General features: G+C 39.0%; 126 protein-coding genes, 1 tRNA gene, 1 riboswitch and 1 other annotated feature (2 of these 129 cut by a window edge). Of the genes, 80 read left to right on the top strand and 47 right to left on the bottom strand.

From position 1 onward, the window contains the following. The 3 genes from AB986_RS06720 to AB986_RS06710 all read left to right on the top strand — a co-directional run. A protein-coding gene (locus tag AB986_RS06720) for a carbohydrate ABC transporter permease (RefSeq protein WP_048310111.1) crosses the window boundary here: on the top strand, positions 1-1,133 show its 3' portion. 151 nt of this gene lie to the left of the window's left edge; the window shows 1,133 of its 1,284 coding nt (coding positions 152-1,284); its start codon lies off the left edge, out of view; its stop codon occupies positions 1,131-1,133. A 1-nt stretch (position 1,134) separates the two neighbouring features. After that, complete coding sequence (locus AB986_RS06715) at positions 1,135-1,977, top strand: sugar ABC transporter permease (protein ID WP_048310110.1); 843 nt, start codon at positions 1,135-1,137, stop codon at positions 1,975-1,977. A gap of 552 nt (positions 1,978-2,529) precedes the next feature. After that, positions 2,530-3,576, top strand: coding sequence for a LacI family DNA-binding transcriptional regulator (locus AB986_RS06710; RefSeq protein ID WP_048310109.1), 1,047 nt, complete (start codon positions 2,530-2,532; stop codon positions 3,574-3,576). Positions 3,577-3,599: 23 nt separating this feature from the next. On the opposite strand, the gene ligD (AB986_RS21095) is transcribed toward AB986_RS06710, so the two are convergent. From ligD (AB986_RS21095) to AB986_RS06695, 4 genes are all read right to left on the bottom strand, one after another. Then, the gene (ligD, locus tag AB986_RS21095) at positions 3,600-4,493 is read right to left on the bottom strand and encodes a non-homologous end-joining DNA ligase (protein WP_053216058.1); all 894 of its coding nucleotides are present in this window, start codon (positions 4,491-4,493) and stop codon (positions 3,600-3,602) included. Beyond that, on the bottom strand, positions 4,460-5,362 hold the full coding sequence (ligD, locus tag AB986_RS21090) for a non-homologous end-joining DNA ligase (protein WP_053216057.1): 903 nt from the start codon (positions 5,360-5,362) through the stop codon (positions 4,460-4,462). Before ligD (AB986_RS21090) ends, ligD (AB986_RS21095) begins: the two co-directional genes overlap by 34 nt. Next, positions 5,359-6,186 carry a non-homologous end joining protein Ku gene (gene ku, locus AB986_RS06700; protein ID WP_048310108.1) on the bottom strand — a complete coding sequence of 276 codons (828 nt, stop codon included), beginning with the start codon at positions 6,184-6,186 and terminating at the stop codon, positions 5,359-5,361. The genes ligD (AB986_RS21090) and ku overlap by 4 nt, the downstream gene beginning before the upstream one ends. Positions 6,187-6,412: 226 nt before the next feature. Next, on the bottom strand, positions 6,413-7,282 hold the full coding sequence (locus AB986_RS06695) for an SDR family oxidoreductase (protein WP_048310107.1): 870 nt from the start codon (positions 7,280-7,282) through the stop codon (positions 6,413-6,415). Positions 7,283-7,427: 145 nt separating this feature from the next. Here AB986_RS06695 and AB986_RS06690 point away from each other — a divergent pair, with 145 nt between their 5' ends. From AB986_RS06690 to AB986_RS06665, 5 genes are all read left to right on the top strand, one after another. Further along, positions 7,428-8,591 (top strand): histidine kinase N-terminal domain-containing protein, encoded by a 1,164-nt coding sequence (locus AB986_RS06690; RefSeq protein WP_048310106.1) that lies wholly within the window; start codon positions 7,428-7,430, stop codon positions 8,589-8,591. A gap of 38 nt (positions 8,592-8,629) precedes the next feature. Continuing rightward, positions 8,630-8,732, top strand: a riboswitch (TPP riboswitch). Between the two features lie 158 nt (positions 8,733-8,890). Continuing rightward, entirely contained in the window at positions 8,891-9,583 is a 693-nt protein-coding gene (gene tenA, locus AB986_RS06680; RefSeq protein ID WP_048310104.1) for a thiaminase II, read from the top strand. Continuing rightward, the gene (locus tag AB986_RS06675; RefSeq protein ID WP_048310103.1) at positions 9,580-10,155 is read left to right on the top strand and encodes an ECF transporter S component; all 576 of its coding nucleotides are present in this window, start codon (positions 9,580-9,582) and stop codon (positions 10,153-10,155) included. Before tenA ends, AB986_RS06675 begins: the two co-directional genes overlap by 4 nt. Positions 10,156-10,166: 11 nt before the next feature. Further along, positions 10,167-11,612, top strand: coding sequence for an ABC transporter ATP-binding protein (locus tag AB986_RS06670; RefSeq protein WP_048310101.1), 1,446 nt, complete (start codon positions 10,167-10,169; stop codon positions 11,610-11,612). After that, positions 11,596-12,393, top strand: a complete 798-nt coding sequence (locus tag AB986_RS06665; protein ID WP_048310100.1) for an energy-coupling factor transporter transmembrane component T family protein — start codon at positions 11,596-11,598, stop codon at positions 12,391-12,393. Before AB986_RS06670 ends, AB986_RS06665 begins: the two co-directional genes overlap by 17 nt. 41 nt (positions 12,394-12,434) lie before the next feature. Here AB986_RS06665 and AB986_RS21505 read toward each other — a convergent pair whose 3' ends face one another. Further along, positions 12,435-12,566 carry a DUF3941 domain-containing protein gene (locus AB986_RS21505; RefSeq protein WP_084006424.1) on the bottom strand — a complete coding sequence of 44 codons (132 nt, stop codon included), beginning with the start codon at positions 12,564-12,566 and terminating at the stop codon, positions 12,435-12,437. A 75-nt stretch (positions 12,567-12,641) separates the two neighbouring features. Continuing rightward, positions 12,642-13,496 (bottom strand): DegV family protein, encoded by an 855-nt coding sequence (locus tag AB986_RS06660; RefSeq protein ID WP_048310098.1) that lies wholly within the window; start codon positions 13,494-13,496, stop codon positions 12,642-12,644. Positions 13,497-13,773: 277 nt separating this feature from the next. Between AB986_RS06660 and AB986_RS06655 the strand changes: the two genes are divergently transcribed. After that, on the top strand, positions 13,774-14,610 hold the full coding sequence (locus tag AB986_RS06655) for a YitT family protein (protein WP_369810540.1): 837 nt from the start codon (positions 13,774-13,776) through the stop codon (positions 14,608-14,610). Between the two features lie 75 nt (positions 14,611-14,685). Here the strand turns inward: AB986_RS06655 and AB986_RS06650 are convergent, their stop codons facing one another. Both AB986_RS06650 and AB986_RS06645 read right to left on the bottom strand, forming a co-directional pair. After that, complete coding sequence (locus tag AB986_RS06650) at positions 14,686-14,952, bottom strand: NifU N-terminal domain-containing protein (RefSeq protein WP_048310096.1); 267 nt, start codon at positions 14,950-14,952, stop codon at positions 14,686-14,688. A 65-nt stretch (positions 14,953-15,017) separates the two neighbouring features. Beyond that, complete coding sequence (locus AB986_RS06645) at positions 15,018-15,476, bottom strand: GNAT family N-acetyltransferase (protein WP_048310094.1); 459 nt, start codon at positions 15,474-15,476, stop codon at positions 15,018-15,020. 147 nt (positions 15,477-15,623) lie between these two features. On the opposite strand from AB986_RS06645, the gene AB986_RS06640 reads away from it, so the two are divergent. Both AB986_RS06640 and AB986_RS06635 read left to right on the top strand, forming a co-directional pair. Then, positions 15,624-16,277, top strand: a complete 654-nt coding sequence (locus AB986_RS06640) for a Dph6-related ATP pyrophosphatase (protein WP_048310092.1) — start codon at positions 15,624-15,626, stop codon at positions 16,275-16,277. A 42-nt stretch (positions 16,278-16,319) separates the two neighbouring features. Then, positions 16,320-16,901, top strand: a complete 582-nt coding sequence (locus AB986_RS06635) for an SGNH/GDSL hydrolase family protein (RefSeq protein WP_048310091.1) — start codon at positions 16,320-16,322, stop codon at positions 16,899-16,901. A gap of 42 nt (positions 16,902-16,943) precedes the next feature. Here AB986_RS06635 and AB986_RS06630 read toward each other — a convergent pair whose 3' ends face one another. The 3 genes from AB986_RS06630 to AB986_RS06625 all read right to left on the bottom strand — a co-directional run bounded on the left by AB986_RS06630 (position 16,944) and on the right by AB986_RS06625 (position 18,244). Further along, the gene (locus tag AB986_RS06630; protein WP_048310090.1) at positions 16,944-17,162 is read right to left on the bottom strand and encodes a DUF3813 domain-containing protein; all 219 of its coding nucleotides are present in this window, start codon (positions 17,160-17,162) and stop codon (positions 16,944-16,946) included. 2 nt (positions 17,163-17,164) lie between these two features. Next, positions 17,165-17,308 carry a hypothetical protein gene (locus tag AB986_RS22290; protein WP_161797343.1) on the bottom strand — a complete coding sequence of 48 codons (144 nt, stop codon included), beginning with the start codon at positions 17,306-17,308 and terminating at the stop codon, positions 17,165-17,167. Positions 17,309-17,404: 96 nt separating this feature from the next. Further along, positions 17,405-18,244 (bottom strand): Cof-type HAD-IIB family hydrolase, encoded by an 840-nt coding sequence (locus AB986_RS06625; protein WP_048310089.1) that lies wholly within the window; start codon positions 18,242-18,244, stop codon positions 17,405-17,407. 194 nt (positions 18,245-18,438) lie between these two features. On the opposite strand from AB986_RS06625, the gene AB986_RS06620 reads away from it, so the two are divergent. The 3 genes from AB986_RS06620 to AB986_RS06610 all read left to right on the top strand — a co-directional run bounded on the left by AB986_RS06620 (position 18,439) and on the right by AB986_RS06610 (position 20,181). Continuing rightward, entirely contained in the window at positions 18,439-18,759 is a 321-nt protein-coding gene (locus AB986_RS06620; RefSeq protein WP_048310087.1) for a hypothetical protein, read from the top strand. A 251-nt stretch (positions 18,760-19,010) separates the two neighbouring features. Continuing rightward, on the top strand, positions 19,011-19,778 hold the full coding sequence (locus AB986_RS06615) for a prolyl oligopeptidase family serine peptidase (RefSeq protein ID WP_048310085.1): 768 nt from the start codon (positions 19,011-19,013) through the stop codon (positions 19,776-19,778). Positions 19,779-19,860: 82 nt separating this feature from the next. After that, positions 19,861-20,181, top strand: coding sequence for a metal-sulfur cluster assembly factor (locus AB986_RS06610; protein WP_048310083.1), 321 nt, complete (start codon positions 19,861-19,863; stop codon positions 20,179-20,181). Positions 20,182-20,322: 141 nt separating this feature from the next. On the opposite strand, the gene AB986_RS06605 is transcribed toward AB986_RS06610, so the two are convergent. Further along, entirely contained in the window at positions 20,323-21,996 is a 1,674-nt protein-coding gene (locus AB986_RS06605) for a LysM peptidoglycan-binding domain-containing protein (protein ID WP_084006423.1), read from the bottom strand. 132 nt (positions 21,997-22,128) lie between these two features. Here AB986_RS06605 and AB986_RS06600 point away from each other — a divergent pair, with 132 nt between their 5' ends. The 4 genes from AB986_RS06600 to AB986_RS06585 are packed head-to-tail and all read left to right on the top strand — an operon-like array spanning position 22,129 to position 24,578. Then, positions 22,129-23,388: a molybdopterin molybdotransferase MoeA gene (locus tag AB986_RS06600; RefSeq protein ID WP_048310082.1), complete on the top strand. Its 1,260-nt coding sequence runs from the start codon at positions 22,129-22,131 to the stop codon at positions 23,386-23,388. Then, positions 23,385-23,885, top strand: a complete 501-nt coding sequence (mobB, locus tag AB986_RS06595; RefSeq protein WP_048310080.1) for a molybdopterin-guanine dinucleotide biosynthesis protein B — start codon at positions 23,385-23,387, stop codon at positions 23,883-23,885. The genes AB986_RS06600 and mobB overlap by 4 nt, the downstream gene beginning before the upstream one ends. Position 23,886: 1 nt before the next feature. Beyond that, positions 23,887-24,348, top strand: a complete 462-nt coding sequence (locus AB986_RS06590) for a molybdenum cofactor biosynthesis protein MoaE (protein ID WP_048310078.1) — start codon at positions 23,887-23,889, stop codon at positions 24,346-24,348. After that, positions 24,345-24,578, top strand: coding sequence for a MoaD/ThiS family protein (locus AB986_RS06585; protein WP_048310076.1), 234 nt, complete (start codon positions 24,345-24,347; stop codon positions 24,576-24,578). Before AB986_RS06590 ends, AB986_RS06585 begins: the two co-directional genes overlap by 4 nt. 44 nt (positions 24,579-24,622) lie before the next feature. Here the strand turns inward: AB986_RS06585 and AB986_RS06580 are convergent, their stop codons facing one another. Next, positions 24,623-25,417: an undecaprenyl-diphosphate phosphatase gene (locus tag AB986_RS06580; protein WP_048310075.1), complete on the bottom strand. Its 795-nt coding sequence runs from the start codon at positions 25,415-25,417 to the stop codon at positions 24,623-24,625. Between the two features lie 171 nt (positions 25,418-25,588). On the opposite strand from AB986_RS06580, the gene AB986_RS06575 reads away from it, so the two are divergent. Then, positions 25,589-25,777 (top strand): YjzC family protein, encoded by a 189-nt coding sequence (locus AB986_RS06575; protein WP_048310073.1) that lies wholly within the window; start codon positions 25,589-25,591, stop codon positions 25,775-25,777. Between the two features lie 34 nt (positions 25,778-25,811). Here the strand turns inward: AB986_RS06575 and AB986_RS06570 are convergent, their stop codons facing one another. Beyond that, positions 25,812-25,991, bottom strand: coding sequence for a YjzD family protein (locus AB986_RS06570; protein ID WP_048310072.1), 180 nt, complete (start codon positions 25,989-25,991; stop codon positions 25,812-25,814). Between the two features lie 297 nt (positions 25,992-26,288). Here AB986_RS06570 and AB986_RS06565 point away from each other — a divergent pair, with 297 nt between their 5' ends. Next, a complete protein-coding gene (locus AB986_RS06565) occupies positions 26,289-27,014 on the top strand; it encodes a hypothetical protein (RefSeq protein ID WP_048310071.1) in 726 nt (241 codons plus the stop codon). Position 27,015: 1 nt separating this feature from the next. On the opposite strand, the gene AB986_RS06560 is transcribed toward AB986_RS06565, so the two are convergent. Then, positions 27,016-28,203 carry an NAD(P)/FAD-dependent oxidoreductase gene (locus AB986_RS06560; RefSeq protein WP_048310069.1) on the bottom strand — a complete coding sequence of 396 codons (1,188 nt, stop codon included), beginning with the start codon at positions 28,201-28,203 and terminating at the stop codon, positions 27,016-27,018. 80 nt (positions 28,204-28,283) lie between these two features. Here AB986_RS06560 and AB986_RS06555 point away from each other — a divergent pair, with 80 nt between their 5' ends. From AB986_RS06555 to AB986_RS22285, 4 genes are read left to right on the top strand one after another with little or no spacing between them, the layout of a single operon-like run. Then, positions 28,284-29,195, top strand: a complete 912-nt coding sequence (locus AB986_RS06555) for an NAD-dependent epimerase/dehydratase family protein (RefSeq protein WP_048310067.1) — start codon at positions 28,284-28,286, stop codon at positions 29,193-29,195. A gap of 20 nt (positions 29,196-29,215) precedes the next feature. Further along, positions 29,216-29,770, top strand: coding sequence for a DinB family protein (locus AB986_RS06550; RefSeq protein ID WP_161797342.1), 555 nt, complete (start codon positions 29,216-29,218; stop codon positions 29,768-29,770). 44 nt (positions 29,771-29,814) lie between these two features. After that, entirely contained in the window at positions 29,815-29,991 is a 177-nt protein-coding gene (locus AB986_RS06545; RefSeq protein WP_048310065.1) for a ComZ family protein, read from the top strand. A gap of 12 nt (positions 29,992-30,003) precedes the next feature. Next, positions 30,004-30,162, top strand: a complete 159-nt coding sequence (locus tag AB986_RS22285; RefSeq protein ID WP_161797341.1) for a hypothetical protein — start codon at positions 30,004-30,006, stop codon at positions 30,160-30,162. A gap of 16 nt (positions 30,163-30,178) precedes the next feature. On the opposite strand, the gene AB986_RS21500 is transcribed toward AB986_RS22285, so the two are convergent. Next, positions 30,179-30,565 carry a YppG family protein gene (locus AB986_RS21500; RefSeq protein WP_084006422.1) on the bottom strand — a complete coding sequence of 129 codons (387 nt, stop codon included), beginning with the start codon at positions 30,563-30,565 and terminating at the stop codon, positions 30,179-30,181. 179 nt (positions 30,566-30,744) lie between these two features. Here AB986_RS21500 and AB986_RS06535 point away from each other — a divergent pair, with 179 nt between their 5' ends. The 3 genes from AB986_RS06535 (at position 30,745) to AB986_RS06520 (ending at position 34,533) form a co-directional block, all read left to right on the top strand. Continuing rightward, complete coding sequence (locus AB986_RS06535; RefSeq protein WP_048310064.1) at positions 30,745-31,683, top strand: beta-ketoacyl-ACP synthase III; 939 nt, start codon at positions 30,745-30,747, stop codon at positions 31,681-31,683. Between the two features lie 38 nt (positions 31,684-31,721). Further along, positions 31,722-32,960, top strand: a complete 1,239-nt coding sequence (fabF, locus tag AB986_RS06530) for a beta-ketoacyl-ACP synthase II (RefSeq protein ID WP_048310061.1) — start codon at positions 31,722-31,724, stop codon at positions 32,958-32,960. A gap of 826 nt (positions 32,961-33,786) precedes the next feature. Then, on the top strand, positions 33,787-34,533 hold the full coding sequence (locus AB986_RS06520; protein ID WP_048310059.1) for a YjbA family protein: 747 nt from the start codon (positions 33,787-33,789) through the stop codon (positions 34,531-34,533). Positions 34,534-34,572: 39 nt separating this feature from the next. Here AB986_RS06520 and trpS read toward each other — a convergent pair whose 3' ends face one another. Further along, positions 34,573-35,562: a tryptophan--tRNA ligase gene (trpS, locus tag AB986_RS06515; protein ID WP_048310058.1), complete on the bottom strand. Its 990-nt coding sequence runs from the start codon at positions 35,560-35,562 to the stop codon at positions 34,573-34,575. A 62-nt stretch (positions 35,563-35,624) separates the two neighbouring features. After that, positions 35,625-35,854: a binding site (T-box leader), on the bottom strand. 53 nt (positions 35,855-35,907) lie between these two features. Continuing rightward, positions 35,908-36,279, bottom strand: coding sequence for a DUF3899 domain-containing protein (locus tag AB986_RS21080; protein WP_053216055.1), 372 nt, complete (start codon positions 36,277-36,279; stop codon positions 35,908-35,910). A 450-nt stretch (positions 36,280-36,729) separates the two neighbouring features. On the opposite strand from AB986_RS21080, the gene AB986_RS06505 reads away from it, so the two are divergent. The 5 genes from AB986_RS06505 (at position 36,730) to AB986_RS06485 (ending at position 42,563) form a co-directional block, all read left to right on the top strand. Continuing rightward, positions 36,730-38,424: a peptide ABC transporter substrate-binding protein gene (locus AB986_RS06505; protein WP_048310057.1), complete on the top strand. Its 1,695-nt coding sequence runs from the start codon at positions 36,730-36,732 to the stop codon at positions 38,422-38,424. 176 nt (positions 38,425-38,600) lie between these two features. Beyond that, positions 38,601-39,530 carry an oligopeptide ABC transporter permease gene (gene opp3b / locus AB986_RS06500; RefSeq protein ID WP_048310056.1) on the top strand — a complete coding sequence of 310 codons (930 nt, stop codon included), beginning with the start codon at positions 38,601-38,603 and terminating at the stop codon, positions 39,528-39,530. A 5-nt stretch (positions 39,531-39,535) separates the two neighbouring features. After that, positions 39,536-40,555 carry an oligopeptide ABC transporter permease gene (gene opp3C / locus AB986_RS06495; protein ID WP_048310943.1) on the top strand — a complete coding sequence of 340 codons (1,020 nt, stop codon included), beginning with the start codon at positions 39,536-39,538 and terminating at the stop codon, positions 40,553-40,555. Positions 40,556-40,567: 12 nt separating this feature from the next. Further along, positions 40,568-41,638, top strand: coding sequence for an ABC transporter ATP-binding protein (locus AB986_RS06490; RefSeq protein WP_048310055.1), 1,071 nt, complete (start codon positions 40,568-40,570; stop codon positions 41,636-41,638). Then, the gene (locus AB986_RS06485) at positions 41,631-42,563 is read left to right on the top strand and encodes an ABC transporter ATP-binding protein (protein WP_048310053.1); all 933 of its coding nucleotides are present in this window, start codon (positions 41,631-41,633) and stop codon (positions 42,561-42,563) included. Before AB986_RS06490 ends, AB986_RS06485 begins: the two co-directional genes overlap by 8 nt. A gap of 243 nt (positions 42,564-42,806) precedes the next feature. Here AB986_RS06485 and AB986_RS22280 read toward each other — a convergent pair whose 3' ends face one another. Beyond that, positions 42,807-42,983: a hypothetical protein gene (locus AB986_RS22280; protein ID WP_161797340.1), complete on the bottom strand. Its 177-nt coding sequence runs from the start codon at positions 42,981-42,983 to the stop codon at positions 42,807-42,809. 36 nt (positions 42,984-43,019) lie between these two features. Between AB986_RS22280 and AB986_RS06480 the strand changes: the two genes are divergently transcribed. Next, entirely contained in the window at positions 43,020-43,400 is a 381-nt protein-coding gene (locus tag AB986_RS06480; RefSeq protein ID WP_048310051.1) for a hypothetical protein, read from the top strand. A gap of 11 nt (positions 43,401-43,411) precedes the next feature. Here the strand turns inward: AB986_RS06480 and AB986_RS06475 are convergent, their stop codons facing one another. Further along, positions 43,412-43,948: an HD domain-containing protein gene (locus AB986_RS06475; protein WP_048310050.1), complete on the bottom strand. Its 537-nt coding sequence runs from the start codon at positions 43,946-43,948 to the stop codon at positions 43,412-43,414. 183 nt (positions 43,949-44,131) lie between these two features. On the opposite strand from AB986_RS06475, the gene AB986_RS06470 reads away from it, so the two are divergent. The 3 genes from AB986_RS06470 to AB986_RS22835 all read left to right on the top strand — a co-directional run bounded on the left by AB986_RS06470 (position 44,132) and on the right by AB986_RS22835 (position 46,274). Further along, positions 44,132-45,337 (top strand): putative glycoside hydrolase, encoded by a 1,206-nt coding sequence (locus AB986_RS06470; protein WP_048310942.1) that lies wholly within the window; start codon positions 44,132-44,134, stop codon positions 45,335-45,337. 211 nt (positions 45,338-45,548) lie between these two features. Next, a complete protein-coding gene (locus tag AB986_RS06465; RefSeq protein WP_048310049.1) occupies positions 45,549-46,112 on the top strand; it encodes a GNAT family N-acetyltransferase in 564 nt (187 codons plus the stop codon). Positions 46,113-46,145: 33 nt separating this feature from the next. Then, positions 46,146-46,274 (top strand): hypothetical protein, encoded by a 129-nt coding sequence (locus AB986_RS22835; RefSeq protein WP_269082690.1) that lies wholly within the window; start codon positions 46,146-46,148, stop codon positions 46,272-46,274. A 29-nt stretch (positions 46,275-46,303) separates the two neighbouring features. Here AB986_RS22835 and AB986_RS06460 read toward each other — a convergent pair whose 3' ends face one another. Together AB986_RS06460 and AB986_RS06455 are read right to left on the bottom strand one after the other, a co-directional pair. Further along, positions 46,304-49,369: an efflux RND transporter permease subunit gene (locus tag AB986_RS06460; protein WP_048310048.1), complete on the bottom strand. Its 3,066-nt coding sequence runs from the start codon at positions 49,367-49,369 to the stop codon at positions 46,304-46,306. A 10-nt stretch (positions 49,370-49,379) separates the two neighbouring features. Continuing rightward, complete coding sequence (locus AB986_RS06455) at positions 49,380-50,582, bottom strand: efflux RND transporter periplasmic adaptor subunit (protein ID WP_048310047.1); 1,203 nt, start codon at positions 50,580-50,582, stop codon at positions 49,380-49,382. Positions 50,583-50,870: 288 nt separating this feature from the next. Here AB986_RS06455 and spxA point away from each other — a divergent pair, with 288 nt between their 5' ends. Continuing rightward, a complete protein-coding gene (gene spxA / locus AB986_RS06450; RefSeq protein WP_048310046.1) occupies positions 50,871-51,266 on the top strand; it encodes a transcriptional regulator SpxA in 396 nt (131 codons plus the stop codon). 50 nt (positions 51,267-51,316) lie between these two features. Here spxA and AB986_RS06445 read toward each other — a convergent pair whose 3' ends face one another. Continuing rightward, a complete protein-coding gene (locus tag AB986_RS06445; protein ID WP_048310045.1) occupies positions 51,317-51,994 on the bottom strand; it encodes a TerC family protein in 678 nt (225 codons plus the stop codon). Between the two features lie 267 nt (positions 51,995-52,261). On the opposite strand from AB986_RS06445, the gene mecA reads away from it, so the two are divergent. From mecA to pepF, 3 genes are all read left to right on the top strand, one after another. Then, entirely contained in the window at positions 52,262-52,945 is a 684-nt protein-coding gene (mecA, locus tag AB986_RS06440) for an adaptor protein MecA (protein ID WP_048310044.1), read from the top strand. Between the two features lie 240 nt (positions 52,946-53,185). Continuing rightward, positions 53,186-54,364, top strand: coding sequence for a competence protein CoiA (locus tag AB986_RS06435; RefSeq protein ID WP_048310043.1), 1,179 nt, complete (start codon positions 53,186-53,188; stop codon positions 54,362-54,364). Between the two features lie 95 nt (positions 54,365-54,459). Further along, positions 54,460-56,274 carry an oligoendopeptidase F gene (gene pepF / locus AB986_RS06430; protein WP_048310042.1) on the top strand — a complete coding sequence of 605 codons (1,815 nt, stop codon included), beginning with the start codon at positions 54,460-54,462 and terminating at the stop codon, positions 56,272-56,274. A gap of 154 nt (positions 56,275-56,428) precedes the next feature. On the opposite strand, the gene AB986_RS06425 is transcribed toward pepF, so the two are convergent. The 4 genes from AB986_RS06425 to AB986_RS06410 form a co-directional block, all read right to left on the bottom strand. Further along, the gene (locus AB986_RS06425) at positions 56,429-56,608 is read right to left on the bottom strand and encodes a hypothetical protein (protein ID WP_048310041.1); all 180 of its coding nucleotides are present in this window, start codon (positions 56,606-56,608) and stop codon (positions 56,429-56,431) included. A 130-nt stretch (positions 56,609-56,738) separates the two neighbouring features. After that, positions 56,739-57,563 (bottom strand): ClpXP adapter SpxH family protein, encoded by an 825-nt coding sequence (locus tag AB986_RS06420; RefSeq protein ID WP_048310940.1) that lies wholly within the window; start codon positions 57,561-57,563, stop codon positions 56,739-56,741. A 92-nt stretch (positions 57,564-57,655) separates the two neighbouring features. Further along, positions 57,656-58,051, bottom strand: a complete 396-nt coding sequence (locus AB986_RS06415; RefSeq protein WP_048310040.1) for a globin domain-containing protein — start codon at positions 58,049-58,051, stop codon at positions 57,656-57,658. Positions 58,052-58,167: 116 nt separating this feature from the next. Next, positions 58,168-58,746 (bottom strand): CYTH domain-containing protein, encoded by a 579-nt coding sequence (locus AB986_RS06410; RefSeq protein WP_048310038.1) that lies wholly within the window; start codon positions 58,744-58,746, stop codon positions 58,168-58,170. A gap of 141 nt (positions 58,747-58,887) precedes the next feature. Between AB986_RS06410 and AB986_RS06405 the strand changes: the two genes are divergently transcribed. From AB986_RS06405 to AB986_RS06390, 4 genes are all read left to right on the top strand, one after another. Next, the gene (locus tag AB986_RS06405; protein ID WP_048310036.1) at positions 58,888-59,268 is read left to right on the top strand and encodes a UPF0738 family protein; all 381 of its coding nucleotides are present in this window, start codon (positions 58,888-58,890) and stop codon (positions 59,266-59,268) included. Positions 59,269-59,291: 23 nt separating this feature from the next. Further along, positions 59,292-59,936, top strand: a complete 645-nt coding sequence (gene yjbM / locus AB986_RS06400) for a GTP diphosphokinase (protein ID WP_048310034.1) — start codon at positions 59,292-59,294, stop codon at positions 59,934-59,936. A 19-nt stretch (positions 59,937-59,955) separates the two neighbouring features. Next, positions 59,956-60,756 (top strand): NAD kinase, encoded by an 801-nt coding sequence (locus AB986_RS06395; RefSeq protein WP_236690311.1) that lies wholly within the window; start codon positions 59,956-59,958, stop codon positions 60,754-60,756. Between the two features lie 76 nt (positions 60,757-60,832). Beyond that, positions 60,833-61,723: an RluA family pseudouridine synthase gene (locus tag AB986_RS06390; RefSeq protein WP_048310032.1), complete on the top strand. Its 891-nt coding sequence runs from the start codon at positions 60,833-60,835 to the stop codon at positions 61,721-61,723. Here the strand turns inward: AB986_RS06390 and prpE are convergent. Continuing rightward, positions 61,707-62,441 (bottom strand): bis(5'-nucleosyl)-tetraphosphatase PrpE, encoded by a 735-nt coding sequence (gene prpE, locus AB986_RS06385; protein WP_048310030.1) that lies wholly within the window; start codon positions 62,439-62,441, stop codon positions 61,707-61,709. The two genes, AB986_RS06390 and prpE, sit on opposite strands and share 17 nt — an antisense overlap. Positions 62,442-62,558: 117 nt before the next feature. Beyond that, the gene (locus AB986_RS06380) at positions 62,559-63,743 is read right to left on the bottom strand and encodes an FtsW/RodA/SpoVE family cell cycle protein (protein WP_048310028.1); all 1,185 of its coding nucleotides are present in this window, start codon (positions 63,741-63,743) and stop codon (positions 62,559-62,561) included. 529 nt (positions 63,744-64,272) lie between these two features. Here AB986_RS06380 and mgtE point away from each other — a divergent pair. From mgtE to fabI, 3 genes are all read left to right on the top strand, one after another. Continuing rightward, a complete protein-coding gene (gene mgtE / locus AB986_RS06375; RefSeq protein ID WP_236690360.1) occupies positions 64,273-65,604 on the top strand; it encodes a magnesium transporter in 1,332 nt (443 codons plus the stop codon). A 30-nt stretch (positions 65,605-65,634) separates the two neighbouring features. Continuing rightward, entirely contained in the window at positions 65,635-67,482 is a 1,848-nt protein-coding gene (locus AB986_RS06370; protein ID WP_048310025.1) for a monovalent cation:proton antiporter family protein, read from the top strand. Positions 67,483-67,830: 348 nt separating this feature from the next. Then, the gene (gene fabI, locus AB986_RS06365; RefSeq protein WP_048310023.1) at positions 67,831-68,607 is read left to right on the top strand and encodes an enoyl-ACP reductase FabI; all 777 of its coding nucleotides are present in this window, start codon (positions 67,831-67,833) and stop codon (positions 68,605-68,607) included. A gap of 185 nt (positions 68,608-68,792) precedes the next feature. Here fabI and cotI read toward each other — a convergent pair whose 3' ends face one another. Further along, positions 68,793-69,791, bottom strand: a complete 999-nt coding sequence (gene cotI, locus AB986_RS06360; protein WP_048310938.1) for a spore coat kinase CotI — start codon at positions 69,789-69,791, stop codon at positions 68,793-68,795. 482 nt (positions 69,792-70,273) lie between these two features. Between cotI and AB986_RS06355 the strand changes: the two genes are divergently transcribed. The 3 genes from AB986_RS06355 to AB986_RS06345 are packed head-to-tail and all read left to right on the top strand — an operon-like array spanning position 70,274 to position 73,293. Continuing rightward, the gene (locus tag AB986_RS06355; RefSeq protein WP_048310022.1) at positions 70,274-71,413 is read left to right on the top strand and encodes a glycosyltransferase family 4 protein; all 1,140 of its coding nucleotides are present in this window, start codon (positions 70,274-70,276) and stop codon (positions 71,411-71,413) included. Between the two features lie 20 nt (positions 71,414-71,433). Then, on the top strand, positions 71,434-72,540 hold the full coding sequence (locus AB986_RS06350; protein WP_394172694.1) for a CotS family spore coat protein: 1,107 nt from the start codon (positions 71,434-71,436) through the stop codon (positions 72,538-72,540). Positions 72,541-72,543: 3 nt separating this feature from the next. After that, the gene (locus AB986_RS06345) at positions 72,544-73,293 is read left to right on the top strand and encodes a hypothetical protein (RefSeq protein ID WP_048310020.1); all 750 of its coding nucleotides are present in this window, start codon (positions 72,544-72,546) and stop codon (positions 73,291-73,293) included. A gap of 307 nt (positions 73,294-73,600) precedes the next feature. Here the strand turns inward: AB986_RS06345 and AB986_RS06340 are convergent, their stop codons facing one another. From AB986_RS06340 to AB986_RS06330, 3 genes are read right to left on the bottom strand one after another with little or no spacing between them, the layout of a single operon-like run. Next, positions 73,601-74,926, bottom strand: coding sequence for a glycosyltransferase family 4 protein (locus AB986_RS06340; protein WP_084006418.1), 1,326 nt, complete (start codon positions 74,924-74,926; stop codon positions 73,601-73,603). Next, complete coding sequence (locus tag AB986_RS06335; RefSeq protein WP_048310019.1) at positions 74,923-75,879, bottom strand: NAD-dependent epimerase/dehydratase family protein; 957 nt, start codon at positions 75,877-75,879, stop codon at positions 74,923-74,925. Before AB986_RS06335 ends, AB986_RS06340 begins: the two co-directional genes overlap by 4 nt. Further along, positions 75,876-77,156: a UDP-glucose dehydrogenase family protein gene (locus tag AB986_RS06330; protein ID WP_048310018.1), complete on the bottom strand. Its 1,281-nt coding sequence runs from the start codon at positions 77,154-77,156 to the stop codon at positions 75,876-75,878. The genes AB986_RS06335 and AB986_RS06330 overlap by 4 nt, the downstream gene beginning before the upstream one ends. Positions 77,157-77,373: 217 nt before the next feature. Here AB986_RS06330 and AB986_RS06325 point away from each other — a divergent pair, with 217 nt between their 5' ends. From AB986_RS06325 to AB986_RS06270, 11 genes are all read left to right on the top strand, one after another. Further along, entirely contained in the window at positions 77,374-78,177 is an 804-nt protein-coding gene (locus AB986_RS06325) for a UTP--glucose-1-phosphate uridylyltransferase (RefSeq protein ID WP_048310016.1), read from the top strand. Between the two features lie 658 nt (positions 78,178-78,835). Next, positions 78,836-79,060 (top strand): hypothetical protein, encoded by a 225-nt coding sequence (locus AB986_RS06315; RefSeq protein ID WP_048310014.1) that lies wholly within the window; start codon positions 78,836-78,838, stop codon positions 79,058-79,060. Positions 79,061-79,135: 75 nt separating this feature from the next. Further along, positions 79,136-80,068 (top strand): glycosyltransferase, encoded by a 933-nt coding sequence (locus AB986_RS06310; protein WP_048310934.1) that lies wholly within the window; start codon positions 79,136-79,138, stop codon positions 80,066-80,068. A 413-nt stretch (positions 80,069-80,481) separates the two neighbouring features. Next, entirely contained in the window at positions 80,482-81,573 is a 1,092-nt protein-coding gene (gene wecB / locus AB986_RS06305; RefSeq protein ID WP_048310013.1) for a non-hydrolyzing UDP-N-acetylglucosamine 2-epimerase, read from the top strand. Continuing rightward, on the top strand, positions 81,563-82,549 hold the full coding sequence (locus AB986_RS06300; RefSeq protein WP_048310012.1) for a polysaccharide biosynthesis protein: 987 nt from the start codon (positions 81,563-81,565) through the stop codon (positions 82,547-82,549). The genes wecB and AB986_RS06300 overlap by 11 nt, the downstream gene beginning before the upstream one ends. Beyond that, positions 82,549-83,376: a dTDP-4-dehydrorhamnose reductase family protein gene (locus AB986_RS06295; RefSeq protein ID WP_048310011.1), complete on the top strand. Its 828-nt coding sequence runs from the start codon at positions 82,549-82,551 to the stop codon at positions 83,374-83,376. Before AB986_RS06300 ends, AB986_RS06295 begins: the two co-directional genes overlap by 1 nt. Next, positions 83,373-84,275, top strand: a complete 903-nt coding sequence (locus tag AB986_RS06290; protein ID WP_048310010.1) for an NAD-dependent epimerase/dehydratase family protein — start codon at positions 83,373-83,375, stop codon at positions 84,273-84,275. The genes AB986_RS06295 and AB986_RS06290 overlap by 4 nt, the downstream gene beginning before the upstream one ends. 149 nt (positions 84,276-84,424) lie before the next feature. Continuing rightward, positions 84,425-85,204 carry a sulfotransferase domain-containing protein gene (locus AB986_RS06285; RefSeq protein ID WP_048310009.1) on the top strand — a complete coding sequence of 260 codons (780 nt, stop codon included), beginning with the start codon at positions 84,425-84,427 and terminating at the stop codon, positions 85,202-85,204. Between the two features lie 169 nt (positions 85,205-85,373). Further along, a complete protein-coding gene (locus tag AB986_RS06280) occupies positions 85,374-86,108 on the top strand; it encodes a glycosyltransferase family 2 protein (RefSeq protein ID WP_048310008.1) in 735 nt (244 codons plus the stop codon). Between the two features lie 41 nt (positions 86,109-86,149). After that, positions 86,150-87,364 carry a glycosyltransferase family 2 protein gene (locus tag AB986_RS06275; protein WP_048310007.1) on the top strand — a complete coding sequence of 405 codons (1,215 nt, stop codon included), beginning with the start codon at positions 86,150-86,152 and terminating at the stop codon, positions 87,362-87,364. An 87-nt stretch (positions 87,365-87,451) separates the two neighbouring features. Further along, positions 87,452-88,435, top strand: a complete 984-nt coding sequence (locus tag AB986_RS06270; protein WP_053216053.1) for a glycosyltransferase — start codon at positions 87,452-87,454, stop codon at positions 88,433-88,435. Between the two features lie 64 nt (positions 88,436-88,499). Here the strand turns inward: AB986_RS06270 and AB986_RS21075 are convergent, their stop codons facing one another. Then, a complete protein-coding gene (locus AB986_RS21075; RefSeq protein WP_053216052.1) occupies positions 88,500-89,255 on the bottom strand; it encodes a sulfotransferase domain-containing protein in 756 nt (251 codons plus the stop codon). A 159-nt stretch (positions 89,256-89,414) separates the two neighbouring features. Here AB986_RS21075 and AB986_RS06260 point away from each other — a divergent pair, with 159 nt between their 5' ends. Then, the gene (locus AB986_RS06260) at positions 89,415-90,137 is read left to right on the top strand and encodes a glycosyltransferase (protein WP_048310006.1); all 723 of its coding nucleotides are present in this window, start codon (positions 89,415-89,417) and stop codon (positions 90,135-90,137) included. Between the two features lie 271 nt (positions 90,138-90,408). Here the strand turns inward: AB986_RS06260 and AB986_RS22275 are convergent, their stop codons facing one another. Then, positions 90,409-90,555, bottom strand: coding sequence for a hypothetical protein (locus AB986_RS22275; protein WP_161797339.1), 147 nt, complete (start codon positions 90,553-90,555; stop codon positions 90,409-90,411). Between the two features lie 73 nt (positions 90,556-90,628). Next, positions 90,629-91,429: a hypothetical protein gene (locus tag AB986_RS06255; protein ID WP_048310005.1), complete on the bottom strand. Its 801-nt coding sequence runs from the start codon at positions 91,427-91,429 to the stop codon at positions 90,629-90,631. A 157-nt stretch (positions 91,430-91,586) separates the two neighbouring features. Between AB986_RS06255 and AB986_RS21070 the strand changes: the two genes are divergently transcribed. The 3 genes from AB986_RS21070 (at position 91,587) to AB986_RS06240 (ending at position 94,117) form a co-directional block, all read left to right on the top strand. Continuing rightward, positions 91,587-92,768, top strand: a complete 1,182-nt coding sequence (locus tag AB986_RS21070; RefSeq protein ID WP_053216051.1) for a BMQ_0737 family morphogenetic spore coat protein — start codon at positions 91,587-91,589, stop codon at positions 92,766-92,768. Between the two features lie 95 nt (positions 92,769-92,863). After that, positions 92,864-93,775, top strand: coding sequence for a hypothetical protein (locus tag AB986_RS06245; RefSeq protein ID WP_048310004.1), 912 nt, complete (start codon positions 92,864-92,866; stop codon positions 93,773-93,775). 78 nt (positions 93,776-93,853) lie between these two features. After that, entirely contained in the window at positions 93,854-94,117 is a 264-nt protein-coding gene (locus AB986_RS06240; protein WP_048310003.1) for a hypothetical protein, read from the top strand. A gap of 28 nt (positions 94,118-94,145) precedes the next feature. Here AB986_RS06240 and AB986_RS06235 read toward each other — a convergent pair whose 3' ends face one another. The 4 genes from AB986_RS06235 to AB986_RS06220 all read right to left on the bottom strand — a co-directional run bounded on the left by AB986_RS06235 (position 94,146) and on the right by AB986_RS06220 (position 96,783). Beyond that, the gene (locus AB986_RS06235) at positions 94,146-94,823 is read right to left on the bottom strand and encodes a DUF421 domain-containing protein (RefSeq protein ID WP_048310002.1); all 678 of its coding nucleotides are present in this window, start codon (positions 94,821-94,823) and stop codon (positions 94,146-94,148) included. A gap of 190 nt (positions 94,824-95,013) precedes the next feature. Further along, positions 95,014-95,436, bottom strand: coding sequence for a GNAT family N-acetyltransferase (locus tag AB986_RS06230; RefSeq protein WP_048310001.1), 423 nt, complete (start codon positions 95,434-95,436; stop codon positions 95,014-95,016). Next, positions 95,436-95,951 carry a YjcG family protein gene (locus tag AB986_RS06225; RefSeq protein ID WP_048310000.1) on the bottom strand — a complete coding sequence of 172 codons (516 nt, stop codon included), beginning with the start codon at positions 95,949-95,951 and terminating at the stop codon, positions 95,436-95,438. Before AB986_RS06225 ends, AB986_RS06230 begins: the two co-directional genes overlap by 1 nt. A 109-nt stretch (positions 95,952-96,060) precedes the next feature. Beyond that, positions 96,061-96,783 carry an alpha/beta hydrolase gene (locus AB986_RS06220; RefSeq protein WP_048309999.1) on the bottom strand — a complete coding sequence of 241 codons (723 nt, stop codon included), beginning with the start codon at positions 96,781-96,783 and terminating at the stop codon, positions 96,061-96,063. Positions 96,784-96,966: 183 nt separating this feature from the next. Here AB986_RS06220 and AB986_RS06215 point away from each other — a divergent pair, with 183 nt between their 5' ends. Both AB986_RS06215 and AB986_RS06210 read left to right on the top strand, forming a co-directional pair. After that, complete coding sequence (locus tag AB986_RS06215) at positions 96,967-97,521, top strand: phosphatidylglycerophosphatase A family protein (protein ID WP_048309998.1); 555 nt, start codon at positions 96,967-96,969, stop codon at positions 97,519-97,521. Positions 97,522-97,621: 100 nt separating this feature from the next. Then, positions 97,622-97,697 (top strand) — tRNA-Val (locus AB986_RS06210). 255 nt (positions 97,698-97,952) lie between these two features. Here the strand turns inward: AB986_RS06210 and AB986_RS06205 are convergent. Both AB986_RS06205 and AB986_RS06200 read right to left on the bottom strand, forming a co-directional pair. Continuing rightward, the gene (locus AB986_RS06205) at positions 97,953-98,249 is read right to left on the bottom strand and encodes a DUF3892 domain-containing protein (protein ID WP_048309997.1); all 297 of its coding nucleotides are present in this window, start codon (positions 98,247-98,249) and stop codon (positions 97,953-97,955) included. Between the two features lie 13 nt (positions 98,250-98,262). Next, positions 98,263-99,093, bottom strand: a complete 831-nt coding sequence (locus AB986_RS06200) for a hypothetical protein (protein WP_048309996.1) — start codon at positions 99,091-99,093, stop codon at positions 98,263-98,265. A 183-nt stretch (positions 99,094-99,276) separates the two neighbouring features. Between AB986_RS06200 and AB986_RS06195 the strand changes: the two genes are divergently transcribed. Beyond that, positions 99,277-101,145: a PAS domain-containing protein gene (locus tag AB986_RS06195; RefSeq protein ID WP_048309995.1), complete on the top strand. Its 1,869-nt coding sequence runs from the start codon at positions 99,277-99,279 to the stop codon at positions 101,143-101,145. Continuing rightward, the gene (locus AB986_RS06190; protein WP_048309994.1) at positions 101,132-101,512 is read left to right on the top strand and encodes a VOC family protein; all 381 of its coding nucleotides are present in this window, start codon (positions 101,132-101,134) and stop codon (positions 101,510-101,512) included. Before AB986_RS06195 ends, AB986_RS06190 begins: the two co-directional genes overlap by 14 nt. A gap of 352 nt (positions 101,513-101,864) precedes the next feature. Here the strand turns inward: AB986_RS06190 and AB986_RS22270 are convergent, their stop codons facing one another. Beyond that, positions 101,865-102,011 carry a hypothetical protein gene (locus AB986_RS22270; RefSeq protein ID WP_161797338.1) on the bottom strand — a complete coding sequence of 49 codons (147 nt, stop codon included), beginning with the start codon at positions 102,009-102,011 and terminating at the stop codon, positions 101,865-101,867. A gap of 143 nt (positions 102,012-102,154) precedes the next feature. Here AB986_RS22270 and AB986_RS22265 point away from each other — a divergent pair, with 143 nt between their 5' ends. The 5 genes from AB986_RS22265 to AB986_RS06170 all read left to right on the top strand — a co-directional run bounded on the left by AB986_RS22265 (position 102,155) and on the right by AB986_RS06170 (position 106,526). Further along, positions 102,155-102,313 carry a hypothetical protein gene (locus AB986_RS22265; RefSeq protein WP_161797337.1) on the top strand — a complete coding sequence of 53 codons (159 nt, stop codon included), beginning with the start codon at positions 102,155-102,157 and terminating at the stop codon, positions 102,311-102,313. Between the two features lie 257 nt (positions 102,314-102,570). Continuing rightward, positions 102,571-103,644 carry a magnesium/cobalt transporter CorA gene (gene corA, locus AB986_RS06185; RefSeq protein WP_048309993.1) on the top strand — a complete coding sequence of 358 codons (1,074 nt, stop codon included), beginning with the start codon at positions 102,571-102,573 and terminating at the stop codon, positions 103,642-103,644. Between the two features lie 12 nt (positions 103,645-103,656). After that, positions 103,657-104,388 carry an SDR family NAD(P)-dependent oxidoreductase gene (locus AB986_RS06180; protein ID WP_048309992.1) on the top strand — a complete coding sequence of 244 codons (732 nt, stop codon included), beginning with the start codon at positions 103,657-103,659 and terminating at the stop codon, positions 104,386-104,388. 102 nt (positions 104,389-104,490) lie between these two features. Next, complete coding sequence (cbpB, locus tag AB986_RS06175) at positions 104,491-104,940, top strand: cyclic-di-AMP-binding protein CbpB (RefSeq protein ID WP_048309991.1); 450 nt, start codon at positions 104,491-104,493, stop codon at positions 104,938-104,940. 59 nt (positions 104,941-104,999) lie between these two features. Next, positions 105,000-106,526 carry an MDR family MFS transporter gene (locus AB986_RS06170; RefSeq protein WP_048309990.1) on the top strand — a complete coding sequence of 509 codons (1,527 nt, stop codon included), beginning with the start codon at positions 105,000-105,002 and terminating at the stop codon, positions 106,524-106,526. Between the two features lie 7 nt (positions 106,527-106,533). Here the strand turns inward: AB986_RS06170 and AB986_RS06165 are convergent, their stop codons facing one another. Both AB986_RS06165 and AB986_RS06160 read right to left on the bottom strand, forming a co-directional pair. Further along, the gene (locus AB986_RS06165; protein WP_048309989.1) at positions 106,534-106,902 is read right to left on the bottom strand and encodes a VOC family protein; all 369 of its coding nucleotides are present in this window, start codon (positions 106,900-106,902) and stop codon (positions 106,534-106,536) included. 11 nt (positions 106,903-106,913) lie between these two features. Beyond that, positions 106,914-107,654: a sulfite exporter TauE/SafE family protein gene (locus tag AB986_RS06160; RefSeq protein ID WP_048309988.1), complete on the bottom strand. Its 741-nt coding sequence runs from the start codon at positions 107,652-107,654 to the stop codon at positions 106,914-106,916. 135 nt (positions 107,655-107,789) lie between these two features. On the opposite strand from AB986_RS06160, the gene ccpC reads away from it, so the two are divergent. From ccpC to AB986_RS06140, 4 genes are all read left to right on the top strand, one after another. Then, on the top strand, positions 107,790-108,647 hold the full coding sequence (gene ccpC, locus AB986_RS06155) for a transcriptional regulator CcpC (RefSeq protein WP_048309987.1): 858 nt from the start codon (positions 107,790-107,792) through the stop codon (positions 108,645-108,647). A 100-nt stretch (positions 108,648-108,747) separates the two neighbouring features. Then, on the top strand, positions 108,748-109,467 hold the full coding sequence (gene dapD, locus AB986_RS06150; protein WP_048309986.1) for a 2,3,4,5-tetrahydropyridine-2,6-dicarboxylate N-acetyltransferase: 720 nt from the start codon (positions 108,748-108,750) through the stop codon (positions 109,465-109,467). Positions 109,468-109,472: 5 nt separating this feature from the next. Continuing rightward, the gene (locus tag AB986_RS06145; protein ID WP_048309985.1) at positions 109,473-110,588 is read left to right on the top strand and encodes an N-acetyldiaminopimelate deacetylase; all 1,116 of its coding nucleotides are present in this window, start codon (positions 109,473-109,475) and stop codon (positions 110,586-110,588) included. 370 nt (positions 110,589-110,958) lie between these two features. Further along, the gene (locus AB986_RS06140; RefSeq protein ID WP_048309984.1) at positions 110,959-111,204 is read left to right on the top strand and encodes a YkuS family protein; all 246 of its coding nucleotides are present in this window, start codon (positions 110,959-110,961) and stop codon (positions 111,202-111,204) included. 35 nt (positions 111,205-111,239) lie between these two features. Here the strand turns inward: AB986_RS06140 and AB986_RS06135 are convergent, their stop codons facing one another. Then, on the bottom strand, positions 111,240-111,443 hold the full coding sequence (locus AB986_RS06135; RefSeq protein WP_048309983.1) for a ChaB family protein: 204 nt from the start codon (positions 111,441-111,443) through the stop codon (positions 111,240-111,242). 63 nt (positions 111,444-111,506) lie between these two features. Then, entirely contained in the window at positions 111,507-112,343 is an 837-nt protein-coding gene (locus AB986_RS06130) for a mechanosensitive ion channel family protein (RefSeq protein ID WP_048309982.1), read from the bottom strand. 291 nt (positions 112,344-112,634) lie between these two features. On the opposite strand from AB986_RS06130, the gene AB986_RS06125 reads away from it, so the two are divergent. Together AB986_RS06125 and AB986_RS06120 are read left to right on the top strand one after the other, a co-directional pair. Next, on the top strand, positions 112,635-113,180 hold the full coding sequence (locus AB986_RS06125; protein ID WP_048309981.1) for a peroxiredoxin: 546 nt from the start codon (positions 112,635-112,637) through the stop codon (positions 113,178-113,180). 401 nt (positions 113,181-113,581) lie between these two features. Continuing rightward, positions 113,582-115,002: the 5' portion of an ABC transporter ATP-binding protein gene (locus tag AB986_RS06120; RefSeq protein ID WP_048309980.1), read on the top strand. The gene runs 334 nt beyond the window's last position; the window shows 1,421 of its 1,755 coding nt (coding positions 1-1,421); the start codon lies at positions 113,582-113,584; its stop codon lies off the right edge, out of view.

The following is a 115,002-nucleotide window of genomic DNA, read 5'->3' as shown; positions in this document are numbered from 1 at the left end:
TAATCAATATCGGATTATGGGGCATCGTAACGCTGGGAGAAGAACTTCCGCGCGATCATTCTATCTTCCTATTAACACAGGGGATTATCGCAGTCCTAGTAATCTTGATTGGCCTTGTGATTTATTTCTTAAATCTTAGGGATGCGTATTTGAACGGAAGAAATCGTGATTTTGGCATTCCTCTTAATTCTGTTAGAGAGCAATACCGTAATGTATCAGAACAAGGTTTCCCTTACTTAATGTTAACGCCAGGATTTTTCTTATTAATCTTTGTTGTTATCTTTCCAATTTTGTTTGTAATCTTACTATCATTTACGAACTATGATCTGTATCATTCTCCTCCAGCAAACTTAGTTGACTGGATTGGCATTCAAAACTATATCGATATATTCAAACTTGATATTTGGCGTAATACATTTATCGATGTATTCTCATGGACGATCGTATGGACATTTGTAGCAACCACTGGCCAAATTGCCATCGGTATTTTCCTAGCTGTCTTAATGAACCAAAAAGACCTTAAATTCAAAGGACTTTTTAGAACAATCTTTATTCTGCCTTGGGCGGTACCAGCATTCGTTTCAATTCTAGTATTCGCTGGAATGTTTAATGAAACGTTTGGTGCGATTAATAATGACATCTTAGCTGCTTTCGGTATTGACGCCATTCCTTGGCTTACTGAGCCATTTTGGACGAAAGTTGCTTTAATACTCATACAGTTCTGGCTTGGTTTCCCGTTCATTTTTGCAATGGTAACGGGTGTACTTCAATCCATTCCAGAAGAGCTTTACGAAGCTGCAACAGTTGATGGTGCAAATATTTGGCAGAAGTTCAGAGGCATTACGCTTCCAATGGTTCTTTTTGCGATTGCGCCAATCTTGATTACACAGTATACGTTTAACTTTAATAACTTTAACGTGATTTACTTATTCAATGGAGGAGGACCTGCTGTATCAGGTCAAACTGCAGGATCTACCGATATTTTGATTTCGTGGATATATAAACTTACCTTTACATCCGCACAATATGGTAAAGCGGCTGCCATTACAATGATTCTATCAGCTATCGTAATCGGAGTTGCTTTATGGCAGTTTAGAAGAACGAAATCATTCCAAGAAGAGGATATGATGTAATATGAGTCCAAAAATGCAGAACACAGTCCGTTTAACCCTGTCCTATGTCGCTATTGCAATCGCATGTGTGATCATCTTATATCCTGTCTTATGGATTATCGGCTCATCATTTAATCCGGGAGATAGCTTATCGGGTTCATCGATTATTCCAAAGGATGCAACACTTGAGCACTATAAGTCGTTATTTAATACGGCGGAAAGTGATTACCTTCTTTGGTATTGGAACACACTTAAGATTTGTATCATTACAATGGTACTTGCTGTAGCCATGATCTCTTGTATGGCTTATGCATTCTCTCGCTATCGTTTCGTAGGTCGTAAGAATGGTTTAATGACGTTCCTAATCCTGCAAATGATTCCTAACTTCGCAGCACTAATTGCTATTTATGTGCTTGCTTATGTTACTGGATTATTGGATACACACTTTGCTTTAATTCTTGTGTATGCAGGCGGCTTACTGCCGATGAATACATGGCTTGCAAAAGGGTACTTTGATACAATTCCGAAAGAGCTTGATGAATCAGCTCGAATTGATGGTGCGGGTCACTTCCGTATCTTCTGGCAGATCATCTTACCACTTGCAAAACCTATTCTTGCAGTAGTAGCGCTATTTAGCTTTATTACACCTTTTACAGACTTTATCCTTGCACAGGTTATTTTAAGAAGTGAAGATAAATTCACTCTTGCTGTAGGTTTGTATAAAATGATTTCCGATCAGTTCGGTAATGAATTCACAACGTTTGCTGCCGGATCTGTTCTTATCGCGATTCCAATTTCTATTCTTTTCTTATCGCTACAGCGCTTCTTTATTTCTGGCTTAACTGCTGGAGGAACGAAGGGATAAAATTTTGATGAATGGAGAAAGAAGATAAAGAGGGAAGCGACTCTTGTTACTTCTTTCTCCTTTTTATATGTTGGGTATGTTAATGAACAGTGTTGATTTTTGGCACATTTACGCCCTGTGGAATGAGCCAAAAATCGAGAAATCACCAATATGAGCTAACATAGCCTATATGTTATATCATTCTGAAATGAGATCGTTTACAATTAAACATTGTGGTTCATTATAGGGAAAGAGGCGCTCAGAGTTGTGTTAGAAAGGCTCTTTTCTAAAAGATTGTTGCTTTTGAAGATTTTTGTTATAGAAAACCACACTTAGTGATTGGAGCGGAAGGATGTTCGACTCCTGCGGGACTAGCGGGACAGGTGAGACCCCACAGGAGCGTAAGCGACGAGGAGGCTCAAGTGTCCCGCCCCGCGGAAAGCGAGCATCCTGGAGCGGAAATTAACCACTTATCTAAGTGTAACAATGCCTACGAAAAAAGACTTTAGAAACTATGACTTAAGACTGTTAATATGTTAGAGCATTAGAAAGTGTAAGATAGGAGGGGTCCAAATGGCGGTAACGATCAAAGACGTGGCAAAACTCGCAAATGTTGCACCCTCAACAGTATCTCGTGTTATTGCGAACAACCCACGTATTAGTGAACAAACAAAAAGACGTGTTAGAGAAGCGATGGAGTACCTTGGTTATCATCCGAACTATAATGCACGTAGTTTAGCGAATAAAAGCACACAAACAATAGGACTTGTTATGCCAAGTTCAGCTGATAAAGTTTTTCAAAACCCATTCTTTCCAGAAGTGCTTCGAGGCATTAGTACGAAAGCGCATGAGAAGGAATATACACTCTATATGTCAACAGGCTCAAAGGAGGAGGACATATTAGAAGGTGTCATGGGGATGGTGCATGGAAGACGAGTTGATGGAATTGTCATGCTTTACTCTCGAATCGACGATAAAATTATGACGTTTCTACAAGAACAAAATTTCCCTTTCACGGTGATTGGAAAGCCATTCGCTCTTCCAGATACCATCACACATGTAGATAACGATAATTACAGAGCTGCAAAAGATGTAACAGAGCATTTTATCGAGAAAGGACACGAGTGTATTGCATTCGTTGGAGGTAATTTAGATCTTGTTGTTACCGTTGACCGTTTAAGTGGGTATGAGAAAGCCCTTCGTGAAGCGGGGATTCCACATAATGATGATTATGTTGTGCATGTGGAGTTTCTTAAAGAAGGTGGACAAGAAGCTGTTATGGAATTGTTCTCACTGCCAAAACCACCCACTGCTCTTGTTGTTGTAGATGATTTAATGGCGCTTGGCATTATGAGTAAGCTTGATGAGATAGGGCTTTCGGTACCTGAAGATGTTTCGATCATTAGCTTTAACAATGTCATGTTAGCAGAATACGCAAGTCCTCCTCTCACATCTGTAGACATTAACATCTTTGAACTTGGGTATGAAGCAGTCAATTGTTTACTTGAGAAAATTGCAGATCCTGATGCAGAAAATAAACGGGTTTGTATTCCACACAAAGTAGTTGAACGATGGACAGTTAGAACGCAGACTGAAAATGGAATTGAGAACGTCAAATAGCCATCCTTAAGGTGGCTATTTGCTTATTCTGTTTTATTCTTACTTAGCCAATCAAGAATCGGTTTAAAAGGTTGTTCGTTACGTACTTCATTAATAGTTGAAAAAGGATCATCCTTACGATTCCTTATATCCTTCATCGTATAATCTCTAGGAGTTAGAGTAGAAGTGAGTTCTTGCCATTTGATTGGCGCTGCTATAAGACCTTCTTTGTTACCACGTGCTGAATATGGTGCGATAATTGTTTTTCCTGCTGCATGCTGCACATAGTCAATATAAAGTCGACCATTCCGTTTTTCTTTTAGTCGCTCAGTTGTAAAAGAGTCTGGATCTTTTTCTGTTAAATAGTTTGCAATGAAACGAGTGAATTTCTTTGTTTGATTATAGGTAAAGGTTTTGTGTGGAAGTGGTATGTGAATTTGGATGCCTTTATTTCCCGAAAGCTTAATAAACCCTATTATATGAAGTTGATCCAGAATGGTTTTTATTCGCTGAGCGGCTTTAATGGCTAAATGAAAGGCCTCTTTTGAAGGTGGATCGAGGTCGAAAACAATTTCCGACGGCTTATTAGTATCGTATGGTGAGAACGGAACATGAAACTCAATGGCAGCCTGGTTGCCAAGCCATAATAGCGTTTGAAGATCAGAACAAATGATTTGGTTATGGTCGTCATATTGAACAGTAGATATATATTCAGGCGCGTACTCAGGGCAATTTCGCTGGTAGAAAGCTTCTCCATCTATGCCGTCAGGAAAACGAATAACAGTTAACGGTTTATTGTGCAAGCAAGGAAGCATGAATGGCGCAATGTTGGATAGATAAGTAAGATACTCGGCTTTTGTAATAGATGGCCAGAGCAATTTATCTGGATTCGTTATTCCTACTTCTATGTCATTAACGATGATTGAATGGTGTCCCACGTACATACCTCCAAGGAAGTTTGGAAACAGAATTGCTTGAAACGAGGTTGTCTTAATTTCTCGTTATAGAGATCCAAAAAGACAAGCTCCAACACTATAGCAGGTTGAACATAAATAAAGCCATTTGCTTCTTTTATTTTATTGCGTTTGATTACCTGAAGTAACGCTTCTCTTTCTTCTGAAGAAAGACCGTGTGAGAAATGACCAACTTCATAAATTTCCCCTTCACGGTTAACGCCCGTATAGAAGTAACCATTTGTTTTTTCGTAGGCGTAAAGAAAGACATAGGCGCTTTTCCAGTTCTTTACCTTAAGCCAGTTGCTAGTTCTTTTTCCTTCTCTATATACGCTATGTACCTTTTTACAAACCACACCTTCACCATTGTGGTTTTTGACTAATTCAAAAAGGTCTTGGGCAGAAGGAGAAAAAGAAATCTCAATTAGAATGTCTTGATTAGGGATGTTTTTGAAAAGGCGACGCAGTTCATCCTTCCTAGTTACTAAAGGAGAGGCTGTTAGTGACACTTCGTCTTTCTTTAGCATATCAAAGCAAATGAATGAGAGGTTTTTTTCCTTGCGTTTATGCAGTGATTCGAAATCAGCTCTGTAGGTGTTACTTAGCATACAGATTTCCCCGTCTAAGATGCATGGATCGACTTTATGATTTAGGAGGAGAAGCGCTAACTTGTCATGTAATGGAGCGAAACGACTATTTAAATCATGGCCGTTCCGACTCGTTAGTGATAGAGTCTTTCCATCCCAAGCTAGGATCGAACGATAGCCATCGTATTTCACTTCATATATCCAATCATCATTAGTTGGAAATGAGTGAGAAAGCTTAGGGATCATAGGAAGCAAAGGCTTACTCATTTTGCGACTTTCTTCTTTTTAGGTGCTGCCTTTTTCTTTTTCTTCGGAGAAGCTTTCGGTGGAGAGGAATCGAGACTTGCTTGAAGCGCATCCATTAAATCAGCAACATTTTTCTTCGGTATTTCTTCAACGACTTTAATTTCATCTCCTGATATTTTACTTTCAATTAATGCAAGCATGGCTTCTCGTCGTTCATCTTTGTAGTTGGAAGGTTCAAATTCCGTCGTTAGCTGTTCAATTAACTGCCTTGCTAATTTCTTCTCTTTCTCGTTTACTTCAAGTTCCTCTGGGAGATCGGGAACATTGTCAATTGTTCTTACCTCATCTGGAAAATACATGGTTTCTAACATGAGACCTTTTTCATAGACCCGAACAGCGGCTAAGTGTTGTTTAGAACGAATCGTAATTTTGGCAATGCCAATCCTACCTGACTCTTCCATTGCTTGCTTAAGCAGCATATAAGGTTTACTTCCGTTATCGTTCGGACCAATAAAATAAGACTTATTAAAGTAAACTGGATCTACATCAGCTAGTTCAATAAAATCAACAATTTCAACAGACTTGCTTTTTTCATGAGCAAGAGCTTCTATTTCATCTTTTTCCATAATGACATATTTACCTTCTTCATATTCGTATCCACGTACAATTTCCTCAGATTCAATTTCACGATCACAATTAGGACACTGTTTCTCATACTTAATCGGAGTATGACAGTCTTGATGAAGATAACGCATTTTAATATCTTTATCTTCAGTAGCTGCATAAAGCTTAACCGGAATATTAACAAGCCCAAAACTAATCGCCCCTTTCCACATTGTATGCATTGATATCATCCTTTCTTTTTGGCTAAGTTAATGAACAGTGTTGATTTTTGGCTCATTCGAGTGAAACTGAGGTTTCACTCGAATGAGCCAAAAATCGAGAAGTCAACAATATGAGCTAACATAGCCTTCTTTTTAAGTTAGTTTCTCACTAGATCTGAATTCAATAACTGTCAGTCTCTTCCTGAGAATGGGTAATAACATAGAAAAAACCTCCTAGATAGGAGGTTTAGGTTGATAAAAACTGTCCGCCATTAATATGAATTGTCTGGCCTGTCATGTAAGAAGAATCATCAGATCCAAGCAGGACGTAGGCGGGTGCTAGTTCTTCAGGTTGTCCAGGTCGACCCATAGGCGTATTCGTTCCGAAATTCTTTACTTTATCGGCAGAGAACGTCGACGGAATAAGCGGAGTCCAAATTGGTCCTGGTGCAACGCTATTCACTCGGATACCTTTGCCAACAAGAGATTTCGCAAGACTTCTAGTAAATGCAGTAATGGCTCCTTTTGTGCTCGAATAATCGATTAACTGCTCATTTCCTTCATAACCTGTGACGGATGACGTGTTAATAATCGCACTTCCTTTTTTAAGATGTGGAAGGGCTGCTTTCGTTAAGTGGAACATCGAAAATACATTTGTGCGGAAGGTTTTTTCTAACTGTTCGGCGGTAATGTCCTCAATACCCTGCTGTGGATGTTGTTCGGCAGCGTTGTTAATAAGGATATCAAGCTGTCCGTAATGTTCCATGACCTGGTTAATCACGCTAGCACAAAATGCTTCGTCACCAATATCTCCTGATAAGAGAAGACATTCGCTTCCTTCAGATTCAATTTGATTCTTTGTATTTGTGGCATCATCATGCTCATCAAGATAAACGATTGCTAACTTCGCACCTTCTTTGGCATAAGCAATTGCTGCTGCTTCACCAATACCACTGTCACCTCCAGTGATGAGAGCTACTTTGTTCGTTAATTTGCCTGATCCTTTATAATCGTTGTTCTCTGTAATTGGATGAGGCGTCATTTCTTGTTCAGAACCAGGTTGATGGTTTTGGTGTTGTGCTGGTTGACCATCGGTTTGTCTATAATCTGGGCGCATTTAACTTGCTCCTTTCAAAATGGTATATATGAAAGGATTTACCAATTGGCCCTTGTTTCAAACATTATTTTTGTTAAGTTAATGATGACAGTTATGTTACATGATAAAATAAAGCCAAACCAATGTAGTTTGTGAGGCGGATGTCATGAGTAGTGATCGAGTTGATAATCAATTTAAAGAACACCTTGCAGTGTTTCTTGAATCAAGTCAGCCTATTATCTTGAATAAATGGTTAGCGATTGTAAGGCTTTCTCCGGACGATCCTTATTATAAGGAAGTAATAAAAAACGGGAAGAGAACGGTAGAACTTATTTCACGTTACATTCGCAATCCTGACGAGAACTGGATCCAGAAATTGACAAAGAAAATTGCGAAAGAACGTATTAATGCAAATGTTAATATTGGTGAATTTGTTGCAAATATTAACTCAGGTCGATCGGTAGTCATTTCTGTTCTAAAAGAATCTTCGTTTGATCGGAAAGAACTTTCAACGGCGCTTGAAATCATTAATAATTATTTTAATGCGTATTTATATCATTCGGTTACGGAGTACACCAAATTAAAAGATAGTATTATTCAAGATAAGAATAAATTTATCCAAGAAATGCACAGTGATCGTCTGACTATTCTTGGGCAGTTAGGCGCAAGTTTTGCCCATGAATTCAGAAATCCACTAACCTCTATCAAAGGATTTCTTAAACTTCTTGAAGACGATTATGAAGAGAGCAATAAAGTGCGAAAGCATTATTTTGAAATTCTTAATGGGGAAATGAAAAACCTGGAAGAAAAAGTTAGTCAATTCCTTTTTCTTTCGAAAATGCGAGCGATTGATGATAAGCCATTATCAATAAATTTAAGTGGACTCTTACGGTACACTATTGAGATTGTATACCCACGCCTCCTTGAATCTAAAATTGAAGTGGAAACTTCTATTGAGCCAGACATTCCTTTATTTGGAGTCGAGGAACAAATCAAGCAAGTTATTCTCAACATTATGATTAACTCGATTGAAGAATTGAGTGATAGTAGGCCGAAGAACAGAAAAATTATAATGAAAGCGAAAGAAAATCTCGGGAGAATTATAATTGAAATAACGAACAATGGACGACAAATTCCTTCTCATATTGTTGAAAGTATTTTCGAGCCGTTTATTAGTACAAAGAAGCTAGGAACGGGACTTGGTCTATCTGTTTGTAAACAAATTATTGAAAAGCACGAAGGCGTGATTTCAGTTCGGACGAATAGGAAAGAGACAACCTTTGTGATTGAACTTCCAATAATGGTTGACAAAGGTGTAAAAGAAGCGTAGCTTATTATGTATAATTAAGAATTTTAAAAATGCTTTTATATATCCACTAGGGGAGTCATATACGTGACTGAGACAGGAGTGCCTGGACCCTTTGAACCTGATCTGGTTAGCGCCAGCGGAGGAAAGTGGAGACGGGTGCACTTGTAGCCGCTCCATTTTTGGAGCGGCTTTTAATATGTTTATAACGTATGAAAAGCAGAGATGTTTAACCCATCTTACGTCTTCAGAAATGGTAGACATACAGCATCTTGGCTCCTTTCCTCTTCATCAGGCGGATGAAAAGCGGAGAGGAGTTTTTTATGTTATTTACTGAAAAATTACGTGAGGAAGCAGCACCCATTTTCGAGGCTATTTATGATCATCCATTTGTGAGAGGTCTTGCGAATGGGAAGTTGGAGAAGGAACAGCTTGTGCATTATGTGAAGCAGGATTTTGAGTATTTAAATACCTTTGTAAGAATTTATGGAGTTGCAATCTCAAAGTGTGAAACAAGAGAGGAAATGGCGTTATTTAATGAGCAAATTTCATTCGTGCTACACAGTGAGATTCATCCTCACAATAATTTATGTCGAGCAGCGGGAGTTTCATATGACGAGCTACAAGGTTATCCACTTGCACCTACAGCGCATCACTATACAAGACATATGTTGGATGCAGCTCATACGGGTACTCTTGGAGAGATCATTGCAGCACTGTTACCGTGCCCATGGACGTATCTAGAAATAGGTCAGCGATTAATGCATGAAGTTAATCCTAGTGAAGACCACCCTTTCTATGATTGGATTACTTTCTATGGACAGGAGTCGATGGAACCTGTAACAAATCAACTTCGCAGTATTCTTGACGAGTGGGCCAAAACGGCACCTGAGAAGGAACTGAAGCGAATAAGAGATTATTTTATTCTAAGCTGTCAATTGGAATACGGCTTCTGGGACATGGGATACAACGTTGAAGAATGGCCTGTTGCACTGCAGAAAGAGAAAAGAATATGAAGTTAAAACTCTCTGATATTTTAATTACGATCGTTATTGCCCTTGTATTTGGGATTATTTATAAGCTGTGGGGACCGGTATATAGTCTGTTTAAGCCATTTGGACTTCACATAGGAGATGTTATATACGGAATGTGGTTTATCGCTGGGACTGTAGCTATGCTCCTTCTCCGTAAACCGGGAGTTGCTTTATTAGCTGAAACCGCTGCAGCTTCTGGAGAATTTCTTGTAGGATCAGAATATGGGCTGTCTGTTTTGTTATATGGCATTATTCAAGGGCTAGGTACTGAATTGATGTTTGCGTTATTTGGCTATAAACGGTATACCGCATTTGTTGCGGCATTAGGTGGTATTGCTGCAGCAGTAGGGTCGCTTATCATGGATGCTGCTTACGGATATGTAATGGATCTTGCTTTATGGAATTTATTGCTCTTAATAGGTGCTCGGTTGATTGGTGGCTTTCTTATAGCGGGTCTTCTAGCTTACTTCCTTGTTGAAGCACTTGAAAAAACAGGTGTGACAAGTCTTATTAGACCAGCAAGTGATGAAGACTACAAAGCATTGGATCGATGAGGGGGAATGATATGAAGGTAGGAGTATCAAATCTTAGGTTGAAATTTGCGGGTGCCCCTTCATTGCAATTTGAGGATCTTTCTCTTCATGTAAAAGAAAGTGAGAAAATACTATTTCTAGGCCCTAGTGGTTGTGGGAAATCGACGTTATTACAAGTGTTGGCTGGATTAATTCCTAACGCAGTTCCTGTTCCGATGAAGGCAGATGATATGGTGATTTGTGAATCGACTGGTGTTGTATTTCAGGATCCCGATGCACAGTTTTGTATGCCGTATGTGGATGAGGAAATAGCGTTCGTGTTAGAAAACAGGGCCGTTCCGCAGCACGAAATGAATGACCTAATCCAGTATTATTTAGATAAAGTTGGTCTGTCTTTTCAAGATCCACACGTGGAAATTAGTACACTTTCACAAGGGATGAAACAGAGACTAGCGATTTCTTCTATGATTGCACTTGAACCAGAAGTGATTTTCTTAGACGAACCAACAGCTCTGTTAGATCCTGAAGGTACATCTGAAATTTGGTCTACAATTAAACAAATTGAAGCAAAGCAAACGATGATTATTGTTGAGCATAAAATTGATGAAGTAGTCGACTTTGTTGACCGCATCGTTTTATTTAATTCTGAAGGAAAGATTATTGCAGATTCCGATCCCAATACGGTGTTTTCGTTTTATAAACACAAAATCAGAGAGTTTGGTATTTGGTATCCTGAAGTGTGGGATGAGCATATAAAGGAAACTGATTTGCCAAAGGATATTGTGCGGGGGAAAGAGGTTCTGTCAGTCACTAATTTAAAAGGGTATAGGGGGAAGCATCCTAAGATTCAAGCACCAGAAATATCCGTTTGTGAAGGTGAATGGGTAGCCATTACTGGAAAAAATGGTGCAGGAAAAAGCTCTCTTCTATTAAGCTTGATGAATGTAATGAAAACGTCAGGCGAAATAAAGGTTTCAAACCAATTAATAAAAACGGTGCATGATGCACGAAGTCAACTGGCTTTTGTTTTTCAGAACCCTGAGTTTCAATTCATAACACATTCTGTTTACAAAGAGTTAGCTTATTCGTTAGAAATGATCAATGATCCAAACGTAGATGAAAAGGTGAACGGTTGGCTAACGTCTTATCAACTTGAGCATGTTAAATTGCTTCATCCTTATCAACTTTCAACTGGTCAAAAGCGACGATTAAGCGTAGGGACTGCTTTATTTGGTAGTCAGCCAGTATTACTTCTAGATGAACCAACATTTGGTCAGGATGCTCAAAATACGTTTAAATTACTTCAACTATTTGAGGAATTAAGGGCAAAAGGATTGATCATTATTATGGTGACGCATGATGAGAAGATTGTGAACAACTATGCAACGAGGCAATGGATTATTGAAAAAGGATTGCTCGTTGCTGATCGGAACTTGGAGCGAGTTGGAGAGGGAAAAGCGTATGCAATGGACTCTTAACTATGAAGAAACATGGGTTCATCGCTTAAATCCCGCGTTCAAGTTGGTTTTCTTTCTTTTGTTGTTTCTTTTGCTTCTCTTTATTCATAATCCAAATATAATTACAAATATAACGGTTGTGCCGCTCTTGCTTCTACTGTTCTCAACAGGACATCAAAAGAAGGTACTTCTGATTTTAATGCTGCCGTTTCTTCTCTTGTTCTTCTCCAGCGCTTCTAGCATGATGTTCTTTGGCCAGGGATCAACGACCTGGTGGAAGTGGGGACTGATTCATATAACGGAAGAAAGTTTTTATAGGGGCTTGCATATTGGTTTTCGTGCGTTAAATTTTGCTTTACTTGGGTTGCTGTTTGCTCTTACAACAAGACCTGTTTATCTTTTTTATTCTCTTATCCAGCAGCTTAAGGTACCTCCTCGTTTTGCATATAGTTTCATGGCTGCCGTTCGAATTCTTCCAGTTATGTTAGAAGAATTTCAGCAGCTAAGAGCTGCGCTACTTATAAGAGGAGTAAAGAAGAAGAAGGGCTATCGCCGCATCACACAGACGATTACGTTGTATGCTGTACCGCTTTTATCGCAAAGTATTAGAAGAGCGCACCGCATTGCCGTTGCTATGGAAGCGAAGCGGTTTAATAACAATAAGCGTACCTATTACTACAAGCCAACATTCTCGAAATTCGACTTGCTTTTCCTGCTTTACACAACAATTGGCTTTGGAGTTGCTTTTTGGGTGGGGGATACCTTTCCTTATTTTGATAGTACAGATGTAAGACAGAAATAAACCGGCTCACTATGAGCCGGTTTATTTCTTGGATAAGGAGTCTATAGATGATCTGTGTCTTTTGAATATTGGTGCTTGCCGCCTTCACGATTCTCTTCTTTCAACCTGTTTTTCAACATTCGTTTTGCATTCGCATCAACAGGCTTCTTGTTGTTATCTTTCGTTGTTGACATCGATAGGCCTCCCTTTTAGGAAATAATCGTAACGCACACTTAGGTTTTACGATTATGTGAGATCCTATGTAGAGGCTATTTATTTAGAAAGAATAAGGCAAGAGTGCCAGGTCCTGAATGAGAACCGATCGTTGCCCCAACTTCATGGATGACAAAGCGTTCACTTCCAAATGCTTCTTGGATTGCGCTCTTAAGCTTTTCAGCGCTTTCAAGGTCGTCTCCATGAGTAATGCCAATAAGCTGAGACTGTAGGTTAACACCACGTTCTTTCATAATATCGACCATTCGTTTCACCACTTTGTTTTTACCACGAATTTTTTCTATTGGCACAAGTTTCCCGTCTTCAACATGAAGAACTGGTTTGATTTTAAGCATTCCGCCAACGAAAGCAGAGGCTCTGCTAACCCTTCCGCCTCGTTGAAGAAATTCTAGGTCATCAACAGTGAAAATATGTTCCATGTGCGTGAGGTAAGTGGTAGATAAGTGCTGTTTGATTTCGTCAGCTGTTTTACCATTGGAAGCAAGCTCAGCTGCAGAAATAGCCATGAGACCATAGCCAAGTGAAGCCGCTTTTGAGTCTATGACTTCCATTTGTACGTTAGGGAATTCTTCCTGCACTTCATTTTTAATAATAGAGGCTGACTGATAAGTGCCTGATATCCCCGAGGATAGGGCAATATAAATAAAAGGTTGTCCTTGCTCAGCATATTTAACAAAAGTTTCTTTCATCCTTGCTGGAGGAATTTGCGATGTTTTTGCCATTTCCCCTTCTCTAAGAGCTTTATATAATTCTTTGGCATGAATGTCTTCGCGGTCATAAAACTCGTCATTTCCCATAATCACCACGAGGGGCATGATATCAATATCGTACTTTGTAATTAGCTCATCGGGAAGATCTGACGCGCTATCGGTAATTATTTTCACATTCACGGACAATCGTCCTTTCATTATGGATTATGTACTTATGTAGAAGGCTTATGTTACTTTAAAGTTTATCCCGTACCTGTCGTAAAATCAATGCTATTGGTTGGTTTAAATAGAAAACAGTTGACGTAGAAGATTTAGTTTGTTTAGATAAACATGGTTTAGTAGAGAGTTTCTGTTCGACCAACATCGTATGAATCAACTTTTGATACATATGAATCGTATTTGAACTTATATTTAGTAAACGAGTTAAAGCTCCGTTTCGTAAAAGAGGGTGTTACTATTGGAAGAAGTGAAAAAAATTATTGTTATTCTCTTAGGTGCAATACTTGGAGCTGTTTCTCTAAATTTATTCTTAATCCCTGCAAATGTATATGCTAGTGGATTTACCGGAATTGCACAGCTTCTATCGAGCGTATTAGGAGATTACACGCCAATCAATATTTCAACGGGTATCTTACTATTTCTACTCAATATCCCAGTTGCCGTACTTGGTTGGAAAAAGGTAGGGAAAGGGTTCACGTTATATAGTGTCATCAGTGTTGCTGCGACAACGTTCTTTCTTGAAGTTATTCCCGTTCAAGCATTATCAGAAGACATTCTCCTTAATGCTGTATTCGGTGGTGTTATTGCAGCAATTGGAATTGGATTCACCTTAAAATGGGGTGCTTCTACTGGAGGAATGGACATCGTCGCAATGATTCTCTCAAGAATGAAAGACCGTCCGATTGGTACTTATTTCTTTAGTTTAAATGCGTTAATTATCTTAACCGCTGGAATGCTTTACGGTTGGGAAAAAGCGCTATATACCCTCGTGACGCTATACGTTTCATCACGAGTCATTGACGTCATTCACACTCGACACGAAAAACTTACAGCAATGATTGTTACGGCTAAAGGGGACGAGCTGCAAAAAGCCATTCACGATCGTCTAGTCCGAGGTATCACCAAGCTACCAGCTAAAGGAGCTTATAGAGGTGAAGACAAAGAAATGCTCATGATCGTCGTCACTCGCTATGAACTATACGACTTAGAACATATCATTCAAGACATCGACCCAACAGCCTTCACAAACATTGTAAACACAACAGGAATCTTCGGCTTCTTCAGAACGGAATAGGTCAAGATACTTAAATCAACCTCATCACTACATAAAAAAAGTTCCCAACTGGGAACTTTTTTTATGTGTTTACCTTTATGCGTTATTTGAGATTGTTTCTTTCACTTCTGGAAGCAAGCTATCCCAATCTGCCTCAGGCATTTTGTTAATTGTAATAAAGTCCTGATAACCAAATACGTTATCAACTCCATCTAATTTTAGAAGAGCTGCTGCCATTGGGTGCTCAGGGTTATCATTCTTTTTGAAAGAATGACTAGAAGTACCTTCAAATAATTGCTGATCAGCAGTTATTTTGATTGCGTTAGGGTTCGGTGTACGATCTACGCGTAATTCAATTGCCATGTCTTGAACGCCTCCTTTCTCTACCTTACTTAGTGTATCAGAAACATCTTAATCAGAAAACGATCTTAAGAAGAGAAGGTGAAACCGTATCGCTTTGAGACGATGTCATGAAAGCCTAGTGAATTATATAGATGCTTAGTTACAGCGTTATTAATTCCAGTCTCGAGTTCAATTCCTTTAATACCTTCATTTTCAGCCCAATAAATGACGTGAAGTAAAAGCTTTCGGCCGATCCCTCTGTTTCGTGTATCAGGATCAACATACAATTCATTTAGCCATAAGTATGGTCCGCCGCTTGTAAGACTAACACCTATGTTGAAGAATGCCACTCCAAATACTTCATCATCAGTTTCTGCAACAACAATGCGAGAAGCTGATTGTTCATCAAGAGCAAGTTTAATGCCTTTGACAAGTTTGTCGTAGCTACCATCGTGTTCTGAACGTGTAATCTGCTTCATTAATAACTTCGATACGTTCGCAATCATTTCTTCGCTTGTTTGGCTTGATAGCTGGTAAACATTCATTACCGTTCCACCTCCGTCATACTGTTTCGACTTTATCGATCATAATCCCTGTTAGTAAGTCTTGAATAATAAATTTAAATAATTTCTAGAAATTTGAAACATTCAGCTATTTCCAATCGTCTATAAGAGTAGGAAGGAGCTGATCAAGTGAATCTTCTCTTTTCATGGAGTTCAGGGAAAGATAGTGCACTTGCCTTGTACGATTGTATTCAGAATTCAGATGTTCAGGTGAAAGGACTGTGGACAACGTTTAATGAAGAGCGTGAGTACATTTCCTATCACGGTGTAAGTAAAGGGTTACTTAACAAACAGGCAGCTTCACTAGGACTGCCAATTTCGATTACAAATTTACCAGATAACTGTTCGAATAAGCAATACGAAGCACTCATTAACGATCAATATGACTATTTTCTCCAAAAAAATGTAGATGCGATTGGTTTTGCTGACTTGTACTTAGAAGATATTCGTCAATATAGAGAAGAACAGCTTAATCTTAAAGGGCTAGAGGGTGTATTCCCTTTATGGAGAAAGTCAACCTTACATACAGCAAAGCGATTTATCTCCAAAGGCTTTAAAGCCGTTATCACAACTGTAGATCAAACTAAAATTGATGATAAATGGATTGGGAAAGAATTCAACAAGGAGTTTCTTGCGAATCTTTCGCAAAATGTTGATCCTTGCGGTGAGAACGGAGAATTTCATACATTCGTTTTTGATGGCCCGATCTTTCAGCGAGAAGTGGATTATACAGTAACGGATAAGGTTATAGAGGGACAATACATAACGGCATTACTAACATGAAATAACTGTTAGCAGAAACGGAATAAAGGGGGAGGGCAATGAATGCCAGTTTTAGTTTGTTTTGGGGATTGTTTAACTGCAAGAGAAGTAGACGACAAAGGTAACGAGCGATTAACATCTCGGATTCGTGGTGCGCTTGATGAGTGGATTGTCATTAACGCTGGGTCATCACCTACTTCTAGAGACGGGGTTTCGAGGTTTCAATCTGATGTTCTTAGCTACCAACCTGATTATGTAACGATCTTCTTTGGAACACAGGAAGCGTGCCTAGATTATAGTTCTGATCTTAGTGAATTTGAGAGAAATATTGGTTATATGGTGAACAATCTTCCTCCAGAACGAGTCATTCTTATTTCTCCTTCACCCGTAATGAATGAAGAGAATACGAATGTAACCAATCGTAAAATAGAGGGCTATGCTGAACGAATCAAGCAGCTCGCTGAGAGGTTTGGAACCCGTCATATTGATTTATGGCAGCTCGTTCATGAACATAGAAGAAATAGTTCGCTTTATGAGAAGGATGGAGTCCAACTAAGTGGGAAAGGGTATAAGCTCATAACGAAAGAAGTTCTCCAATCCCTTGGACGAAGAAGAAAATTTAAACCAAGTATTAAGTTGTTCTAATAAAGGAACCTGGACGGTGTCCAGGTTCCTTTATGATGAAAATTAAAAGGGTTTGTTTGACGATTCATGGCTTAATTCTTGAATGGTTTGTTGATAAGAAGTGAGTTGTTCTTTTTCAGCACTCGTCGATTGATGGAATGCTGCAGAGAGATTATTCGTAGCAATTTCAATTTGATTCTGTAAATCTGTTTGTCCACTAGCAGCCATTTGCTGTGCTTTTTCCACAGCTTCTCGAGCAAGTTGAAAATGACGGTTGGCCATTTTTATTCACCACCAGACAAATTTTCTTGTTGTTGTTGCTTGCGCTGCTGATTGCTTAGGCTTGTAAGATCATGCTGGTCCATGTTTCGAACAGCTCGATCAGCACCTTCTTTAACCATACGCTTTGTTTTACTATTCTTAGCCATGATCATTCCCTCCCTTTAAGATTAGGATGAGTTCATGGTACGTATATTATGCGAGTAGGATATGTTTCATTAAAAAGAAGGCTGAAAAAAGACGGCTTATGAGAGCCGTCTTTCATCCGATATGGCAAGGTTAAGCCTGTTCTCAAGGAACGTGGCTACCCCATCTTCTTCATTTGTGATTGTTGTTTCATTGGCGATATTCTTTAATTGATCAATCGCATTCCCCATAGCAACTCCAGTACCAGCGTACTCAATCATTTCTAAGTCATTATCTTCATCACCGAATGCAATGATCCGCTCTTGAGGCACGTTGAAATGCTCAGCTAATCGTTTTAAACCAACTGCTTTGTTTAATCCAGCCCTAACAATCTCAATAATGTTTAAAGGTGCCGCCCAAACGCGATGCTCAATCATTTCTGCGTGCTGCTCTTTTAACATGGCTCGAAGAGTAGCCAATTGTTCTTCGTGAGGATGAATTAAAAGTGAGGTTGGATGATCTTTTAAATTCGTGTGAATTCCCCCCGTATAAATAGAAGAATTCCCCATAATCATATTCTGCATTATGAGCTCGTCATGTTGATGTAAGTATACATCGTCTATTACTTCAGCTATCATATTCTTTACACTAATTTCATGACACGAAGCAACGATTGTTTTTGCTGTTTCTAACTCCATTGGAGAGTGATACGTACCAAAGGATTGGTCAAGAGGATGATGCACGAATGCACCATTGAAGTTAACAATTGGTGTATCAAGAGCTAGTTCACGATAATAGCGAACGCTTGCGCGATAAGGACGGCCCGTTGCAATTGCAACATGGTGACCCTGTTTTTTTGCTTCATATATTACAGCTTTTGTTCGCTCTGTAATATTCTTTTCACCGTTTAACAACGTTCCATCAAGATCAATTGCGATTAGATGCGGTTTAGTTGTCATAGAAGCTCCTTTGAAAAGTGTCATTTTAGAAGGCTTTAAAGCCTCTATCATTATTGTACATGTCATAGGAAAATGTGTCTATTTTGTATCTATTAAGAAAATGACAAGAATGTTAAAAGGATACAATAGTCGTTTGAGGAATTAATAACTAGGGTACATTTAAATTATCATTCCAATGGAGGTGGCAGTCGATTATGACGAAAAAACAAACATTGCTTTTATCGAGTATTGCAGCTGCTGGTACAATCGGCATTTCATCCTACTTGCTTAAAGATGAGCAAAAGAGAGACAAGGTTAAAACAAAAGCAAATGATTTTCGAAAGCAAGTAACGAGAAAGTTCAGCGAAGGATTACCAATCCAGAAAGCTGGAAACCCTACAACACCAGATCAATCTGAAGATAGCGGCGATAGCAAGATGGTTTATGAAGGCTCGCAATTTCCAACGCAATATTACAATAAGCTAGAGAATATGAAGTCAGTTGAGAAAAGTCACGAAGAGCAACTAAAGAATTAACCTAGTTAACATGCAAGCAATGCTTGCATGTTTTTTATTGGCTCTTACTCTAAAAGATTGTTGCTAATGAAACAATCATTGAATAAAACACCACACTTCGCTAATTGGAGCGTAAGTGACGAGGAGGCTCACCGCCCGCCCCGCGGAAAGCGGGTAGGAGCGGAAATTAACTCTCCATAGTAACAATGTTTTCCAAAGTTTAACTACAATGGTAGTATTAATTGGGTACACTCAGTGAAAGGAGCTTATAAATGATTACAATTGAGAATCAAACAATCCAACATATACCTGTTCTGCATGTTGTTGAGGCGGATCTCGCAAATCAGAAACTTCCTCTTGTCATGTTTCAGCATGGCTTTACAAGTGCTAAAGAGCATAATCTACATATCGCCTATCTTCTTGCTGAGGAAGGTTACCGTGTATTACTACCGGATGCCGTTCATCATGGTGAAAGAGAGAAGGATCTCTCTGGCCAAAAACGTCAGCATGTGTTCTGGGAAATCGTAATCCAAAGCTTAACGGAGCTCGATCAACTAAGACAGCATTTCGTTGATAAACAGTTAGTCCAGGAAGATCGAATCGGTATGTCAGGCACTTCAATGGGTGGCATTCTAACGTTTGGAGCACTAACGCAATATCCTTGGATCAAAACGGCGGTTTCATTAATGGGCTCACCATCTTACTTCAAACTTGCAAATGCCCAAATTCGCTACTTAAAAGAAGAAGGATTTAGTCTTCCGATTTCAGAAGAAGAAATGAAACAGCAAATTGAAGGATTACAATCTTATGATTTATCACTTCAAGAAGACAAACTCGACGGACGACCGCTCATGATGTGGCATAGCACAGTTGATAAAGTTGTTCCATATACCCTTACATATGACTTCTATAATCAAATCAAACCTTCTTATGAGGGGCGAGAACAAAACCTTAAATTCATGAAAGATGAGACTTCTGGTCATAAAGTTTCAAGAGAAGCTGTCCTTGCTCTTGTCGAGTGGTTCAAAACTCATTTATAAAAATCAAGGCTTTTCGGTTTAAGTTAAAACTCAGTTTGTTATAATGATAGATGGATGTACATGTAAGAAAGGAGAGAATGAAATGTCAGATCAAACAGATCAAGAAATGAGAGATAAATTGTTCGAAGCACTTGAGAATGTCATCGACCCTGAACTTGGAATTGACATTGTTAATCTTGGACTAGTATACGAAGCAGACCTCAATGATGAAGGTGTTGCTCAAGTTGTTATGACATTAACCGCTATGGGTTGTCCTCTTGCAGGCACAATTGTGAATGACGTGAAACGTTGTCTGTCAGACGTAGAAGAAGTTAAAGACGCTGATGTTAACATCGTATGGAACCCACCATGGTCAAAAGATAACATGTCACGTTATGCAAAGATTGCTCTTGGCATAACGTGATGCAAATAGAGAAAGGAAGAGGGGGAACCTCTTCCTTTTTTTATTGGCTATATGAAATCGAGAAATCAACAATATGAACTAATATAGCCTTTTTATTAAGATGGAGTCTATAGTAGGTGGTATATAAGAGCAAAACGAAATCTATTGCGTTCGATCAATAACGATATTCTCTTTAAACATGCTCCAAATCGCAGGATCTTCCATGCCAAGTCGCCACAACGCTACCCCTTGCACGCCGAGTTCATCTGCTAAACGGGTTTTGGCTTCAATACTCTGTTCATTTTCGAACCATACTTCGTGTTTATTGCCTTCTTCATCTTCATACGTGAAGAAAGGCGTTTTCCTCTCCTCGTTAAATTGAACTTCTGCTTTATATTTCTTCTTTAATTTCATAGCCATATCATACGTCACGTAAGTGCTTTTATCTTCATCAAGGTTAAAGTCAAATCCAAAAACGGAAATAGCTGATACTAATTTTTCTGGTGGGATTCTTGTTTTAGCATAAGTCATTACTTTCTCCATCCAACCTGCAGTAACCGCAGGTCCAGCTGGACTACCTGGCCATCCAAACTCGTTATACAACATAACGATAAATTGATCGACATGCTTGCCAATTTCAGCATAATCAAATGGATCTGAGAAAGGGTTAACTGGCTCATCTGAAGCTCTAGAAGGGACGCTTGCAGAGAAGAAATACCCTTTCTTATGCAACTCTTCACCAATAGCTTTGTAGAGCAGTGATAGTTTTTCCGAGTCTTCAATATAGACATCTTCTATATCAATATCCACACCATCAAAATTGTACTTCTCAATAAGCTTCACTAAATTTAAAGCAAAGGCACGTCGGTTTTCTTCGCTTGATACGAGTGTCTGAACAACTTTCTTGCTTGGTTCAGTGTCGCCCTTTTTATAAAGAAGGTTGTGAACGACTGGCATCACTTTAATGTTTTGATCATGAGCAAGCTGAACAAGTTTTTCGATTTCACGATCAGAGAACTTTCCAAACTTCTCAATCGTAGTTGGATTCGACTCACTAATTCGAAACAAGAACAATGCGAGTTGAGATAACTCTGGTCGATTTGATACAAAGGATTTATAGGAAGAAGGAAGTGATGGACCTTCTTCAAGCGTGTAATAGCCTATGATTCTCGAGACAGGTTGATCATCACCATATGCATTAAATGTAACAACGCTGTCTGAAATCCATCCGTTTGTACCGTCATACAATTTAACTTTAAACCAATTCTCTCGAATACCTTCAACGAAAAACTTTGCCCCTGCCTTCACCTGAGTAATGACATTATACCCTTTGCCTGGACCGGTTCTTACATTAGCACGATCTGATTTCACAACAGCTTCTGAATAAACTGGTATTTTGAGCGTTTGGCCAATTGTTAAAGCATCAGAAGATAAATTATTTAATGTCATGATGCTTTTCGCCGTGGTTTTGTAATTGTTTGCAATTTGATAGAGGCTATCTCCTGATTTCACTGTATAATCGATTCGCGTCATTCGATTTCGGGTAGAAGGAATATCAAGGTGCTGTCCTACATATATGAGGTTGGATTGTAATTGATTTAATTCTTTTACTTCATCAACAGGAACTTGAAAACGATCTGAAATAGTAAGCAGTGTGTCTCCCTGTTGTACAGTATAAGTAGCTGTTGAAGTAGGGATACGCAGCATCTGACCTACATAAATAATATTGGAATTAAGGTTATTGAGCTGTCTAATTTGTTGGACTGATCGATCGTGTGATTCAGCTATGTTAAGCAAAGTATCTCCAGGTTTAACAAGATATTGGCTTTGAGGCATAATCATCACTCCTTCCTATATAAGATGCATCACTACAAATCTATTCAGAGCACTGTTTAATCATTACTTTTTATATGTCATCAATATCTTTGATACAATGAATAGGAAAATCATAACAATGGAGTTGAGGTCGTGGTGGAGAGAAGGAAACCGATACCAGTTCAAGAAGCAGTAGATAAAGTAATGGCGCTTTCATACGAAGGATCAACAGAACTAATCTCATTATCTGAAAGCGATGGTCGTCATCTCAGTGAGGATGTCAAAGCGGATCATGATGTACCACCTTTTGACCGTTCCCCGTATGATGGCTTTGCCATACGGTCTGTGGATACATATAATGCTGGGCAGGATTCACCAATTGAGTTAGAAGTGATTGAGGAGATTGGAGCAGGAACTGTAGCTACGAAAATTCCTGAAGCGAATCAAGCAATAAGAATCATGACTGGAGCTCCTATTCCAGAAGGTACTGATGCTGTGATTATGCTCGAACTCGTTCAAGAACTCCAAGTTGAGGCTCAACATTTCATTAAGATTAAACGTAGAGTAAAGAAAGGGGACAACCTTTCTTTACAAGGTGAAGATACAAGAAAAGGGACAATTTTAGTTGAAAAAGGATCAATCATTACGCCTGGTGTTAAAGCGCTTTTAGCCACATTCGGATATGCAAAGGTTCCTGTGGCGGTAAAGCCTGATGTTGGTATTTTTGCAACCGGTACAGAGCTCTTAGACCCAGAAGAAGCACTCGAACCAGGGAAAATAAGGAATAGTAACTCTCCAATGATTGAAGGACAAGTAAAGGCAGCGGGAGCTAATCCACTATACTTTGGGAAGCTAGACGATGATTTTGAAACCTGTTTTACGTCTGTGCAACAGGCACTGGAGAAAGTTGATTTACTTATTACCACGGGTGGTGTGTCGGTTGGAGACTATGATTACCTTCCAGCAATTTATGAGAAGTTAGGTGCAACAGTGTTATTCAATAAAGTTGGAATGAGACCAGGTAGTGTGACGACCGTTGCAGAATGGAATGGTAAGCTGTTATTCGGACTTTCTGGTAATCCCTCAGCCTGCTTTGTTGGATTTGAGCTATTTGCAAGACCCATTCTTAAGCGAGCGCTGTTTTCTCAATATCCCTATCGGATGAAAAGTATGGGAACGCTTCTAACAGACTTTCCTAAGCCGAATCCGTTTACGCGATTTGTTCGGTGCAGAACGGAAGAACGAGAAGGCCGAATTTACGTAAAGCCGACTGGTCTTGATAAGTCAGGGAGTGTAACATCACTCGCAGAAGCAAATGCCTTCGCCGTTTTACCTGGAGGAACACGAGGTTATAAATCAGGAGATCTTGTTGATCTCATCCATCTTCGCGATGGTGGATCTGATTACTTGTGAATACACCCATTCTTCAAGTCGTTGGGTATCAAGATAGCGGGAAAACGCTTTTTCTAGAAAGGTTTATTGAAGAAGCAGCGGTAGATGGGTTTCGAATAGGTGTGATTAAACATCATGGACATGGTTCACCAGATCTTTATGATGAGAAGAAAGACACGGGACGTCACCGTAGTGCAGGTGCTGTAGTAACGGGCGTTAGTGGTGGCGGAGTGATTTCCATACAAGCGACGCAAGAGGACGATTGGCAGCTTGAACGCTTATTGGATTTATATAAATCATTTCAACTTGATCTAATCTTAGTAGAAGGATATAAAGAGAAGCCACTTCCAAAAGTGTTGATGATTAGAACGCAAGCAGATCTCACGCTGCTTACTATGAAAAATATCCGTGCTATCGTAACGAAAGAGCACATTGATACCGAATTAATACCTACTTATTCATTTTACAACATGGGGTTATGTATTAAAGAATTATTGAAAGAGTTGAAGGGAGAATGAGATGGAAAAGTATTCGATTACATCAGAAGAGATTGATGTGAGTGCTGTGATAAACAGCGTGATACACCCTGAGGCTGGAGCGGTTAATACGTTTATCGGAACTGTAAGAGAATTTACGAAAGGAAAGCAAACGGTGTCGCTTCAATATGAAGCGTATGCTTCTATGGCAGAGAAACAGTTAAAGGGAATTGGTGACGAAATAAGCGAGAAATGGCCAGGTGTTAAAACATCCATCGTCCATCGAATAGGCATGCTAGCGATTAGTGATATTGCGGTAGTAATTGCTGTAGCATCGCCTCATCGTGCAGAAAGTTATGAAGCAAGTCGCTATGCTATTGAACGGATTAAACAAATTGTGCCAATATGGAAGAAGGAATATTGGGTGAATGGCGAAGAGTGGATTGGCGATCAGCTTGAGAATAAAGCTTATCCCGATGGTAAACCTGAGGAGGGTAGCAAATGATTACTGTACTTTTTTTTGCAGGACAACAAGAGTTAATCGGTGAGAACAAACTTGAACGACCTGAGTCTCATATCAAAATATCAGATCTTAAAGCGAAGCTGATGGAAGAATACCCTAAACTTTCTCTTCAACATACAATGACGGCTATAAATGAAGTGTATGCGGAAGAAGAAGAATTTGCAGGAGACAATGATATCGTTGCGTTCATTCCACCAGTAAGTGGAGGATAAATGCAAGAAAAAACACCCATTTTAAGGGTGTTTTTTTAGATGAATTAAATAATGAGGATAAGTGCACCTGCGATAAAGCAGTAGATCGCAAAATAAATTAAATTACCGCGTGCCATAATATTCATAAACCATTTTAAAGAAAAATAAGAAGCCATTAAAGATAAAAGGAATGCGACGATATAAGGTATGAGTAGGTCACCAAAATGAAGATCGCTAATACCAAACACCATTGTTCCAACACTAACTGGTATAAAAAGCAGGAAAGAAAAGCGAAGGGCTGTTTCTTGCTTCATGCCAATTCCCATTGCTGCAACGATTGTAGCCCCAGATCGACTAATTCCAGGAATTAATGCAACTGCTTGAGCTAGTCCTACAATAATGGCATCTCTTAGATTAAGTTCGGATTCACCTTTTGAGCCTCTAAGGTTACGAATTAACCATAATGCGATTCCTGTAATAATGAGGGTTGCTCCTACGATTTTAAGTCCTTTTAGTTGATCGCCGATAAAATCCTCAAAAGTAAGACCAAGCACTGCAGCAGGGATCGTAGCAATCACAAGATAGACGATAAACATAAAATCACTTTTAGAGCTCTCTTCGCGAGAAACGATATATTGAACACCGTTTGCTGTAAGGCGAATGAGATCTTTGCGGTAGACAAGTAAGACAGCGAGTAGTGAAGCGAAGTTCATTAGAATTTCAAAACTTAGGCCTTTAATATCTAACCCGAATAGTTCTTGTGCAATGACAAGGTGTCCACTTGATGAAATCGGGATGGGTTCTGTAAATCCTTGAAGAAGCCCGAGAAAAGCGAACTTTAGTAATTCAAGCAATTCCATAATGATTGTTCCTCCAATAATCGATGCAAAGTAAATTGACACATGTAACCATTAAACACCAATGCTTCCAATTTTGTAAAGGGGTATTTAACGTGCTGTTTACATAAAACAGTATTCGATGATGAATGCTGATAAAGGGGGCGAAGTAAAAGAGAGGAAGGAGGTAGACGAATGGGCGGAGAAAATCGTCTATACACACCAGGACAGAAGGCACCTAATAACGGTGTATATATAGAAATAGGTGAGACTAATAATATGGTAAAAGATCCTCAGCAGATTGAGCTTCGAGCTGGACAGGCATTTCCAGAGTGTACGAACCAGAACCGTAAATGGTCACGTAAGCCAAAGCCTCATCACTAAAAAAACAAGCGCCTTCGAGCGAAGGCGCTTGTTTCTATTGTTCAGCTGGATCCGAGATAAGACCGTCTCCAATAATCATTGCTGCTACAGCTAGAATAATTCCGAAAAAAGATGCGGAAGCAAAGTTGTAATGACCGCCTTGCATTGAAGCAAGTACATAGAAGCTCATATTGCTTAGAAGAGTACCCCAAATAATCGCCCAAATATAACGCACTAAATTCACCTCATTTGTAAACGTATTCTAACGATTATCATACCACAAAACATTTGAAAACGGCATCTATGAATTCATTATTCACAAGATTTATTAGAAGCAACAATTGAAGATATCATCTAAAACAAAAAGATATCATGGTACCGCCCTATAATGCATATTGTCATAGAAGGGGGCTGTTCGTCATTTCGTTAAGGATCGTGCCATGAAATTCCCTTGAAATAGGCACTTCACCCTTTCTTCCATATGCAACTTGCATAGGTTATACAGAATGCGATAAAAGGGCGAGGGGAGAGTATGTGTATTCGTAAACGAGCCTATCAATTAGACGGGGAGTGGACGATCGTTCTAGTCCCTGAAAGGCCTAACGGGTTTGGCGTCTTCATTATTGGTGGTTTAACCCACTTTGTTGATTCCGAAACAAGTTTCTGGTTACAAAACCATACAAGGTCAGGGATGATTGTAGAACTTCTTGAAGCAGGCTATACAATTTATACAAGTAACTTATACGGAAGGCATTGGGGATCGCCAAAAGCAGCTAAACTAACCGAGCGAATTTATAACCTTGTTCATAAACAGGAGATTTTGAACCCTAGAATTCATATCCTTGCAGAAGGAATGGGGGTTCTGGCTGCGAATGCATTTCTCAAAAACAAGACGAGTCAGGTGAGATCTGCTGCGTGGCTAAATCCATGCTTCGATGTGAAGAACCTTGTTCTTCAAGAGCAACAAAATCGTCTCTTCTATAAAAGATTAGTTCGAGAAATTGCCAAAGCTTATGAGATCGAGAGTGAACGTGTCATAGATGAACTAGATAAAAAGGAAATACACGTAGCAAATTCACCTATTAAAATATGGCACCATTCAATCAGAAGTCCATATTCTTTAGAACAAATAAGGCGTTATGAACGTCTTCAAGAGGAAATAAATTGTCCGATTGAGCTTGCTTTGTTAAGTGACAGCTATCAATCATTAGGAAAAAAAATGATTCGATTCTTCCAACTTCATGAGGGCGATCTTTAAGCTATCGACCAAGCCGCGTTATGTCCATTGCAGGATGAAACCCATAAAGAATTAAGTCTTTCAGCATTTCAGCTCCTAGCATACTGTAGACTGTTCCGTTACCACCATATCCAAGCATAAAATAAACATTTTCATATTTAGGGTGCTCGCCAATAAAAGGAAGTCCATCCTTTGTAGATCCAAACACAGCACTCCATTCGAATTCAATAGATGGCGATATATGGGGGAAAAGTGTATTTAGTTTAGATAATAACTGTTCCCCTTTACACATTAGGTCATCATCGTTCGTTAACTTTTCGTCTAATCCACCTATTATGATTCGATTATCTGATGTTGTTCTTAAATAATGATACGGGCGAGCCGTTTCCCAGATCAGTGAACGATTATGCCATCCAATAAATTGATCGATTGGTTTTGTTGCGATTGTATAGGTGCGCTCAAGTAGAGCGCCTTTTGTTTTTGCAAATTCTTGGGTGGCATATCCTGTTGCATAAATGACTTTTTTTGCTTGAATATCTCCTTTTTCCGTTTCAAAACATAATTCATCTTTTGAAAATCGGTGAGAAAGAATTTCGGTGTTTTCATAAATGTCTACGCCTAATTGATTGGAATCTTTCGCTAGTTGTAGAGAGAACTTGTAGGGATTTACTTCTGCTTCTGCTTTAGTATAAATACCTCCGGGAGCTTCGAAGGAATATAAGTTACTAATTGCGTGTTTATCCAGGTAGTCAGCATGAAATCCATGTTGAATTAATGCATCGTATTCATTTTTCAATTTCTTAAGGTCGTGTTCATTACTAGCATAATAAAGGCTGTCGGCTCGTCTGAAGTCGGTAGGTTCTGACAAATAAGTGCTGTACTTATCAAGTTCATCAATCGCTTTTAAACAAAGTTTATAGAAGTAAACGGCTTTTTCTTTACCAAACCGATCAATTAAATCGATAAGCATTGCATCGTTAGAAAATTGCAGAAGTCCGGTATTCACTGACGTACTTCCAGTTCCGATTTGATTTTTCTCGATTAAAACTGTCTTAATATCATAGTCTGCAAGTACCCTAGCCATAATCGTTCCAGACATACCACCGCCAATAATCAAAACGTCACAATGAATCGACGACGTTAGAGCGGGAAACGATGGTGTTTCTTCCACGGTCGATGGCCAGTATAAGTTTCCCTGGTAAAGTTCCATATGAATGTTTCCTTCCGTAAAGTAATAGTCATCTATTAGAATGATCTGACAGAACAGAAAGTATTCGAGGTGGGTGCCAAATGAAGAAGGTTATGATAACTGGTGCACTGGGATTTATAGGTTTTCACTTAACAGAGTTCCTTCTAAATGAAGGTGTTGAAGTGGTTGGAATTGATGGACGTATTGATCCAACCAGAGTATCGGAGTACAAAATGAAAGAGATGTATTTTATAAGAAATAGCAACTATAGGCAAGTTGACAGCCGGCTGCAGGACTGTTCACTTGAAAAAGAAGTCGAAGAGTGCGACACGGTCTTTCATTTAGCTTCACCACATGGCGAGAAGCGCGCATCTCACATGATTCAGGAAGGAGTTTCGACTACAAAGAAACTGTTGGAAGTTTGTGAAGGAAAAGTACTTGTTTACTTATCTAGTATCGAAATTTTTGGAAGGCGGTACGGAAACATAACGGAAAGAACCCCGATTAACCCAGTTACTAGTGATGGAAGAGTGAAAGCTGAAGAAGAAGCTGTGATTAATACTGTCGATCGAAACACAACTGTGAAAATCATTCGCGTACCCCTAGTCTACGGTCCATGGCAGCCAGTTCATTATGTGTTTCAAGACTTTTTCATCAATGGGACACTCATGAAAGCTTATGAAACAGAAGGCGAGAGATATCATTTCGATTCTTTGTATGTGAAAGACGTTTGTCAGGCGATGTATCAAACAGCTGTAAGAAAAGAAGGGTCTGAAACGATTAATCTATCAAGTGGGGGAGAAGGAGAATGGCAAAACGGGGTCGAATGGTGTATAGGTGAGAAGTTAAATAGAAAGAAAAGGTTACGATGTGCAATCTCAAATAAGGATTGTGTTAGCAAGGTAGACTTTACAAATCTAACACCCATCCATAAAGGTCTTGAGCAACAACGAGACCATGTTGAAAAGATGATGCTAATTGATCCTGCCATTTATCTGGGAAGATCTGAATGAAACGGAAGGGAAGATTGTTTATGATGGAAAAGACGCTTGGCAACTATGATGTACATGACTCTTCGCATGGACTTCAGGCTCTTAAAGAAACGAGGGAAAAGCTCCTTTCGATGGTAAGCCGTGTAGAGTCTCAGGAGCTAAACTATAAATATTCAAGCTTCCCAACAGTGGGAGCTTATCTGCTTCATATCGCCCAAATTGAGCTATGGTGGGCTAAGAATGCGTTAATAGGGGAAAGTGTTACGGAAGAAGAAATGAAGAAATTCTATTTTCAAGAAAAACAAATCATATCTGCTCCAGATGACAAAGAACTTTCCTGGTTTCTTGCAAGACTTGCAGAATCGAGAGACTTGATTAGAGACTACTTTAATCGGCTTTCTGATGTTGAGTACCGTAAACCTGGGCCAGAAGTTATCGTAAATGGAGAGCGTCATGCTTATTCCCCAGAATGGGTTATTAGCCATCTAATTGATCATGAGGCCTACCATAGAGGACAGGCAGCGATGGTATTGAAAATGGTTTCTGGCCAACGAGAAGATTGGGAACATTTCAATACACCGTATTTGTCGTTATAATAGAAAAGAGCCGATAAGGCGAAAGTGTAATAGGAGTGATTGAAATGGAACAAAACATGAAGTTTATGCAAATTGCAATGAAGTATTTACCCGAAGCAAAGCAATCTCTTGGCGAGCAGGAAGTTGAACTTGATCTAGAGAAAATGCAGCCGCTTTTACAGCTATTTCTTAAAGCGATGGAAGATGCTTATGAGCTTGGAAAGCAGGACGCACAGGAATAAGGAGGGAAACATTTGGCCCCTAAACTATTCTGGATCTGGTTTATCCCACTTGGTGGTCTGTTAATTGGGATCCTAATCGGGAGTTTAAGCTTAATTGTTATATCTGGAATTTTGTTGTTTGTTAGTGCCGGTAGCATGTTATTTCCTTCTAAATCAGGTAAGAAGACGTGATTTCACGTCTTTTTACCTATTTAACAAATAAATTAAGCAATGAGCCCATCTGTTTTACCATAGGACCGACTTGTTTAACAGTATTCATCATTTGATTGGCTGAGTTCATCATCTTAGGCATATCATAATTGCCGTTTTGTTTTTTGAATTGTTGCAAAAACGGTGGACCACCCGGATACCCTTGATATTGATTGTAAGGTTGTTGTTGTTGTTGGTATGGTTGCTGTTGGTATGGCGGCTGGTGATAGGGATGCTGTTGGTAAGGTTGTTGATGTGGTTGGAAGTAGCTTGGTTGCTGCGGCGGCTGATAATTGTACTGGTCATACGGGTAGTAGTTATAGTAGTTTTGTGGGTAAATTGGCTGTTGGTAGTGATGGGGCGGTTGTTGGTTGTACGGATACATCCTTAGATCCTCCTTTATGGTTTGTTTATTTACATCTAGTTTATGAACGAAAAGATGGGATGGTGTGGGTCACCTTGAGTTTGAAAGGTGGACAATAGTTTAAACTTGGATTAAAATTAGTACCAGATACTAAAGTTTGGTTTTAAATTAGAAAATATTCTATAAAGGGGAAATTCATGATGAACGCAGGTTTACTAGGTATTGGCCACTATGTTCCAGAACGCGTATTAACGAACCAAGATTTAGAGAAAATGGTTGATACATCGGATGAATGGATCCGCACAAGAACTGGAATTGAAGAACGTCGAATCGCAGACGATGATATGAATACATCTGATATGGCTTATTTAGCTTCAAAGAAAGCACTGGAAAATGCTAAGATAAACGCGGAAGATCTTGATCTTATTCTGGTTGCGACTGTAACACCAGATTATCCATTTCCTTCTGTAGGGTGCTTGCTTCAAGAAAAGCTTGGTGCAACAAATGCTGCAGCAATGGATGTAAGTGCTGCCTGTGCAGGATTTATGTACGGCATGATTACAGCAAGTCAGTTTATTAATAATGATACGTATCAAAACGTTCTTGTCGTGGGTGTAGAAAAGCTTTCTAAAATCACGAACTGGGAAGATCGAAATACAGCGGTGTTGTTCGGTGATGGAGCAGGAGCAGCTGTTGTTGGTCCTGTAACAGAAGGAAGAGGAATTCTATCCTTTGAACTTGGTTCTGATGGATCTGGTTCTAAGCACCTTTACCAGGAACCACAAGGTTTCATGGAAATGAACGGTAGAGAAGTATTTAAATTTGCTGTTAGACAAATGGGTCAGTCAGCCGTTAATGTAATTGAAAAAGCAGGCTTAACGAAGGAAGACGTTGATTTCCTCGTTCCTCACCAAGCGAATATTCGAATTATGGAAGCATCAAGACAGCGTCTTGAATTACCAATTGAGAAAATGGCAACAACGGTTAAGAAGTATGGCAATACATCTTCATCTACGATTCCAATTGCCCTTTCAGAAGCAATGGAAGAAGGTCGTGTTAAAGAAGATGATGTAGTGGTTCTTGTTGGTTTTGGTGGCGGTTTAACATGGGGAGCAGTTGCCCTTAAAATAGGACGTTAAGAAATAGGATCAAGTTTCAAAAAGGAGAGCTGGTTGAAATGAAAAGAAGAGTCGTTATTACAGGATTGGGGACAGTTTCCCCACTCGGAAATTCCGTATCAGAAACGTGGACAAATATTGTAAATGGTGTTTCAGGAATTAACCCATTAACAAGACTAGATAAAGAGCAATTCGCTGCTAAGGTATCAGGTGAAGCGCTCGAATTTGATCCAGAGCAATTCATGGATCGTAAAGAAGTTCGTAAAATGGATCGATTTACGCAATTTGCCGTGGCAGCTTCTCAAATGGCTGTTGAAGACGCTGGTTTAACAATTAATGATGAGAATGCTGAAAGAGTTGGCGTGTGGATTGGTTCTGGGATTGGCGGAATGGAAACATATGAATCTCAATTCCGTACATTTATCGATAAAGGAGCAAGAAGAGTAAGTCCTTTCTTTGTTCCAATGATGATTCCTGATATGGCCTCGGGACAAGTATCAATAATGCTAGGTGCAAAAGGAATTAATTCTTGTACTGTAACGGCATGTGCATCAGGTACAAATTCCATCGGAGATTCGTTTAAGGTCATTCAGCGCGGTGATGCAGACGTTATGATTACTGGTGGGTCAGAAGCGCCTATTACAAGTATGAGCGTTGCAGGCTTCGGTTCGATGAAAGCTCTATCAACTAATCCAGATCCTGCTACGGCTAGCCGTCCATTCGATGCTAATCGAAATGGGTTTGTCATCGGTGAAGGTGCAGGAATTCTCGTTATTGAAAGCCTTGAATCTGCTGAAAAGCGCGGTGCCAAAATCTATGGAGAGATTGTAGGCTACGGTTCTACTGGAGATGCTTATCACGTTACTGCTCCTGCTCCAGACGGTGAAGGCGGCGCTCGTGCAATGAAACAAGCAATTGACGATGCTGGTCTTTCGCCATCTGATATTGGTTATATTAACGCTCATGGTACAAGCACGGATTATAACGACAAATTCGAAACTGCTGCCATTAAATCAGTATTTGGTGAGCATGCTTATAAACTAGCAGTAAGCTCAACAAAATCAATGACTGGCCATTTACTTGGTGCTGCAGGTGCGGTTGAAGGTGTTTTCTGTGCAAAAGTGCTAGAAGAAGGCATTCTTCCTCCAACAATCAACTATGAAACACCAGATCCGGATTGTGATCTTGATTATGTTCCAAATACAGCGCGTAAAGCTGAAGTTAATGCTGTGATGAACAACTCACTCGGCTTCGGTGGCCATAACGCAACGCTAGTATTTAAGAAATTTGTGAAGTAAGATGCATCCCCCCCTGAAGACAGGGGGGGTGTTTTTTGTTTTATTTTTAAGACTCTTTTGGTAAACATTGTTGCTATATGAGTTGGTTAATTTCCGCTCCAGAATGCTCGCTTTCCGCGGGGCGGGCGGTGAGCTTCTTCGTCGCTAACGCTCCTAATTGTTCGTGTTCACTTTTCAGCGTCTCACCTTCACGGGCTCCAACATCCTGCGGATTTAAGCGGGCCTGCTCCGCTTTTCGGTGTCTAGCTGCAGTGGGCAGCCTCTCGATCGCTTCACCAAACCAAATGAACACAAAGGGCGTGTTCTTTTGGTTTGCCTCCAGCGCTTGTCGAGGCTAAACGGCCACTTCCGCTTTTCGGTGTTCCAGCTACGACTCGCAGAAACGGAGATATTTCACTCTTTCACAGGAACACAAAAAGCGTGTTCCTATTCAAGAGTTCCAATATCTCCGTTTCTAAACGCTCGTCTTCGCTTTTCGGTGTCCAGCTGCAGTGGGCAGGTCCTCGAGTCGCTTCAGGATTTCATCTGAACACAAAAGGCGTGTTCAAATGAAATCCTTCCAGCGCTTGTCGGACCTAACCGCCCACTTCCGCTTTTCGGTGTCCAGCTGCAGTGGCCAGCCCCTCGGTCACTTCACCTTTCAAATTGAACACAAAAACCGTGTTCATTTTGAAAGGCTCCAGTGCCTGCCGGGTCTAAACGGCCACTTCCGCTTTTCGGTGTTCTATTAATCTTTTCCAACGAATATGCTTATCATGGAATATTTTGACTTGGTCCTGACTATACTGTTTTTACAAACAACAGTAGCGAAGTGAGGGGTAGCCAAATGTTGTATTTGCGTGATGTTTGGGTAAATTGGTTTGAAGGTGAGGAAAACGGATATAACGTTTGTGATTTTCATGAATGGAGAAAAGATGATTTTATTGAGCTTTTGGATCAAGTGCCTGTTATTAAGGTGGAATCTCTTTTGTATCACTATATTGAAAATGATTTATCTGAGCTTCCAGAGAGTTTGCTTAGCGATGTTTTTCAACAAAGCTACATTCGTAAAAACAATGAACGGTCACCTTTGGAGTATTGCTTCCTTGCAACGGATGGTAGAGGTGTGATCGTGATTGACACACTTGGATATAAAATTCCAATTCGCAAAAGTAGAGTGATTCCAAGACAGGAGAAAGCTGTTTATGAGATGGTAGCTGATGTAGAGGCTACAGTGTATCCATTCGAGGATAATCAACCTATTAAAGAGCATCACATTCTTTCTCCAGAGCCTACCATTATGAGGGGGCTTACGAGGAAGGAAAGGCAATTAAAACAGTTATTGTTTATGGCGCTCGATCAATTGTATTCGAGTGGCAATTCGGCAGAAATAAGATACTGGTTTACGGAGTGTCAACCTAAGAAGTATATCCAAATTCAAAGCATGGAAATGGACGAGGCATGGGAAGGGCTATACCGGGAAGTGAAGGCAGGATGGTCAATGAAGCATGAACTAATATGCGAGCGCATTATTAAAGGCCAACCGTACTTCGAGAAGATATGGGAACTTGAAAAAGGAACACACGTTAATTAAGACGTAAAGAAGGCTCCCGAATGGCAGCCTTCTTTTTATTTATCTTCTTTTTCTTTCTAGTCCCATAGCACGCTCTGCTTTTGCAAGCATTTTAGAAGCTTTTCGGTTTGCCTTTTCTGCACCAAGATCAAGAATGTCATCTAATTCAGAAGAAGTGATCAGTTCATGGTAACGTTCTTGGATGGGTCTTAGTGTTTCAGCAATTACTTCTCCAAGCTCTGCTTTAAAGTCACCATATCCACGACCTTCATACATCGCTTCAATGTCTTCAACACTTTTTCCAGAACAAAGGGAGTAGATTGTTAAGAGATTTGAAATTGCAGGTTTATTTTCCTTATCAAATCGCACAACACCATCTGAGTCAGTTACAGCACGCTTTACTTTTTTGATAATCGTATTTGGCTCATCAAGCATCGATATATACGCATTCTGATTGGAATCAGATTTACTCATTTTCCTTGTTGGATCTTGAAGTGACATGATGCGAGCACCTACTTTAGGGATACGGGCATCTGGCATGACGAAAATATCATTGAACTTCCGGTTAAATCGCTCTGCAAGGTTACGCGTTAGTTCAATGTGTTGTTTCTGATCATCTCCGACAGGTACAACCTCAGTGCCATAAAGGAGGATATCTGCAGCCATAAGTGGAGGATAAGTAAGAAGACCGGCACTAACTGCATCTTTACCAGTGGACTTATCTTTAAATTGAGTCATGCGTTCAAGCTCACCAATATAGGAGACACATTGTAACATCCATCCAAGCTGCGCATGGGCAGGTACTTCAGATTGAATGAACAATGTTGATTTATCTGGATCAATTCCAGATGCAAGATAAAGAGCAGCAAGGCTCTTAGAGTTCTGTTTTAGTGCTTTTTTCTCCTGAGGCACCGTGATGGCATGTTGATTAACTACACAGAAATAGCACTCATTGTCATCCTGTAAATGTGTAAAATGTTTCATTGCCCCAAGATAGTTCCCAATTGTCAAAGTACCGCTTGGTTGAATACCCGAAAAAATAACGCTCATATTTCTTTATCCCCTTTCAAAATAAATGCAATAGAACACAAAAAGGCCCATTCATCCCTATTGCTAGGGACGAATGGACCGTGGTGCCACCCTGCTTATCCAGTTAGACTGGATCACTTTATGGTTTCTATCAAAACCGCTAGTGATAACGTGAATGCTCACGCCTTTACTTACTATCTGTTCAGCAAAGGGGCTCAAAAGTCCATTCCAATTAGTGTGCTACCTGTTTTCACCAACCACAGGCTCTCTACTTAACACAACAAATTGTACTACTCTTTATCATAGCCGATCTGTATTCTATATCCACTTTTAGTATAGCTTATTTGAAACGTGTCATGCAAGAAGTTAAGAACTTACAATAACAATGGATATGATAATTGTAACGAACGTCCAAAATGCTCCTGCTAGTAACAATGGATATGTAATCGGATTATCGTAATTTAATTGATAACTTAATTCGCTTTTATCCTCCTCAATCATTTGATGCTTTGTGCTATTTTTGAAATAGCGCTTAAAAGAATAGACAATTCCATCAAAGAATCCAGTTTGTACAACGTGAAGTGTTGCACCAATGAGAACCATCGCAAGTCCAATCATAAAAAGAAGATCAGATACAGCTCGGATTCCAATTCCTTCGTCAGATGTTATTAAAATAACGATTGATGAAACAAGTGCGAGTATTATAAGAAGTGTTGACTTTAACAGAAGTGATTTCATATATGCCCCCAATTATTCTTTCCTCTTATTCAGTATAAAAAAAGAACAGGGCAAGAACAATAGAAATGACGTAAAATTACCTAGTAGCATTTACAATTCGTTATTATTTCAGAAAATTCGGGGTTATGCATACGATATACAGTTATATATATTACATACTTTCAGGTAAGGGGCGTAGATAGATTTTCATACATTACACTGTAAGAAATAAAAATTACCCAAAAAACAGAGAATTAATACTAGGACTTTATGACTATTTTCTGTTATCCAAACGTAATCCTGACGCGGTTTTTGTAAATTTACGTTAAAAAAGCATATGCAAAATAGTTAGAAAACTTGTATAATACGAATTGTGGCAAAGGAATCAAATGAATTGTTAGATAATTTGATGAATTTTGTTCCACGTACATTAGCTTTTATAGCTACATATTTTAAGGGAGGTCACACAGCATGAAGAAATCAAGATGGACACTCGTCCTATCTCTTGTGCTTGTATTGAGCGTGTTCCTGTCGGCTTGCGGCGGCGGCGGCTCAAACAACGGGGGGAACAATGGTGGCGGAGAAGGCAACGGAGACTCTGCTTCTGAACAGATTATGAATTTATACGCAACTGCAGAGATTCCGTCAATGGATACTACGCAGGCTACTGATGCAACATCGTTTAACGCTATGAACCAAGTTTTCGAAGGTCTTTATCGCCTTGACGAAAACAACGAGCCAACACTAGGTGTTGCTGCTGAAGAACCTAAAGAAGAAGAAAAAGACGGTGAAACTGTCTATACCTTCACAATTCGCGATGATGCGAAATGGTCTGACGGTTCTGCTGTAACGGCAGAAGATTTCATTTATGCTTGGCATAAAGCTCTAAATCCAGAAACTATTTCTCCTTACGCTTCTATGTTCGGTACTGCAGGAATCAAGAACGGTAATGCAATCATTACTGAAGGCGATCCTCTTTACGGTAAAGTAGAAGAGCTCGGAGCTAAAGCAGTAGATGAGAAGACTCTTGAAGTAACTGTTGAGAACCAAGTCCCTTACTTCAAATCACTTCTAACATTTGCAACGTTCTATCCACAACCGAAAGCATTTGCTGAAGAGCAAGGTGAAGAATTCGCTCTTGAAGCAGATACTATGCTTTACAACGGACCATTCGTATTCTCTGAATGGAATCACGGTGAAGGCTGGAACTACAAAAAGAATCCTGAATACTGGGATGCTGAAGTTGTAAACCTTGAAGAAATCACTGTTAAAGTTGTTAAAGATACTGCAACAAGTGTAAACCTATATGAAACAGGAAAAGTTGACCGTGCTACTCTTGATGCTGACTTCGTTGATCAGTTTAAAGATGGTGAAGATTTCTCAACTATCCTTGAACCAACTATGTTCTTCCTTCGTCTAAACCAGGGAGAGAACGAAGCACTAGCTAACAAAGATATTCGTAAAGCACTATTCCTTGCTTATGACCGTGAAGGACTTGTAAATGTTCTTCTAAACAACGGTTCTGTTGCAGCGAAATATTTCGTACCAAAAGACTTTGTTAAAGGCCCAGATGGCGCTGACTTCCGTGAATTTGCTAAAGATGGTTTCTTCGCTGATCAAGGTGAAGCAGAAGCTAAAGAAGCATGGGAAGCAGGACTTGAAGCTCTTGGAACTGATTCAGTAGATTTTGAATTCCTTACTACTGATACTGAACTTTCTTCAACAATCGCTGAGTATGCGAAAGAGCAGTTTGAATCTAAGCTTGATGGTCTAACAATTACAATCAACAAGCAACCTTGGAAGCAATTCCTTAAACTTGAAGATGCAGGCGATTTCGACATCTCAACCGGTGGTTGGGGACCTGACTATCCAGATCCAATGACATTCCTTTACATGTTTGAAACTGATGGAGCATACAACCGCATGGGTTACTCAAGCGAAAAGTATGACCAACTTGTTTCAGACGCTAAGAAAGAAACAGATGAAGCTAAGCGTTGGGAAATGATGCAAGAAGCTGAGAAAGTACTAATGGAAGAAGATATTGCGATCGTTCCAACTTATCAGCGTGGACTTGCTATCATTCAGCAGCCTTACGTTAAGAACTACTATGTACACACATTTGGTGCAGACGCATCTTACAAGTGGGTTAAGATCGAAGGTAAATAATCTTAGATTTTCAGGAGAGTATATGTCATCCTGACATATGCTCTCTTTTTTACCTGTAATAAGAAATATGTCGAAATAAAACTAGAAATTGAAATAGATAGAAAATTTTTTCTAGTGATATTTCAAAATTCGACTTATAATGTATAAGCAGGTATCTATTGAGGAGGTTGGTTGTAGTGGGACGTTATATTGGCGGAAGAGTAGTATCAATGGTTATTACCTTCCTAATTATTGCTTCGCTAACGTTTTTTTTGATGAAGCTTCTCCCTGGTACACCGTTTAATAACCAGGAAAAGCTAACTGATACACAAATTGTTCAATTAAATGAAAAGTATGGCTTAAATGATCCAGTTGCTGTGCAATACTTCAGTTACATGAAGAATCTATTCGTTGGTGATCTTGGAGTATCCTTCCAGCAGGATGGTCGTGAAGTATCAACGATTATTGGGGAACGAATTGGGCCATCAGCGTATTTAGGGTTCCAGTCTATTGTACTTGGGACAATTGTTGGACTATTCCTTGGTATTATTGCAGCACTAAGACATAATTCATTTCTTGATTACGGGACAATGGTCATCGCTGTACTTGGTATTTCAATACCAAACTTTGTTATTGCAGGCCTAATGCAGTATTGGCTAGGTGTTAAGTGGGAACTGCTACCAGTTGCTTACTGGGATGGTTTCGCTTACACAATCATGCCGACGATTGCAATTGCTTCAATTGTTGTAGCTACCATTGCTCGTTTTATGAGAACGGAAATGCTAGAGGTTCTTGGACAGGACTATATTACAACAGCGAAAGCAAAAGGCTTAAGTAGCACAGCGGTTGTTATTAGACATACAATCCGTAATGCTTCTATACCTATCATTACCATTATGGGACCACTGGTTGTAGCTCTAATGACAGGTACTCTTGTAATTGAGCAGATCTTCGTTATCCCAGGACTTGGAGAAAAATTTGTTAATTCAATTATGACAAATGATTTCCCAATTATTATGGGTACGACGCTCTTCTATAGTTTGTTATTTATCGTAGTGATCTTACTTGTAGATATCATGTATGGTATCATCGATCCTCGAATTCGTTTAGCGGGAGGTAAAGATTAATGAGTATGAAACAAGAGAAACTAGATGAACTTTCAGACCACATGTTTCAGCCCGCTAATACTGATGCTTTAGAAAATGAACAGATTGCCGGTGAAAGTACTGGTTTTTGGAAAGATGCATGGAGAAGATTAAAGAAGAACCCTGGTGCAATTACAGGATTAATCATTATACTAATAATCGTTTTAATGTCTATCATCGGCCCTGGAATGAATGAATACTCATATTCTCAGCAGGATCTATCAAGAGCGAAGCTTCCTGCTAAAGTACCTGTACTTGAGAATGTAGATTTCCTAGGATTAAACGGTGTGGATATTCGTGGTACAGATCAGTACGAAGCTAAGGGAGTTGAAGAGTACTTTTGGTTTGGTACAGACGGCTTCGGTCGTGACCAATGGACTCGGGTATGGCAGGGTACTCGTATCTCACTTTTCATTGCAGCAGCGGCTGCATTCATTGACTTTGTAATCGGTGTAGCTTACGGTGGAATTTCAGCCTACTACGGCGGTCGTGTTGATAACATTTTACAGCGTATTATTGAAGTATTAATCGGTATTCCAAACTTAATTCTCATCATTCTCTTTATCTTAATCTTTGAGCCAGGGATATTCTCGATTATACTAGCCCTCTCCGTCACAGGTTGGGTAGGCATGTCGCGTATTGTTCGTGGACAAGTATTGAAGCTTAAAACACAAGAATTTGTATTAGCATCACGTACGCTCGGGGCAACGAGTGGCCGTGTTATCGGAAAACACTTGATTCCAAACGTATTAGGTCAAATTATCATTACAACAATGTTTACAATTCCAAATGCGATCTTCTTTGAAGCATTTCTTAGCTTTATCGGGCTTGGTATTCGCCCACCTGAAGCATCGCTTGGTTCGATTATTAACGATGGTTTCAAAAGCTTACAAATCTATCCGCACCTTGTTCTATGGCCGTCAATCATTATTTCACTTATTATGATTGCATTTAACCTGCTTGGTGACGGACTAAGAGATGCATTTGATCCAAAGCTACGTAAATAGGGGGGAATTAGAATGGAAAAGATTCTAGAAGTGAACGATTTGCACGTCTCCTTTGATACGTTTGCTGGAGAGGTCAAAGCAGTTCGTGGAGTAAACTTCCATTTAAATAAAGGTGAAACATTAGCAATTGTTGGAGAGTCTGGTTCAGGTAAATCAGTAACATCTAAAGCAGTTATGGGCTTGATTCCTAATCCTCCTGGACGCATTAAGCAAGGCGAAATTAAGTTTGGCGACCGCAACCTTGCACAATTGCCTGAAAAAGAAATGCAAAAAATCCGTGGTTCCGAAATTTCAATGATCTTCCAAGATCCGATGACATCTCTAAACCCGACGATGACAATTGGGAAACAGATCATGGAAGGTCTTATTAAGCACCAGAACATGAACAAGTCAGAAGCAAAAGAGCGAGCCATTGAGCTATTGAAATTAGTTGGTATTCCAAATGCAGAGGGAAGAGTGACCGAATATCCTCACCAATTCTCAGGTGGAATGAGACAGCGTGTTGTTATTGCAATTGCACTTGCTTGTAATCCACGTGTTCTTATTGCAGATGAACCAACTACAGCACTTGATGTTACGATTCAAGCGCAAATTCTTGAGCTTTTGAATGATTTACAAGAAAAAATGGGAACATCCATTATCTTTATTACACATGATCTTGGTGTTGTAGCTAACATTGCTGATCGAGTAGCAGTCATGTATGCCGGGAAAATTGTTGAAACGGGTACTGTTGATGAGATTTTCTATAATCCACAACATCCTTACACGTGGGGACTTCTCGGATCAATGCCAAGCCTTGATTCAACAGATGAAGAGCTAATTGCAATTCCTGGTTCACCTCCTGATCTACTTGATCCTCCAAAAGGTGATGCATTTGCACCGCGTAATCCATATGCAATGCAGATTGATACGGAAATGGAGCCTCCTTTATTTAAGGTTTCAGATACACACTATGCAGCAACATGGCTCTTGCATGAGAAAGCGCCTAAGGTAGAACCACCTGCAGCGATTAAGAAACGAATGCAAGGGATGGCTCCGGATGAGCCGATTATTGGTGCGAAAGATGGTGGTAAACATGTCTAATCAAGAAAAACTTCTAGAAATTAAAAACCTGAAACAACATTTCAAGGTTGGTAAAGGAACTGTGAAAGCTGTTGATGGGTTAACGTTTGATATTTATAAAGGTGAAACATTTGGTCTTGTTGGGGAATCTGGTTGTGGTAAATCGACAACTGGCCGTACTATTATTCGTCTTTACAATGCGACAGACGGAGAGGTTATTTTTAACGGAGAGGATGTTCATGGAAAGAAATCTGCTAAGGAATTGAAGAAATTCAATCGTAAAATGCAGATGATCTTCCAGGATCCTTATGCATCCCTTAACCCACGTATGACGGTTTCAGATATCATTGCTGAAGGTATTGATATCCATGGCCTTGCAAGCTCCAAGAAAGCTCGTATGGACAAAGTTCATGAGCTTCTTGAGACGGTTGGTCTTAACAAAGAGCATGCGAATCGCTATCCACATGAATTTAGCGGTGGACAGCGCCAGCGTATCGGAATTGCTCGTGCTCTTGCGGTAGATCCAGAGTTCATTATTGCCGATGAGCCAATTTCTGCGCTTGATGTTTCGATTCAAGCTCAGGTTGTTAACCTAATGAAAAAGTTGCAAAGGGAAAAGGGATTAACGTATCTCTTCATCGCGCATGATTTGTCTATGGTTAAATATATTAGCGATCGTATTGGTGTGATGTACCGCGGTGAGATTGTAGAGCTAGCAGAAAGTGAAGAGTTGTACCGCAATCCGCTTCATCCATACACGCAGTCATTACTTTCAGCAATCCCACTTCCGGATCCTGAATATGAGCGTTCTAGAAAACGTAAAATCTATGATCCTGAGAAACACCTTTCTGAAAACGGTGAAAAGCGCGTTTTACGTGAGGTAACAGAAGGCCATTGGATTGCATGTACAGAAGAGGAATTTAATAAGTTCAACGTTACGGTTTAATAAGAAAAAGAGCGACATTTCATTTGAAATGTCGCTCTTTTTTTATTTTGGCTATGTTGGCTCATATTGTTGATTTCTCGATTTTTGGCTCATTCGAGTGAAACCTCAGTTTCACTCGCCTTTCAGCTCTGCTGAAAGGTCGCCCTGTGACCAATCGTCTGAGCAAATGAATTTGCTCGAAGCGATTGGTCACCGCAGGGCGTAAATTGAGCCTAAAATCAACAATGGTCATTAACATAGCCTTTATTTTTGTTCTTTGGTCTTATATTTGATAACCAAATAAGGTATGTATAGGATAATTGCTAGAAAGAGAATAGATTTCACATAAAGGGATAAGTCTGCAGGTAGCGAATAGTCTATTAAAACCACCACTCCAAGAACAATCGTAATTACAAATAAACTGATTCGTAATGTAGTCATATTTTGCTCCTTAACTAAATTGGTAGGGGGGATTTGATGATTTTTTACGTTTATAATCCTGAGTTTGATGAAGAAGTGCTTCATTCCTTACGAATTGAGAATCCATCCTATAATCGTTTTCCTTCTGAAGAATCAATTGTTTATTTATTTGAAGAACAGGAAGAAACGATTGGCTACATGTGGATGGAAGTAAACGGAGATCATGTTATGTTAGTGGATTTCTTTTTCAAAGGATCAGAGGGTAAAAAAAGAGGGCTTTATGATTTTATAGTGAAGCTAGCAAAAAATCAATCTAGACCATTTCTGCTTATGAAGATTCCAGAATTCATGAGTGAAGATATAAGAAAGAAATGGGGTGGGAAGATAAGGGAAAGGGACGGAAAGGATTTACTTATTGAGATCCCTTTCCAAAAGTAAAATAAGTAGTATTAAACACTCTTTTGCCATTCTTCCTGTGTGGTCATGCTCTGCTCAACTAATTGATCCAAGTCGGATAGAGCTGATGCTGCTTCTTGATCTGAAATGACCTTATAGTGGTGATTGCCACCAGGCTCTTCGTCGGCTTCATCTGCCATTGCTACGACTTCTTGAAGTGCATTACGATTAACCGTGCCTAAGAAATATGAATCAGTATGGAAAAGAATAGCGACGGCTATTTCTTTTGCTCCAACTGGATCTTCCCCGAGTCGAATGAGCATTTTGTGTGCTCGCTCAGCCCCTTTAATCGCATGAATATCATTTTGTTTATATAAATTATAATCCCATTTACCGTTACGATACCAGGTGTAATGGCCAATATCATGGAGTAGTGCTGCCTTTGTTGCAAGATCAGGATTTACTGAGTATTCAATTGCAAAGTAGTAGGCGTGCCTTGCAACAGTAATCGCATGAGCCAGTCCAGCCCGTTTTAAATACTTACGTGCGAATGGTAGTTGATAGATGTCTGATAATGTTACATGTCTCATGGTTTACGTCCTCCTGACTATCCGAAAATTGTTTCTAAAAATCATACCATGATACTACAAATAAATCAATTCACTAAGTTCACGAAAAAGACTTATTCAATTTTACTGGAAGTTCTTTCAAAGAGTGCGTATTCATCTTATAATAGAGAAGGCAAACTAATAAAGGAGAGAGAAATCGTGCGTATGTTGAATGTTGGATTAAAGAGTGTAATCGCATCGATAATGCTATTTTCTGTGTTCGGACAACCTGCATTAGCAGAAGGTGAAGCGTTATCAGCGTCAAATCTTAAGGGGATAGAAACAGCGAGTAAAGAACTAACACTCCCTGATCGTCTACCGAGGTTCGTTTATGATTCAGGACTTGATTTTGAATATCCTGATGCAGTAAGAGGAATTTATGTAACAGGAAACTCAGCTGGTGGTAGTCGATTTAGCAATTTGACTGAGTTACTTGACTCAACTGAATTGAATGCTATGGTCATTGATTTCAAAGATGATTTTGGTAATCTTACATATGTACCAAAAAAAGATTCCCCTTTAGCAGAATATGAGATTGGTAAACCTTATATGAAAGAACCTCGTAAGGTGTTAGAAGAGCTTGAGAAGCATGAAATCTACCCTATTGCTAGAGTAGTAGTGTTTAAGGACACAGTGCTTGCTGAAGCTAGACCTGAGCTTTCTTATAAAGAAGGTGGATCAGTATGGAAGAACGGACGCGGTGAAGCGTTTGTAAATCCATTTAAAGAAGAAGTTTGGGATTATAATGTTCAGATTGCAATTGAAGCAGCTAAAATGGGCTTTAAAGAAATTCAATTTGATTATGTGCGATTTCCTGAAGGATTCGAAACACGTGATGACAAGCTAGAATATACGATGGGTAAATACAAAGATATGGACATGGATAACGTACAGAAACGTGTACAAGCCGTTACAGACTTTGTTGCATACGCAAATTCAAAGCTAGAGCAATATGATGTTGACGTTTCTGTAGATATTTTTGGTTATTCAGCAACAATTCCAGAAGCACCAGGTATCGGACAAAACTTCTCCAAAATCTCAAGTAATGTTGATGTGATCTCATCTATGATTTACCCTAGTCACTGGGGCTCGTATTTTGGTATTTCGAAGCCGGATTTAGAGCCTTATAACTTGGTAAACGAATACGCTAAAGTTGAGAATAAAGTATTAGGTGATCTTGAAGAAGCTCCTACAAGTAGACCATGGATTCAAGACTTTACAGCAAGTTATCTTGGTAGTGGGAATTATTTAAACTATGGTAAAGCTGAAGTTGAGGCGCAAATTAAAGCATTGAACGATAATGGTATTGATGAATTCCTTCTATGGGATGCAAGTAACAGTTACACGAGAAATGTTGATTATACACCTTAATGATAAGCATAGACCGCCTCACTTTGAGGCGGTTTTTTCTGTTTTATTGATCTTATTGATACACACCAATATTAGTATTTTATACAATTTGTTGAATGTTTACTTAGGTGAAAAGAGGGAAAATTAACAAAGAACACTAGAGCATAGCACTATTTTACTGGATAAATGTGTTATAATAATAATGATGAATACATTTAAAAGGAGTAGATCAATGAACTGGTATGAGAAGCTGAAGCAATATTTCCCCATTGAAGAAATGAAATCTAAAGAGCATATGGATTTGTTATTAAGTGAGAAGGGTCATATTTACAATAAGGATGAAGGTCCCAATCATGTATTAATGTACGCCGATTTGCCTGATTTCATATTCGTGGATTATATTTTCGTTTCCAGTGATGCCAGAGGTCAAGGGCTAGGAAAGAAATTGATTGAGAAATTGAAAGAAAAGAACAAACCAATCATTCTTGAAGTAGAACCTGTAGATTATGAAGAGACGGATACAGAAAAAAGACAGCGCTTTTATTTAAGAGAAGGTTTCAAGCATGCGAAGTCAATAGGATATCGCAGACGTTCTCTCGCAACAAATGAAATCAATGAAATGGAAATTCTATATTGGTCGCCGAGTGAAGCCGGTGAAAAAGAGGTTTACGAGGCTATGAAGCATACGTACCAAGAAATTCATGCATACAAGGACAAGCAGTTGTATGGTGAATCTTATCAGCCTGTGGAAGAAGTTCTAAGTCTTAAAGAAACGCATGAGTTAGTAGAAGATTAAGATTTCTGTTTTCTAACAGGAGGGAAGCTTCTAATGAAAAATCGTGAAAAGAAAAAGAAAAAGAAGCGTGATTGGTTGAAGGATTTGTTTAAGAAACGATGGAAAAGCTGGAAACCGCAGTCTTCTAAAGAACCCGCCTCCAATACGAAAACTTCCGCATAAAAAAAGAAAGCCAAACGGCTTTCTTTTTTTTATGCTTCTATTTCCTTTTTCTTATCTTGACGCTTTTGACGACGTTGATCAATCAAATAATAAACGACTGGTATAAATACTAACGTAATAAAGGTTGCAACACTAAGTCCAAATACAATAACAATGGCCATAGGCTGTTGGATTTCTGTACCTTCTCCAAATCCAAGAGAGAGTGGCACAAGCCCGAGGATTGTCGTTAGAGCCGTCATAAGGATCGGTCTAAGTCTAATGGGTCCAGCTTCTAATATAGCTGAACGCGTATCCATACCAGTTTCTCTGAGCTGATTAATATAATCAACGAGCACGATGGCATTGTTAACAACTATTCCTGTTAAGATAAGCATTCCAATTAGCGATCCAACTCCTAAAGGTTGGAATGAAATTAGTAATCCAAAGATAATCCCAATAGCTGTTAATGGAACAGAGAACATAATAATGAATGGATATAAGAATGATTCAAATTGTCCAGCCATCACCATATACACAAGAACAATTGCAAGTGCTAGGGCACCTGAGAGTTTAAAGAATGCATCGTTCATCTGCTCGTCCTGCCCGCCAAATGTAATTTTGTAAGCATTACCAGGTAAAGGAACGTCCTTTACAAGTTTGGCTCTAATTTCATCTGTGACAGTACCAAGATCTCGATTTAGAAGGCTAGCTGTTATTTCCACTTGTCGTAAACGATCTGTCCTAGTAATTTCAGATGGACCTAATCCTCGCTTTATTTCAGCAACTGCAGAAAGAGGGACTTTTTGCCCTGTCTGTGCTTCGACTAGGAGATTTTCAAGTGAATCCAAAGAATCTGTGAACTTATCATCCACTGTTAAGCGAATATCAAGCTGATTCCCATCTCGCGCAAGGTTACTAGCGACAAGACCTCTCGTAGCATTAGAGATGGCAGTTGAAATTTGCGAACTACCAATGCCGTAACTTGATGCTTTTTCTCGATCAATTAGAATCTGAACTTCAGGATTATTGGATTCAATACTCGAAACGGGTTCCCGAACCCCTTCAACTTCAGAGATGCTCTCCAATACGTCATCAGACAGTTCTTTCAGAACATCAAGATCTGGTCCGATAATATTTATTGCAATCGGATCCGCACTAAATCCAGAATCACTTGCTGAGACGGAAATATCGGCGTTAGGAATCGTTTTGACATTTTTTCTTATTGTTTCAGCTACTTCAAGGTCGGATTTCTCTCGTTCACTAATTGGAACGAGAAGAACACTATAGGTAGCCCGATTTGTCTGACTTCCAGCTCCTACACTAAAGTTATCCGTCCCACCTGCTGTGAGATAAGAAAGTTCAACTTCTTCTACATCCTCAAGTATTTTGTTAATTTCTTCGGTAACATCTTCAGTAGCTTCAAGTGAGCTTCCAGCAGGTAGGTTTGCTGAAATATTAACAAAACTCTGGTCCTGTGCAGGAAGAAACTCTGTTCCAATGAAGGGAGTACCTGCTGCAGATAATGCGAGTAACAAAACAGTAAACCCGACAGTTTTCTTAGGGTGTTTTAACGTTTTATCTAGAACGCGTCTGTACCAGTTATTAACGCGATCGAATCGAACTTGAAAAATTGACTTTGATTCGTTCCGATTCATCAGAAGAGATGAAAGTAGTGGAACGATAATTAAGGCGGTAAACAGTGAAGCAATTAAAGAATATGTAACAGCTAGTGCTAAAGGTTTGAAAAGCTGTGCTGCAAGACCTGTTACAAATACAATAGGTAAGAAAACAACAACAGTTGTGAGTGTAGATGCAATGATGGCACTACCTACTTCTTTCGTACCTTCAACTGCAGCGTTTTTAAGTGATTTACCTTCTTGTCTTAATCGATATATATTTTCTAATATAACGATGGAGTTATCGACCATCATTCCGACACCTAAAGCAAGACCTCCAAGGGTGAGAAGGTTAATCGTTTGTCCAGAAAAATACATTAAGATAAATGCACCGACGATGGAAATTGGAATGGAAAGACCAATAATGAGCGTACTACGGATATTACGTAAGAACAGATAAAGAACAGCAGCAGCAAGGATGCTTCCAATGATAATATTCCATACAACAGCGCTGATCGATTGGTTAATAAATTTCGCTTGATCAAAAACCGTTTTAATTTCCATATCATTTGGAAGGGAAGGCTGAATCTCTTCGAGTTTCTCATTAATGTCGTTTACTACACTAACTGTATTCGAGCCAGATTGTTTTTGAATCGAAAATCCGATGGCTGGTTCACCATTCAAATAACTTTCTTGAATTGCAGGCTTCATTGTTTCATTGATATCAACAAGTTGACTGAGTTTAACCGTTCCGCTCTCAGTAGGAACTGAAAGATTTTTCAAGTCTTCAACGGATTCAAATTCACCGGTCACACGGAGCGGTAGATTTTTGTTTTCCGTTTCAATTGATCCACTAGGGATATTAAGGTTTTCGGAGCCAATTAGCTGTTGCAAGTGCGTTAATGTAACGCCATATTGACTAAGTTTATCCGGGTCAGCTGTTAGTCTGATTTCTTTCTCGAGCTGTCCTTCTATTGTTACTGCAGCAACACCAGGCACGGAATCAAGAGAAGGTTTAATTTGATCTTCAATAATTTTCTTTACTTCTGTTAAATCTTCTTCCGATCCGGCTACGCCAAGTTGCATAATTGGGATATCACTTGGATTAAATCTTAACACCTTAGGAATAGGTACCTCAGAAGGTAGAGAATCTCTAACCGCATCGATTTGTTCCCTCATATTTAAGGTGGCAAAATCCATATCCGTTCCCCATTCAAAGGAGACAAGAATGAGCGCACCTCCATTTCGAGAAACAGACGAAATGCTTTCAACATTAGGGAGCGTACCCATTACATTTTCAAGCGGAGAAGCGAGTAAATTCTCTACTTCTTCAGGACCAGCTCCGTCATAGGTAACGGTAACAGCAGCAACTGGAAAGGTTAGGTCAGGGAATAAATCTACCGGCATATTCCGAAGAGATACCGTTCCGATAATGAGAATGAAGATAATAACCATTCCCATTGCAATTGGTCGGAAAACAGAAAGTTTAGCTATATTCATTTATTTCAACTCACTTCTTTACCTGGATTTCGGATGCATCGTTCAAGCGATCTTTTCCTTGCGTGATTACGGTATCTCCTTTAGAAAGACCGCTTGTAATCTGGATGTTTTCACCTGACTCTGCTCCAAGCTCAACTTCCACTTTTTTAACTTTTGTACCTTCAGGAACGTAGACGTAGTTCTCTTTATCACCGTAGATGACAGATTCTTTAGGAATGACAATTGCATTCTCAATTTTATTCGTATTCACGGTAGCCGTTGCTTTCATGCCACCTTTGATTTTTCCATCCTTATTCTCAATTGGTATCTCAACTAAGAATGAACCAGTTTGTTCGTTTGCTGTAGGTGGGATAGCAGTTAACTTTCCTTCGAATGATCCCTCAACACCATCAAATGTAACGTTCACTTCTTGTTCCTTTTCTAATTGTGAGATCTGAAAGCTATTCACTTGAAAAGCAGCATGTATAGGTGTGAGATTAACAATTACTGCAATAGGTGTACTAGGAACGGCTGTGGCATTTTCTTCTGTATTTATTTGTGATACGACGCCGTTAATTGGTGATTCAATTGTAGTAGCATTTAGAACATCTCTAGCTTGATTTAAGCTGGCTTTTGTTTCTGACAGCTGTGTTTCTAACTGTGTAACGTTTCCAGCAGACATTGAAGGTACCTGAGCGGCTGCTTGAGATAGTTGAGCCTGCTTAATCGTTACTTCAAGACTCTCTTTCAGAACATCTGCAGCGGTAACCTCTTCTGAATCAAGTTCGTTAAGTAGCTGCTTTGACCGTTCAAGTGATGCGTTAAGGTCTGTTTGGAGATCTTTCAATTCCTGTGCGCTTTTTTCAGCTTGCTGTGACAGTTCTTTTGCTTGATCGACTGCATTTTGGAGTTCGTTCACAGCATTTGTAAGTTGTGCGACATTTTCTCTAGCCGTTGTATCATCTAAGGCGACAAGGAGATCGCCTTTTTCGACAGTACTACCAACTGTGACATTGATTTCATTTACTTCTAGTGGAGACGGTGCGACAAGTGGAATCGTAACACCAGGTGTAGCTTGTCCTGTTAATTCAAGTTCATCAGTTAAATTCATCTGCTTAACTGCAGTTGTTTCAACAGGTATAGCTTCGTTAGCTGTTTCTTCATTAGTAATTTCTTGTGTTGTACAAGCGCTTGCAAACACAAGCATGCCCGCAAGCAAGATGGTTTTTTTCATTAATTTCACCTCATAATTAGTGTCTCTCTTACGAATGGTATCATGTGAAGCAATTCTTAAATAGCATGTAAAATCAAACATTATTAAACAATGTAGGTTTGAAAGGGGAAGCAAGGGGTATATAGGAGGTAGAGATTCGAACAGGAATTGTATAACTATTGTATAACTTTTATGTAAATTTTGTCATCCCCTATTTATTTTATAGGAATTGTAGTATAATACAAATTGTGTAAAGATAATTTTTCTAATGTAAGAATGACGTTTATTTATAGAAAGGAGCAATTCCTTATGGTAACACTCTATACATCTCCGAGTTGCACATCTTGCCGTAAAGCGAAAGCATGGTTGCAGGAGCACGACATTCCATTTACAGAGCGCAATATTTTTTCAGAACCTCTTACAATTGAAGAAGTGAAAGAAATTCTTCGAATGACTGAAGACGGAACAGATGAAATTATATCAACTCGCTCGAAAACATTCCAGGAATTGAACTTGAATCTAGATTCAGTATCACTCCAAGAATTATTTGAACTTATTAGTGAGCACCCTGGATTGCTTCGTCGTCCGATTATTTTGGATGAAAAGCGACTACAGGTTGGTTATAATGAAGACGAAATTCGTCGTTTTCTACCTCGCAAAGTTCGTACATTCCAACTTCAAGAGGCTCAGCGTCTTGCTAACTAATTAAAAACTTCTACAGGAGTTCCTGTAGAAGTTTTTTGTTTGATACTAACTTATTGGATGTAAATGGTATTTCTTTTTAATTTTCTAACGATCCAGCCTCCAGCAATGACGACTAGTAAGAAAGTGAATTGAATGAACCATTCCATTGAGGGATACATGTGGAAAAACGATTTTAATTCGGATGCACTCGTTAACATTCTTCCAGATGTTAACGCGAGAATTCCTGCACCGATATAAATTAAAATAGGAAAATGGTCCAGAGCATGCATGATCATCTTACTGCCCCATACGATAATAGGGATAGAGATCAATAATCCAAAGACGACGAGTGGTAGTTTTCCTTCTGAAGCCCCAGCAATGGCAAGCACGTTATCTAGCCCCATTATTAAGTCTGCAAGTACGATTGTTCGTATAGCGCCCCAAAATGAAAACTTAGAATGAACTGTTTCGCTGCTTTCACTATCGATTACAAGCTTAAAGGAAATGTACAACAGGAATAGACTACCAACAATTAATAAGAAAGGGAGCATTAATAAATAGACAGCTACTATGGTTAGTGCTATTCTAAGTCCAACAGCGAGGGCTGTTCCAATCATAATCGCTTTACCACGATGTGACTCGGGGAGGTTTCTGCAGGCAAGGGCTATGACAACGGCATTGTCACCCCCAAGCACAATGTCAATACCGATAATGAAAAGGATCGATGTTAAAGTTTCTATATTAAGCAAGGAATCCACTCCCGGTTAGCGAATTTTTAATCTTATGACAGGAGCACTTTGGGGCAAGCTATACACATAAATAAATATATTGTGTATATGGTTTAATATGAGTGAAAAAATCAAACGATTTTTTATTTCCATTCTGAGAAGGTTTATCATAGAATGGTATTACAAGAGAAAAGCGATTAAGTACAGTCGCTTAAGGGAAAGAGAAAATTAGGAGTATCCCAGAGGGAATAGCCTTCCGGTTACACAAACAGGAGGGAGAGAGTACACATGGAAATTGAACGCGTCAACGCGAATACATTAAAATTCTTCATTACGTATAGAGATATTGAAAATAGAGGATTCGATCGTGAAGAGATCTGGTACGATAGAGAAAGAGGCGAAGAGTTGTTCTGGGAGATGATGGATGAAGCACATCAAAGAGAACAATTTTCACTTGAAGGTCCTCTCTGGATACAAGTTCAAGCTCTTGAAAAGGGACTTGAAATCATTGTAACTCGTGCTCAGATGTCAAACGACGGATCTAAACTCGAACTTCCAATCTCAGAAGAAAAGCAGCTTGATCTTCCCCTTGATGAGAATATGGATAAAATTCTTGATGATAAGTTTGCCCTTCAAAATAACTATGATCCAGAAGATGAACCTGAACCGATTGAGGGAGAAGAGCTTTCCTTTATGATTGGATTTAGAGACTTTGAAGATGTGATTTCATTATCACACGGGTTTGATCCAACAGGTGTTGAGAATGGCTTGTACCATTTTGAGGACCGTTATTATCTCCACGTTGTCTTTGATGAATCATTAATAGAAGAAGAGCAGGACAACCGATTGAGTCAGCTGTTGGAATATGGATATGAAACAGAACTGACACTTCACCGCATACAAGAATACGGTAAGGAGATTCTCTCTGAGCAAGCTCTTGAACAACTCCGCGGACACTTTCCACTCTTATAAGTCCGGGCCGATTTCATTTGAAATCGGCTTTTTTTCTATTTAGAAAAAGCCTTTTCTTAAAGGTTGTTATTCCTGATTTTTTTTGTTTAAACACCACACTTCGCTAATTGAAGCGAGCATCCTGGAGCGGAAATTAACCAGCTATAGCAACAATACCTACGAAAAAAGCCATTTTAAAAAAGGATTTAAGAAAAAAATAGAGAATGTCATTTTAAGTACAAATGAAAGAGAGGTGTTGTAATGCTTACGGCGCACTTAAAGGATGGAACACTTTTTAATCTCGCAGATCCTAACCATGTCTTAAAAGATTTACGCAAGCTAAGAAATTTGCAGTATTTCTGTCCTACTTGTAAAGAAAGAGTCATAATGAAATTGGGCGAGAAAAGAGTATGGCATTTTTCCCATCACGTTAGTGACTTCTGTATTGGTAATTGGGAACGAGAATCAAATTATCACCTTTCTGGCAAAAAACAGCTTTATGAATGGGTAAAGAAAGAAAACCTCGATGTGAAGTTAGAATACTACTTACATTCTTCGAAACAGCGCCCGGATCTTCTGCTTCCTTCAAGGCGAATCGCCATTGAATACCAATGCTCTTCTATCGATGATCGCACTCTTAGACAACGAACAACTGATTATGATTCATTAGGTTACGATGTTCGCTGGATATTTGGTGCCGTGCGTTACAAAAGCAAATACCGATCAATTCAATCCATTAGTGCAATGGAATGGAGTGCGGTCCACTATGCAAATGGTAATCCAATGCTTACCTATTATTGTCCCGAACAACAGAAATTCGCCTTCGTCACCATCTTCTATACTTTAACTCCTACGAAAACCGTTTGTTCCACTTCTTATTACCCTTCATCTAGCCTTACACTCTCGAATCTTCTAGTTTCTCCTCCTAAATCAGTCAACTCGATTGACCACACTTCACTCTGGCTTAAACAAAAGCGCATTTGGCGTCAAAATCCTCATGGTGAAAAATCTTTCGCTTATTTCTATCTTCGAAAGTTACTTTACTCCAAAGGTTACAGTACCCGCATGTTCCCCTGTGAAGCAGGTATTCTCTCACCATACAACTACTGGCTTTCAACCCCACCATACCTATGGCAAACTTGGGTTCTTGTGTGTTTCTTGCCTACAGTCTCCATTGGAAATCAATTCACCTTCGATACCATCCTGCGCTCCTTCCAACAGGTTATTTCAATTAACTTAATACAAGTAAGGACATCAATTGGAGAAAAACGGTCTAATGAGGCTTTGGCATTGAAAGGATATTTGAATCAACTAATCCGGTTAAAAGTAGTAAAAGAAAGGGATAATGAACGATATGAAAAGCTTTACCAGCCGCAAATGAATAGAGATATTGATCGTTGTTATGAATTAGATTTGGCTATATTAAGAAGACTTCAATGAGTTGCAAGGATTGTCGAGCGAAATTGTAAGAATTATATGTAGAATATGGTACGATAAAAAGTGTGACGTTATTATTTGATGGAGGTGTCTTATCGATGGAAGAGAAAAAAGTAAATGCTTTGCCTAAACGTGAGGATATTCCAGTTGAAGATACTTGGGATTTAGAAGCCATTTATGAGAATGATGAGAAGTGGGATGAAGGGTTTACAGAAATTAAAAGTCTGCTTCCTGATATGGAACAATACAAAGGTAAAATTGGTGAATCTGCAGAAACGTTATATCAAGCTTTACAGAAGCAGGATGAAATTACGATTAAGCTAGGAAAACTTTATACATATGCGCATATGCGCTACGATCAGGATACAACAAATTCCCATTACCAGGGATTGAATGATCGTGCAGCAAATTTAGCCACACAGGTGAGTAGTGCCCTTGCTTTTGTTGTACCTGAAATCCTAAGTCTACCTGAAGAGAAAATTCAGCAATTTTTGAAGGAAAAGAAAGAATTGGAGCTATATGCTCATGCTCTTGATGAAATTAACCGCCAACGTCCACACGTTCTTTCTAAAGAGGAAGAAGCTATTCTTGCAGGTGTGAGTGATGTGACCAATAGTTCTAGCAACACATTTGGTATGCTTAACAATGCTGACATGAAGTTCCCAACGATCAAGGATGAGAATGGGGAAGAAGTGGAAGTAACTCACGGACGCTATATCCGCTTTCTTGAAAGCAGTGACCGACGAGTACGTAAAGATGCATTTAAAGCTGTTTATGAAACGTATGACAAGTTCAAGAATACGTTTGCGAGCACGTTAAGTGGAACAGTGAAGCGCGATAACTACAATGCGGATGTGAGGCATTATGATTCTGCAAGACAGGCGGCGCTCGATAACAACAATATTCCTGAGGATGTATACGATAATCTTGTGGAAACCGTTAATAGCCGCTTAGACTTGCTTCATCGCTATGTGAACTTGCGAAAGAAAGCACTCGGGCTAGATGAAATTCATATGTATGACTTGTATACGCCACTTGTACCTGAAGTGAAAATGGAAGTTTCCTATGAGGAAGCGAAGAACTATATTCTAAAGGGATTAACACCACTTGGTGAAGAGTATCAAGGAATTCTTGAAGAAGGGTTCTCCAATCGCTGGGTAGATATACAAGAGAATGTTGGGAAGCGAAGCGGTGCCTATTCATCCGGCACATTCGGAACACGCCCTTATATTCTTATGAACTGGCAGGATAATGTGAACAATCTATTTACGCTTGCTCACGAGTTCGGCCATTCTGTGCACAGCTATTATACAAGAGAGAACCAGCCCTATCCTTATGCGAATTATTCAATCTTCGTAGCTGAAGTAGCATCTACGACGAATGAATCACTTCTTAACCATTATTTACTTGAGAATACAAGCGATAAGAAAGAAAAGCTTTATTTGTTGAATCATTTTCTTGAAGGATTCCGTGGCACGGTATTCAGGCAGACAATGTTTGCGGAGTTTGAGCACGCGATTCATAAGAAAGCTCAAGATGGAGAACCTTTAACACCAGATCTTCTTTCAAGCATTTATTATGATTTGAATAAAAAATACTTTGGGGAAGATCTCGTTATTGATGAGGAAATTGCGATCGAGTGGGCACGTATCCCACACTTCTATTACAACTATTATGTTTTCCAGTATGCAACTGGATTTAGTGCGGCTGCTTCTCTTTCTAATCAGATTCTTGATGAAGGTGACGAAGCTGTGAAGCGGTATATTGACTTCTTGAAAGCCGGAAGTTCAGATTATCCAATTGAAGTACTGAAAAAAGCTGGAGTCGATATGACGTCATCAAAGCCAGTTAGCGATGCGCTTGATGTGTTTGAGTCCATTCTTGATGAAATGGAAAGTCTTCTATTTGAATAGCTCTTTTTGTACCATTGGTAGCTATAGTGGGGTGATTTCCGCTCCAATCAGCAGAGTGTGGTTCTTTATTCAATAATTGTTACAAAAGCAACCATTTTTAGAAAAGAGACACTTGAATAAAACAAATGCCTTCTCCACTTCGGAGAAGGCATTTCTATTGATCGAACCCACGGAATTGATTTCTTGTATTAAAGAGACTGACGGTAAACAGGATGGAAACAAATAATAGAGCCGCCCCAACAATCGTCGGGATAAATTTAAGTAGGCTCATGATGAAGAGAACAAAGCTAACAGCAACAAAGGCAACACTTAGGAATAATAAGATTCGTTGCATATACTTACCTCCTCATCTTAAACGTATGTCGCTTTTTTTGAGTGTATGCTGCTAGAGAAATGACAATCGCTAGAGATAGAAAGGGGAACAGAATAAGAATTCCGTTCCCCTTTCTATTCTATATGCGTTTTTATGCGTTAATCGTACGCCAGAAACATCCGTGTTTAACGGGTACTTTTTCTACCCTCTGCTTAAGGGCAAGCTTTTTCATTTCTGCGTCTGCTTCTTCACATGTTAAATCATACACAACGGCAACTTCTTTTGTTGCGACGAATTGATAGAGACTCATGAACTCTTCAAGTGACGGAAGTGGTTTAGGTTCTGGCTTTGTTTTCAGCATTTCGGTGAGAATACGAACATAAACTTCATAGTCATACACACCTGTAATTTTAAGACCTTCTTCTTCAATATTCTCATTAAAGAAAACAAGTGTAGGAAGTTCTTCAACTTCCATCTCAGTGGAAATTTTCAAATCACATTGTAATGCTTTCACAGCTGCTTGAGATTGGAGATCCTTTTTGAATTCATCTACATCGAGACCTGTTTCTCTTGCTGCTTGAATAAGGTTTTCTTCCTTTGTCATGTTTTGTTTCTTGATAAAGAGAAGCTCTCGCATTTTTCTAAGATATCGAAAACCGGGAAGCTTTCCCTGAAGCTCTGCAGCCTTAATAGCGATCGCTGCGATATAAGGGGTGTCCATTGGGTCTTCATACCATAAATCACCGTCACAGGACATTCCAGAGCGGCTAGCGGTGCGCTCCCAACGTTGTGCAACGTCCGCATGTGTTTTGATACCTTCATTCTTTCTTTTAAACGAATTAAATGTTTGAATATTTCCACCGATTAAGTGTCTTAATCGGAAAGTATGTCCGTATTCGAGATGTAATTTCTTAATGTTGGGTTCAAGCCCCCAGCAGTCAGGACAGAGCGGATCTATAAATGAATAGATTTCGATAGGCTTGCCCTTTTGAGATGGAGCTGAACAGGCTGTATCGGTTTGTCCGTTTGGATTGTAAGAATCGCAATAGGAACCAACTACATTCGGTGTCAATTCGATTCTCCTTTCTCTTCCCGATCACCAGTGTTAACCATATGATGGGCTGTGAACGTCAATCTTGTTAATAGGTGTTCTTTAAGTTCTTTCTCTAATTCCACCTCATCCATTGCTTCTTCCATACACGCTAGCCAAGCAGTTGCTCTACGAGGCGTAATTTCGAATGGAAGATGTCTTGCTCTTAACATAGGATGCCCATGTTCTTCAGAATATAGAGGAGGTCCTCCAAGAAATTGGGTTAGGAATTGAGTTTGTTTTCTTGCCGTTTCAGTTAAATCATCTGGAAATATTGTTTTTAATTCGGGATGTTGTGAAACGCGATTATAAAAAGCAGTCACGAGTTGTTCTAACTGTGATCCGCCTAAATGATCATACATATTATGCTTCATAGTACTTTTCCCCTTTGGAAAGTAAAACCTTATTTCATGTTCATTTTAGCAACCTCCCTACATAACAGCAAATAATCCGATTTGAAATGATTGGTAAACTAAAAAAACAGAGCTGTTTAGCCCTGTTCTTGTGATGCAAGAAAGAATCGAAGTATTTTGTTTTTCGCGTTGCGTTCTTTAATGTGATGCTGGTTTAGAAGGTCGTGAAAAGCGTGCTTTCCTTCTTCATAGTTCGTTACTTCAAACTCAAGTTCGAAATCTTCTCTATTAAGATACTCGCTGTGATCAAGAACAAGCAATCCTGAATCAATGGTTCGTTCAGCTCGGTGTGTGGTTAGACTTCCAAGATGAACTAATTCAGTATGGATGCCGAGATTATAAAGCTGATCTTGAACTTCTCCAGCAGGCAGTTGTCCTTTTGACTTAATGAAATCGTATGTATCTTGAGTAATGGACTGGTGTGTTTCGAGTAACCCCTCACTTGCAGGTTCTTTTAGCGTTAAGAAGAGCGTATTATTTTTATTCCTAACTCTGAGTGCCGCTCCTTTTTCACGCAGGAGAAACCCTTTCGTATCGAAATAGTCATTTGTTTGCGTTTTAATATCCTCTTCACCTAATTCATAGGCGGTTAATAGGGTATGGTATTCTTCTTTTGTAAGCATGTTTTTAAATTCAATTTCAACTTCTTGTGACATCTCTTAATCCTCCATTCGCCTCATCATAAGAGAATTATGGCATATGTACGTATCTAGGACAACAACGATGAAATCACCCTGCGCTGTGTGATAAACTAGTAAGTGATACATAGAGGATATACAGAGAGAGGAGAGGTCATTGTGTCAGAACAATACTACATCATATCAGGGGAATTAACAGAAGATACGCTAACGTTTAGTCTAAACGAGAAAGTCGATTTGGCTACCTATACAGCAACAGGAAATATGTTAGTGGATTCAGATTCATTATCATTCGTTTACTTGCTTGACGGAGGGGAAGGGTATTCATATATCCGCTTCCAAGAAGAAGCTTGGCCAATGCTTAACAATATTCTAACCAATGATCTAACAGTATTTGCTAGCTCAGAGGGTGGGAATTCTCTGGAACTTATAGAAATGAAAGAGGAACTATCCTACTTAGTTGAGAATATTAAAGATAACTCCAATTATGGAGAAGAAATGAATCAAGCTGTTGAGAAAGCATTTCTAACAGCCTCATAATAGATATTGTCGGTGGTGGTTGGATGAGTAAAAATTGGGAAGAATTTTTAGCACCTTACAAACAGGCTGTAAATGAGTTGAAAGTGAAACTGAAAGGAATTCGCGAACAGTTTGAGAAAGCGGATGATCACACTCCTGTGGAATTCGTTACAGGACGAGTAAAGCCAATTCCAAGTATTCTTGATAAGGCAAAAAGAAAACAAATTGCTATGAATAGGTTGCAAGAAGAAATGCATGATATTGCAGGCGTACGAGTGATGTGTCAGTTTGTTGAAGATATTAATAAAGTCATTCATCACCTTCGTGGTCGAAAAGATTTCGATATTGTTGAAGAACGTGACTATGTGACCAACCAAAAGGAAAGTGGATACCGTTCTTATCATGTAGTGGTACAATATCCTGTTCAAACGATTATGGGTGAGCAAATGCTCCTAGTGGAAATTCAAATTAGAACGCTTGCTATGAATTTCTGGGCAACAATCGAGCATTCGCTAAACTACAAATACAATAAAAACATTCCCGAAGAGGTTCAAAAGCGACTTCAGCGCGCAGCGATTGCTGCCTCTAAACTTGATGATGAGATGTCCGAAATTCGTGTTGAAATTAAGGAAGCTCAGAAAGTTTTTATGCAAAAGAAAGAAAATGAAAAAAAGAAAGCTGAAAACTAAAATAGACGAGGTGCCTAAATTGAAATTTGCAGTTAAGTCAAAAGGGGATCAAACTTCCAATCAGCTTCAGCAGCGTATTAAAAATTATCTGCGTGATTTCGATCTGGATTATGATGAAGCAGAGCCGGATATTGTGATCTCAGTAGGGGGAGATGGTACGCTCCTACACGCCTTCCATCACTATCAGGATCGACTTGCTGAAACAGCATTTGTTGGTGTACATACTGGGCATCTTGGTTTCTATGCGGACTGGACACCAGAAGAAGTAGAGAAGCTTGTGATTCATATTGCTAGAACGCCATTCCAAATTGTAGAGTATCCTTTATTAGAAGTGACGGTACGCTACCTCAATAGCTCAAAAGAGAATCGTTATCTAGCTCTCAATGAATGTACAGTAAAAAGTGTGGAAGGCTCTCTTGTCATGAATGTGGAGATTAAAGGTGATTTATTTGAAACGTTCAGAGGAGACGGTCTTTGTATCTCAACACCTTCTGGTAGTACGGCGTACAACAAAGCGCTAGGGGGGGCGATTATTCATCCTGCACTTCCGTCCATTCAGCTTTCTGAGATGGCATCGATTAATAACCGTGTCTTTCGAACAGTCGGATCACCGCTCGTTCTGCCACAGCATCATACGTGCTTGCTTCGACCAGTTAATGATGCTGACTTTCAAATCACAATTGACCATTTATTCTTGTTGCAAAAGGATGTAAAATCCATTCAGTACAGAGTGGCAGAAGAAAAAGTGAGATTCGCTCGTTTTCGACCGTTTCCTTTCTGGAAGAGAGTAAAGGAGTCTTTTGTCGACGATGAGTATTAATTGGAAGCAGTACTGTTCACAGGATGAACTGTACTGTTTTTTATTTGAGATCAAGGTAAAGAAAGGGCTGAGTTAAATGTCTTCTCTCATGATGAATTGGATTGTAAAGGAAGAAGAGGAGGGAATGATTGTAAGGGAGTATCTTTTACAAGGAAAATCCTTATCTAGAAGTATGCTGACGGATATTAAATTTAAAGGTGGACGAATTTGCGTGAATGGGGTAAGTAGTAATGTTCGTACCATTCTAAACGAGGGAGATAACGTTGAAATTACATTTCCTGATGAAGAAATAAGCGAGAGCATGAGTCCTCTGGATCTTCCGCTACACATCATTTATGAAGATGACCATTATCTTTTAGTAAATAAACAAGCGAACCTGCCAACCATTCCTTCACGGCATTCTGTTGGTTCACTTGCCCAGGCCGTCCTATACTACTATAAAAAAATGGATCTCAATCGAACCATTCATCCTGTTAATCGGCTCGATCGAGATACGTCAGGTTTAGTGTTATTTGCGAAGCATCGATTTGCTCACGATCTCTTATCAAAGCAGCAGCGTAGTAAAGAGATGAAGCGTATGTATCTTGCCTTAGTCCATGGTGCTGTAATTGGGAATGGCGAAGTGAATGCACCAATTGGTCGACGTGAAGGAAGCATTATTGAGCGAACTGTTCGACCTGATGGTCAACATGCTGTAACGAATTACAACGTAAGCGAACGTTACGATTCTTACTCCTTACTACAGTTAGCGTTACAAACGGGCAGAACGCATCAAATCCGTGTTCATATGGCTTCCATTGGTCATCCTCTACTAGGTGATGATTTGTACGGAGGATCAAGAGAGCTAATTACAAGACAGGCACTGCATAGCGCGAAGCTTGAGTTCTATCATCCTTTTCTTGAAGAAACGATAAGGTTTGAAGCGGATCCACCAGAAGACATGAAGAGGCTTATTCAAAAGAAGTAAACTTTTCTTGCACATAAGGCATGGATGAAGTAACTGAGGTTGTTTTCAACTCTGGATAGCTAATTGCAGTGAGTTTACCACCAAAAACGCAGCCTGTATCGACGTTAACAGTGTGGTTAATCCATCTTGGTTCGACTACAGGCGTATGACCATAAACAATCATGGAAGCACCTTTATAGTTAGTAGCCCAATCTTTTCTTACAGGCATCCCATTTGGATGTGATTCACCTGTGATATCACCATACAGTACGAATGTCCTCACTTTTTTACCTGTCTCACCTATAAAGTGTTCTGGAATTCCTGCATGAGCTACGATAAGGTTTCCATCATCAAGGGATAAATAAAGTGGCGCGTTTTCATAAAGGGAGATAAAGTTCTCATAAATCTCTTCTCGTTCAGGTTCAGAAAGTTTATTTAATTCTTCTACTGTTGTTTCAAGGCCATGCTTTTGTTGAACGTTTCTCCCAAGCATATACCTGTACAATTTATTACAGTGGTTTCCAGGACAGTAATAGGCCTGCTCAGTTTTCACAAGTTCAAATACGACATTCATGACTGAGATAGAATCTGGGCCACGATCCGTTAAATCACCTAAGAAAACAAGCTTTCTTCCATATGGATGAACCGGTATTCCGCTCTTCCATTCGTAATCAAGACGTTTTGTAAGAGAGACCAGCTCATCGTAACAACCGTGAATATCCCCAATAACATCGTACAATCCAACGTCCTCCTTTATCGTTATGCAGTGTTAGATTATTATCTCTTCCCTAATCGAATGAAAAGTATCATCTGTATTACTTGTACAACATAAATAAATAACCTGCCCAGAGGCAGGTTATTCGAACATATATGTTTTTGTACGTGAGCGGACGTTTAATACGAGTCCAACAGCAATCATATAAGTTAATAGTGCGCTTCCTCCGTAGCTTACGAAAGGAAGGGGAATTCCTGTAATCGGTAGAATTCGTATTGTCATGCCGATGTTCTGAAACACCTGGAAAGTTAGCATTCCAATAACCCCAGCACATAGGTAGCTTCCAAAGGACTCATTGCTTTCAAGAGCCGTATGAATCATTCGATATACTAGAAGGAAGAAGATTGAAATCGTCACACTGGCGCCAATAAAACCGAATTCTTCACCAATAACCGCGAAAATAAAATCTGTGTGCGCTTCAGGGAAATAAACTGTTCCATCAGAATAGCCTTTTCCTTCAAGCTTCCCGGATCCAATAGCGAGGATCGCTTTTGTAGCCTGGTATCCTGCATCTGCATATTCTTCAGGTGCGAGCCAGCCATAGAAACGAGCTAGCTGGTAGTCATCAAGAAGATATTCTTTAAAAAATGCAGGGAACTTGAAGAAGATAAAGACGAATGATGCTATGCCTGCAACACCCATCAAACTTAGTAGTGAGAGCAACCGCCAGCGAACACCTGAAACGAGAGTAATACTAACGACGATCGCTGTAAAAACCATTGCGGTCCCAAGGTCTGGTTGAGCCATGACAATGAGCAGCGGAAGTGCTGCGATACCGAATATTTTCGATAGAAGAAGTAAATCAGTTTGGATGGTTTTGGTTTGATGTTTTTCATGATGACTCACACTTGTTGAAGCGATGGTGATAATCAAGAAAATCTTCATAAATTCTGAAGGTTGAACACTACCTAGGCCAGGAAGCACAAACCAGCTTTTAGCTCCATTAGTAACAGGAGCGATTTGATAGCTTCCTATGTATTCAGGCATTATGGCAAGTAGGATAAGAAGAAATACACCAAAACCGTATAAGTACCAAGATAACTGTTTAAAGCGATCGAAATCGATAACGAGCGTAAGAGAAAGAACAAATGCCCCGATGAAGTACCAGGTTAACTGTCTTCCTGCGAAATTAAAGTTTTTTAACTCACCTGGAAGTGACGCTTGTGCACTATAGATTGAGATAGTGCTGATACACATCAGGAGAAATACAAAGAACAAAAGAGTGAAATCTATTTGTTGCCAAGGTGTTTGATTGTCATTGTTCATGATATAATCCTTTCTAAAGAAAAGCGTTACTAGCCATCACATTCCCTATCTTATCTGAAATCCTTCCTTTTGCAAATCGGTTAATGTATTTATTTTTGACAAAATAACTGCACACCGACTAAGATAGGAAGGTAATTTTACTTTATTGTGTGATAAGAAAGTTTATCGAACTATCTATTGGGAAGTTTATCGAATTATTAAGAGAAATGAAATAGCTATATTTGAGCATTTATGATCACTTTGTTAAAGGCTCTTTTCTAAAAGGTTGTTGCTGTTGATACAAATGTTGAAAAAACCACACTTAGTGATTGGAGCGGAAGGATGCTCGACTCCTGCGGGATTAGCGGGACAGGTGAGACCCCGCAGGAGCGTTAGCGACGAGGAGGCTCACCGCCCGCCCCGCGGAAAGCGAGCATCCTGGAGCGGAAATTAACCAACTCCTATAGCAACAATGTTTACGAAAAGAGCCTTGTTAAAAAACATCAGGGAGGTGTGCAGAGTGGCTCACCAGGAGCAAGAAACTCAAGCTTTGTACGAAGCATTAATCCACCACTTAGATCAAGAAAGAATTGATTCATTTCGTGAGTTATTTCTCGATATCCATCCATATGAACAGTCGCAATTCTTTTTAACCGTTGCAGAAGATATAAGAATGCTTGTGTACACCTACTTATCACCGAGTGAAATGGCTGAGATTTTCCAGAACTTTGACATTGAGGAGCAGGAAGAATATATCTCAGAAATGGAACCGACCTATGCAGCTAAGATGCTTGCAGAAATGTACGCTGATGATGCCGTTGACGTTCTAAATGAATTAAACCCAGAGCAAATTGCAAGCTACCTCACCATTATGGATGATGACGCGGCTGATGAAATTAAAGAACTGCTTCATTATGAGGAGAAAACAGCTGGAAGTATTATGACAACTGAGTTTGTATCAATTAGAGCTCATCAGACAGTGAAGCGCGCGATGCAAATTCTAAGGCAAGAAGCTCCAGAAGCTGAAACCATCTATTATATATTCGTTCTAGATCAGCAAAAAAGGCTCGTCGGTGTCATATCTCTTAGAGATTTAATAATTGCTGAGGAAGATACATTGATTGAAGATATCATGAACGAACGCGTTGTTTCTGTTTCCGTCGGTGAAGATCAGGAGGAAGCAGCAAGAATAATGAGAGACTACGATTTTCTTGCATTACCCGTTCTTGATTTCCAGAATCATTTGTTGGGTATCATTACACATGATGATATCGTTGATGTTATTGAAGAAGAAGCATCCGAGGATTACTCAAAACTCGCAGCAATTTCAGACGATGGGACGCTTGATCGCAATCCATTCTCCTCAGCAAGGAAGAGATTACCTTGGCTTATTATTTTATTATTCCTTGGGATGTTAACAGCGAGTTTAATTGGTCAATTTGAAGCAACGCTTGATAAAGTGGCTTTGTTAGCCGTATTTATTCCGCTAATTGCAGGAATGGCTGGAAATACAGGCACTCAGGCATTAGCCGTAGTTGTGCGAGGAATTGCTACAGGTGACTATGAGGAGAATAGCAAGTGGGCTTTAATTGTAAGAGAAGCAGGAACAGGTCTTATAACCGGTGCAACGTGCGGTGTTCTCGTTACGATTATTATCTTTTTGTGGAAGGGAACCTTTTTCCTTGGCATGCTTGTTGGATTTTCGTTATTATGTACACTGATTGTTGCAACGCTCGCAGGTGCTCTTGTGCCGCTCTTAATGCACAAGTTGAATATAGACCCTGCAGTGGCTTCAGGTCCTTTTATAACAACGATTAATGATATTATAAGTATTCTTATTTATTTTGGAATGGCGACAGCATTTATGAGCCACCTTGTGTAGGCAATGCAGTCGTTTTGAAGGAGGAAAGACATGGAACACGGTGCATCCGTATCATCACTAGTAATTGTAGTTGTTATCGCATTTCTCATACCATTCATTTTACACCGTTTTAATCTGAACTTCTTACCGGTTGTAGTCGCAGAGATCATCGCTGGTATCTTCATTGGACAGAGTGGGTTAAATCTTGTTCAAGGAGATACGTGGCTTGATACACTGTCGACACTTGGCTTTATCTTCCTCATGTTTTTGAGTGGACTTGAAATTGACTTTACTGTCTTTGCGAGTAAAAAGAAAAAAGTAAAGCTTCCGAGTGGAAAGATTGAACCAAACCGTGTTTTTGTTTCGTTCATTGTTTTTCTACTCGTATTTATTGTGTCGTATGCATTATCACTTCTTTTTGTCGTACTCGGATACACGGATAATGCCTTTTTCATGACATTAATTATTTCGACCATTTCACTTGGCGTAGTTGTACCAACGCTTAAAGATGCTAACATAATGAAATCCAGCATCGGCCAAACGATCCTTCTCATTGCGGTGATCGCTGACCTTGCAACAATGATTCTTCTAGCGATTTTCGTCTCGTTAAATTCAGGCGGAGAAGGAAATATGTGGCTGCTTCTAATTCTATTTGGAGCCGGGATTCTACTTTATTTCCTTGGTGCTTATTTTAGACACCTCTCATTTATTGAGACGATGTCTAAAGGTACAATCCAAATTGGTACTAGAGCTGTTTTCACCTTAATTATTGTGTTAGTCGGAATATCTGAGACTGTTGGGGCTGAGAATATTCTAGGTGCCTTCCTTGCAGGTGCACTTGTCTCTCTACTCTCACCCAATACTGAGCTCGTTCAAAAGCTTGATTCATTTGGATATGGCTTCTTAATTCCGATTTTCTTTGTGATGGTAGGGGTAGAACTTGATATATGGTCCCTATTCAAGGAACCTAAGGTGCTTGTTCTGATTCCAATGCTACTAATCGCATTATTCGTATCTAAGCTTGTGCCAGTTGTTGTTCTGAAGAGGTGGTACGATACGAAGACGGTAATGGGTTCAGGCTTGTTGCTAACGTCAACCTTATCGCTTGTTATTGCTGCAGCTGAGATTGGTGAACGTATTGATATTATTGATGAACAGTTCTCATCTGCACTCATTCTAGTTGCGATCATTAGTTGTATTCTTGGACCGATTTTGTTTAAGAAAATAATGCCGAAGCCAGAGGAACGTTCGCACGCAAAGAAGCTTGCTATCATTGGCGCGAATCAAATTACGCTTCCGATCTCGCTTGAATTAAATCCGGCGAACTATGAAACGTCGATTTACCATACAAAGCAAGAAAAAGTTGATTCTGAGAAGCAAAGCAGTCATTTTAGCGTTACAGAATTATCAGATTACAGCATTGATACGCTTAAAAAGAGTGAAGTGTTTGATGCAGATATCCTCCTGATTTCTTCAGGTGACGATGAGACAAATTCCGATATTGCGGTATTTGCAAAAGAGTACGGTACTGAACGAGTAATTGCGCGAATTGAATTAACTGAAATTGCTGATCAGCTACGTGAACTTAATATTGATGTTTTCTCAGTGTTCTTCTCAACAAAAGCTCTGTTAAAGGCTCTTATTGAATCACCAGGTGTGGTTAACATCTTTACAAGAGAAGAGAATGCTCTTTATCAAATCAATATGAACAATGTTGAATACAACGGTGTACCGTTAAGAAGTTTCCCTTACCTCGGGGATACGATCATTGTCCGCATTTTCCGTGGCAAAGATTCAATCGTTCCACATGGTGATACAGAGCTTCGAATCGGTGACAGATTGATTGTGACAGGTAGTACTGCAAGCGTTGATGAAGTACGTACGCTCCTTAGTTACTAAGGAAAGACCTCCCTTACAGAGATAAGGGAGGTCTTTTGTTATGTAGGATATGAATAATGAAAGACAGGAAGGTGATACTTCATATCATAAGAGATGAGAGGAAGTGTAGCGTTGATTAACGAATCGCCAATCGTTATTTGTCCTAAATGTCATAAGGAATGTAACATGGAAGAGACGATTACAGCTCAGTCGAATCAAAATGTGATATTTGAATGTCCATCCTGCGCGTATGAGAAACGTAATATTCAGACGAGCAAGGGATAAAGAATTCACATACATATCCTAAAGCATGTTATAATTAGTACGTGGTGCTAATAACTAATAATAAATTCGAGGAGGAGCATGGATATGAACCTGTCTCTAGAAAACCGTACATATGTGGTAATGGGCGTTGCGAATAAGCGAAGCATTGCCTGGGGAATTGCACAAGCGCTAAGCAGTGCTGGTGCCCGATTAATCTTTACTTACGCAGGTGAGCGTCTTGAGAAGAACGTTCGAGACCTTGCAGCAACACTTGAACGTGATGATTCGGTGATCTTGCCGTGTGACATTACAAACGACGAAGAAATCGATGCAACATTTGCACAGATTAAAGAAGAAGTAGGTGTGATTCATGGGCTAGCTCACTGTATCGCATTTGCTAAAACAGAAGAACTTAAAGGGGAATACTTGGAAACAACGCGTGAAGGATTCATGCTTGCGCACAATATTAGCTCTTATTCTCTAACGGCGGTTTCAAAAGCTGCACGTCCACTTCTATCTGAAGGCGGAAGCATTCTTACGATGACATACCTTGGTGGCGAGCGAGTAGTTAATAACTATAACGTGATGGGCGTTGCGAAAGCATCTCTTGACGCAAGTGTGAAATACCTTGCGAATGACCTTGGTAAAGATAACATTCGTGTTAACGCGATTTCAGCTGGTCCAATCCGTACACTTGCTGCAAAAGGCATTAACGATTTCAATTCTGTTATTAAAGAAATTGAAGAAAAATCGCCTATGCGTCGTACTGTAACGAAAGAAGACGTAGGAAACACAGCGCTGTTCTTAATGAGTGATCTTTCTAATGGAATTACTGGTGAGATGATTCACGTGGATAGCGGTTATAATATCATTGCAACGTAACAAAATGAACCACGGCTTATGCCGTGGTTTTTTGTTGTCTTTATGATAGGATTTTTTCTAAAAGATTGTTGCTTTTAAAAGATTTTTCTATAGAGAACCTCACTTAGTTGATTGGAGCGGAAAGCGAGCACCTGGAGCGCAAATCAACCTCTACTCTTATAGCAACAAAGTATACGAAAAGAATCTTATGATAAAAACGGAGAAAGGTGCTCGAACTTAAGCTTTTCATATTCAAATGCATCAAGTAATTCTTCAGGCAAGATGTCATTTTTTCGACCAAATCGTTCGCTAACGGTTTCGTAAAGTTCATAAGGAAAGAGCATATCAATGTACATGACATTTTTCTGTTCAGGAGTAAGGGGAGCATTTTCCTCATATGCAGCTAGCATTAGGTCAAATAATGCTTGATCCCACGTTCCCGTATCTCCCATTAATGGGATAATAACTTTTCTTAGATCACGAATCGGTAGATCGAACGTTGTTGTATCGAGGTCAATAATCCAGATTTGCTCTTCAGAAAGTAGTGTATTACCTGTTCCGTAATCTTGGTGACAAAGGTTCGGTTGTTTCTTACAGTGACGTACCCACTCGGGATAATAAGATTCTTGAAGTTTCTTAAGGGTTTCTTTCCCAGAAGCAATATATGGATCTATTTCATTTAAATAGAGCTGACAAAACGGATCATCAGGTGACCTTTCAGCAATCAGTTTCCACGTCTCCATTTGTTGACACCGTTTAATATAGTGTTTTGGCCACTTGCCAAGTTTTGAAAAGACAGGGGCTAATGGGGGAGGGACATAACCGATTGATTCGGTATGATAATCAGCTAATCCCTTCATCATCCATTGGAGATCTTCTGGAACAGTTAACTCAAAAGGTCTTCCTTCAATCCATTCATAAACAACGAATAGAAAAGGACCATGTTTCGTATAAAGATTCCCATCCTTATTAGGTATGATGCCAGGCACTCGCATTCCCTTTTTAGCAAGATAATCCTGAGCATGTATGGAAAAAACGGCTTTCTTCTCAGGACGAAGTATTCTTTTCAGACATTTTGGACCTTCACCTGTCATGAGCTTCCAAACAAGCGTCATTTGCCCTCCTTGTATGACTTCCACACTCTGAACGTTTAACTCCCAATTTGGCAATAGAAGCTGTGCTATCTTAATAAGCTTTTCTTGCATCTCAGGTGTTAGCTCAACTGTTTCCTCTTCTAAATGTACTTCATCTCTATCTATACCCGAAGGACCATCGATGACCTCTTTAGTCTTCTTTTCTTCTTTAAAGATTGAATCCTTCGTTGGAAGTTGATCACTTGAACGAAATATTATTTGATTATTTGTAGGAATTTTATTAATCGGACTCTTCTTATCATTCTGCCAATTCTTCAAATCCAACACCTACCATTTTTAGTCTTTTCATATTACGTTATGGTCTTTCGCAGTATGATGACACACTATTATGCGTACCTTTGGTGAAAATAAGTGGAAGAAAAGGCGGACTAAGCCCTTTTTAGTAAAAGAACAAGGTATCTCGCACAACCATTAATTTATCTCCGTATCATGCTAGTAAAATGCTCTAAGCACCTATGATGTTTCTAGCTAGACACTTAGCTTTACTAAAGATAGTAAGAAGCCGAGTTCTTAGGAATTAAAGGAGGGTGAATATGATAATTGCGTTAATTGCAACAGAGAAACTGCCTGTACCAGCCATTCGTGGTGGGGCAATCCAAATATATCTTGAAGCCGTTTCCAAATTGTTAGCAAAGCATCATCAAGTAACAGTCATCTCTATAGAAGATAAAGATTTAGAACAATCGGAAACGGTTGACGGTGTACACTTTGTAAGAATGAATAAAGAGAACTATGTTACAGGAATAAAAAAACTAATTTCTTCAAAGAAATTTGACGTTATACACGTGTGTAACCGACCCCTTTGGATTGAAACATTGAAAGAGTCTTCACCTAGTAGCAGATTCATTTTAAGTATCCATAATGAAATGTTTGCGCTTGGGAAAATGACGGATAAAGAAGGAGAAAAGTGTGTTTCGCTCGTTTCGAAGATCGTAACGGTTAGTGATTATATTGGTCAAACCATTACAAGTCGTTTTCCATCAGCAAAAGGGAAGGTTCAGACCGTTTACTCAGGAGTTGACTTAACTGCCTATCATCCAAAATGGACAGCGAAAGGGAAGCAGTTAAGGGAATCGATTCGTTCTCAGCTACAGCTTTCGAATAAAAAAATTGTCCTATTCGTAGGCAGACTAAGTAAGGTTAAAGGACCACACATTCTTTTGCATTCACTTCCAGAAATAATTGCACAACATCCTGATGCGCACCTCGTGTTAATTGGATCAAAATGGTTCGGTGAAAATAACGTGAATAACTACGTTAAACACCTTTATACACTCGGTGCCATTTACCAAGATAACATCACGTTTATTAAGTTCGTAGAACCTAAAGATATACCAAAACTCTACTCGATGGCGGATGTTTTTGTATGTTGCTCGCAATGGCAGGAGCCTCTTGCTCGCGTGCACTATGAAGCAATGGCAGCTGGCCTTCCCATTCTTACGAGTGATCGAGGGGGTAACCCAGAAGTAATAAACGAAGGTAAGAATGGTCATGTTATTCATCAATTTGATGAACCAACGGCTTATGCGAAAGCGATTAACTCGTTATTATCGAGTGAAGGAACTCGTGATCGACTAGGGAAGAATGGACGTACTCACGTAGAGGGACAATTTGGGTGGAGTAGCGTTGCGAGTAATTTAAAAACGGTATACGAAAACGCTGCTAGAACTTAACAGAATCGAGGGGAAATCAAGTGGAAGAAGAATTCGATTTGGATCAAGAGCATGAGGATGAATTAGAAAATGAAGGAGAAGAAATAACACCTGTCCCTCATTTGGAAGAGTTGCATAGAGTTCTTCAATTCTATCCAATTGAAGTTAAAGACATTTCGCTCCATTTTAGTAGAAGTGGGAGAACAAAGTGGATTGTAGAAACAGACAAAGGTCCAATGATACTAAGGCAAGAATTTATTCGACCTGAAAGGATGCTTTATATCGCAGGTGCTCACTGGCATCTTCAGCAGAATGGTTTGCCAATTGCTAAATTAATACCAACGATAAACAATGGTTTATGTTTATCAGGAGAAGACCATGCATACGTGCTATATGAACATATTGAAGGGGATACGCTTCTTTATTATGACAAGAATCAAGTATTGAGAACGATGGAGTTTATCGGTCATTTCCATCATGCTTCAAAAGGCTATGTGGCACCAGAAGGTAGTCAGAAAAGAAGTCGTATCGATAAATGGCAAAAGTTATATAGATGGAAAATACAAGAATTAGAGGGTTATAAAAAGCTTGCTACAAACTATGAAACAGATGCTTTTTCCCTTTTATTTCTTCAGCATGTTGATCAAATGCTACTTCGTGCAAATGAGTCACTTGCTGAACTAAATCGCCCTGAATTTACGAAATGGATACAAGATGTGTTCCAGTCAAAATTATTTTGTCAGCAAGACTTCACAATGGCACGAATGATTGATGTAGAAGGCAAGGCTTTTATGAAAGATCTCCATTCAGTTAATGCAGATCTTCCTTCTCGTGATATTCGTATTATGATGAACAAAGTAATGAAAAAACTAGCAGTCTGGGATATCAATTTGGCAACAGAGATGCTAACAAACTACGACATAATATATCCATTATCTGAGGGAGAATATCGAGTGCTTTGGACAGATTTGAAATTTCCTCACCTTTTCTGCGCGATTGCTCATAAATATTACCTTAGTCAGAAACGATCGTGGTCAGATGAGAAGTATTTGATGCACATTCGAAATGTTGTGTCTGTTGAGAATTCAAAAGAAGAGTTCCTTTTAAATTTTGATAAGATTTACAATAAAATTAAGGGAGGGAATTAACAAATGGCTCAGTCATCAAAACAAGACCACAGTACCATCCCGAAGCTTGATTTAGAAGATTTCCAATTCTCCCCGCCAGGCTCAATGGGTTGGAGCTTTGCAGAATATGAGAAGATTGTAAATAGCGATGAACAAGTTCTAACCGTTGATACAACTTCTACTCTGTCGTCGCCTCCAGTACCTAATCAAACACTGAGAGAATTACCTCAAGGATCAGCATATCCTGTTCATTTGCAACCACTTGATGAAAAGGAGACTAGCGTTGTTCCTTCAACCGAGGAACCAGTTGAAGTTATATTTGTAGAACCAGATGATATTATTTCGGAACAACCTGAGGAAGTAGAAAATGAACTCCTTGTAGCAGGAGAACCAGAACAATCAAGGATCATTCAGGATTATGCATTAGCAGTGAGAAGAATAACGACTCCTCACAAACTTACTGATAAGAAATCAAAACCACATAGGCATTTTACACATTTTGAGGTTCGGAAAGAAAAAGTTAAAGATGAACAAAGTGATCCAGTTGAGGAAGTAATCGAAGAGGATATTTTTGAAGCAGAGTTGGAGTTAAGCGAGATAGACATTGACGATGTGGAAGAAGAGGTTGAAATTGAGAAGGAAGAGGCCGAAATTGAAGAAGTAAAAGAAGAGAACGATTCTCTAATAGAAGGATTTGAAGTAGACAAGAAAGAACCGGGTGTTTTCTTTGTTAAAACAATGGGATCAGGAACACAACCATGGCTTTCCTTCTAACTGGAAAAAAAGATAGTCCATTACATTGTCCTATACACCAATGTTAAAAGCTCAAAATATATAAAGAACTTTAGATAATTTAATGGTGGTGTAAGAATGTCTGAGAACGCAAAGCACGAGGAAGTATTGAATAAGTTACAAGAGTTATTCGCATCAAATAAGGTGGAAGAAGTTGTTTTAAATTTGAATTGGCAACGGTGAAACTCATGAATTTGAGTTTGACCTAACGGATGAAAAGTCAGAAGAAGAGGAAGACAACGAAGACGAAGACGAGTAAGCAAAGAAAGAGATAGAACCTGAAAAGGTTCTATCTCTTTCTTTTTGGATAAGTTCTGTCAAAAAGCCATGGTTCAAATTTAATGGGCTTTACCTTTTTTGTTTGAGGCAGTTCCATCTCTTTACTAACATGGATCTCTTCCTCTATTAATGGTTCACTTTGTTCATCTTGGTACTCAAAATCGTTTGTTTTTTCTTGAGCTAGCTTGCTAAGCTGTTCATATGCTATCATATAAACCTTCTCAAGGCGATCTGCAACGTGAATGAACTGGTGGTTTCGTTCAACAAATTTTCTTCCGGTAATACTGAATTCCATCGCTTTATCTGGATGATTAAAAATGTCGCAAATCGCTGCTGAGAAATTAGCAGGATTGTTGAAATTCTTTAATACAAGACCATTGTGCATATGTGTAACAACTTCAGCGTTTCCACCTCTTTTGGTTGTAATAAGTGGAACTCCGGCAGCCATTGCTTCATAATGTACCCTTGCTAGAGGCTCTTGCCATTGAGAACTACAAACAAAAACGTCACCTAGTAAATAAGAGTGGGGAATTTCTTCGTGAGGGATATACTTCGTAAACCGTATACGATCTCCAAGCGGCTTTGCTAATTTGTGAAGCATTCGAACATAGTCGTTTAATCGATTGTCACTAAACCATTTACCACCACAAATGACGAGGACTGCATCAGGATGCGCTTCCAAGATTTTAGGCAATGCTTGAATCAATAAATGGGGTCCTTTCGTTTGACTAAGTCTGCCGATAAATAAGATAATTTTGCTGTGTTTAGATATTCCGTATTTCTCTTTAAGGCGTGAACTAATTCGTTGACCTTCTTTCGTCCACTTCGGCTCAAACTGTGCTAGATCAACTCCAGAATAGACGACGTGTATTTTATCATTCGCTTCTGGAAAACGATTAATGATCGTTCCCTTAATATATTGACTGACTGTCATGATAGAAGAAACTGCCTCAATGGCCTTATGTCCTTCTTCATCAGATAATTTATGCTCAGCGAACATTTCGTTATGAAGGCTGAGTACAAATTGACTTTCTGGAGATGCAGCTTTATATGCAGGAACCGCTTTTGGACGGTTAAACACGTGAATAACGTCAAATGGTGGCTGTTCAGCAAGTTTTTCAGTCACATGTTGAACGTACTTGTTTCGAGGTGCACGAATATACGTCACGTTTTCTCCTTCTTCAACATCTGGAAGTGAAGGGTCGCTGACGGAGAAAATCGTCATCTTATGCTTTTCACTTAGAAATGGCAAAACACCATCGATCATCATTTGAATGGCACCCCCTTTAATCGCAGGAGAAGGGAGCTTTTCAGTACAAATAAAAGCGATATTCAACTGTTACCCTCCTCTCGTTTATATTGTTTTTCTAAATCTTCAATTTCATGTTTCAATCCTTCTTTTAAAGAGACGGTTGGTTCATAGTTTAATAACTTTTCAGCTTTCGATATGTTTGCCCAAGTTTGTACCGGTTCCCCCTTTGCTTTTTCGACAAATGTTATTTTCGCTTTCTTATGAAGTAATTGTTCAAGAAGGGTAATAACGTCAAGAACAGATGCTCGTTCTTTCCCTCCAATATTAATGGTTTCTCCTATGACATGATCTGCAGTAGCTACAGAAGCGGTAGCTTTGACACAATCTTTCACATAAGTGAAGTCTCTTGTTTGTTTGCCATCTCCATAAACGATAAGAGGCTCATCTAGCAAGAGCTGCTTAATAAACCGATGAAACGCCATGTCTGGCCGTTGTCTTGGACCGTATACTGTGAAATAGCGCAAAACGACAACCGGAACATCGAAGTAGTGGTGATATACCCTGCAAAGTTGCTCTCCTGTTAACTTTGTAATGCCATATGGCGATAGAGGGATAGGCATCATATCTTCAGATACTTTTCCTGTTTTTTCACCGTAAACTGAAGAAGTAGATATATAGATGAATTTATCAATAGGAAGCCTTCTGCACGCCTCTAAGAGCTTCTGTGTCACTAGACCGTTATGCAAGAGGTAGGTTTCAAATTCGTCTCCCCAGCTCGACCTGACGCCAGGAATACCAGCTAGGTGGTAGATGACTTGAATATCATTCAGAAGAGGAAGAAAGTCATCACTCAAAAGATCGAGATCATAGAATTGAAACCGTTTGTGTTGTAGAAGGTTTTCTATATTTCTAAATTTATGAGGCTCGTTAGCAACACCCTGATCAATTCCGATCACATTCACATCAGATTGAGCAAGAAGCTCTTCTCCGAGGTGAGAGCCGATAAAGCCCGCTATCCCTGTTATGAGAATATTCATGGTCGACCAACTCCAACATAGTTCAGTCCAGCGGCAATAACCTCATTGCGATCTAAACAATTACGGCCATCAAGTATTGTGTTTCCTATCATTGCTCTTTTAACTTTTAACCAATCTGGTGATTTAAATTGTTGCCAGTCCGTTGCTACGATTAAAGCATGCGAATATTTGGCCGCCTGGTACATATCTGGGGCAAAATCGATCGGAATACGAATTGTTTGAACTTTTGGATCATACGTAACCACACTACAGCCCCTTTTAAGTAGCTTCTCACAGAGTTTGACTGACTGTGATTCTCGAGTATCATCCGTATTAGGTTTAAACGTGAGTCCCCATACGGTAATCTGCTTTCCTTTTAATCCATGTATTTCTTTATCAAGTTTATTAATATAATAATCTACCTGATCTTCATTTACTTTTTTGACAGCACGTAATATATCTGTCTTAATTCGTCTTTTTCTGGCAGCATAGCCGAGTGCATCTAGATCCTTTGGAAAACAAGAGCCACCGTAGCCGAGGCCAGATTGCAAGAAGTGAGGTCCTATGCGCGGATCCATCCCAATCGAAGTTGATATTTCATTGACATCCACACCATATTGATCGCAAATTCGTGAAAACTCATTAATAAATGAGATTTTTGTAGCAAGGAATGCATTTGACGCATATTTCATCAGTTCTGCACCCGTTAAGCTGGTTTCGATATAAGGGGCATTTAGTTTCTCGTATATCTTTTTGACGGTTTCGATTGCAGAAGGTGAACTTGAACCGATGACAATTTTATCTGGATGAAAGGAGTCATAAACGGCTGATCCTTCTCTTAGAAATTCAGGATTTGAAACAATGTCAAATAAGGTTGCATCAACACCTGATTTGATCAAGTACTGATGAAGCCATTCATTTGTGCTTGGGGGCACAGTGCTTTTGATGATGATCAGTTTATGAGAACTGATATTTCTTGAAATCTGCTCAAACACACTTTTTAATGCCGTAAGCTTCGTATCACCATTTGGTTTCGAAGGCGTACCAACTGCAATTAAAAGAATAGGTGCGTTTAGAAAACACGCTTCACGATCATCAGAGAAGATTAATTTTCCATTCTGTTGATTCTTCCTTAACAACTCTTCTAATCCAGGTTCATGAATCGGAGACTTTCCCTCATTTAACAGTTTGATTTTTGAAATATCCTTATCAATACAGTGAATGCTGTGACCAAGTTCTGCAAGCAACGCTGCGGTTGTAAGTCCTACATAACCTGCTCCAACTATACATATATCCATTCCAGTCTTCCCTCCAATTGCAGACGCTCCGTTAACAATATCTCTATATCGTATTAGGCGTAGAGTGGTTGGTGTAGTGAAAAGCCATAAGAGGGCGATAAATAGGCATTGATACCATAATAAGGCCAATGATTATGCCTGTTTTTCATTAGACAACTTTCTGAGGTTTTCCGAAGTGAATACGTTATTGAAATAGCCAATTGGAAGGAGCGGACTTATGATCAAAAAAGCAGTAATTCCAGCAGCTGGTTATGGAACGCGGAGCTTACCTATTACAAAAGTAATTCCTAAAGAAATGTTTCCAATCGGAGGTCGTCCAGCTATCCATTATGTAGTAGAAGAAGCAGTCGAATCTGGGATCGAGGAGATTCTCATTATCATCTCAAGAACAAAAAACTTAATAATGGATTATTTCGATCATTCCCTTGAATTAGAGGCGTTTTTGGAGCGCGCAAACAAAACGCATTTGCTTGAGAAAACAAAGCTTCCTAATGTGCATATCCAGTATGTTCGTCAGTCACATGCGAAAGGACTTGGAGACGCCATCTCACTTGCTAAGCCTTTCACAGGAAAGGAACCATTTGCAGTCATGCTACCTGATGATCTGTTCATTCCTCATCAAAAACCGGCACTGCAGGAATTAATCGATGTTTATAACAGTCATAAAACGAATGTACTAGCTGTCAAAGAAGTAGAGTCAAAGCTATTGAAAGATTATGGAGTCATTGATGCACAGTTACGGTCGAAAGGGTTGTATGAAATAAAAAATATTGTCGAAAAGCCAACATCATCTCCACCTTCAAAGCTTGCTGTCACCGGTCGATACGTTTTTACAAGTAAGATCTATGAAGCATTAAACCAACTTACACCTGGTTCAGGAGGAGAACTTCAGCTAACTGATGCTATTAAAGCATTGCTGTCTGAAGAAAACTATTTTGCAGTAGAGAGTTCCGCTGCTAGGTTTGATGTAGGAAAGGAAGAAGAGTATTTACGCTTGTGTGGGTTGTTGAAAGAAAGGTAATAAAAAAAGGTTGCGTTAGGCAACCTTTAAACTGTTCATTGTCGTACTATTGTGGCACTGGAGAAATGGCACATAAACAGCGACAATCGTAAGTGATGATTCCAGTTCTTGTTGACGAAGGGTTAGTATAATCATTGTAGGTAAATTTAGCACAGCATGTTTTAGGGCAAAAATTCATTAAAGTAAATTCTGTAGGCGTTCTTGAGCTATTGAAAAGGTCAATGAAATCTGTTGTACCTTTCATTTGAAGATAAAATGTTTGATTCCCATTCATCATATTACAGTCCCAACCGTTTGCAGCTTTGTCTAAAATTTGACAGACGCACCCCTCACATTTCGAATGGTGTTTTGGTCTTTTTGGTGAACAGTCTGAATCATGAAATAAACTTCCCATAATTTCTATTTCCTCCTTCTACATAAAGTCCACCTGATCATTTTTTTCAGGTTTACTATAATGTATTGTAAATTGGTGTAAGGTGTATGAGTCATTACACCATCTTTCCTAAAATGGTTAATTAACCCAAATGTGTTATAAAAGACTATTTTTATATAAAAAATTCAAATTATGGTAATTGTCCAAACCAGTGGATATGCAACTACATACTATTTAAAGAGCGGGTTGCAAAAAACCTAGCCTGTAATAGAAAGGAGATATGAAATGCTTAAAATGCGTGCTGCATTAGTAGGTATGATGCACTCTAAAACCGTTCTTTCTTCGGTTTATATCCTAAACACACAAAATGGAGAAGGAGAACCTGATCTAATAGGTGTAACAGTAGGACAAGTCGGAGCAGATTTTGTTGTATTTAATCAAGTGGGAAGCTCCGCTGGAAATCTAACTTGTATGGTACCAATAAGTAAAATTAATGCAATTGAATACTAAAATTTAGTATAGAGGGTTCCCTTGGTGGAACCTTCAATTTTTTATCGTAAACTCTTTTTTGAGGACGTGGATAATGTGAAGGAAAATAAGCTTACACTTTTATTCATAACCAAGAATTTAAGCAATTTTCTAGAAAAAAGCAGTCACAATCTAGAATTAGAGCTTCGTAAACATACAAATCTATTCGTCTGGCGTGAGCATAGTAACATTCAGCACATTCTTACAAACCTACCAACTCAGCCAGACTTCATCCTATTAAATGATTATCATCCTACTTACTGTCCCTTTATAAGAGGGCTCGATACAACCAACATTCCAATCGGTGTGATGATGCATGATCTGCATTATAAGAAATCAAGCAGAAAGCGAATGATCGAAAAGGGGAATGTCTCTCTTATTTTTACGCATTATCGGGATGCTTTTCTCAAGTGGTATCCAGAATTCACTGATCGAATGGTCTGGTTTCCTCATCATGTTCAGACAGACGTATTTAAAGATTATCGTAGTTCGAGAAACATAAATTGGTTAATGACGGGGAAAATCATTCCTGATCTTTATCCATTACGAACTGAGATATTACGTCAGATGAAAGGGATGAAAGGATTTACGTATCATACTCATCCAGGATACCGAAACGTGAGTCACAATGAGCTTGTTGGTGAAAGGTATGCGAAAGAACTGAACCGAGCAAAAATGTGTCTTACTTGTGATTCCATTCATCACTTTCCTTTGTTAAAGTACTTTGAAACGTTAGCCTGCAACACATTACTCCTTGCTCCAGCATCAAACGAACTAACTGACCTCGGATTTATTGACGGAGAAACCTTCGTGGCAATCGATGAATCAAATTTTATCGCAAAAGCAAACGAATACTTACACGATGAAAAGACGAGAGTTTCCATCGCTAGAAAAGGATATGAAATGGTGCACAGCAAACACTCTACAGTGACAAGAACAAAAGAACTAATCCAACATATTAAGGATCATGTTAAAAAGGGAAAGAAGTAGGCCCTTTGCCCTTTTCATTGATTTTGAAATAATTTTATAAAAAACTACACTTCGCTAATTGGAGCGGAAGGATGCTCACTGCCCGTCCCGCGGAAAGCGGGTAGGAGCGGAAATTAACCTGCTATAGCAACAATGTCTACTAAAAGAGCCAAGAAGTAAGAAACACCAGTGCTTACAAAGGTACTGGTGTTTTATTTTATCTATGCACTAAGGAAAAATCTTTAAAAACAACCTACTTCCTTTTCTAGTACAGATTACAAGGTTATTGAAGAAATGCCATTCAAATGAACTCTAACCAAATTAGGGTGATTAACACTTTCTTACATATCTAGTGAGTTGTCCATGTCCTCCTTCCAATCTATGACATACCATACAATATGTCGTTTTGAATCGTAAACAGAAAGGGGAGGACTATGAAAATCGTAACAGTACTTGGAACAAGACCGGAAATCATCCGTTTAAGTTTAATTATCAAGAAGCTCGATCACCTTGCGGATCGTCATATTCTTATTCATACCGGTCAAAATTTCACGAACACGCTTAGCGATGTTTTCTTCGAAGAGCTTGGAATTCGTACACCAGATTATATGCTTCATAAGAAGAAGCAAACGCTCGGTGAACAACTAGCTACGATGTATTCAGAGTTAGAGCAGATCTTTCTTAAAGAAAAACCCGATAAAGTGCTTGTGCTTGGTGATACGAACAGCGCCCTAAGCGCCATTCTAGCTGAGCGAATGGGTATTCCAGTCGTTCACATGGAGGCAGGGAATCGATGCTATGACTGGACAGTCCCGGAAGAGAAAAACAGGAGAGTGATCGACGCCATTTCAACGTTCAATCTTCCATATACACCACAGAGTAAGGAGAACCTCTTAAGAGAAGGAGTAGCAACAAATCGAGTCTATGTTTCAGGAAATCCAATTTATGAAGTACTTCATCATTATCAACAGAAGATTTCTGAAAGGACGATCTTAACTAAACTCAACTTATCGAAGCAAGATTACTTCTTGGTAACGGCTCATAGAGCTGAGAATGTCGATAATTCAAACCATCTATCTGAGATTCTAAAAGGGCTAAATTTATTAGCTAAAACGCATGCAAAGAGAATCATTTGCAGCATTCACCCAAGAACAAGCTCAAGGCTAATAGATCGCACACTTCATATGGAACCACTAGTAGAGTTCCATGAACCGTTTGGCTTTTTTGATTTTGTTCATCTTGAACAAAACGCGGCTTGTGTCATAACAGATAGTGGTACTGTCCAGGAAGAATGCTGTTTGTTCAGAGTACCAACCGTAACGATACGCAAAACCACTGAAAGACCTGAAACCATCGCATGTGGGAGCAATATCGTATCTGGTCTGAATGCTACTAATATCGTTCGATCCGTTAATGTCATGATCAAGCAATCCACAGATTGGCGCTTTCCAGAAGGCTATACCGATGAGGATGTATCAGATAAAGTTGTGAAATTTATATTAGGAGGGTTAACTATTGTTCCATAATAAAACCATATTGGTTACAGGAGGTACAGGTTCATGGGGCTATGAACTTGTCAAACAGCTTCTTGAAAAGAACCCTGAAGAGATAAGAGTGTTTTCGAGAAATGAATCAAGTCAGGTAGCTATGAAGAGAGCATTTCATCAAAAAAAGAATTTGAAATTCATCATCGGTGACATTAAGGAAAAAGAAGGGTTAATTGAAGCAACGAAAGATGTTGATTATGTTTTCCATCTTGCTGCATTAAAGCATGTTCCGGTGTGTGAAGATCAACCATTAGAAGCAATGAAAACGAATGTAATCGGAACGCAAAACGTTATTGATGCTTCCATAATGAATAAAGTTGAAAAAGTCGTCTACATCTCTACCGATAAAGCAGCAAACCCATCGAACTTTTATGGATTTACAAAGGCAATGGGAGAAAGGCTCATTACGCATGCGAATGTTTTGAAATCCGAAACGAAATTTGTATGCGTGCGGGGCGGAAATGTATTAGGGACGAATGGTAGTGTGATTCACGTCTTTAAAGATCAGATCGAAGAAAGAGGCAGAGTTGGTATTACAGATATGAGGATGACGCGCTTTTTCTTAACGATTGAAGAGGCAATTAAACTTTTATTTAAGGCGACATATGAAAGCAGGGGTGGAGAGATATTTGTAATGAAAATGCCTACCTGTAAAATCGTTGACCTTGCAGCAGTATTAATTGAAGCGTCTGGTAAAGAAAATGTTGATATGGAAGTGCTAGGAATTCGTCCAGGTGAGAAACTACATGAACTCCTTTTTTCTGAATATGAAAGCCAGAGTACGGTGTATTATGACCGAGAATATTTTGTGATACTACCTTCGATTACTGTGGATGGTCTGCAAGATTATTATTCAAAGTTCAAACCAGTTGAATTAGAAAACTATATTTCTAGTGAAAATTTAATGTCACGTGAAGAATTGAAGAAGCTGCTTCATAAAGGTGGGTTTATCTAATGAAGCTGCTTGTTCTCGGCGGAAATGGAATGGCAGGACACATGATCGTAAAGTATTTTGATCAGAAACCTGAGTGGGATGTTTATTACACAACACGTGATCAGAAGGAAAAACGCGGCATCTATCTAAATGTACTCATGCAAAGTTCATTAGAGGAAGTAATCGAGAAGATTAAACCAGACGTTGTGGTAAATGCTATTGGCCTTTTGAATGACAATGCAAACAATAATAAAACAGCTGCATTTCATGTGAATAGTCTTTTGCCGCATCAACTCACACCATTAGTTGAGAGCTATGGAGGTAAACTCGTTCACATTAGTACAGACTGTGTGTTTTCAGGTGAAAAGGGCGATTACACCGAGAATGACTATAAGGATGGTACGTCGGTCTATGCAAAAACGAAAGCCCTAGGAGAAGTGATAAGCCATCACCATCTTACAATCAGGACATCGATTATTGGTCCTGAGCTTAAGAAAAATGGAATTGGATTGTTGTTATGGTTCATGAACCAATCCGGTGCGATTAAAGGTTATAAAAATATGATGTGGAACGGAGTCACTACGCTTGAACTCGCAAAAGCTATTGAAACCCTATTACAGAACAATGTATCTGGGTTGTATCATCTTGGCGGTGAAGAGAAAATCTCCAAATATGATTTATTAAGAATGATGCAAGATGTATTTAAGAAAGAGGATGTTAGTATTCATCCCGATGAGGAAATTGTTTTAGATCGGACAATTAGAAATACGAGAACTGATTATCGCTATGCGGTTCCCTCATATAAAGAGATGTTACTAGAGTTAAAGGAATGGATGGATGTTCCATGAGGCAATCAGCCTCTCTTTTAATAACTGGAGGTAGTGGTTTCACTGGTAGATGTGCTTGTCAGCATTTTCAGAAGTTAGGGTGGGAAGTTACAGCAGTTGTCCGGAATAAGGGTGTCGGCATCCAGGGCGTCAAGGTCATCGCTTGTGACTTAACGAAAAGAGAAGCTGTAGAGTCTATAATCCATAATATAAAACCTGATTATATTCTTCACCTAGCGGGTGTTAATTCAGTTCACAATTCCTGGGACTCTCCTCTTGCATCAATTGAAGGAAATGTCCTCTCAACCCTTTACCTATTAGAAACAGTTAGAAGACTAAACAATCAATCTAGAATCATTATTGTAGGGTCTGCTCTCCAATATAATCAGGGTGACAAACCCCTACACCCCTATAGTGTTAGCAAAACGATGCAAGTTCAATTAGCAGAACATTGGGAGCATCTTTTTGATATGGATATTGTAATGACAAAACCGACTAATTTGATTGGTCCTGGACCTTCAAAAGGCATTTGTTCTCTTATTGCAGAGGAAATCGCTAGTCAAGAACAGGTGAAGGGAACTCCTTCTCTTCACATTAACGATTTATCGGCAAAACGCGATTTTCTTGATGTAAGAGACGTGGTAAGGGCGTATGATTTGATTTTTCAGCATGGAAAGAAAGGAAAGTTGTATGAAATTGGATCTGGACAAATGAGATCTCTTGGAGAAGTAGTCGATCATTATCAACGGTTAACAGAGCTACCAATTCTAATAGAAGAATTAAGGTCAAATTCTTCAGAGGAACTACCTAGCGTTAATAATGAAAACATATATGAATTAGGGTGGAAGCCTGTGAAATCATTCCGCTCTTCCTTAGTCGATATTTTACAGTATTATAGGCAATCAAGGAAAAATGACTGAGTAATACCGATTATCCACCAGCTTAAAGCGCCTTGTAGGGGTGATAATCGGTATTTCAAAAAATGGGATCGTTGTCCAATCATTTAACGATTGAAATACATAGAATAGCATACATACGATTAGTAGCTTTAAGAAAGAGAGGGTAAGGAATGACTTCTTCCGATCTACGTTCCCTTCCACCATTTGTCTTAAATTCAATACCGAAAAGCGGGACTCATTTAGTAAAGCAAATATTACAGGGCATTCCAGGAATGCAGCATCACCCGGATAAAGGGATGTTTGGACATTATGAATACCAAGGTAAGCTTCAGTTGGATAGAGTTGAAGCTCTAAGCGATAATGAATTTGTAAATGGCCATCTTTTTTATTCACAAACATGGGATGCTTTTTTTAAAAAGCTAAATATGAAGCAGGTATTTGTGATGAGAGATCCGAGAGATGTTATCGTCTCTTACGCGTATTTTATTCCAACGTTGAAGATTCATCCACTATATGAAACGTTCCAACAGGAAGGCTTTACACATCATGATCGAATGAAATTTCTAATAGAAGGTGGGCAACCGATTACACCTAGTAAACCATATCAGCCTAATGTTAATGATTGGTACACAAGTTTTTCAAAGTGGACGGAGCAATCAGACGTTTTTACAATTAGGTTCGAGGAACTAGTCTCTTCTGAAAAGGAAAGATTACAACTACTTCATCGCCTAGTTAAGTTTCTATGGGGAGAGGAAGAGGTGCCATTTACAAGGCCAGTAATGGTTAGAAAAATGATAGAGAACATCAATCCCCAAACATCACCAACCTATCGTAAAGGAAAGATTGGTGGTTGGAATCAGGAGTTTAACGAAGAACTTAAACAATTATTCAAGAAACATGGAGGCGAATTACTCGTATCGCTTCAATATGAAAAGAATTTAAATTGGTAGAAAGCGGCATGGGGATATATGCCGCTTTTTAGTATAGGTCTCATCTAATGGGGGGGTATCTATGCTTGATTGATTTTAATACATATGATGAATTAAGTAGAAGTTGGTATAATTCGTCAGAATAGTTAACGAATAGCATATTGTTAACCGTGAAATGAGGGTGTCGATATTGGAATCTGAATTGCCAAAAGTAAGTGTGATCATTCCATTTTATAATTGTTCGTACGTTGATCAAGCAATTAGTAGCGTTCTCAAACAAACGTATCCTAATGTTGAAATCATTGTAGTGGATGATGGTTCTACATCAAATCAAATGTTAGTAACGCCTTTTTTGAAAGACATTCATTACATCTATAAAAGAAATGGTGGAACGGCAACAGCATTAAATAGAGGGCTTCCTGTAGCTACAGGTGAACTCATCGCCTGGTTAAGTTCAGACGATGTTTTCCATCCTGAGAAATTGGAAAAGCAAGTTGAGTTTATGAAGAGAACAAATGCGGATCTGGTTTATACGAATTTCAGCTTAATTGATGAGAAAAGCGAAGTCATCAGAAGCGATGTCGGCGTGATTCTCGATAATAAACTCGCCTTTTTGAAGCATCTTCAGAAAAGTTGTCCTATAAATGGAAGTACCGTTTTAGTAAAGAAAGAAGTGTTTACTAAAGTTGGTACTTTTAATCCAGCGTTAAAATATACCCAGGATTACGATATGTGGTTGAGGATAGCTAGCGTGGCTAAGGTTGTAGGTTTGAAGGAGACGCTCTTATACTATCGGAAACACACAAAAATGGGCTCTCAACTACATCACGAGGAACAGATGAAGGAGATCGAAATAGTAAAGAAAAGATATAAAGATGGACTTGATCTCCTTATTCAACGTTCAGAAGGGAATAATCATGAGTAAAAAGAGACATCTAGTCGTTAAATTAGGGGGTATTGAGTTTAATGGATACGATCAAAAATGATAATAATTCTGTTGATATTAGCGTAATCATTCCAACTTATAATAAGTACCCACAGAATTTGTTAACTCTTTTTTCACTTGAAAATCAGCAATTTGATCTCTCGAAAGTCGAAGTAATAATGGTCGATGACGGATCGACGGATCAAACGAGTCAGATATTAAAAGACTATCATTTTCCATTTAATTTTAAATATATTAATAACGGAAAGAACATAGGTCGTCCTGCGGCGAGAAACATTGGGATTAAAGCATCGTCTGGAACGATTCTCATTTTTTTGGATGCAGAAATCCTCGTACAACCTGATTTTCTCTCCATTCATTCTCACTATCATAAAACGCAAAAGAACTCAGTCGTAACTGGGGTTTTATTTATAAAGAAGCTTTATTCGGCTTTAATCCCAGGCTTCTCGAACGCACAGTTAGATCAATTTAGAACACTTCTAACAAACCAGCCAGCATTAAGAGCAAAGTATAATGAGTTTCTTAATAAAAGAGCTTATATTCCTTTAATAAACAAATTGCAAATTCTTAATCAAAGTTATAAAAGCCTTGCTGTACCTACGGATTACGAAGAATTTTATAAAAGGATCATCATCAAAAATTATGGATACAAACTCTTAAATTATCAAATACCATGGCAGCTATTCGGTACAGGGCATGTATCAGTTCAAAAGCAAGCCATAGAAGAAGTAGGATTATTTACAGAATACCCGGGATATGGTTGGGATGACCTGGAGATGGGATATAGACTCTATAAGAATGGTGCGATTTTCACGACAGATCGTAAACTAGTTAGTTATCATCAAGAACATCCTGTGTTCAAGGGAATTAAAGATGAATCGAAATTAAATTACTACCGCTTTCAAGAAACATATAATGCGGTTGATCAAATGGTAATCAGCCTAACGTTCCTCCCTGTCCCTTTTAATTTACATGAAATCAATCAAATTCTAATTCTTTATAATAAGCTGTGTCATGACTATCCAATTAAATTTCCATTACTAAAAAAGAATTTTCACTTTATGCTGAGAGAAATCGGCAGATTGGTAAGTAAGCAGTTGCCTATTACCAACCTAAGATCTAAATCGCTTCAAGCTACAGAAGAAATCACCCTATCAGAAGAAAAGAAACAATTAAAAGAAATAGGAAGATATCACTTATTTCTAAAGTGCTATGAACGGTTAGAGAAATTGTAAGTTAGGAAAAAACCAAGATAGGAAGGACTAATGGTGATGAAAATTATGTTTGTAGCCATTACTCTCTGTAAAGGAGGGGCTCAACGGATGCTCTCGGAATTAGCCAATGGATTAGCTGCTAAAGGGCATGAAGTGTGCTTTATCATGCCTCCTCAGGGTGTTGTGGAATATCCGGTTAATGTTAAAGTAATCAGGACCAAAGGCTCAACGATAACGTCAAGTGATATACCAACTGGCGATATTATCGTGTCGAATTTCTACACGTTAACGGATGTTTGTGAACAAGCTGCGAATAGCGGGAAAGGCGTTCACGTTCGTATTAGCTTATGTTATGAGCCTGTTTTTTTATCCGATCATGAGGCATCTTTTAGAAGCTATCATAGTAGTAAAAACCTTATTGTACTTTCAAACTGGCAGCAACAGCTTATTAACTTGAACCATGGAATTGAAGGGAAGATCGTGCCTGTAGGTGTGAGTGATGTTTTCAGGAATTTCAACAGTAAGTCAACGGTAGGGCTTCAGGTGACTAGTATGTTACGTATTCCTGAAGGCGGATATTCGTGGCATCGTGAACAAGAATATTTAATTGATGTGCTGACTATGGTCAAACAGAAATACCCAAAGGTGACAGTCAATTTAATTACCCCACCGAGTGAATTAAGGTCATCTCCAAAACTTCGGAAAATACATTCAAATCCCCTTTTTAATTCAATTACCCCAAGCAACGATGTACAGCTTGTCCAGCATTTAAATAATGCAGATATATTCGTTAGTTCATCCACGTATGATACGGCTTCACTTCCTGGACTTGAAGCAATGAAATGCGGTGCTGCCCTTGCTACCGTTTATTCTGGTGGAAATATGGATTATTGCAAACCAGGTCAAAATTGTCTTTTATCGTACCGCTATGAGAATAAACTCCTCAAGGATGTTACAACGCTTGTTGAACAACCAAAGCTAAGAAGTGTTTTGGCACAAGAGGGCCAGAAGGAAGCTGAAAAATGGACCTGGGGGAGAAGTGTCCAGCTATTTGAAGAAGCGCTTAAATTTTATATGGCAAAGGGAAAGTAGATCTACTATACTACCAATGACAAATAAGAAGGCCTGATCTGCCTAGATCAGGCCTTCTTTACGATTACCAATTCTTATCTTTTTCATAGCCTAATTCGATTAACAAGTCTCCTGCAACTGTTTTAAAATCACTCTTCAAATCCGCATCGAACTCCTTTTGCCAGTCACCTGAGGTCCCTTTTCTATATGTCAGAGACTTAGAGGGATCCGCATTACGCTGCATTTGTTCGATTACTTTGTCAATCTCAAGTGATTGTTTGTCAACATTTAGGTAATGAAGGATCCTGGCTAATTGTTCTTTTTGAGAGAAATCCGAATGAACGAGCGATTCATAAGAAATAGGAAGAACGCCATCTTCGTTTTTCCAGCCAAGAAACTTTCGATACCAATTGTTAATGTTTGGTCTTACTAGCCCTCCGGTTAGGTTTCCATTAATAAAATAGGAGCATCTTTCTTTAACAGACATATTATTCTCAGTAAAGAAACGGCGATAGGGGTGATCAGGAAATCTCATGAAAAAGTAAGCATATGAAACAACAATATCCCGTGGATCTCTATATAAAAAAAGTTGTTTAAGATGTAATTGTTTTATCATCTGAACGTACTCTTGTGAGTGAAAAAGATGACCATTTGCGAAATGATTTGGTTTTAATTTGGAAAGGATCTTTCTGTGCTCATCCAGCTGATGAAGATGACCGGGATAAATAAACGCGTCATGTTTTAAGTTAGGAACGCCTTCTAGTAATGGGCGAAGAAGGTGTGTTCCGCTTTTTGCAATTGAATTAACAAAAAAGGGCTTGATCAAGTCGGAAGAAGTCATATTATCATCCTTTCTTTGTTACTTTCTACTTCCAAGATATGTTTCTATTATGTATTTGGTTTGGATGATATCAACTAAGGAATATATCAAATTGTCTCATGCATTATTCACTTTGGATGCATAAGTTAGTAGTAGTAAAAATCAAGGGGGGAGTAGAAGGTGGATAAAGTCTCCATCATTATCCCGTTTTACAATTGTGCGTATATCGATCAATCGATTAGAAGTGCACTTAATCAAACATACAAAAATGTTGAGGTTATCGTAGTAAATGATGGTTCTACCATTCATCAGGAAAAAGTGCTACCTTTTTTGCAACAGATCACATACATTACAAAAGAAAACGGTGGAACAGCAAGTGCATTAAATTCAGGAATAAAGGTAGCTACAGGAGATTATTTTAGCTGGCTCAGTTCAGATGATATATATGAACCAGACAAAATTGAGAAGCAAATCAACTTTATGAAAACTCATTGCCTTTCTGCAAGTTATGCCTCATATATCCTTATTAATGAAAAGAGTGTTCCGGTGAGTGGTCCAATCGGTATGGAGTATCCTGATCGCCTATTATTTTATAGGAAATTGAAAAATGGGTGCCCTATAAATGGCTGTACAGTCATGTTGAAAATGGCCGTTTTTAACGAAGTAGGATTATTTGACGAATCGCTCCAATTCACACAGGATTATGATTTATGGCTTCGAGTACTACAAAAGCATTACTTCAAGTACCTTGCAAGCCCGATTGTAAGGTATCGTGTTCATCAAAATATGGGCACGAAAAAAAACGCAGTAGCGATAAAAAAAGAAATTCAGCTTGTGAAAAAGAAGCACAGAAAGGCTATGAAGGAATTAATTGTAAAAGAAGCAAAGAGGTATAAGCGTTAACTATTCAATAGCTAGAGCTATATGTATTTCTATAAACTCATTCAAGCTTTGCTTGTCATAAAGAAACACAAAAGAGACTGTCTCTTTTGTGTTTCTTTATTGGCTCTTTTCTAAAAGATTGTTGCTTTTAAAAGGCTTTTTTTAATAGAACCTGACTTAGCTAATTGGAGCGGAAGAATGCTCACCGCCCGCCCCGCGGAAAGCGAGCATTCTGGAGCGGAAATTGACATACTCTTTCAGCAGCATTATATACGAATAGAGCCTTTTTATTTTACTCTGACCGAGATGGCTTCCATGTTACTTTGCCACATGATCGACATCCAGATTTAGTTGCTGCTTTTGTTGATTTTGGTCTCCCTACTCTAGGACGACTTTTGACTTCTTTATAAAGTGCTTGTAAATCTTTCTTTCTCATCATGAACCTCCTGAACGTTTGCAAACTTTTTTCATATGTTAGCATATTCGACTAGAGGTTTAGACGTATAGGTTGATTACCTGCCTTTAAACGGATTAATAACAGATGTTCGATTTGATTTGTTTTGAAATTTAAACGGATTAAATGCAAGCGTATCACTATTGTCTTCCTTAGGCTGGAAGGGCTGAATGGTATTTTCTTCTTTAGGTTTTGTTGAAACTGGAACATCTTCTTGCAAATGAGCAGGAACATGGGCTAACTCTGGCCATTCACTATTTGGGACCTTTTGAATCGCTTGATTTTGAGCAAACACAGGATTAATTTGTTGAATCGTTTTGGCTGCAATTTTTCTATAATCTGTTAAAGATACTTTATACAAAGGTTTAAGTGACTTTCTTAGGAAAGCTTGAATAAGTAAATAACTTATCCATTTATCACTGTCACGTTTTGAATTCGGATGAAATCGAATCACGATGCTCGATCCTTTTGCAGGTAACCAAATTCCATCATAGATCATTGAATGAAGTTCTCTGTTCTTAGTCGAGGGTTGCCTTAGGTTGTAGGTGGTGTTGTTTATCGTAATTGAAATAGGATAAGAAATCGCATGATCCGATTGAATTGTTACATGTAAGTCAGCTGCTTGACTTGATTCGTTTTGCAAATCTAATCCAGTATGTTCTAACGCATGATGAAGTCGATTGTAGTTAGCTGTCGTTATCCCTGAAATTGAAACGTTATAATGTGCTAACCCTTCTCTTAATTCACCATTAGTTGGTTCAAACAAAAGCCCCCAATAGGGCGATAGAGTTTGAAGCATCTTACTTTCATCCTTATTTATCGTGGATATCTTAACGCCTTTCCAATAGATTGCACTCATAGGAACACATCTCTCCTTCTTTCAATCAGATCCCAGTTTCATCTCCATGTGATTTACAGTTCATAGAAATTTGGGCAGCCTTACTAGTTACATTTCTGTGCTCATTCCATACTATGTAGGGAATCAACCTATCATGTGAAAGAAAGGAAGGAACAATATGGGTCACAAGCCACATAAAAAACGCACAGTTCCTACTGCTACTAACAGCTTGCAGGATGAGTGCATTCGCGTTCAAAAAGTATACGACTGGGTGACCGATCAGCTATCAGTTAAAAAAGAAATTGAATTTACTGATGAGCAGATTGCTTGTATTGAAAAAGCGATGGGAGATCCATCACGCCGTCCATTACGTATCGTATGTAATGCCCCTGAGACTCCGCCTCTGTTCCCACTCTCTGGGAGTGAGGAAGAAGGAGAAGGATTTCTATGTGAACAAATCGGGGAGAAAAGAGATGTGAGTGTTGCCTTACCTGGAGGAGGAGGCTTTGCTGATGCACAATTAGTGGATCTTCTCTTTACAGCAGATATGCAGGTTATGGTAGTCGATCGAAATGGTGAGATTGTCACGGAGGTAAATTGTAATACCTCAGTACTCGAATCGTTTGTTCTTTGTTTCCCGAACGGAACAGACTTATATTGTAGAATCACAAAAATCATTTGCCGCATCCCGTCAGGCACTGTATTATTAAATTGTCCTTCACCAACATCATTTAAACTAGAAGTTATTTTCTGCGTTGATATCCAAGTAGAGGCAGAAGTAAAGCTCGAAGTTATGGCTAAATTCTGCTCACCTCGTAACAATGATTTGGATTTTGATGATGACGATTACCATGAATGTCCGCCGGTTGAATTCCCTGAACAGTGTCCAGATATCTTCCCGCGTCCTAGTTGTGATTGCACGCTTTCTGGAGAGGCTAGTGGAGAATGTGACTCTGAAGAAGATGCAGGTAAAATAACTCTTTATGCTGATATTTGCTCCGATTGCAGCATGGCAGATAGCAGAATGAAATTTAACTACTACGATACAGACTCTAGCGACGGGAAAAGAAACTTCACATATAAAGCAACAGGTTTCGATCAAAACACATTGCAGTGTAAAGAATGTGGAGACGGTCTGAAGTTCATTATTGAAGGTACTGGTGTTACAAGTCACGGAAAACATCGTGACTTTAAACTTGCAGCTGTCGTTGAAGAGGAGAACCAATGGTTCGAAGTCCACTTACTAAACCATAGGGGAGAAACAGTTTATAATTCTGGTATGGTTGAAGTTGAAGATGGCGAACTTGAAATTGATGACTGTATTAATTTTGATGACCTTAAGTATAAGAAAAAGCACTAAAAGTTAAGTGCAGGATTTCATTTCCTGCACTTTTTTGTTATGAAAAAGCATACATATAAAAGAGGATGAGTTTCTGTTAGGAGGGAGGAAGATCCATGCAAGGAGAAAAGCTAAGTTATTCCCGTTTGATTTCACGCACAAAGTTCTTTCAGGAGAAATCGCTAGAGCTTGAGAAAGAGTTAATCTTTGCAAAAGATCAACTTCAAACGTTTGAAGCCGAGTTATCTTCAAAAAAAGAAACGGATGAACAGTTGGATCAATTGAAAAAGGAATTAGAAGAGTTACAGCAAGATCTTGAAACCAAAACAAAAGAAAATGTAGAGAAAATCATTGAAATCGAAAAGAACAGTGTGGCTAACAACACTAAGAAAATATATGAAGTTAAAATAAAAAGCTATGAAGCTTTACTCGCTGATATGCAAATTGAGATTAATGAAAAAGATAAAATGCTTGATCATTTAAAAGGAAAAGTGAAATCGCTAGAAAAAAGAGCAAAGTACATGACAGCCCCGGAAATTGAGCTTGATGTTATTAAAAATGAAGAGGTTGAAGAGAATTATGCCATTGGTTACTTTAATACGTCGCTGATCTTAAGTGATAACAAATTATTGATTATTAGAGGGGATTTGACAATCGAGAACAGAGGGAACACAAATCTTCATACTCCAATTGTATGCTTTCGCTTTAATCCATTTGAGAAAGCGACATTGAAAGGGAAAATCTTTTCAATTGAAGAAGCAGAAACAAGAGGAGCTAATTCTAACGAACAAATCCAGTGGGTTTACACTGATCATGATTGGTATGATAAATCGAAAGAGAAAGGAGAAATATGGGTCGCGCCACTTCAACCGATCACGCTAAAGCCTGGTGAACAAATCGGAATTAACAATTTCCAGATACCGATTAAATCTGAGTTCAAAGAGGCGGTTAGTATCGAAGGATTTGTATATTTCCAAAGTGACAATTATCGAATCAGAGTCGCCAATCAAATCGCGATCAGTTATTAGTTCATCTAAGTTGCCCATACCCAAAGAGATTCCTGTGCATAGGATACTGTGTATTAGTAAAAAGGGGGAAGGCACTGAATGTCTGAAAAGAAAAGAAAGCCAAAAGTAATTCATGTTAATAAATTAATTGTTAAAGCAGATGAAGTCATTATTCACGATGAACGAAATCACCACAAAAGAGAAGAACAACAAGAGGAACCTAGAGATGTTCGCAAAGATCCGTGGGGTTTCTTTGGACCAAGTTCAAACGATACAAGTGAAGAGAATGAACAAAGTGAAAGTAAAGACCAGAATGAAGAAGCCAGTGAGAACGATGAACCAAAAGGATTTTCTTGGTTTTAAGAGCAGGAAGTATCTGCTCTTTTTTTTATTAATCCATTTTCTGCAAAAAGACCCCTTCATCTACTTTCCACTCCAGTAGTAAAACTTGCTCTGGGTGGTCGATCTTATGTTTTTTTAGGGTTTTATTAAGCCAGTTTTCATCTAGGCCAGCTTCCTTCAAATTCCCCCAATCCACTTTTCCATCAGAAATAATCGAATATGCTAAATAACTTCTCTCTGGTTTCAGATTCAGATCTTCTCTAGTTGTTTGTTGATAACCTGATTTTTTAAGAACACTAATGCTTCCATTCGTTTCAAGTACAGCAAATTCAATTTCTTGCATAGAGAAGACGTCTTTTTGCCTTAAAAGGTTTTGAAGTTGATTGATATCAAGTTTGTTTTTCTTTAGCTGATCTCGCTTGATTTGACCGTTATGAATGACAATGGCTGGACTTCCTTCAAGGATTGCTCTGGTGCCGCGAAATTTTTGAGTAATCCATTCAACAAAGTAAATTAAAATGCCCCAAAGGAAAACGGAATACATAATTGAAAAGATATTAACATGCTTATCATAAATGGCATTTCCAACTAGTTCTCCAAGTACAAGGGAAGAAATAAAGTCGAAAGGTGTGATTTGGGTTATCTGCGTTTTACCTAGAGCTTTTGTTAGAATCAATAACGCGACGAAACCAACGAGTAACTCAAGCGTAATAGATCCAATATTCAAAGGAACACCTTCTCCGTTTCGATTTGCTTTCTTAGCATGTGCGAAAGGAAGGTGAATTAATTATAAAGTAGTTTACTTTTTCTAGTTGTAAAAAAAACGAACCAATTCAAATCTCCTGGAAGTAAGAGTAAGGTATTTGGATAATCCAAAGTGATGTAAGAATACAAAAAGACACTGGCGATTACCAGTGTCAAAGTTCTTTCGTCATTGTTACGTGGGGGATACCTGCGTCCATAAATTCTCCAGAAACTGTTTCGTACCCAAGCTTATTGTAGAATCCTACTGCCGACAATTGTGCATTAAGCTTCATTTTGGAGAGCTTCAGTTTCTCTGCTTGTTCTTCGATTGTACTCATTAATTCTTGGCCAAGACCCGTTTTTCGATAAGAACTTAATACGCAAATCCGCTCAACTTTAGCCATTTGATCGACTACTCTAATGCGACCAGCAGCCACAGGAGTTCGATCATCATAAGCTACAAAATGAGTTGCGTCATTTTCGTGCTCATCTATTTCAAGTTCAGCCGGAACTTTTTGCTCTTCTACAAAAACAGTATTTCTTACCGTAAATGCATCATCTAGCTCATTCTTAGATTCGACGACCTTCACTATCATTAGCGAACTTTGCCAAGGTGGAACGTTTCAAAAACAGTCCACATCCCATTTTCAAGCTGATATAAGAGCTGGAATCGATCAATTAATTCTTCATGGTTAACTTCTTTCATCTTCATGCTTCCGTATACGTCAGAATGCTCATCATCCGAAAGGTTTTGAGCGATCGTAATGTGTGGGACAAAGTTATAATCTCTTTCTGACAATGCTTCTACTGGATTCAACTGTCGGTGTAAATCATCTAGTACTTCGTTTTCCTTTACTTTAAGGTAAATGACATTATTAACAGGATTAAACGATCCAACTTTATAAACATGCAAAGAAAATGGTTTCGATTCGTCAGAAATCTTGTGCAATACAGGTGTTAGCTTCTGGATTTCTTCTTCTGTTGCATCAAAGCCTTCCCTGAGCGTCAAGTGTGGTGGAATGAGCGCATAATGCGGATCATAACGTTTACGGTAGGAGTTAGCAACGTCTTGTAGTTTTTTCGATGGGAAAATTGCAATGCCGTATTTCATATTCCATTCCCTCCTGGTTGATGTACTCGATAGTCATAGATGGACGAGTCATATAATGTTCCATTTATAATTATACCAAAAATTCAAAAATAAGAAATGGTAGAGACTATTACAGTTTAAACATGTGCAAAAGCGCCCGTTTCATGTCCGGCTGCCAATGCTTCCAAAGATGACCACCCTCGAATTCATCATAAAAATAATCAAAACCTTTATCATCAATGATTTGGTTAAGCTCACGATTTGGCTCAATAAAATTCTTTGTCTTACCATCTGTCGTCGGAACTTCCGTTTCTTCCGTTCCAATGATGTGATAAATGTCAATCAGCTCAGGTTCAGGGAATTTTTGCACTTTCTCCATTATTTCTTCATTCACAAATGGTGAATGAAGAATAGCTCTGCCAAATGTACGGGGATAGTCAAGTGCAGCTCGTAATGCAACGGTTGCTGCAAGTGAGTCACCGATTAACCCTCTACCGTAGCCAAGATGGTAAGTTGCATATTCCTTATCTAGATAGGGAACGAGTTCATTCGCAAGAAACCTTAAGTAATCATCGCTCTGCTCACCGTCTGGATGGTATTTTCTCCAACGATCTTCAACGCTCTTATATGGAATGCCTACGATAATTAGTTCTTCAATCTCATCGTTTTCAATAAGTTCATCAGCTGTGCGACCAAGTCTACCTAGTTTAAAGTAATCGCTACCATCATTCGCGATTAAAAACGAATATTTATAAAGCGGTGAATAGTTGTAAGGTAAATAAACTTGAAATGGAATTTCTTCATTTAGATAATTACTGTAAATTGTTTCATCTTTGTATGTACCTCTGTTCATGTCAGTGCCTCCTGAATCGTTGTTAGGAATTCTAATAAGTCATTATCTCACAAGCAAATGGGTGATTCACCTGCTATAATGTGATTGGTTGAAATTTTCACTTTATTTGACAATCTAAAAATAGTAAGTGATATAATGATTCTAACATAGATGCATTATGTGTTTACAGAGAGGGGTTCTATCATGAGAAAACGTGTGCATAGTAGAGAAACAGAGGCAGCAGCGAAAGCCCTAATTAAAGAACGTGGTGTTACAATTGAGGATATCGCAGAGATTGTATTCGAAATGCAATCTCCATATGTAGAAGATTTATCGATGGCTGATTGTACGGAAAGTGTAGAGGCAGTCCTTACAAAACGCGAAATTCAGCATGCCGTGCTAGTTGGAGTTGAACTGGACAAGCTTGCTGAACAAGGAAAGCTATCCGAGCCTCTTCAATCGATTGTTGAAACAGATGAAGGTTTATTCGGTGTAGATGAGACAATTGCGCTTGGTGCCGTATTTGGCTATGGTAGCATTGCCGTTACAACGTTTGGTCATCTTGATAAACAGAAGTTCGGTATCATCGAGAAACTTGATACGAAAGAAGGCAAAGGCGTTCACACTTTCTTAGATGACCTTATTGCTAGTATCGCAGCGAATGCTTCAAGTCGCCTTGCTCATCGATTAAGAGATCGTGAAGAAGCACTTGATAAAGAAGAGCGTGAGAAAAGAGATAAAGAAGAAAGAATTGGTTAGTTAAGAGGGAGCACATACAGTGCTCCTTTATCGTACTATTTCACAAGAAAGTATTGACAGAAATTGAATTCCTCGGGTATATTTATAAATGTCTTTAATTGATCCGTTAGCTCAGTTGGGAGAGCGCTACCTTGACAGGGTAGAGGTCGTTGGTTCGAGCCCAATACGGATCACCATACATAACTAATTCAAACGGCATCTCGATTATTTCGAGATGCCGTTTTTTAATGGTTTATTAAAGGGCTCTTTTCGTAGACATTGTTGCTATAAAAATATGGGGTGGTGATTTCCGCTCCAGGATGCAGGAGTCGAGCATCCTTCCGCTCCAATTAGCTATGTGCTGTTGTTTAAATGATTGTTATTGAAAAAATTACACTTAGCACCAGCACCCTGGAGCGAAAGTTAACCCACCCTAATAGAGCCAAACCACATTAAAACTCCGGCAAATAATCCAAGTTATTTTCTTTTAATCCATCAGGTTCGCTTCGAATAATTTCACGTCCGTATTTTTGAAAAACGTCTATCCCTGATAGAGAACCATTTTTTGCTGCTTCTAATGCTTGAAGGTAATCCAGCTCTTCTCCAGTATTTGTTTGGAATGCAATGAGGTCACCATCATCATTTTTCCGAACTGCTGTAATCCTCATGCCATCTGTATTCTCTAGATGTGTTTCCCCTCCAGATCCATTGCTAAGATAATTTTGATAAGCTTTATCAAAACGATCCATGTTTATCATCTCCTTAAGATTGATTAGCGATTTGAAGCAGTGATGAGATATCAACTCGCCATCGGCTAGATAGCGGATCGCGTTTAGCAGGAAGAGTAATGACGGTGGTGATCGTTCCACTTTCTTTAATATAGACTTCGACTTTTGTTTCATTCTCATGTAGAAATAGATTGTTCTTAGATCGTTCACTTTTTATTACTTTCCAATTCGTAACGTGAATGCCAGAAAGGGACTTTAAGTTTACCTGTTCATAAGGAACGATTTGTCGTAAGAGGGTGGTATCCGAATTATTAATAGCAATCATAAGAGAATCGACTATTTCAGAGGGGCTTTGTTTACTTAAATGCTCCTCTATTTTACCTGCTGCTTTAAGTATCATTAGTTTGTGTGCAGGATCAGGACTAGATGAGCCGTGTGTGGTACTGTTTAGAAAGTGTAGACAAAAGTGCCCGTTGAATCCATTGTCTAATGCACCTGCTCCGTGTGGCATCCCATTCATGGAGGCGGCTATCATTTGCCCATCAGCGATTACAATAGCAGCTCTGCGCTTCCAACTCCACTTTGTATAAATTTCTTTCATTACTTCCGTATCTTTGTTTGTTAACGGTTGAATATCAGCATGCCGACTACCAGCCCTTCTTTGAACTTGAAAAGACTTGCCACTTTCAACATCAACGATCGTGAAAATCGATTTACGCGGAACTATTTCATCTGCTTTCTCCCATTTAAGTAGTTTCACTTCTCCATCCAAAGGGAGTACTTGATTTATGCTGTTTTGCGAAGATACTTGTACAGGTAGCGTTAGAAGTAAGAGCATAAATAGAGCTGTCGCAAGTTTTTTCATCTTCTTCACCCTTTAGTTAATGGAATCATTCATTATTTTGTACAAGCATGGATTGTATATACTTAGTTACGTGTAGATAACTCTTCGCTTATTTGTAAATATTCGAAATACTAAGAGATATTTTTTAGGTTTTGAACAAAGAGATGATATAATTACGTCAACGACACCAAAAGGAGACCGCCTATGGGATATAAAAAAGAAGGAAAAGGGAATTCTTCCTTAATTGAAGACGGCTCTAAGGAAACAACTGAACTACAAACCGAGCTAATTGAAAATAACTATAAGCTTCATCATATTTTTAATCATTCGAGAGATGGTATGACATTATCAACTCAAAAAGGAACGCTTATTGAAGTGAATCAGGCTTGTTGTGAGATATTCGAGCTTGATAAAGAAACAATTAAGACTAAAATCATTGGGTATCACGTAGCTCCTGAAGGAAGAGAAGCCTTTAGGAAGATGAGGAGCGAGTTACAAGAAAAGGGGTACGTTGTAGAGAAACTGCCAATCATTCTGATGAATGGAAAACGTAAGGTTGTTGAACTGTCTATCACCCTACAAGCATATAGAGACCTGAATTTATCGATTATAAGAGACGTTACGTTAGAAACCGATCTTCTTAATAAAATGATGGAGAACCAAGAGAAATTAACGAGTGTATTTGAGTGTGCTCTTGATGGGATCATCATTTGGAACGAGGATCGTTCCATTGTTGATGCAAACCCTGCTGCTTGTGAACTATTTAATCTTAGCCGAGAGGAAATTAAATTATATAATTTATTTGATTTCCTCGAAGGTACAAACGTTTCAATCGGTAAATCGTTTCAAAAACAATTAGAAGAACGTGGAGAAATACGAGGTGATATTCAATTCACGATGGCTGGCGGGAATAAGAAGCATCTTGAATTTACTTCAAAGAAAAGTATATACGGAAATTTATACATGACCATTTACCGTGATATTACAGAGACGAAAAAAATGATCGTTGAACTAAAAGAAAGTGAAGAACGTTTTCGCAGATTATTTGAAGGCGCACTGGATGGCATGGCTATATTAAATGAAGAAGGTATATTTGTTAATTTGAATCGTGCGTGCTGTCGAATGTTTGATATTGATTATAACTCTGTGATTCATTCTCATTACTCAGAACTTGAGAATAAATGTGAGATTATGTGGGATCATTCATCAGAATATGGCAGAAGTGGTGAAGGGAAACGAATTAATCCTATAACGAATGAAACTCAAGTGTTTAATTTCACTTTAAGCTATCATATTTACCCAGGGCATCACCTTGTCATTATTCGTGATGTGACTGAGATGAAAAACGCTGAAGAAAACTTGCGTAAAACAGAAACAAGCCATGTTCTTGGTGATTTAGCTGCAGGAGTGGCTCACGAGATAAGAAATCCACTTTCAACGATAAAGGGATTTCTGCAGCTTCTAGCTGGGAACGATTCCGTTAATCAAGAACTCTTAAAAGTAGTTGGCAGTGAAATGGAGCAGGTAGAGGAAATTGTGAACGAGTTTCTTCTTTTATCCAAGCGGGAATTCTCCTCCTTTGAGTCTGTTAATATGAACACACTTCTCAAAGAAGTGATTGAGCGTCTGTCTACGAAGGCTATTGATAGCGGTATTGATATGATTGAAGTATATGGGGATGCAGAAATCTATTGTGAATGCATCCGATCGCATATTAATCAAGTCCTAACGAATATCATTGAGAATGGTATCGAATCTATGTCTATTGGCGGTACTTTACGAGTTACACTCACTGATAAGAGAAGTGAAGTGATGATTGAAGTTGAAGACAATGGGGACGGTATTCCGCTTCATCTTATTGATCGACTTGGAGAACCATACTACCAAACGTCCGAGAAAGGAACTGGTCTTGGTTTAATGGTAAGTTATAAAGTAGTAAAAGAGCACGGAGGGCACATTGACGTTAGTAGTAAACAGGGAATAGGAACCATCTTCCAAATTACGCTACCATCTCATGTGGATCAGAATAAGAATCGTATAGGAATTAGGAGTGAAAAAAGTGATTGCGATTAATCATCTTCATCATGTAAGTCTTGCTGTAACGGACCTTGATAGAGCGAAATCTTTTTATAGTCATATTCTATGCTTAAATGAAATAGAAAGGCCAGCCTTTGATTTCCCTGGTGCCTGGTATCAAGTAGGCAGTCAGCAATTGCATTTGATCGTTTATCCTGAAGCTTCAACACTTAGAGGCACAGATGAACTAACATCGAGAGAAGGTCACTTTGCGTTTCGGGTTAAAAGTTATGAAGAAACGTTAAAATGGCTGAAATCAACCGGAATCGAAATACACGAAAATTACTATAGTAAAAGTGGGTTCGCTCAACTATTTGTCTCTGATCCTGATGGGAATTTAATTGAATTAAATATTGAACGGTAACTAAAAAGATGTCCCTATTAGATGTTAGGGGACATCTTTTTTATGTTTATTTAGTCTTTATACTAAAGGCTCTTTTCATAGACATTGTTGCTTTTAGATAAGTGGTTAATTTCCGCTCCAGGATGCTCGCTTTCCACGGGGCGGGCGGTGAGCCTCCTCGTCGCTAACGCTCCTGTGGGGTCTCACCTGTCCCGCTAGTCCCGCAGGAGTCGAGCATCCTTCCGCTCCAATTTGCGAAGTTTGGTTTTTATACAATATACGATTCAAAAGCAACAATCTTTTATAAAAAGCCACATAGCTAATTGGAGCATCCAGTAGCGGAATTTATCCACTACTCTATTAGCGACAATGTCTACGTAGAAGGGAATTCATTGTTCTCACGCTGGGGATTTGCATTTTTCTTAGCATCTTTTATTACCCTCTTAGCTTTCTCAGCTTGTTGCTGCTCATTTTTCGCCTTATCCTCTATTTGTTTAACATCTTCTCTAGAATGGTCCAACTCATCACCTCCTTTGTCTATAGAATCCTTTTTAACTCCAATACCCACCAAGATAAAAGAATAACCCAATTTAGGTGTTTAACCAGGACTATACTACCTCGGACAATCATACCTTGATAGAAAAGAGGTTGGGGAGGTAGGTTATGGCCTTAGTCATGCTCATACTGCTCGTTACTTTTTTAGGTCTTGCGTTATTTATGGTTGTCATATGGAATGGGATAAAAACGGATTCTGCTGATTATGATCGAGAATTTTTATGGCGACATTATGAAGAAATCATTAAAAAAGAGGATGTTTTCTAACCCGCATTGCGGGTTTTTTTGTTTTATTATTATTGAGTCATTTTGAATTGTCTATGTTAATGAACAGTGTTGATTTTTGGCTCATTCGAGTGAAACTTAGGTTTCACTCGAATGAGCCAAAAATCGAGAAATCGAAAATATGATCTCACATAGCCTTTGGATTATAGGATTGATCGTAATCTCGGAAGGGAAGTGTGTTTAGGGTTTCTAATTGAAGAGAATAGGGTATTTTAGAAATGAATTGAGGTGGAAGAGTGATGGGAATTCGTAAAAGACTTAGAAGAAATCGAACACAGAAGAAAGGTATGCCTCCAGGCTCTCTTGTTTACATAGGTGAAGAGAAAACAGAGAAAGTAAGCGTAACAGCTGTGGAGTTTGATGACCAAGATCTAAACGAATATGAAGATATTTCTTTGGAGAAATTGAGTGAAGTATTTCACTCAGATAAAGTAACTTGGATAAATGTAAATGGTGTACATAACGTTCAATTAGTAGATGAGATTAGCAAGATGGTCGGTCTACATCCATTAACGACAGAAGATATATTAAATACGGAACATAGACCAAAGATTGATTTTTTTGAAGATCACCTACTTGGCATAGTAAAAATGCTCGATTTAGCGCCAAATAGTACTGATTTAGACATTGAACAAGTAAGCTTTATTTTAACTGAGAACACTGTGATTACATTTCAAGAAAAACACGGTGATTTGTTTGATCCCGTTCGATTGCAATTAAAGGAGAGCAAAGGAAGAATAAGGAAAACAGGGGCTGATTTTCTCTTTTATTCACTTTTGGATGTGATATTTGATCAGTACCTTATCATTATGGATGAGATGGATGATCGGATTGCCGAATTAGAGGGCATGATTATGGAGAATCCAGATAATCACTCTTTACAGGATATCAATGAGTACAAAAATACAATTTTACAACTTAAGAAAACGGTTTGGCCCGTTCGTGAAGTTGTAAATAAATTGATTAATCGTAAAGTATCGTATATAAAGGAAGACATTTCATTCTATTTACAGGATATTCACGACCATATTGTTCAAGCAAACGACATGGTTGAAACATCTAGAGGTCAGCTATACGGATTACTTGATGTGTATTACTCAAGCTTAAGCATGAAAATGAATGAAATTATGAAAGTACTTACGATCGTATCAACGATCTTCATTCCTTTAACATTTATTGCAGGTATTTATGGGATGAACTTTACTAATATGCCAGAATTGGACTGGCAGTGGAGTTACCCTGCGGTTTGGATTGTGATGATTATAATAACGGGTCTTATGCTTGTTTACTTCAAGCGTAAAAACTGGTTTTAGGAGGAGTCATAGATGAAGGAAGTTGTTATTGTAACAGGAGCTGGTCACGGTATTGGGAGAGGTGTAGCCATTGCTTATTCCGAGAAAGGAAGTCAAGTAATCCTCGCAGATGTAAACGAAGCTGGATGTAACGAAACGGCTAGTTTAATGAAGGATGAAACGTCTGATATTATCGTTACAGATGTTAGTAATCCAGACCAAATTCAACAGTTAATGAACCAAACGGAGGAGAAATACGGTCGCCTTGATGTTCTTGTTAACAATGCTGGCTTGACAGCTTTTAAACAAATGGATGAACTCTCCGTTGAAGAGTGGGACCACGTAATAAATACGAACTTAAGAAGTGTGTTTCTTGGCTCACGGGGCGCAGCTGCCCTTATGAGAAAGAGTGGAGGTGGCTCAATCATTAATATAGCATCAACGAGAGCTTCAATGTCTGAACCAAATAGTGAAGCATATGCCGCTACTAAAGGAGGGATTGTGGCGCTATCACATGCGCTTGCCATCTCTCTTTCGAAAGATAAAATTACTGTTAATTCCATTAGCCCAGGATGGATTGAAGTTGAAGATTATGCATCATTACGTGATATTGATCACGAACAGCACCCATCGAGAAGAGTTGGTAAACCGTCGGATATAGGCAGAGCATGTCTCTTTTTATCCAATCCTGAAAATGATTTTGTGACGGGAGAGAACCTTGTCGTTGATGGGGGCATGACCCGGAAAATGATTTATGAACATTAATGGAGTAACAGTTAACGGACAATCCCCTTTCGTGTTACTATAATAAAAGACCTTCATTACAGAAATAATACGAAGCGAATTATGCTTGAGGGGACGTTTTAAATGGCTAAACATATGGATTTACCTAATTTGTATGAAACAGGAATTGATGATCTCGTCATTTCCGCAGAAAAAGTCGCGCATGTTCAACTTACTAACCCATTGGAACACGCCATGCTTATTTTAATTAAATCTGGCTATTCTTCTATACCTGTTCTAGATACTCAGTATCGGTTAAAAGGATTAATTAGTCAGCCGCTCATTCTAGATTCTATTCTAGGCATTGAGCGAATTGAATTTGAGAAATTAAGTGAGTACGTAGTCGAAGATGTAATGAATACAGAAATTCCATGTATTAACGAGAAAGATGGTTTCTTTAAGGGGTTAAAGCTTTCGATTGATCATCCCTTTTTGTGTGTTGTAGATGATGAGTTTATATTCAAAGGAATCTTAACAAGAAGAGCGCTTTTGAAATTTGTGAATCGGTACTTGCACGAATCTTCTGTTAGGTAATCTTAAGAAGTTAACCCGGTACGTAGACCGGGTTTTTTACATATACGGAGTTGAAAAAAATGAAACCGCTAACAAAGCAAATCGTCCAAAGTTATAGAACGAAAGAAACCAATCGACCACTTGTCCTTGTTGCGATAATCATTGGTATGTTTATGGCTGCTATTGAAGGGACGATTGTTTCTACAGCGATGCCAGGTATTGTCGGTGATCTTGGGGGATTTTCAAAGTTCAGTTGGGTCTTTTCAGCTTATCTTCTTATGTCAGCTATAACGGTTTTGCTTTTTGGGAAACTTTCGGATCTATTCGGTCGCAAACCGATCTATACCATTGGCATTGTCGTCTTCCTAATAGGTTCACTGTTGTGCGGATTTGCTGAATCGATGGAAGCGCTCATCATTTACCGCTTGATTCAAGGTGTTGGAGCAGGAGCTGTTCAACCGATTGCCCTTACAATCGTTGGAGACATGTATTCAATGGAAGAAAGGGCGAAGATTCAAGGGTATTTAGCAAGCGTATGGGGTATTTCTGCTATAGCTGGACCAGCGCTTGGTGGTCTATTCGTACAGTATATCGAATGGTCATGGGTGTTTTGGATGAATATCCCACTTGGTATTCTATCGCTTATTGGCATTTTGCTGTTGTTGCATGAAACAATCGATAAGGAGAAAAAGTCTATTGATTACGGAGGAGCGGGTTTATTACTCGTTTCGGTTAGCGCATTAATGATTGTCTTAATAGAAGGCGGTGTACGGTGGGAGTGGACTTCGTTACCAATAGTAGGATTAATTATTTTATCCACTGCTGGAATTTCGCTGTTTTTTCATGTTGAAAAGAAGGCGAAAGAACCTTTAATGCCGCTTAGTATTTGGAGTAGTCCTGTTATTGCCATTTCAAACTCTGTCACATTTACGACCGGGATGATCTTAATTGGTGTCTCAAGCTTTTTACCTACCTTTGTTCAGGGGGTGATGGAGCGTTCACCAATTGTAGCAGGCTTTACATTAACAACCATGTCGATTGGATGGCCAATTGCTTCAACGGCTGCTGGTAATCTAGTAATCAAAATTGGCTTTAGGACAACGTCGGTGCTCGGTGGCATTTCTCTTATACTTGGCTCTACTATTTATCTGTTTATGACGCCTGCACTAGGTCCAATTTTTGCAGGGGTGGGTTCATTTTTCATTGGAGTTGGGATGGGATTAACATCGACAACGTTTATTGTAGCTATCCAGGGCTCAGTTTCATGGCAACAGCGAGGAATTGCTACAGCTACAAATATGTTTATGAGGACGCTAGGCAGCGCAGTTGGAGCAGCTTTGCTTGGCGGAGTTCTTAACAGTAGACTTCAACACTACTTAACAGAAAAAGCGACTGCTAAGGATATTTCCATTAATACCGCAAATCAATTACTTAATGAATCGAAAAGGAAGTCCCTTGATCCAACGCAACTCGATCTTTTACAAAACGGTTTAACGATTTCACTTAAATGGGTATACGGTGGTGTATTTATACTGGCTCTCTTTAGTTTCCTATTGCTTCTTTTCATACCGAAACTATCCAAAAAAGAAACCCCGGTTCGCTCATGAGCCGGGGTTAAATGATTCGTGTTAGGAATTCAATTCGATTACGGAAAGGATCAAAGAAAGAGAACCTTTCATATCCTTCTATTTGTGTCTCCTCTTGAAAGGAAACGCCTTTACTCTCTAGGTGCATTCTTGCTTCTTCTAAATCCTCTACCTCAAAAGCAGGGTGCCTTTTCCCTGGTAACCCCATTTCTTCCACCCCAATGTGTATGTCAATATTCGCAACCGTTAACCAGAAACCACCGTTTTTCTTTAATTGTTCCGGTTTGGGAATTTCTTTGAAATCAAGCGTATTAATATAGAAATCTCTTGCAACGTCTTCTTGATTGGGTGGTATGCATAGTTGGATGTGATGTAGGCGTTTATACTGTAAAGACATGTAACTCACTCCTAGAATTGTTTAGTGAAAATGCTATAACATACTTGGAAAATGAGAAGTATTGTCATGGAGCGTAGTAACCAATTAACTTGACCAAGTGTAAGCTTGTCTGCAATCCTGACTGAAATTTGAGCACCTGTAATTGAGCCAATAGCAAGTGGAATTGCAATCATCATATTTAAATGGCCACTGAAGAAGTAGACGACCACCGCACCTGTGCAACTTAAAAAGGTATTAAATCTAGTTAATCCGATTGAAGCAAGATAGGAGATCCCAACATGGCGGAATAGATTCATCTGAAGGGTTGCTTGACCCGGTCCAAACGTTCCGTCGTACCAACCAATCACTCCAACGAATGGTAGAGCTCTGCTAGGAACAATTCTTGAGGAATAATTGGTTTTTTTCTTCTTTAAAAAAGATAGCCCAAGCGCTACAATTAGCATTCCACCTGCGAACAGTTGAAGCGATTGTTGCGAGAGAGACGAAGCGAATAATCCTCCAAGTATACCTCCAGCAAGTGCAATCGGACCCGTTTTCATTGCTTCTTTGAACGCCAATTCTTTTCGTCTAAGCAGTACGTAAAAACTTGAAAAAGAACTGAGCATATTAGAGAATTTATTCGCTGATATGATCGAGTGAATAGGAAGACCAAGTAAGATCATAGCAGGAACATTAATCAAGCCACCGCTTCCAGACAACGTTCCAATGAACGTTGCCACAATTCCAATTACGAATAACCATAACCATTCCATTGCCATCATCCTTTTGTGGTTCTTCCTACAGTATATTCCTCTTCCAACCATAACGAAATTAGATTATAATGATGATTTATGATAAGAATAACTTATGAACAAATGTAGTTGAAGATAAGGGAGTAGTGGTTGAAAATGAGTTCAGAATATCACGTTCTTTCTATTCTGGCAGAAGAAAAGAATATGCGAAGAGCTGCTGAGCGGTTGTATGTCTCACAACCAGCGCTTAGTCAGAGGCTACAGTCCATTGAGAAAACATGGGGAGTTTCAATTTTTCTCAGGTCACAGAAAGGTCTTACGATTACGCCTGCTGGTGAGCGAATTATTTCATTTGCTAATGATACGTTGCGTAGAGAAGAGAAGGTGTACGAAGCCCTAACTGCACTTAGCTCAGAAGTTCACGGAACGCTTAAACTTGCAGTAGCCTCTATTATCGGACAATACTGGCTTCCGGCAGTACTAAAGAAATTCGTGGAACATTATCCAAGTGTAAAGATATCACTTGTAACTGGGTGGAGCAGTGACATATTACGTTATTTATACGAAGATGATATACATGTTGGGATTATTAGGGGTAAGCCTGATTGGAGAGGGAGGAGTCAGTACTTACTTTCAGATGAACTGTATCTTGTTGATACTACGATACAATCCATTGAGGAGCTTCGGGTAACTGAAAAGCCTTTTATTCAATTCAAAAGCGATTCGACTTACTTTCAAGAAATTCAAACCTGGTGGCAAACGCAGTCTTTTGCTCCCCCGAAAAAGACAATTGTAGTCGATCAAATCGAAACGTGTAAACAAATGGCATTGAACGGAATAGGGTACGCCATCTTGCCTTCGATTAGCATCACGGAAGATGATAAGGAGTTTTTCAGAATTCCGCTTTCAGATCGTGAAGGCGCTCCACTGAAAAGAGATACGTGGTTATTAACAAATGATACAGCGATGCAGCTTAAGCAAGTGCAGAAATTTATGGAATTGTTAAATGATTAGCCTTTAAGATTAGACTTCACGATTACGTTCATGTACGATAAAATGAGTAACATGCTGAAGCTGTAGCTCATGCATGATGATTAAAGGAGGAACATACACCATGAAAATGATGGATGCAAACGAAATTATTAGCTTTATTCAAAACAGTGAGAAATCAACTCCTGTAAAAGTACATATTAAAGGGAACCTTGAAGGAATTGACTTTGGTAGCAACACAAAGTCTTTCATTACGGGTAATACTGGTGTTCTTTTTGGTGAGTGGAAAGAGATCAAGAAAGCACTTGAGTCTGAATCTTCTAAGATTGAAGACTACGTTGTCGAAAACGATCGTCGCAACTCAGCTATTCCTATGCTTGATCTTAAAGGAATCCAAGCTCGTATTGAGCCAGGTGCAGTTATTCGTGATCAAGTAGAGATTGGTAATAATGCAGTAATCATGATGGGCGCGATGATTAACATCGGTTCTGTCGTAGGTGAAGGCACGATGATCGATATGAACGTTGTTCTTGGTGGACGTGCAACTGTAGGTAAGAACTGTCACATTGGTGCAGGCTCTGTACTTGCAGGCGTTATCGAGCCGCCATCCGCGAGCCCAGTTGTCATTGAAGATGATGTTGTTATAGGTGCTAATGCTGTTGTTCTAGAAGGTGTAAAAGTTGGTAAGGGTGCAGTCGTAGCAGCTGGTGCAATCGTAACAGAGGACGTTCCAGAATATACACTTGTAGCTGGTACACCTGCTCGTGTATTGAAGAATATTGACGACCAAACACGTTCTAAAACGGAAATTAAAAAAGAGCTTCGTCAGCTTCAAAACGATTAATAATCATGGATAGGATTGCTGTTCGAAGAGATTTGCACAAAATTCCTGAGATCGGCTTTAAAGAGTTCAAAACGCAAAGCTATCTTCTTCAGTTTATTCAAAACCTTCCTCAAGATCGTCTTGAAGTGAAGACTTGGAAGACAGGAATTCTGGTCAAGGTTAAGGGTCAAAACCCAACGAAAACGATTGGCTACAGAACAGATATTGATGGTCTTCCGATAGTAGAAGAGACAGGGTACCCTTTTCAGTCAGATCATGAAGGATATATGCACGCATGTGGGCATGATTTTCATATGACAATCGCTCTCTCGCTACTAGAATATTATTCAACTCATGAAGTGAAGGATCATTTGTTGTTTATTTTTCAGCCAGCAGAAGAGGGACCTGGTGGAGCATTACCTATGCTAGATAGTGAAGAGTTTATTTCCTGGAAGCCAGACCAAATGGTTGCACTTCACATTGCACCAGAGTATCCAGTTGGTACAATTGCAACAAAAACTGGTTTGCTTTTTGCTAATACGTCTGAACTTTTCATTGATTTGAAGGGGAAGGGTGGACATGCAGCCTATCCTCATCACACTCGTGATATGGTCGTTGCTGCTAGTCACCTTGTTACCCAATTCCAGTCAATTGTAGCTAGGAATATTGATCCTCTTGATTCAGCGGTCGTGACTGTTGGAAAAATTGAGGGCGGTACAAAGCAGAACATCATTGCTGAGAAAGCAAGAGTGGAAGGTACGATTCGAAGTCTCTCAGCAGAATCGATGACTCTTGTAAAGCAACGGATTGAAGCAATCGTTAAAGGGATTGAAGCTTCATTTGAATGTAGTGCTTCAATTGACTATGGGTCAAACTACTTCCAGGTTAACAACGATACAGCTCTTGTAGGTGAATTTATGGAGCAAGCTGATAAGCTTTCCGATGTTTCTGTAATTGAATGTCGAGAAGCAATGACGGGCGAAGATTTTGGCTATTTCCTTAAAGAAATTCCAGGATTTATGTTCTGGCTTGGTGTTAACTCGGATTCTGGTTTACATTCTTCTTCTTTAATGCCAGATGAAGCAGCGATGGAGACCGCATTTCAAGTGATGACAGATTACTTTAATCGTATTGCAAATTAACGATCATAACCCCCTGGGCAAACGCTCAGGGGGTTATGACTATTTGTAAATGGCTCTTTTCTAAAGGCTATATTAGCTCATATTGTTGATTTCTCGATTTTTGGCTCATTCGAGTGAAACCTTAGTTTCACTCGCCTTTCTAAAAGATTGTTGCTTTTAAGACAATTATTCAAAAAAACATACTTAGTGATTAGAGCGGAAGGATGCTTACCGCCCGCCCCGCGGAAAGCAACTCACTCATATAGTAACTATGTATACGAATAGAGCCTTCTAAATAAATGAGATTATTATCCACTGTATACATATTTTCCATTTTTGTGGAGAAAATAATCTTGTTGGTCAAGATACATAGTTGAAAGGAGTGAAGAGTATGAACAAGAGAATAGCTGTTGAAGATACGCTTTCTGACGTAGCACAAGCGCTTCAATCGAAAGGTTACGAAGTTGTATCATTGAAACAAGAAAGTGATGCTAGTGGCTGTGACTGCTGTGTCGTTTCAGGACAGGATCAAAATGTAATGGGTATGCAGTCGGTATCGACTCAAGGATCTGTTATAAACGCTGATGGAATGACCGCTGATCAAGTTTGCCAGCAGGTGGATAGTCGTTATCAGTAACTAAAAACGAACCCCTCACAGAGGGGTTCGTTTTTTTAACTATTTTTCTTTACCCAGTTTCCATTATCGTTCTTTTCATACTTTTGCTCGACTGCGCTCCAAGCTACTTTGAAAGCTGTTTTCTCTTGATCGTACTGCTCAGAAGCAGAATTAAAAGCTTCTTTAAAAATATCTTGAGCGTGAGCGGGCAAGTTGTCCTTCACTTGATCTGGTAAATCGTTTCGTGAATTGTAAGGCAATGGAATCACTCTCCTTTGAAAGATCTGTGATTACCTTACCCATGTTAGAAAGAGTATAAACGATTACTGCTCTTTCTTCTCCACATAGACTTGATGAGGGAAAGGAATTTCAATGCCGTTTGCATCGAGTGCTTCCTTAATTTCTTTACGCAACTGGCGTTCAACGCCCCATTGCTCCATATTCTGAGTTCTGCAAAGTACGCGTAGAACAACGTCTGATGATCCAAGGTTCTGAACACCTAATACATCTGGACCTTCAATAACTGCTTCGTTTGTAGCAGCAACGTTATCACACACACCTTGAATAACTCGAATCGCTTCATCAATATTATCATCATAAGAAATTCCAATATCAACGAGTGCACGCATGTTTCCTCGTGAGTGGTTACTTAAAGCACTGATCTCTCGGTTTGGTACATAATTAAGCGTTCCGTCAAATGAACGAATATGTGTTGTTCGTAGGCCGACTTCCTCAACGATGCCGCCAAATCCACCTGCAGTCACATAGTCTCCAACGTCCATTTGTTTCTCAAGCAGAATGAAAAATCCAGTAACAACGTCACTTACAAGACCTTGAGCACCAAATCCTACGGCAAGACCAATAATACCGGCGCCGGCAATGAGTGCTTTAATATCAAATCCAAACGTTTCAAATATAATGGCTGCTGCCATGAATATGAGAACATAAGAAAAGATGCTTTTCGCTAAATTCATTAGCGTATTCGATCTTCCCTCACTCATGTTTTGTTTTTCTGATACTTTACCAAAGGTTCTTTCAATAAAACGATTTCCGATTGCTTTTACAATCGCATAAACAATAAGAATTGCGATTAGCTTCAATAAGATTAAGCCTGTATCGACTAGAAGACCGGCCCAATCAATGTTGTTGAAAAGTTCCAAATCATTTCCTCCTTTATAAGTCCTTGTCTTATGTACAAATAACACAAGTCAAAGTATATCGAAAATTGTCGTGTAAATTCAAGTAAAGTGTTGAAACAAGACGAATAGCAAGATTTTCGTTATACTTAAAGTACCCTGTTTATTTGCCAATAAACGTGGGTACGATAGAGAAGTCGGGGTTATTCCTTAGATTAAATTAATTATCATTTAACATTGACTAAAAATAACTCGTGTACTATAATGGCATTTGTGGGCGAAAGCCGCAGGATATTTTCTAGGAGGGATTTACACATGGTAGAACGCATGGTAGGTAAACAAGCACCTCGCTTCGAAATGGAAGCAGTTATGACAAACAAAGAATTCGGTAAAGTAAGTCTTGAAGAAAACATGAAAAACGATAAATGGACAGTACTTTTCTTCTATCCTATGGACTTCACTTTTGTGTGCCCAACTGAAATTACAGCACTTAGCGATCGTTTCGAAGAATTCGATGATCTTGATGCAGAAGTAGTTGGTGTATCAACAGATACAATCCATACTCACTTAGCATGGATCAACACGGATCGTAACGATAATGGTCTTGGTGACCTTAATTACGCACTTGCTGCTGATACTAATCATAAAGTTTCTAAAGATTACGGCGTGTTTATTGAAGATGAAGGTGTTGCACTTCGCGGACTATTCATCATTAATCCAGAAGGTGAACTTCAGTATTCTGTCGTTAACCATAACAACATCGGCCGTGACGTAGATGAAACGCTACGTGTGCTACAAGCACTTCAAACTGGTGGACTTTGCCCGGCGAACTGGAAGCCAGGTCAAGAAACACTTAAATAAAATGCGTAACCAAAACTCCAAGGAGGACAACCTCCTTGGAGTTTTTTTATTTGAATGGCTATGTTAGCTCGTATTTTGATTTCTCGATTTTTGGCTCATTCGAGTGACAGTTTCACTCGCCTTTCAGCTCTGCTGAAAGGTCGCCCTGTGGTGACCAATCGTCTGAGCAAATGAATTTGCTCGAACCGATTGGTCACCACAGGGCGTAAATGAGCCAAAAATCAATACTATTCATTAACATAGCCATTTGAATAAAAATCTTAAGTGATCTGGTATGCCACTCTTCCATTTAAATAATTCCGAATTTTAGGTCTAATAGGTGGTTATTTATTTCGAAATCCGATATATTATGTATATTGTCACTTAATTTTAATTCTTTATTGTCAGAGGGTGGTGTGAGGATGGAAACATTTAAAAGATTAAAAGAGTTCTATTGGCCATATAAAAAGTTATTCCTTTGGTCAGTGTTCTCACTGATTTTTGTTACGGGAATTACAGTGCTTTACCCGATGCTTTTACAATTCACTATTGATGATGTCATTCTAAAGCAGGAATACAAATGGGTACCGTATCTTGCATTCGGATTTATCGGCATCATGATCGTAAAGGGAGTAGCGACGTTCTTTCAGCAGTACCTCGGGGATTTATTCGGTGTTACGGCAGTCTATCGACTCAGAGAAGAACTCTACAAAAAGCTTCAGTATCTACCGTTTCGTTACTACGACAATGCTAAGACTGGCGACTTAATGTCCAGGTTAACAGCGGATGTGGAAGGATTTCGTTTTTTCCTTTCATTTGGTTTCGCTCAGGTTATCAACTTCATTCTAATTGTAAGTTTTAGTCTTGTTGTTATGTTCAGTTATTCTGTTCCACTTGCATTTGTAACGTTAGGAATGCTTCCGTTCCTTGGAATAGCTGTTTATATGTTCGATAAGCGTGTTCATCCGGCGTTTAGAGGTATACGTAAATCGATGGCAAGGTTGAATACGAAAGTGCAGGAGAACATTAGCGGTATTAATACAGTAAAATCTTTATCAAGAGAAGATTTTGAGATTAATAAATTCGTCGATAGCAATACGGATTACAGAGATAATTACTTAACAACTTCATACATATGGGCAAAATTCTTCCCGTTGATGGAGTTCATAGGAAATCTTTGTGTTGTCTTCCTTCTATCTTATGGAGGATATCTTGTTTTTCAAAACCAGCTACAGCCTGGTGAACTTGTAGCGTTCTTTAGTCTTGTTTGGTATATCATATGGCCTATTATGAATCTGGGATTTGTCATTAATACGTTTTCTCAGTCTAAAGCGTCTGGGGAAAGACTCCTTGAAATTCTTGATGAATCAGAGGATATCTATGATCGAGAAGATGCGATCGATGTAGAGCGCATGGAGGGGCATGTTGCTTTTAATCAAGTGACACACAAATATAGCTCAGAAGATAAAGAAGCATTAATCGATATTTCATTTGATGCACCGAAAGGAACGACTATTGGTCTCCTTGGGGCGACCGGTGCGGGTAAAACAACGACTACTCAATTAATTGCGCGTTTTTATGAGCCTACGAGTGGAGAAGTGAGAATTGATGGAAGAAACATCAATGATTACACTGTTAAATCACTTCGTAGAAACATTGGTATTGTATTACAGGAGACGTTCTTATTCTCATCTACCATTCGAGATAATATTGCTTATGGTGACCCGGACATTTCCTTTGAAATAATACAGGATGCTGCAAAACGTGCACAAGCGCATGATTTTATTATGGAAATGCCTGACGGTTATGACACAGTTCTTGGTGAACGTGGAATGGGGCTTTC

Origin of the sequence: Guptibacillus hwajinpoensis, from assembly GCF_001039475.1 — a bacterium.
In the GTDB taxonomy this organism is placed as follows: domain Bacteria; phylum Bacillota; class Bacilli; order Bacillales; family Guptibacillaceae; genus Guptibacillus; species Guptibacillus hwajinpoensis.
Note: the sequence above shows the minus strand (reverse complement) of the source record. Positions and strands in the feature narration are given on the sequence as shown.

Bases quoted from the DNA above. Each gene is read 5' to 3' on its own strand.
- AB986_RS06715 (WP_048310110.1), top strand. From the start codon at position 1,135: ATGAGTCCAAAAATGCAGAACACAGTCCGTTTAACCCTGTCCTATGTC.
- AB986_RS06710 (WP_048310109.1), top strand. From the start codon at position 2,530: ATGGCGGTAACGATCAAAGACGTGGCAAAACTCGCAAATGTTGCACCC.
- ligD (WP_053216057.1), bottom strand. From the start codon at position 5,362: ATGAGTAAGCCTTTGCTTCCTATGATCCCTAAGCTTTCTCACTCATTT.
- ku (WP_048310108.1), bottom strand. From the start codon at position 6,186: ATGCATACAATGTGGAAAGGGGCGATTAGTTTTGGGCTTGTTAATATT.
- AB986_RS06695 (WP_048310107.1), bottom strand. From the start codon at position 7,282: ATGCGCCCAGATTATAGACAAACCGATGGTCAACCAGCACAACACCAA.
- AB986_RS06690 (WP_048310106.1), top strand. From the start codon at position 7,428: ATGAGTAGTGATCGAGTTGATAATCAATTTAAAGAACACCTTGCAGTG.
- tenA (WP_048310104.1), top strand. From the start codon at position 8,891: ATGTTATTTACTGAAAAATTACGTGAGGAAGCAGCACCCATTTTCGAG.
- AB986_RS06675 (WP_048310103.1), top strand. From the start codon at position 9,580: ATGAAGTTAAAACTCTCTGATATTTTAATTACGATCGTTATTGCCCTT.
- AB986_RS06670 (WP_048310101.1), top strand. From the start codon at position 10,167: ATGAAGGTAGGAGTATCAAATCTTAGGTTGAAATTTGCGGGTGCCCCT.
- AB986_RS06665 (WP_048310100.1), top strand. From the start codon at position 11,596: ATGCAATGGACTCTTAACTATGAAGAAACATGGGTTCATCGCTTAAAT.
- AB986_RS21505 (WP_084006424.1), bottom strand. From the start codon at position 12,566: ATGTCAACAACGAAAGATAACAACAAGAAGCCTGTTGATGCGAATGCA.
- AB986_RS06650 (WP_048310096.1), bottom strand. From the start codon at position 14,952: ATGGCAATTGAATTACGCGTAGATCGTACACCGAACCCTAACGCAATC.
- AB986_RS06645 (WP_048310094.1), bottom strand. From the start codon at position 15,476: ATGAATGTTTACCAGCTATCAAGCCAAACAAGCGAAGAAATGATTGCG.
- AB986_RS06635 (WP_048310091.1), top strand. From the start codon at position 16,320: ATGCCAGTTTTAGTTTGTTTTGGGGATTGTTTAACTGCAAGAGAAGTA.
- AB986_RS06630 (WP_048310090.1), bottom strand. From the start codon at position 17,162: ATGGCCAACCGTCATTTTCAACTTGCTCGAGAAGCTGTGGAAAAAGCA.
- AB986_RS22290 (WP_161797343.1), bottom strand. From the start codon at position 17,308: ATGGCTAAGAATAGTAAAACAAAGCGTATGGTTAAAGAAGGTGCTGAT.
- AB986_RS06625 (WP_048310089.1), bottom strand. From the start codon at position 18,244: ATGACAACTAAACCGCATCTAATCGCAATTGATCTTGATGGAACGTTG.
- AB986_RS06620 (WP_048310087.1), top strand. From the start codon at position 18,439: ATGACGAAAAAACAAACATTGCTTTTATCGAGTATTGCAGCTGCTGGT.
- AB986_RS06615 (WP_048310085.1), top strand. From the start codon at position 19,011: ATGATTACAATTGAGAATCAAACAATCCAACATATACCTGTTCTGCAT.
- AB986_RS06610 (WP_048310083.1), top strand. From the start codon at position 19,861: ATGTCAGATCAAACAGATCAAGAAATGAGAGATAAATTGTTCGAAGCA.
- AB986_RS06605 (WP_084006423.1), bottom strand. From the start codon at position 21,996: ATGCCTCAAAGCCAATATCTTGTTAAACCTGGAGATACTTTGCTTAAC.
- AB986_RS06590 (WP_048310078.1), top strand. From the start codon at position 23,887: ATGGAAAAGTATTCGATTACATCAGAAGAGATTGATGTGAGTGCTGTG.
- AB986_RS06585 (WP_048310076.1), top strand. From the start codon at position 24,345: ATGATTACTGTACTTTTTTTTGCAGGACAACAAGAGTTAATCGGTGAG.
- AB986_RS06580 (WP_048310075.1), bottom strand. From the start codon at position 25,417: ATGGAATTGCTTGAATTACTAAAGTTCGCTTTTCTCGGGCTTCTTCAA.
- AB986_RS06575 (WP_048310073.1), top strand. From the start codon at position 25,589: ATGGGCGGAGAAAATCGTCTATACACACCAGGACAGAAGGCACCTAAT.
- AB986_RS06565 (WP_048310071.1), top strand. From the start codon at position 26,289: ATGTGTATTCGTAAACGAGCCTATCAATTAGACGGGGAGTGGACGATC.
- AB986_RS06560 (WP_048310069.1), bottom strand. From the start codon at position 28,203: ATGGAACTTTACCAGGGAAACTTATACTGGCCATCGACCGTGGAAGAA.
- AB986_RS06555 (WP_048310067.1), top strand. From the start codon at position 28,284: ATGAAGAAGGTTATGATAACTGGTGCACTGGGATTTATAGGTTTTCAC.
- AB986_RS06550 (WP_161797342.1), top strand. From the start codon at position 29,216: ATGATGGAAAAGACGCTTGGCAACTATGATGTACATGACTCTTCGCAT.
- AB986_RS06545 (WP_048310065.1), top strand. From the start codon at position 29,815: ATGGAACAAAACATGAAGTTTATGCAAATTGCAATGAAGTATTTACCC.
- AB986_RS21500 (WP_084006422.1), bottom strand. From the start codon at position 30,565: ATGTATCCGTACAACCAACAACCGCCCCATCACTACCAACAGCCAATT.
- AB986_RS06535 (WP_048310064.1), top strand. From the start codon at position 30,745: ATGAACGCAGGTTTACTAGGTATTGGCCACTATGTTCCAGAACGCGTA.
- fabF (WP_048310061.1), top strand. From the start codon at position 31,722: ATGAAAAGAAGAGTCGTTATTACAGGATTGGGGACAGTTTCCCCACTC.
- AB986_RS06520 (WP_048310059.1), top strand. From the start codon at position 33,787: ATGTTGTATTTGCGTGATGTTTGGGTAAATTGGTTTGAAGGTGAGGAA.
- trpS (WP_048310058.1), bottom strand. From the start codon at position 35,562: ATGAGCGTTATTTTTTCGGGTATTCAACCAAGCGGTACTTTGACAATT.
- AB986_RS21080 (WP_053216055.1), bottom strand. From the start codon at position 36,279: ATGAAATCACTTCTGTTAAAGTCAACACTTCTTATAATACTCGCACTT.
- AB986_RS06505 (WP_048310057.1), top strand. From the start codon at position 36,730: ATGAAGAAATCAAGATGGACACTCGTCCTATCTCTTGTGCTTGTATTG.
- opp3C (WP_048310943.1), top strand. From the start codon at position 39,536: ATGAAACAAGAGAAACTAGATGAACTTTCAGACCACATGTTTCAGCCC.
- AB986_RS06490 (WP_048310055.1), top strand. From the start codon at position 40,568: ATGGAAAAGATTCTAGAAGTGAACGATTTGCACGTCTCCTTTGATACG.
- AB986_RS06485 (WP_048310053.1), top strand. From the start codon at position 41,631: ATGTCTAATCAAGAAAAACTTCTAGAAATTAAAAACCTGAAACAACAT.
- AB986_RS22280 (WP_161797340.1), bottom strand. From the start codon at position 42,983: ATGACTACATTACGAATCAGTTTATTTGTAATTACGATTGTTCTTGGA.
- AB986_RS06480 (WP_048310051.1), top strand. From the start codon at position 43,020: ATGATTTTTTACGTTTATAATCCTGAGTTTGATGAAGAAGTGCTTCAT.
- AB986_RS06475 (WP_048310050.1), bottom strand. From the start codon at position 43,948: ATGAGACATGTAACATTATCAGACATCTATCAACTACCATTCGCACGT.
- AB986_RS06470 (WP_048310942.1), top strand. From the start codon at position 44,132: ATGTTGAATGTTGGATTAAAGAGTGTAATCGCATCGATAATGCTATTT.
- AB986_RS06465 (WP_048310049.1), top strand. From the start codon at position 45,549: ATGAACTGGTATGAGAAGCTGAAGCAATATTTCCCCATTGAAGAAATG.
- AB986_RS22835 (WP_269082690.1), top strand. From the start codon at position 46,146: ATGAAAAATCGTGAAAAGAAAAAGAAAAAGAAGCGTGATTGGTTGAAG.
- AB986_RS06460 (WP_048310048.1), bottom strand. From the start codon at position 49,369: ATGAATATAGCTAAACTTTCTGTTTTCCGACCAATTGCAATGGGAATG.
- AB986_RS06455 (WP_048310047.1), bottom strand. From the start codon at position 50,582: ATGAAAAAAACCATCTTGCTTGCGGGCATGCTTGTGTTTGCAAGCGCT.
- spxA (WP_048310046.1), top strand. From the start codon at position 50,871: ATGGTAACACTCTATACATCTCCGAGTTGCACATCTTGCCGTAAAGCG.
- mecA (WP_048310044.1), top strand. From the start codon at position 52,262: ATGGAAATTGAACGCGTCAACGCGAATACATTAAAATTCTTCATTACG.
- AB986_RS06435 (WP_048310043.1), top strand. From the start codon at position 53,186: ATGCTTACGGCGCACTTAAAGGATGGAACACTTTTTAATCTCGCAGAT.
- pepF (WP_048310042.1), top strand. From the start codon at position 54,460: ATGGAAGAGAAAAAAGTAAATGCTTTGCCTAAACGTGAGGATATTCCA.
- AB986_RS06425 (WP_048310041.1), bottom strand. From the start codon at position 56,608: ATGCAACGAATCTTATTATTCCTAAGTGTTGCCTTTGTTGCTGTTAGC.
- AB986_RS06415 (WP_048310040.1), bottom strand. From the start codon at position 58,051: ATGAAGCATAATATGTATGATCATTTAGGCGGATCACAGTTAGAACAA.
- AB986_RS06410 (WP_048310038.1), bottom strand. From the start codon at position 58,746: ATGTCACAAGAAGTTGAAATTGAATTTAAAAACATGCTTACAAAAGAA.
- yjbM (WP_048310034.1), top strand. From the start codon at position 59,292: ATGAGTAAAAATTGGGAAGAATTTTTAGCACCTTACAAACAGGCTGTA.
- AB986_RS06390 (WP_048310032.1), top strand. From the start codon at position 60,833: ATGTCTTCTCTCATGATGAATTGGATTGTAAAGGAAGAAGAGGAGGGA.
- AB986_RS06380 (WP_048310028.1), bottom strand. From the start codon at position 63,743: ATGAACAATGACAATCAAACACCTTGGCAACAAATAGATTTCACTCTT.
- AB986_RS06370 (WP_048310025.1), top strand. From the start codon at position 65,635: ATGGAACACGGTGCATCCGTATCATCACTAGTAATTGTAGTTGTTATC.
- fabI (WP_048310023.1), top strand. From the start codon at position 67,831: ATGAACCTGTCTCTAGAAAACCGTACATATGTGGTAATGGGCGTTGCG.
- cotI (WP_048310938.1), bottom strand. From the start codon at position 69,791: ATGCAAGAAAAGCTTATTAAGATAGCACAGCTTCTATTGCCAAATTGG.
- AB986_RS06355 (WP_048310022.1), top strand. From the start codon at position 70,274: ATGATAATTGCGTTAATTGCAACAGAGAAACTGCCTGTACCAGCCATT.
- AB986_RS06345 (WP_048310020.1), top strand. From the start codon at position 72,544: ATGGCTCAGTCATCAAAACAAGACCACAGTACCATCCCGAAGCTTGAT.
- AB986_RS06335 (WP_048310019.1), bottom strand. From the start codon at position 75,879: ATGAATATTCTCATAACAGGGATAGCGGGCTTTATCGGCTCTCACCTC.
- AB986_RS06330 (WP_048310018.1), bottom strand. From the start codon at position 77,156: ATGGATATATGTATAGTTGGAGCAGGTTATGTAGGACTTACAACCGCA.
- AB986_RS06325 (WP_048310016.1), top strand. From the start codon at position 77,374: ATGATCAAAAAAGCAGTAATTCCAGCAGCTGGTTATGGAACGCGGAGC.
- AB986_RS06315 (WP_048310014.1), top strand. From the start codon at position 78,836: ATGCTTAAAATGCGTGCTGCATTAGTAGGTATGATGCACTCTAAAACC.
- wecB (WP_048310013.1), top strand. From the start codon at position 80,482: ATGAAAATCGTAACAGTACTTGGAACAAGACCGGAAATCATCCGTTTA.
- AB986_RS06295 (WP_048310011.1), top strand. From the start codon at position 82,549: ATGAAGCTGCTTGTTCTCGGCGGAAATGGAATGGCAGGACACATGATC.
- AB986_RS06290 (WP_048310010.1), top strand. From the start codon at position 83,373: ATGAGGCAATCAGCCTCTCTTTTAATAACTGGAGGTAGTGGTTTCACT.
- AB986_RS06285 (WP_048310009.1), top strand. From the start codon at position 84,425: ATGACTTCTTCCGATCTACGTTCCCTTCCACCATTTGTCTTAAATTCA.
- AB986_RS06275 (WP_048310007.1), top strand. From the start codon at position 86,150: ATGGATACGATCAAAAATGATAATAATTCTGTTGATATTAGCGTAATC.
- AB986_RS06270 (WP_053216053.1), top strand. From the start codon at position 87,452: ATGCTCTCGGAATTAGCCAATGGATTAGCTGCTAAAGGGCATGAAGTG.
- AB986_RS21075 (WP_053216052.1), bottom strand. From the start codon at position 89,255: ATGACTTCTTCCGACTTGATCAAGCCCTTTTTTGTTAATTCAATTGCA.
- AB986_RS22275 (WP_161797339.1), bottom strand. From the start codon at position 90,555: ATGATGAGAAAGAAAGATTTACAAGCACTTTATAAAGAAGTCAAAAGT.
- AB986_RS06255 (WP_048310005.1), bottom strand. From the start codon at position 91,429: ATGAGTGCAATCTATTGGAAAGGCGTTAAGATATCCACGATAAATAAG.
- AB986_RS21070 (WP_053216051.1), top strand. From the start codon at position 91,587: ATGGGTCACAAGCCACATAAAAAACGCACAGTTCCTACTGCTACTAAC.
- AB986_RS06245 (WP_048310004.1), top strand. From the start codon at position 92,864: ATGCAAGGAGAAAAGCTAAGTTATTCCCGTTTGATTTCACGCACAAAG.
- AB986_RS06240 (WP_048310003.1), top strand. From the start codon at position 93,854: ATGTCTGAAAAGAAAAGAAAGCCAAAAGTAATTCATGTTAATAAATTA.
- AB986_RS06230 (WP_048310001.1), bottom strand. From the start codon at position 95,436: ATGATAGTGAAGGTCGTCGAATCTAAGAATGAGCTAGATGATGCATTT.
- AB986_RS06225 (WP_048310000.1), bottom strand. From the start codon at position 95,951: ATGAAATACGGCATTGCAATTTTCCCATCGAAAAAACTACAAGACGTT.
- AB986_RS06220 (WP_048309999.1), bottom strand. From the start codon at position 96,783: ATGAACAGAGGTACATACAAAGATGAAACAATTTACAGTAATTATCTA.
- AB986_RS06215 (WP_048309998.1), top strand. From the start codon at position 96,967: ATGAGAAAACGTGTGCATAGTAGAGAAACAGAGGCAGCAGCGAAAGCC.
- AB986_RS06205 (WP_048309997.1), bottom strand. From the start codon at position 98,249: ATGGATCGTTTTGATAAAGCTTATCAAAATTATCTTAGCAATGGATCT.
- AB986_RS06200 (WP_048309996.1), bottom strand. From the start codon at position 99,093: ATGAAAAAACTTGCGACAGCTCTATTTATGCTCTTACTTCTAACGCTA.
- AB986_RS06195 (WP_048309995.1), top strand. From the start codon at position 99,277: ATGGGATATAAAAAAGAAGGAAAAGGGAATTCTTCCTTAATTGAAGAC.
- AB986_RS22265 (WP_161797337.1), top strand. From the start codon at position 102,155: ATGGCCTTAGTCATGCTCATACTGCTCGTTACTTTTTTAGGTCTTGCG.
- corA (WP_048309993.1), top strand. From the start codon at position 102,571: ATGGGAATTCGTAAAAGACTTAGAAGAAATCGAACACAGAAGAAAGGT.
- AB986_RS06180 (WP_048309992.1), top strand. From the start codon at position 103,657: ATGAAGGAAGTTGTTATTGTAACAGGAGCTGGTCACGGTATTGGGAGA.
- cbpB (WP_048309991.1), top strand. From the start codon at position 104,491: ATGGCTAAACATATGGATTTACCTAATTTGTATGAAACAGGAATTGAT.
- AB986_RS06170 (WP_048309990.1), top strand. From the start codon at position 105,000: ATGAAACCGCTAACAAAGCAAATCGTCCAAAGTTATAGAACGAAAGAA.
- AB986_RS06165 (WP_048309989.1), bottom strand. From the start codon at position 106,902: ATGTCTTTACAGTATAAACGCCTACATCACATCCAACTATGCATACCA.
- AB986_RS06160 (WP_048309988.1), bottom strand. From the start codon at position 107,654: ATGGAATGGTTATGGTTATTCGTAATTGGAATTGTGGCAACGTTCATT.
- ccpC (WP_048309987.1), top strand. From the start codon at position 107,790: ATGAGTTCAGAATATCACGTTCTTTCTATTCTGGCAGAAGAAAAGAAT.
- dapD (WP_048309986.1), top strand. From the start codon at position 108,748: ATGAAAATGATGGATGCAAACGAAATTATTAGCTTTATTCAAAACAGT.
- AB986_RS06145 (WP_048309985.1), top strand. From the start codon at position 109,473: ATGGATAGGATTGCTGTTCGAAGAGATTTGCACAAAATTCCTGAGATC.
- AB986_RS06140 (WP_048309984.1), top strand. From the start codon at position 110,959: ATGAACAAGAGAATAGCTGTTGAAGATACGCTTTCTGACGTAGCACAA.
- AB986_RS06125 (WP_048309981.1), top strand. From the start codon at position 112,635: ATGGTAGAACGCATGGTAGGTAAACAAGCACCTCGCTTCGAAATGGAA.